Annotated in this window: 128 protein-coding genes and 1 tRNA gene (2 of these 129 only partly in view); 94 read left to right on the top strand and 35 right to left on the bottom strand. The window is 57.5% G+C overall.

Features of this window, described 5'->3' with window-relative positions; translation table 11 throughout:
- From JNX03_RS11210 to JNX03_RS11190, 5 genes are all read left to right on the top strand, one after another.
- A protein-coding gene (locus JNX03_RS11210) for a F0F1 ATP synthase subunit A (protein WP_203209123.1) crosses the window boundary here: on the top strand, nt 1-588 show its 3' portion. Its footprint begins 171 nt before the window's first position; the window shows 588 of its 759 coding nt (coding positions 172-759); the start codon falls outside the window, past its left edge; its stop codon occupies nt 586-588.
- Between the two features lie 58 nt (nt 589-646).
- The gene (locus JNX03_RS11205) at nt 647-871 is read left to right on the top strand and encodes a F0F1 ATP synthase subunit C (RefSeq protein ID WP_025046967.1); all 225 of its coding nucleotides are present in this window, start codon (nt 647-649) and stop codon (nt 869-871) included.
- A gap of 87 nt (nt 872-958) precedes the next feature.
- A complete protein-coding gene (locus JNX03_RS11200) occupies nt 959-1,492 on the top strand; it encodes a F0F1 ATP synthase subunit B' (protein ID WP_203209122.1) in 534 nt (177 codons plus the stop codon).
- A gap of 3 nt (nt 1,493-1,495) precedes the next feature.
- Nucleotides 1,496-2,056: a F0F1 ATP synthase subunit B gene (locus JNX03_RS11195; protein WP_203209121.1), complete on the top strand. Its 561-nt coding sequence runs from the start codon at nt 1,496-1,498 to the stop codon at nt 2,054-2,056.
- Between the two features lie 178 nt (nt 2,057-2,234).
- On the top strand, nt 2,235-3,098 hold the full coding sequence (locus JNX03_RS11190) for a trypsin-like serine peptidase (RefSeq protein WP_203240793.1): 864 nt from the start codon (nt 2,235-2,237) through the stop codon (nt 3,096-3,098).
- A 12-nt stretch (nt 3,099-3,110) separates the two neighbouring features.
- Here the strand turns inward: JNX03_RS11190 and JNX03_RS11185 are convergent, their stop codons facing one another.
- Complete coding sequence (locus JNX03_RS11185; protein WP_203209119.1) at nt 3,111-3,875, bottom strand: FadR/GntR family transcriptional regulator; 765 nt, start codon at nt 3,873-3,875, stop codon at nt 3,111-3,113.
- Nucleotides 3,876-4,015: 140 nt separating this feature from the next.
- Between JNX03_RS11185 and JNX03_RS11180 the strand changes: the two genes are divergently transcribed.
- The 3 genes from JNX03_RS11180 (at nt 4,016) to JNX03_RS11170 (ending at nt 8,322) form a co-directional block, all read left to right on the top strand.
- On the top strand, nt 4,016-4,309 hold the full coding sequence (locus JNX03_RS11180; protein ID WP_203209118.1) for a hypothetical protein: 294 nt from the start codon (nt 4,016-4,018) through the stop codon (nt 4,307-4,309).
- Nucleotides 4,310-4,476: 167 nt separating this feature from the next.
- Entirely contained in the window at nt 4,477-7,932 is a 3,456-nt protein-coding gene (smc, locus tag JNX03_RS11175; RefSeq protein WP_203209117.1) for a chromosome segregation protein SMC, read from the top strand.
- A 42-nt stretch (nt 7,933-7,974) separates the two neighbouring features.
- Nucleotides 7,975-8,322 (top strand): hypothetical protein, encoded by a 348-nt coding sequence (locus JNX03_RS11170; protein WP_203209116.1) that lies wholly within the window; start codon nt 7,975-7,977, stop codon nt 8,320-8,322.
- A gap of 321 nt (nt 8,323-8,643) precedes the next feature.
- On the opposite strand, the gene JNX03_RS11165 is transcribed toward JNX03_RS11170, so the two are convergent.
- The 4 genes from JNX03_RS11165 to JNX03_RS11150 are packed head-to-tail and all read right to left on the bottom strand — an operon-like array spanning nt 8,644 to nt 12,092.
- Nucleotides 8,644-9,039 (bottom strand): rhodanese-like domain-containing protein, encoded by a 396-nt coding sequence (locus JNX03_RS11165; protein ID WP_203209115.1) that lies wholly within the window; start codon nt 9,037-9,039, stop codon nt 8,644-8,646.
- Nucleotides 9,040-9,051: 12 nt separating this feature from the next.
- Nucleotides 9,052-10,224 carry a lytic murein transglycosylase gene (locus JNX03_RS11160; RefSeq protein WP_419584930.1) on the bottom strand — a complete coding sequence of 391 codons (1,173 nt, stop codon included), beginning with the start codon at nt 10,222-10,224 and terminating at the stop codon, nt 9,052-9,054.
- Nucleotides 10,225-10,233: 9 nt separating this feature from the next.
- Nucleotides 10,234-11,148: an adenosylcobinamide-phosphate synthase CbiB gene (cbiB, locus tag JNX03_RS11155; protein WP_203209113.1), complete on the bottom strand. Its 915-nt coding sequence runs from the start codon at nt 11,146-11,148 to the stop codon at nt 10,234-10,236.
- Nucleotides 11,145-12,092, bottom strand: a complete 948-nt coding sequence (locus JNX03_RS11150) for a threonine-phosphate decarboxylase (RefSeq protein ID WP_203209112.1) — start codon at nt 12,090-12,092, stop codon at nt 11,145-11,147. The genes cbiB and JNX03_RS11150 overlap by 4 nt, the downstream gene beginning before the upstream one ends.
- Before the next feature lie 187 nt (nt 12,093-12,279).
- Here JNX03_RS11150 and JNX03_RS11145 point away from each other — a divergent pair, with 187 nt between their 5' ends.
- Nucleotides 12,280-12,645, top strand: coding sequence for a response regulator (locus tag JNX03_RS11145; protein ID WP_203209111.1), 366 nt, complete (start codon nt 12,280-12,282; stop codon nt 12,643-12,645).
- Here JNX03_RS11145 and JNX03_RS11140 read toward each other — a convergent pair.
- Nucleotides 12,642-13,616 carry a glutathione S-transferase family protein gene (locus tag JNX03_RS11140; protein WP_203209110.1) on the bottom strand — a complete coding sequence of 325 codons (975 nt, stop codon included), beginning with the start codon at nt 13,614-13,616 and terminating at the stop codon, nt 12,642-12,644. The genes JNX03_RS11145 and JNX03_RS11140 overlap by 4 nt on opposite strands.
- Nucleotides 13,617-13,790: 174 nt before the next feature.
- Between JNX03_RS11140 and JNX03_RS11135 the strand changes: the two genes are divergently transcribed.
- Nucleotides 13,791-14,150 (top strand): hypothetical protein, encoded by a 360-nt coding sequence (locus JNX03_RS11135; RefSeq protein WP_203209109.1) that lies wholly within the window; start codon nt 13,791-13,793, stop codon nt 14,148-14,150.
- Here the strand turns inward: JNX03_RS11135 and JNX03_RS11130 are convergent.
- A complete protein-coding gene (locus tag JNX03_RS11130; RefSeq protein ID WP_203209108.1) occupies nt 14,147-15,043 on the bottom strand; it encodes a DMT family transporter in 897 nt (298 codons plus the stop codon). The genes JNX03_RS11135 and JNX03_RS11130 overlap by 4 nt on opposite strands.
- A gap of 142 nt (nt 15,044-15,185) precedes the next feature.
- Entirely contained in the window at nt 15,186-16,355 is a 1,170-nt protein-coding gene (locus JNX03_RS11125; protein ID WP_203209107.1) for a MalY/PatB family protein, read from the bottom strand.
- Nucleotides 16,356-16,450: 95 nt separating this feature from the next.
- Between JNX03_RS11125 and def (JNX03_RS11120) the strand changes: the two genes are divergently transcribed.
- Genes def (JNX03_RS11120) through JNX03_RS11100 form a run of 5 tightly spaced genes read left to right on the top strand, consistent with a single transcriptional unit; the run spans nt 16,451 to nt 19,145 of the window.
- The gene (gene def / locus JNX03_RS11120; protein WP_203209106.1) at nt 16,451-16,969 is read left to right on the top strand and encodes a peptide deformylase; all 519 of its coding nucleotides are present in this window, start codon (nt 16,451-16,453) and stop codon (nt 16,967-16,969) included.
- The gene (def, locus tag JNX03_RS11115; protein WP_203209105.1) at nt 16,966-17,463 is read left to right on the top strand and encodes a peptide deformylase; all 498 of its coding nucleotides are present in this window, start codon (nt 16,966-16,968) and stop codon (nt 17,461-17,463) included. Before def (JNX03_RS11120) ends, def (JNX03_RS11115) begins: the two co-directional genes overlap by 4 nt.
- Nucleotides 17,460-17,957: a peptide deformylase gene (gene def / locus JNX03_RS11110; protein WP_203209104.1), complete on the top strand. Its 498-nt coding sequence runs from the start codon at nt 17,460-17,462 to the stop codon at nt 17,955-17,957. Before def (JNX03_RS11115) ends, def (JNX03_RS11110) begins: the two co-directional genes overlap by 4 nt.
- A 34-nt stretch (nt 17,958-17,991) precedes the next feature.
- Entirely contained in the window at nt 17,992-18,906 is a 915-nt protein-coding gene (gene fmt / locus JNX03_RS11105; RefSeq protein WP_203209103.1) for a methionyl-tRNA formyltransferase, read from the top strand.
- Nucleotides 18,907-18,908: 2 nt separating this feature from the next.
- Nucleotides 18,909-19,145: a hypothetical protein gene (locus JNX03_RS11100; protein ID WP_203209102.1), complete on the top strand. Its 237-nt coding sequence runs from the start codon at nt 18,909-18,911 to the stop codon at nt 19,143-19,145.
- A 73-nt stretch (nt 19,146-19,218) separates the two neighbouring features.
- Here JNX03_RS11100 and JNX03_RS11095 read toward each other — a convergent pair whose 3' ends face one another.
- The 7 genes from JNX03_RS11095 to JNX03_RS11065 form a co-directional block, all read right to left on the bottom strand.
- A complete protein-coding gene (locus JNX03_RS11095; RefSeq protein ID WP_203209101.1) occupies nt 19,219-19,842 on the bottom strand; it encodes a trimeric intracellular cation channel family protein in 624 nt (207 codons plus the stop codon).
- Nucleotides 19,839-20,291, bottom strand: a complete 453-nt coding sequence (gene rnhA, locus JNX03_RS11090; protein WP_203209100.1) for a ribonuclease HI — start codon at nt 20,289-20,291, stop codon at nt 19,839-19,841. Before rnhA ends, JNX03_RS11095 begins: the two co-directional genes overlap by 4 nt.
- A complete protein-coding gene (locus JNX03_RS11085; RefSeq protein ID WP_203209099.1) occupies nt 20,284-20,871 on the bottom strand; it encodes a class I SAM-dependent methyltransferase in 588 nt (195 codons plus the stop codon). The genes rnhA and JNX03_RS11085 overlap by 8 nt, the downstream gene beginning before the upstream one ends.
- Nucleotides 20,868-21,320 (bottom strand): DUF3429 domain-containing protein, encoded by a 453-nt coding sequence (locus JNX03_RS11080; protein WP_203209098.1) that lies wholly within the window; start codon nt 21,318-21,320, stop codon nt 20,868-20,870. The genes JNX03_RS11085 and JNX03_RS11080 overlap by 4 nt, the downstream gene beginning before the upstream one ends.
- Nucleotide 21,321: 1 nt before the next feature.
- Entirely contained in the window at nt 21,322-21,936 is a 615-nt protein-coding gene (locus JNX03_RS11075; protein WP_203209097.1) for a LysE family translocator, read from the bottom strand.
- 63 nt (nt 21,937-21,999) lie between these two features.
- Nucleotides 22,000-22,950, bottom strand: coding sequence for a 4-hydroxy-3-methylbut-2-enyl diphosphate reductase (ispH, locus tag JNX03_RS11070; RefSeq protein WP_203209096.1), 951 nt, complete (start codon nt 22,948-22,950; stop codon nt 22,000-22,002).
- A 78-nt stretch (nt 22,951-23,028) separates the two neighbouring features.
- Complete coding sequence (locus tag JNX03_RS11065; RefSeq protein WP_231024221.1) at nt 23,029-23,523, bottom strand: MarR family winged helix-turn-helix transcriptional regulator; 495 nt, start codon at nt 23,521-23,523, stop codon at nt 23,029-23,031.
- An 80-nt stretch (nt 23,524-23,603) separates the two neighbouring features.
- Between JNX03_RS11065 and JNX03_RS11060 the strand changes: the two genes are divergently transcribed.
- On the top strand, nt 23,604-24,488 hold the full coding sequence (locus JNX03_RS11060; RefSeq protein ID WP_203209094.1) for an EamA family transporter: 885 nt from the start codon (nt 23,604-23,606) through the stop codon (nt 24,486-24,488).
- On the opposite strand, the gene JNX03_RS11055 is transcribed toward JNX03_RS11060, so the two are convergent.
- Both JNX03_RS11055 and JNX03_RS11050 read right to left on the bottom strand, forming a co-directional pair.
- A complete protein-coding gene (locus JNX03_RS11055) occupies nt 24,485-25,204 on the bottom strand; it encodes a helix-turn-helix transcriptional regulator (protein WP_203209093.1) in 720 nt (239 codons plus the stop codon). The genes JNX03_RS11060 and JNX03_RS11055 overlap by 4 nt on opposite strands.
- 179 nt (nt 25,205-25,383) lie before the next feature.
- Nucleotides 25,384-25,938 (bottom strand): NYN domain-containing protein, encoded by a 555-nt coding sequence (locus JNX03_RS11050; RefSeq protein WP_203209092.1) that lies wholly within the window; start codon nt 25,936-25,938, stop codon nt 25,384-25,386.
- A 127-nt stretch (nt 25,939-26,065) separates the two neighbouring features.
- Between JNX03_RS11050 and folK the strand changes: the two genes are divergently transcribed.
- The 12 genes from folK (at nt 26,066) to recO (ending at nt 35,311) form a co-directional block, all read left to right on the top strand.
- Nucleotides 26,066-26,677 carry a 2-amino-4-hydroxy-6-hydroxymethyldihydropteridine diphosphokinase gene (gene folK / locus JNX03_RS11045; protein ID WP_203209091.1) on the top strand — a complete coding sequence of 204 codons (612 nt, stop codon included), beginning with the start codon at nt 26,066-26,068 and terminating at the stop codon, nt 26,675-26,677.
- A gap of 72 nt (nt 26,678-26,749) precedes the next feature.
- On the top strand, nt 26,750-27,103 hold the full coding sequence (rpoZ, locus tag JNX03_RS11040; RefSeq protein ID WP_025043502.1) for a DNA-directed RNA polymerase subunit omega: 354 nt from the start codon (nt 26,750-26,752) through the stop codon (nt 27,101-27,103).
- Nucleotides 27,104-27,140: 37 nt separating this feature from the next.
- Nucleotides 27,141-29,291 (top strand): RelA/SpoT family protein, encoded by a 2,151-nt coding sequence (locus JNX03_RS11035; protein WP_203209090.1) that lies wholly within the window; start codon nt 27,141-27,143, stop codon nt 29,289-29,291.
- Between the two features lie 35 nt (nt 29,292-29,326).
- Nucleotides 29,327-29,983 carry a DUF2062 domain-containing protein gene (locus tag JNX03_RS11030; RefSeq protein ID WP_025046934.1) on the top strand — a complete coding sequence of 219 codons (657 nt, stop codon included), beginning with the start codon at nt 29,327-29,329 and terminating at the stop codon, nt 29,981-29,983.
- Between the two features lie 34 nt (nt 29,984-30,017).
- The gene (locus JNX03_RS11025; RefSeq protein ID WP_203209089.1) at nt 30,018-30,773 is read left to right on the top strand and encodes a pyridoxine 5'-phosphate synthase; all 756 of its coding nucleotides are present in this window, start codon (nt 30,018-30,020) and stop codon (nt 30,771-30,773) included.
- Between the two features lie 2 nt (nt 30,774-30,775).
- A complete protein-coding gene (locus JNX03_RS11020; RefSeq protein ID WP_203209088.1) occupies nt 30,776-31,216 on the top strand; it encodes a hypothetical protein in 441 nt (146 codons plus the stop codon).
- 9 nt (nt 31,217-31,225) lie between these two features.
- On the top strand, nt 31,226-31,627 hold the full coding sequence (gene acpS / locus JNX03_RS11015; RefSeq protein ID WP_203209087.1) for a holo-ACP synthase: 402 nt from the start codon (nt 31,226-31,228) through the stop codon (nt 31,625-31,627).
- A 111-nt stretch (nt 31,628-31,738) separates the two neighbouring features.
- Nucleotides 31,739-32,575 (top strand): signal peptidase I, encoded by an 837-nt coding sequence (lepB, locus tag JNX03_RS11010; RefSeq protein WP_203209086.1) that lies wholly within the window; start codon nt 31,739-31,741, stop codon nt 32,573-32,575.
- Entirely contained in the window at nt 32,572-33,258 is a 687-nt protein-coding gene (rnc, locus tag JNX03_RS11005) for a ribonuclease III (RefSeq protein WP_203209085.1), read from the top strand. The genes lepB and rnc overlap by 4 nt, the downstream gene beginning before the upstream one ends.
- Nucleotides 33,255-34,163, top strand: a complete 909-nt coding sequence (era, locus tag JNX03_RS11000; protein WP_203209084.1) for a GTPase Era — start codon at nt 33,255-33,257, stop codon at nt 34,161-34,163. The genes rnc and era overlap by 4 nt, the downstream gene beginning before the upstream one ends.
- 84 nt (nt 34,164-34,247) lie before the next feature.
- A complete protein-coding gene (locus JNX03_RS10995; RefSeq protein WP_203209083.1) occupies nt 34,248-34,577 on the top strand; it encodes a DUF1491 family protein in 330 nt (109 codons plus the stop codon).
- A complete protein-coding gene (recO, locus tag JNX03_RS10990) occupies nt 34,577-35,311 on the top strand; it encodes a DNA repair protein RecO (RefSeq protein ID WP_203209082.1) in 735 nt (244 codons plus the stop codon). Before JNX03_RS10995 ends, recO begins: the two co-directional genes overlap by 1 nt.
- Here the strand turns inward: recO and JNX03_RS10985 are convergent.
- Together JNX03_RS10985 and JNX03_RS10980 are read right to left on the bottom strand one after the other, a co-directional pair.
- Nucleotides 35,286-35,708 carry an META domain-containing protein gene (locus tag JNX03_RS10985; RefSeq protein ID WP_231024223.1) on the bottom strand — a complete coding sequence of 141 codons (423 nt, stop codon included), beginning with the start codon at nt 35,706-35,708 and terminating at the stop codon, nt 35,286-35,288. The two genes, recO and JNX03_RS10985, sit on opposite strands and share 26 nt — an antisense overlap.
- Nucleotides 35,709-35,716: 8 nt before the next feature.
- A complete protein-coding gene (locus JNX03_RS10980) occupies nt 35,717-36,271 on the bottom strand; it encodes a TetR/AcrR family transcriptional regulator (RefSeq protein WP_203240794.1) in 555 nt (184 codons plus the stop codon).
- A gap of 78 nt (nt 36,272-36,349) precedes the next feature.
- Between JNX03_RS10980 and JNX03_RS10975 the strand changes: the two genes are divergently transcribed.
- Entirely contained in the window at nt 36,350-36,715 is a 366-nt protein-coding gene (locus JNX03_RS10975) for a hypothetical protein (protein WP_203209080.1), read from the top strand.
- 36 nt (nt 36,716-36,751) lie between these two features.
- Here JNX03_RS10975 and JNX03_RS10970 read toward each other — a convergent pair whose 3' ends face one another.
- Nucleotides 36,752-38,437: an acyl-CoA dehydrogenase family protein gene (locus tag JNX03_RS10970; RefSeq protein WP_203209079.1), complete on the bottom strand. Its 1,686-nt coding sequence runs from the start codon at nt 38,435-38,437 to the stop codon at nt 36,752-36,754.
- Between the two features lie 145 nt (nt 38,438-38,582).
- Here JNX03_RS10970 and JNX03_RS10965 point away from each other — a divergent pair, with 145 nt between their 5' ends.
- Entirely contained in the window at nt 38,583-39,347 is a 765-nt protein-coding gene (locus tag JNX03_RS10965; RefSeq protein WP_203209078.1) for a sulfite exporter TauE/SafE family protein, read from the top strand.
- Nucleotides 39,348-39,392: 45 nt separating this feature from the next.
- Here JNX03_RS10965 and JNX03_RS10960 read toward each other — a convergent pair whose 3' ends face one another.
- Entirely contained in the window at nt 39,393-39,752 is a 360-nt protein-coding gene (locus JNX03_RS10960) for a helix-turn-helix domain-containing protein (protein ID WP_025046922.1), read from the bottom strand.
- Nucleotides 39,753-39,900: 148 nt separating this feature from the next.
- Between JNX03_RS10960 and JNX03_RS10955 the strand changes: the two genes are divergently transcribed.
- The gene (locus tag JNX03_RS10955; RefSeq protein WP_231024227.1) at nt 39,901-40,842 is read left to right on the top strand and encodes a helix-turn-helix domain-containing protein; all 942 of its coding nucleotides are present in this window, start codon (nt 39,901-39,903) and stop codon (nt 40,840-40,842) included.
- A gap of 98 nt (nt 40,843-40,940) precedes the next feature.
- Nucleotides 40,941-41,657: a hypothetical protein gene (locus JNX03_RS10950; protein WP_203209077.1), complete on the top strand. Its 717-nt coding sequence runs from the start codon at nt 40,941-40,943 to the stop codon at nt 41,655-41,657.
- A 72-nt stretch (nt 41,658-41,729) separates the two neighbouring features.
- Here JNX03_RS10950 and JNX03_RS10945 read toward each other — a convergent pair whose 3' ends face one another.
- Nucleotides 41,730-43,328 (bottom strand): phosphoenolpyruvate carboxykinase, encoded by a 1,599-nt coding sequence (locus JNX03_RS10945; protein WP_203209076.1) that lies wholly within the window; start codon nt 43,326-43,328, stop codon nt 41,730-41,732.
- Between the two features lie 373 nt (nt 43,329-43,701).
- Between JNX03_RS10945 and JNX03_RS10940 the strand changes: the two genes are divergently transcribed.
- The 7 genes from JNX03_RS10940 to JNX03_RS10910 are packed head-to-tail and all read left to right on the top strand — an operon-like array spanning nt 43,702 to nt 49,103.
- Nucleotides 43,702-44,403 carry a response regulator transcription factor gene (locus JNX03_RS10940; protein WP_037905394.1) on the top strand — a complete coding sequence of 234 codons (702 nt, stop codon included), beginning with the start codon at nt 43,702-43,704 and terminating at the stop codon, nt 44,401-44,403.
- Nucleotides 44,404-44,412: 9 nt separating this feature from the next.
- On the top strand, nt 44,413-46,140 hold the full coding sequence (locus JNX03_RS10935) for a sensor histidine kinase (RefSeq protein WP_203209075.1): 1,728 nt from the start codon (nt 44,413-44,415) through the stop codon (nt 46,138-46,140).
- A gap of 21 nt (nt 46,141-46,161) precedes the next feature.
- On the top strand, nt 46,162-46,593 hold the full coding sequence (locus JNX03_RS10930) for an HPr kinase/phosphorylase (RefSeq protein WP_203209074.1): 432 nt from the start codon (nt 46,162-46,164) through the stop codon (nt 46,591-46,593).
- Nucleotides 46,594-46,613: 20 nt separating this feature from the next.
- Nucleotides 46,614-47,507, top strand: a complete 894-nt coding sequence (gene rapZ / locus JNX03_RS10925; protein WP_203212225.1) for an RNase adapter RapZ — start codon at nt 46,614-46,616, stop codon at nt 47,505-47,507.
- A complete protein-coding gene (locus JNX03_RS10920; RefSeq protein WP_203209073.1) occupies nt 47,504-47,896 on the top strand; it encodes a PTS sugar transporter subunit IIA in 393 nt (130 codons plus the stop codon). The genes rapZ and JNX03_RS10920 overlap by 4 nt, the downstream gene beginning before the upstream one ends.
- 13 nt (nt 47,897-47,909) lie before the next feature.
- Nucleotides 47,910-48,179 carry an HPr family phosphocarrier protein gene (locus JNX03_RS10915; protein WP_203209072.1) on the top strand — a complete coding sequence of 90 codons (270 nt, stop codon included), beginning with the start codon at nt 47,910-47,912 and terminating at the stop codon, nt 48,177-48,179.
- 45 nt (nt 48,180-48,224) lie between these two features.
- A complete protein-coding gene (locus JNX03_RS10910; RefSeq protein ID WP_203212224.1) occupies nt 48,225-49,103 on the top strand; it encodes a lysophospholipid acyltransferase family protein in 879 nt (292 codons plus the stop codon).
- Nucleotides 49,104-49,237: 134 nt separating this feature from the next.
- Here JNX03_RS10910 and JNX03_RS10905 read toward each other — a convergent pair whose 3' ends face one another.
- The gene (locus JNX03_RS10905) at nt 49,238-50,113 is read right to left on the bottom strand and encodes a 3-hydroxybutyryl-CoA dehydrogenase (protein WP_203209071.1); all 876 of its coding nucleotides are present in this window, start codon (nt 50,111-50,113) and stop codon (nt 49,238-49,240) included.
- 157 nt (nt 50,114-50,270) lie between these two features.
- Between JNX03_RS10905 and JNX03_RS10900 the strand changes: the two genes are divergently transcribed.
- Complete coding sequence (locus JNX03_RS10900; protein ID WP_203209070.1) at nt 50,271-51,104, top strand: DUF6473 family protein; 834 nt, start codon at nt 50,271-50,273, stop codon at nt 51,102-51,104.
- 64 nt (nt 51,105-51,168) lie between these two features.
- Here the strand turns inward: JNX03_RS10900 and JNX03_RS10895 are convergent, their stop codons facing one another.
- The 6 genes from JNX03_RS10895 to JNX03_RS10870 all read right to left on the bottom strand — a co-directional run bounded on the left by JNX03_RS10895 (nt 51,169) and on the right by JNX03_RS10870 (nt 55,530).
- On the bottom strand, nt 51,169-52,095 hold the full coding sequence (locus tag JNX03_RS10895) for an electron transfer flavoprotein subunit alpha/FixB family protein (RefSeq protein ID WP_203209069.1): 927 nt from the start codon (nt 52,093-52,095) through the stop codon (nt 51,169-51,171).
- Nucleotides 52,095-52,853: an electron transfer flavoprotein subunit beta/FixA family protein gene (locus JNX03_RS10890; RefSeq protein WP_203209068.1), complete on the bottom strand. Its 759-nt coding sequence runs from the start codon at nt 52,851-52,853 to the stop codon at nt 52,095-52,097. Before JNX03_RS10890 ends, JNX03_RS10895 begins: the two co-directional genes overlap by 1 nt.
- Before the next feature lie 305 nt (nt 52,854-53,158).
- Nucleotides 53,159-53,731: a cob(I)yrinic acid a,c-diamide adenosyltransferase gene (locus tag JNX03_RS10885; protein WP_203209067.1), complete on the bottom strand. Its 573-nt coding sequence runs from the start codon at nt 53,729-53,731 to the stop codon at nt 53,159-53,161.
- Nucleotides 53,731-53,937 carry a twin transmembrane helix small protein gene (locus tag JNX03_RS10880; RefSeq protein ID WP_203209066.1) on the bottom strand — a complete coding sequence of 69 codons (207 nt, stop codon included), beginning with the start codon at nt 53,935-53,937 and terminating at the stop codon, nt 53,731-53,733. Before JNX03_RS10880 ends, JNX03_RS10885 begins: the two co-directional genes overlap by 1 nt.
- Before the next feature lie 59 nt (nt 53,938-53,996).
- Nucleotides 53,997-54,824, bottom strand: a complete 828-nt coding sequence (locus JNX03_RS10875) for an SDR family oxidoreductase (RefSeq protein WP_203209065.1) — start codon at nt 54,822-54,824, stop codon at nt 53,997-53,999.
- A gap of 61 nt (nt 54,825-54,885) precedes the next feature.
- Complete coding sequence (locus JNX03_RS10870; RefSeq protein WP_203209064.1) at nt 54,886-55,530, bottom strand: SH3 domain-containing protein; 645 nt, start codon at nt 55,528-55,530, stop codon at nt 54,886-54,888.
- Between the two features lie 203 nt (nt 55,531-55,733).
- On the opposite strand from JNX03_RS10870, the gene JNX03_RS10865 reads away from it, so the two are divergent.
- The 3 genes from JNX03_RS10865 to JNX03_RS10855 all read left to right on the top strand — a co-directional run bounded on the left by JNX03_RS10865 (nt 55,734) and on the right by JNX03_RS10855 (nt 60,516).
- Nucleotides 55,734-58,037, top strand: coding sequence for a DNA topoisomerase IV subunit A (locus JNX03_RS10865; protein WP_203209063.1), 2,304 nt, complete (start codon nt 55,734-55,736; stop codon nt 58,035-58,037).
- A 101-nt stretch (nt 58,038-58,138) separates the two neighbouring features.
- Nucleotides 58,139-59,404: a DUF898 family protein gene (locus tag JNX03_RS10860; protein WP_203212223.1), complete on the top strand. Its 1,266-nt coding sequence runs from the start codon at nt 58,139-58,141 to the stop codon at nt 59,402-59,404.
- Nucleotides 59,401-60,516, top strand: a complete 1,116-nt coding sequence (locus tag JNX03_RS10855; RefSeq protein ID WP_231024229.1) for a M48 family metallopeptidase — start codon at nt 59,401-59,403, stop codon at nt 60,514-60,516. Before JNX03_RS10860 ends, JNX03_RS10855 begins: the two co-directional genes overlap by 4 nt.
- Nucleotides 60,517-60,581: 65 nt before the next feature.
- On the opposite strand, the gene JNX03_RS10850 is transcribed toward JNX03_RS10855, so the two are convergent.
- On the bottom strand, nt 60,582-61,937 hold the full coding sequence (locus tag JNX03_RS10850) for a cytochrome P450 (RefSeq protein WP_203209062.1): 1,356 nt from the start codon (nt 61,935-61,937) through the stop codon (nt 60,582-60,584).
- Between the two features lie 133 nt (nt 61,938-62,070).
- Between JNX03_RS10850 and JNX03_RS10845 the strand changes: the two genes are divergently transcribed.
- Nucleotides 62,071-62,637, top strand: a complete 567-nt coding sequence (locus JNX03_RS10845) for a hypothetical protein (RefSeq protein WP_231024230.1) — start codon at nt 62,071-62,073, stop codon at nt 62,635-62,637.
- 120 nt (nt 62,638-62,757) lie between these two features.
- Complete coding sequence (tuf, locus tag JNX03_RS10840; RefSeq protein ID WP_203209043.1) at nt 62,758-63,933, top strand: elongation factor Tu; 1,176 nt, start codon at nt 62,758-62,760, stop codon at nt 63,931-63,933.
- A gap of 259 nt (nt 63,934-64,192) precedes the next feature.
- Here the strand turns inward: tuf (JNX03_RS10840) and JNX03_RS10835 are convergent, their stop codons facing one another.
- Nucleotides 64,193-65,071: a glycosyltransferase gene (locus tag JNX03_RS10835; protein ID WP_203209061.1), complete on the bottom strand. Its 879-nt coding sequence runs from the start codon at nt 65,069-65,071 to the stop codon at nt 64,193-64,195.
- Nucleotides 65,072-65,313: 242 nt separating this feature from the next.
- Between JNX03_RS10835 and JNX03_RS10830 the strand changes: the two genes are divergently transcribed.
- Both JNX03_RS10830 and JNX03_RS10825 read left to right on the top strand, forming a co-directional pair.
- Nucleotides 65,314-66,432: an aminotransferase gene (locus JNX03_RS10830; protein ID WP_203212220.1), complete on the top strand. Its 1,119-nt coding sequence runs from the start codon at nt 65,314-65,316 to the stop codon at nt 66,430-66,432.
- Nucleotides 66,433-66,543: 111 nt separating this feature from the next.
- Nucleotides 66,544-67,215: a CatB-related O-acetyltransferase gene (locus JNX03_RS10825; protein ID WP_203209060.1), complete on the top strand. Its 672-nt coding sequence runs from the start codon at nt 66,544-66,546 to the stop codon at nt 67,213-67,215.
- Here the strand turns inward: JNX03_RS10825 and JNX03_RS10820 are convergent, their stop codons facing one another.
- Nucleotides 67,216-67,758 (bottom strand): hypothetical protein, encoded by a 543-nt coding sequence (locus JNX03_RS10820; protein ID WP_203209059.1) that lies wholly within the window; start codon nt 67,756-67,758, stop codon nt 67,216-67,218. It abuts the gene before it with no gap.
- 79 nt (nt 67,759-67,837) lie between these two features.
- On the opposite strand from JNX03_RS10820, the gene JNX03_RS10815 reads away from it, so the two are divergent.
- The 15 genes from JNX03_RS10815 (at nt 67,838) to JNX03_RS10745 (ending at nt 86,827) form a co-directional block, all read left to right on the top strand.
- Nucleotides 67,838-68,419, top strand: coding sequence for a Crp/Fnr family transcriptional regulator (locus JNX03_RS10815; protein WP_203209058.1), 582 nt, complete (start codon nt 67,838-67,840; stop codon nt 68,417-68,419).
- 44 nt (nt 68,420-68,463) lie between these two features.
- Nucleotides 68,464-68,539 (top strand) — tRNA-Trp (locus tag JNX03_RS10810).
- Nucleotides 68,540-68,677: 138 nt separating this feature from the next.
- Nucleotides 68,678-69,406, top strand: a complete 729-nt coding sequence (locus tag JNX03_RS10805) for a hypothetical protein (RefSeq protein ID WP_203240737.1) — start codon at nt 68,678-68,680, stop codon at nt 69,404-69,406.
- Nucleotides 69,407-69,493: 87 nt separating this feature from the next.
- A complete protein-coding gene (gene secE, locus JNX03_RS10800; RefSeq protein WP_025048120.1) occupies nt 69,494-69,691 on the top strand; it encodes a preprotein translocase subunit SecE in 198 nt (65 codons plus the stop codon).
- 210 nt (nt 69,692-69,901) lie between these two features.
- Nucleotides 69,902-70,435, top strand: a complete 534-nt coding sequence (gene nusG, locus JNX03_RS10795; protein ID WP_025048119.1) for a transcription termination/antitermination protein NusG — start codon at nt 69,902-69,904, stop codon at nt 70,433-70,435.
- 288 nt (nt 70,436-70,723) lie between these two features.
- On the top strand, nt 70,724-71,149 hold the full coding sequence (gene rplK / locus JNX03_RS10790) for a 50S ribosomal protein L11 (protein WP_203209056.1): 426 nt from the start codon (nt 70,724-70,726) through the stop codon (nt 71,147-71,149).
- 1 nt (nt 71,150) lies between these two features.
- The gene (gene rplA, locus JNX03_RS10785) at nt 71,151-71,849 is read left to right on the top strand and encodes a 50S ribosomal protein L1 (protein ID WP_203209055.1); all 699 of its coding nucleotides are present in this window, start codon (nt 71,151-71,153) and stop codon (nt 71,847-71,849) included.
- A gap of 274 nt (nt 71,850-72,123) precedes the next feature.
- Nucleotides 72,124-73,041, top strand: a complete 918-nt coding sequence (locus tag JNX03_RS10780) for a glycosyltransferase family 2 protein (RefSeq protein ID WP_203209054.1) — start codon at nt 72,124-72,126, stop codon at nt 73,039-73,041.
- A 333-nt stretch (nt 73,042-73,374) separates the two neighbouring features.
- The gene (rplJ, locus tag JNX03_RS10775; protein WP_203209053.1) at nt 73,375-73,887 is read left to right on the top strand and encodes a 50S ribosomal protein L10; all 513 of its coding nucleotides are present in this window, start codon (nt 73,375-73,377) and stop codon (nt 73,885-73,887) included.
- Nucleotides 73,888-73,961: 74 nt separating this feature from the next.
- Nucleotides 73,962-74,333, top strand: a complete 372-nt coding sequence (gene rplL / locus JNX03_RS10770; RefSeq protein ID WP_203209052.1) for a 50S ribosomal protein L7/L12 — start codon at nt 73,962-73,964, stop codon at nt 74,331-74,333.
- Nucleotides 74,334-74,621: 288 nt separating this feature from the next.
- The gene (gene rpoB / locus JNX03_RS10765) at nt 74,622-78,761 is read left to right on the top strand and encodes a DNA-directed RNA polymerase subunit beta (RefSeq protein WP_203209051.1); all 4,140 of its coding nucleotides are present in this window, start codon (nt 74,622-74,624) and stop codon (nt 78,759-78,761) included.
- Nucleotides 78,762-78,858: 97 nt separating this feature from the next.
- The gene (gene rpoC / locus JNX03_RS10760; RefSeq protein WP_203209050.1) at nt 78,859-83,106 is read left to right on the top strand and encodes a DNA-directed RNA polymerase subunit beta'; all 4,248 of its coding nucleotides are present in this window, start codon (nt 78,859-78,861) and stop codon (nt 83,104-83,106) included.
- A gap of 136 nt (nt 83,107-83,242) precedes the next feature.
- Entirely contained in the window at nt 83,243-85,120 is a 1,878-nt protein-coding gene (locus JNX03_RS10755; RefSeq protein ID WP_203209049.1) for an FAD-dependent monooxygenase, read from the top strand.
- A gap of 27 nt (nt 85,121-85,147) precedes the next feature.
- Nucleotides 85,148-85,960 (top strand): glycosyltransferase, encoded by an 813-nt coding sequence (locus tag JNX03_RS10750; protein WP_203209048.1) that lies wholly within the window; start codon nt 85,148-85,150, stop codon nt 85,958-85,960.
- Nucleotides 85,961-86,827, top strand: a complete 867-nt coding sequence (locus tag JNX03_RS10745; RefSeq protein WP_203209047.1) for a DMT family transporter — start codon at nt 85,961-85,963, stop codon at nt 86,825-86,827.
- On the opposite strand, the gene JNX03_RS10740 is transcribed toward JNX03_RS10745, so the two are convergent.
- Nucleotides 86,813-87,637, bottom strand: a complete 825-nt coding sequence (locus JNX03_RS10740; RefSeq protein WP_203209046.1) for a putative rhamnosyl transferase — start codon at nt 87,635-87,637, stop codon at nt 86,813-86,815. The two genes, JNX03_RS10745 and JNX03_RS10740, sit on opposite strands and share 15 nt — an antisense overlap.
- 381 nt (nt 87,638-88,018) lie before the next feature.
- On the opposite strand from JNX03_RS10740, the gene rpsL reads away from it, so the two are divergent.
- The 16 genes from rpsL to JNX03_RS10660 all read left to right on the top strand — a co-directional run bounded on the left by rpsL (nt 88,019) and on the right by JNX03_RS10660 (nt 100,767).
- A complete protein-coding gene (gene rpsL / locus JNX03_RS10735) occupies nt 88,019-88,390 on the top strand; it encodes a 30S ribosomal protein S12 (RefSeq protein WP_011570072.1) in 372 nt (123 codons plus the stop codon).
- An 87-nt stretch (nt 88,391-88,477) separates the two neighbouring features.
- Entirely contained in the window at nt 88,478-88,948 is a 471-nt protein-coding gene (gene rpsG, locus JNX03_RS10730) for a 30S ribosomal protein S7 (protein WP_037911456.1), read from the top strand.
- 95 nt (nt 88,949-89,043) lie between these two features.
- The gene (gene fusA / locus JNX03_RS10725) at nt 89,044-91,164 is read left to right on the top strand and encodes an elongation factor G (RefSeq protein WP_203209045.1); all 2,121 of its coding nucleotides are present in this window, start codon (nt 89,044-89,046) and stop codon (nt 91,162-91,164) included.
- Between the two features lie 26 nt (nt 91,165-91,190).
- Nucleotides 91,191-91,694, top strand: coding sequence for a DUF6778 family protein (locus tag JNX03_RS10720; RefSeq protein ID WP_203209044.1), 504 nt, complete (start codon nt 91,191-91,193; stop codon nt 91,692-91,694).
- A gap of 24 nt (nt 91,695-91,718) precedes the next feature.
- Complete coding sequence (tuf, locus tag JNX03_RS10715) at nt 91,719-92,894, top strand: elongation factor Tu (protein ID WP_203209043.1); 1,176 nt, start codon at nt 91,719-91,721, stop codon at nt 92,892-92,894.
- A 539-nt stretch (nt 92,895-93,433) separates the two neighbouring features.
- Nucleotides 93,434-93,754, top strand: a complete 321-nt coding sequence (rpsJ, locus tag JNX03_RS10710) for a 30S ribosomal protein S10 (RefSeq protein WP_025048103.1) — start codon at nt 93,434-93,436, stop codon at nt 93,752-93,754.
- A gap of 18 nt (nt 93,755-93,772) precedes the next feature.
- Nucleotides 93,773-94,609, top strand: coding sequence for a 50S ribosomal protein L3 (rplC, locus tag JNX03_RS10705; RefSeq protein WP_203209042.1), 837 nt, complete (start codon nt 93,773-93,775; stop codon nt 94,607-94,609).
- Nucleotides 94,606-95,223, top strand: a complete 618-nt coding sequence (gene rplD, locus JNX03_RS10700; protein ID WP_203209041.1) for a 50S ribosomal protein L4 — start codon at nt 94,606-94,608, stop codon at nt 95,221-95,223. The genes rplC and rplD overlap by 4 nt, the downstream gene beginning before the upstream one ends.
- The gene (locus tag JNX03_RS10695; protein WP_203209040.1) at nt 95,220-95,516 is read left to right on the top strand and encodes a 50S ribosomal protein L23; all 297 of its coding nucleotides are present in this window, start codon (nt 95,220-95,222) and stop codon (nt 95,514-95,516) included. The genes rplD and JNX03_RS10695 overlap by 4 nt, the downstream gene beginning before the upstream one ends.
- 369 nt (nt 95,517-95,885) lie before the next feature.
- On the top strand, nt 95,886-97,433 hold the full coding sequence (locus JNX03_RS10690; protein ID WP_203209039.1) for an alpha/beta hydrolase: 1,548 nt from the start codon (nt 95,886-95,888) through the stop codon (nt 97,431-97,433).
- A 198-nt stretch (nt 97,434-97,631) separates the two neighbouring features.
- Complete coding sequence (gene rplB / locus JNX03_RS10685) at nt 97,632-98,474, top strand: 50S ribosomal protein L2 (protein WP_203209038.1); 843 nt, start codon at nt 97,632-97,634, stop codon at nt 98,472-98,474.
- A gap of 3 nt (nt 98,475-98,477) precedes the next feature.
- Nucleotides 98,478-98,756, top strand: a complete 279-nt coding sequence (rpsS, locus tag JNX03_RS10680; protein WP_067296663.1) for a 30S ribosomal protein S19 — start codon at nt 98,478-98,480, stop codon at nt 98,754-98,756.
- A gap of 3 nt (nt 98,757-98,759) precedes the next feature.
- Nucleotides 98,760-99,140 carry a 50S ribosomal protein L22 gene (gene rplV, locus JNX03_RS10675; RefSeq protein ID WP_025048096.1) on the top strand — a complete coding sequence of 127 codons (381 nt, stop codon included), beginning with the start codon at nt 98,760-98,762 and terminating at the stop codon, nt 99,138-99,140.
- Nucleotides 99,140-99,847, top strand: coding sequence for a 30S ribosomal protein S3 (gene rpsC / locus JNX03_RS10670; RefSeq protein ID WP_203209037.1), 708 nt, complete (start codon nt 99,140-99,142; stop codon nt 99,845-99,847). Before rplV ends, rpsC begins: the two co-directional genes overlap by 1 nt.
- Before the next feature lie 13 nt (nt 99,848-99,860).
- Entirely contained in the window at nt 99,861-100,274 is a 414-nt protein-coding gene (gene rplP, locus JNX03_RS10665) for a 50S ribosomal protein L16 (protein WP_025048094.1), read from the top strand.
- A gap of 286 nt (nt 100,275-100,560) precedes the next feature.
- Nucleotides 100,561-100,767, top strand: coding sequence for a hypothetical protein (locus JNX03_RS10660; protein WP_203209036.1), 207 nt, complete (start codon nt 100,561-100,563; stop codon nt 100,765-100,767).
- Nucleotides 100,768-100,811: 44 nt separating this feature from the next.
- On the opposite strand, the gene JNX03_RS10655 is transcribed toward JNX03_RS10660, so the two are convergent.
- Nucleotides 100,812-101,432, bottom strand: a complete 621-nt coding sequence (locus JNX03_RS10655; protein WP_203209035.1) for a TIGR02466 family protein — start codon at nt 101,430-101,432, stop codon at nt 100,812-100,814.
- Nucleotides 101,433-101,479: 47 nt separating this feature from the next.
- The gene (locus JNX03_RS10650; protein ID WP_203209034.1) at nt 101,480-101,890 is read right to left on the bottom strand and encodes a DUF6636 domain-containing protein; all 411 of its coding nucleotides are present in this window, start codon (nt 101,888-101,890) and stop codon (nt 101,480-101,482) included.
- A gap of 205 nt (nt 101,891-102,095) precedes the next feature.
- On the opposite strand from JNX03_RS10650, the gene rpmC reads away from it, so the two are divergent.
- From rpmC to JNX03_RS10570, 16 genes are all read left to right on the top strand, one after another.
- Nucleotides 102,096-102,302, top strand: a complete 207-nt coding sequence (gene rpmC, locus JNX03_RS10645) for a 50S ribosomal protein L29 (protein ID WP_025048088.1) — start codon at nt 102,096-102,098, stop codon at nt 102,300-102,302.
- Nucleotides 102,303-102,314: 12 nt separating this feature from the next.
- Entirely contained in the window at nt 102,315-102,551 is a 237-nt protein-coding gene (gene rpsQ / locus JNX03_RS10640; RefSeq protein ID WP_025048087.1) for a 30S ribosomal protein S17, read from the top strand.
- A 73-nt stretch (nt 102,552-102,624) separates the two neighbouring features.
- Nucleotides 102,625-102,993 carry a 50S ribosomal protein L14 gene (gene rplN / locus JNX03_RS10635; protein ID WP_025045929.1) on the top strand — a complete coding sequence of 123 codons (369 nt, stop codon included), beginning with the start codon at nt 102,625-102,627 and terminating at the stop codon, nt 102,991-102,993.
- Nucleotides 102,993-103,304 (top strand): 50S ribosomal protein L24, encoded by a 312-nt coding sequence (gene rplX / locus JNX03_RS10630; RefSeq protein WP_025048086.1) that lies wholly within the window; start codon nt 102,993-102,995, stop codon nt 103,302-103,304. Before rplN ends, rplX begins: the two co-directional genes overlap by 1 nt.
- Nucleotides 103,297-103,860, top strand: coding sequence for a 50S ribosomal protein L5 (rplE, locus tag JNX03_RS10625; protein ID WP_203209033.1), 564 nt, complete (start codon nt 103,297-103,299; stop codon nt 103,858-103,860). The genes rplX and rplE overlap by 8 nt, the downstream gene beginning before the upstream one ends.
- A gap of 18 nt (nt 103,861-103,878) precedes the next feature.
- Nucleotides 103,879-104,184: a 30S ribosomal protein S14 gene (rpsN, locus tag JNX03_RS10620; RefSeq protein WP_025048084.1), complete on the top strand. Its 306-nt coding sequence runs from the start codon at nt 103,879-103,881 to the stop codon at nt 104,182-104,184.
- 12 nt (nt 104,185-104,196) lie between these two features.
- A complete protein-coding gene (rpsH, locus tag JNX03_RS10615; protein ID WP_025048083.1) occupies nt 104,197-104,589 on the top strand; it encodes a 30S ribosomal protein S8 in 393 nt (130 codons plus the stop codon).
- Nucleotides 104,590-104,599: 10 nt separating this feature from the next.
- Nucleotides 104,600-105,133, top strand: coding sequence for a 50S ribosomal protein L6 (rplF, locus tag JNX03_RS10610; protein ID WP_203209032.1), 534 nt, complete (start codon nt 104,600-104,602; stop codon nt 105,131-105,133).
- A gap of 11 nt (nt 105,134-105,144) precedes the next feature.
- On the top strand, nt 105,145-105,504 hold the full coding sequence (gene rplR, locus JNX03_RS10605; RefSeq protein ID WP_203209031.1) for a 50S ribosomal protein L18: 360 nt from the start codon (nt 105,145-105,147) through the stop codon (nt 105,502-105,504).
- A 139-nt stretch (nt 105,505-105,643) separates the two neighbouring features.
- Nucleotides 105,644-106,210, top strand: coding sequence for a 30S ribosomal protein S5 (gene rpsE, locus JNX03_RS10600; RefSeq protein ID WP_025048080.1), 567 nt, complete (start codon nt 105,644-105,646; stop codon nt 106,208-106,210).
- A gap of 3 nt (nt 106,211-106,213) precedes the next feature.
- The gene (gene rpmD, locus JNX03_RS10595) at nt 106,214-106,402 is read left to right on the top strand and encodes a 50S ribosomal protein L30 (RefSeq protein ID WP_203209030.1); all 189 of its coding nucleotides are present in this window, start codon (nt 106,214-106,216) and stop codon (nt 106,400-106,402) included.
- Between the two features lie 250 nt (nt 106,403-106,652).
- A complete protein-coding gene (locus JNX03_RS10590) occupies nt 106,653-106,973 on the top strand; it encodes an acyltransferase family protein (protein WP_203209029.1) in 321 nt (106 codons plus the stop codon).
- Nucleotides 106,955-107,605: an acyltransferase family protein gene (locus JNX03_RS10585; protein WP_203209028.1), complete on the top strand. Its 651-nt coding sequence runs from the start codon at nt 106,955-106,957 to the stop codon at nt 107,603-107,605. The genes JNX03_RS10590 and JNX03_RS10585 overlap by 19 nt, the downstream gene beginning before the upstream one ends.
- A gap of 154 nt (nt 107,606-107,759) precedes the next feature.
- Nucleotides 107,760-108,239, top strand: a complete 480-nt coding sequence (rplO, locus tag JNX03_RS10580; RefSeq protein ID WP_025048077.1) for a 50S ribosomal protein L15 — start codon at nt 107,760-107,762, stop codon at nt 108,237-108,239.
- Between the two features lie 120 nt (nt 108,240-108,359).
- Complete coding sequence (gene secY / locus JNX03_RS10575; protein WP_203209027.1) at nt 108,360-109,736, top strand: preprotein translocase subunit SecY; 1,377 nt, start codon at nt 108,360-108,362, stop codon at nt 109,734-109,736.
- On the top strand, nt 109,733-110,319 hold the 5' portion of the coding sequence (locus JNX03_RS10570; RefSeq protein ID WP_203209026.1) for an adenylate kinase. The gene runs 58 nt beyond the window's last position; 587 of the gene's 645 nt are visible here — the first part of the coding sequence; the start codon lies at nt 109,733-109,735; its stop codon lies off the right edge, out of view. Before secY ends, JNX03_RS10570 begins: the two co-directional genes overlap by 4 nt.

Below are 110,319 nucleotides of genomic sequence, written 5' to 3'. Positions count from 1 at the left end.
GGCAGCTCCAAACGGGCGATGATCCCCTCCCGGATGCAGTCTGTTGCGGAGCTGGCCTACGGTTTTGTCTATAAAATGGTCGAAGACATCTGTGGCAAGGAAGGGGTCAAATACTTCCCCTATATCATGACGCTGTTCATGTTCATTGTCTGTGCCAACTTCCTCGGCCTGATCCCGACATCCTTTACCCCGACGTCGCATTTTGCGGTCACGGTGGTGCTGGCGCTGGCGGTATTCCTGACCGTGACCGTGCTGGGCTTTGTCAAAAACGGCGCGGCCTTCCTGGGGCTGTTCTGGGTGTCTTCGGCACCGCTTCCGCTCCGTCCGGTTCTGGCGATCATCGAACTGATCTCTTATTTCGTGCGTCCGGTCAGCCACTCCATTCGTTTGGCGGGCAACGTTATGGCGGGCCACGCGGTGATCAAAGTGTTCGCAGGCTTTGCCGCGATCACGGTGATCAGCCCGGTTTCGGTTGTGGCCATCACAGCCATGTACGGGCTTGAGGTGCTGGTGTCCTTTATCCAGGCCTACGTATTTACCATTCTGACATGCGTGTATCTGAAAGACGCATTGCATCCGTCTCACTAATTCGGGCGATCTATACACCCGTCCAAATACTCAACTTCCAATCGTAAGGAGAATTCACATGGAAGGCGAACTCGCACACATCGGCGCAGGTCTGGCAGCAATCGGTTCCGGCGCAGCCGCAATCGGGGTTGGCAACGTTGCAGGCAACTACCTGGCTGGCGCACTGCGCAACCCATCCGCTGCTGCTTCCCAGACAGCAACACTGTTCATCGGCATCGCGTTCGCAGAAGCCCTGGGGATCTTCTCGTTCCTCGTCGCTCTGCTGCTGATGTTCGCTGTTTAACTCTTAGGTAACGACATCCTTACGAGCGGGCAGGCGTGATATATGTCTGCCCGACTGTAACGGCCAAGTTTCCAAGGAGAAGCCAAGATGGCAACTGAAACACATAGCGCAGCCGACGCCGCAGCCGCGGGTCCGGGCATGCCACAGCTGGATTTCTCCACCTGGGGCAACCAGATCTTTTGGCTCGTCCTTGCGCTGATCGCGACCTATCTGATCCTGTCCCGCGTGGCCCTGCCACGTATTGGCGCGGTTCTGGCCGAACGTCAGGGTACGATCACCAATGACATCGCCGCAGCCGAAGATCTCAAGGCCAAGGCCATTGAGGCCGAAGCTGCCTACGACAAGGCTTTGCTCGATGCCCGCGCCGAGGCGCAGCGGATCGTAGCAGACGCCAAAGCAGAAATTCAGGCGGACCTTGATGTCGCCATTTCCAAGGCGGATGCCGAGATTGCTGCGAAGTCAGCGGAATCGGCCAAAGCCATCAGCGAGATCCGCGCCTCCGCGCTGGAGAACGTGAAGGTTGTGGCAAAAGACACCGCAAAGGAAATCGTCGCTGCGATGGGTGGTAAGGCAGATGCCAAGACCGTCACCGCCGCAGTCACAGCACGGATGAAAGGATAAGCCATGCGTTTGACCCTTACAGCCGTTCTTGCCGGTATGATCGCCTCTCCCGCCCTCGCGGCAGGTGATGTTTTCTTCTCGCTGAAGAACACCGATTTTGTTGTTCTGCTGGCGTTCATCCTGTTCATCGCGGTTCTGTTCTACTTCAAAGTGCCTAGCCTTCTGGGCGGCATGTTGGACAAACGTGCGGACACCATCAAATCCGAACTGGAAGAAGCCCGCGCGTTGCGGGAAGAAGCCCAGACACTGCTGGCGTCATATGAGCGCAAGCAGAAGGAAGTTCAGGATCAAGCGGACCGTATTGTGACCGCCGCCAAGGAAGAAGCCAAAGCCGCTGCCGCACAGGCGCAGGTGGATTTGGCCAAATCTCTTGAACGCCGCATGGCCGCAGCCGAGGATCAGATCACATCTGCCCAAGCTGCCGCTGTCAAAGAGGTGCGTGATCAGGCGGTGACAATCGCAATCGCCGCAGCGCGTGACGTGATCGCCAAACAGATGACGGCCACGGACGGCAACAAACTGATTGACGATGCCATCGTACAGGTGGGTGACAAGCTGCACTAAGCGGCGCGTTACAGACAGACAAAAGGCCCCGGTTCGTGCCGGGGCTTTTTCATTTCAGACATAGCTTTTACCGGCAGCAGACAATGATTTCTCTTTTTGTCTCTGCCATTCTAACATCCCCCACTTGGCGCCGTGATTTCACATAATGGGCGAGCTTTGGGTTAATCTAGGGGCACACATGGTATTTCGATGTGGACTTGCGATCATTTCATGTCTTCTGACGCTGACTTTTGCGCCCATGGTACAGGCAGACGATGCCGATCTGCCTGATGCTGGTCTACTAGATGTTGATTTGTTCCAGCCTGCGCTGGATGCGGTTTGCGGTGTGGGGCAACGGCTGGGTGAGGGTTGCGAGGCGATCCGCGCGCGGCCGATGTTGCCTTCCGCTGATTGGCCATGGCGCACGGTCGGCCGGGTCAATTCCACTGACCGCAATATCCGCAGCCATTGCACCGGGACGCTGCTGTCAAGCACCGTGGTTCTGACGGCGTCTCACTGCCTTTATAACTTTCAACGCAAGGCGTGGATTCCGGTTCAGAGCCTGTTTTTTGTGGCCGGATACCAACGTGGCAAGGGTCAGGCGACCGCACGAATTGCCCGCTACGTGGTTGATCCGGTGCATGACGTGAGCAGCCGGGATTTCAGGGCGGGCTTTGCACAGGATTGGGCGTTATTGATTTTGGACGAACCGATTTTGGATACGATGGGGTATCTGCCGCTTGCAGCGTTCAGTCCTGCCGACAAATCGGCCAAGGTGCAGCTTGCCGGATATCCTGCGCTGCGGTCCCATGTTTTGTCCTTGGTTGAGGCGTGCGGCGCAACGTCAACAGACCGGGCAAATCGGATCTATCTCAACTCCTGCGCGGCAATGCGGGGGGATTCCGGGGCACCTTTGCTGATCAATACAGGTGGGGCGTATCAGATTGCCGGCGTTTTTGTGGGAACATTCGTGACCCCAAGCGGTGTCTTCAGCCTGAGTGTGCGCAACGGCGTGTTTCGAAAGGCATTGCAGAATGCCCTCGACGGCGGCGGCGGATCATAAGAGCCGGCCCTATTACCCAGTCTCGTGCTGAAGCCTCTGGCGGGCGATTTCTTCGTTCCGTTCTGCTTTTTGTTGATCATTCAGGGACGCCTCAACAAAATTCAGATGTTTCTCTATCGCGGCCCGCGCGCCTGCCGGGTCGCGCCGTTGCAAGGCGTCGTTGATCGCGCGGTGCTGGTCCAACAACGCGGCGCGGCTGGTGCGCTGTTTGAACATCACCTGCCTGTTGTAGAAAACGCCGCCGCGCAGCAGCTCATACATCGACCGCATCATATGCAGCATCACCACGTTATGGCTGGCCTCGATGATTGCCATGTGAAACTGCGCGTCGAGCTGTGCCTCTTCTTCGGCGTTGCGTTTGCTGTGGACCGCTTCCATCTTGTCGAATACCGCCTGCACCACCGCGAGATCGGTGTCGGAGGCATATTTCGCGGCCCGCTCTGCCGCGAGGGCTTCCATGTCACGGCGAAACGACAGGTAATCAAAAACCGCTTCATCATGACGGCCAAAGAGATCAACCAATGCTGGGGCAAAAGCGCTCCCCAAGACCTCGGCCACATAGATTCCGGCACCCGGCTTGGCGGACAAAAGCCCTGAGTCCTGCAATTGCGCAATGGCATCCCGCAGGGAGGGGCGTGACACGTTCAACCGCTCGGCCAGCTCGCGTTCTGATGGCAGGCGCTCACCGGGGCGCAGGATTCCGCGCAGAATCAATTCTTCGATCTGGCGGACAACCGCATGGGATAGTTTTTCAGGCGCGACGGGGCGAAAGGGCATGCAGCATTTCCTTTGATTGGTCAAATTATATGACCACGAGGAACAACCCGCAATTCAAATTCAGTCTTAAGTTGTTTTGTCCCGTGACGGAGGCTGAAGGCGGAAAGAATTTGTTAACCAAATGCCCGGCAAGATTGGCTATGAAACCACTCTTGCCGCTTCTGATCTCTCTGGCCATGCTTTCGGCCTGTAACACCGCTGGGCCGCATTTCCGCGGGCTGCCTGCCACGCGGATCACGGTTGAGGGGTCAACCTTCGATGTGCGGGTGCGTGGTGAACTGGCCGAGGCCATTCGCATCAATGCGGAATATGCGCCCCGATTTGGCCCGATCCAGCGGCGTGCGGGTATCGCGATGGCGCAGGTCAGCGGTTGCACCGTCAAGGATGTGCGTGGTGATCAGGCACAGGCGACGGGAATATTGGATTGTGATTGAAAGGCCGCCAATGGGACGTTCAATTCAGGGTCGCAAGCTGGGGATAATCCCAATATCTTGGGGATAACCGGCGGAATACCCCCGCCTGTTGTGTGTTTTGGTTGACTTGAAGGGGGTGCAGCCCGCATTTTCGATGAACCCAAGGAATCATCGGAGCCGTCACACAGGTGCGCTTTTCCAAACTCAGATTGACGGGCTTCAAAAGCTTTGTGGATCCAACCGACCTGATCATCGCCGATGGTTTGACAGGGGTGGTGGGGCCAAACGGCTGTGGGAAGTCCAATCTGCTTGAGGCCTTGCGGTGGGTGATGGGGGAAAACCGGCCCACGGCGATGCGGGGCGGCGGCATGGAAGATGTGATCTTTGCCGGTGCGGCCACGCGGCCCGCCCGCAACTTTGCCGAAGTGGCCCTGCATATCGACAATACCGAGCGTTTGGCGCCCGCAGGTTTCAACGACAACGACCAGCTGGAGATTGTGCGCCGCATCACCCGTGATGTGGGCAGCGCCTATAAGGCGGCGGGCAAAGACGTGCGGGCGCGGGATGTGCAGATGCTGTTTGCCGATGCCTCGACCGGGGCGCACAGCCCAGCCTTGGTGCGGCAGGGACAAATTGCGGAACTGATCAACGCCAAGCCAAAGAACCGGCGGCGCATTCTGGAAGAGGCCGCCGGGATTTCGGGCCTTTATCAACGCCGCCATGAGGCGGAGCTCAAGCTGAACGCGGCGGAAACCAATCTTGCCCGTGTGGATGATGTGATCGAACAGTTGGCGGCGCAATTGGCACAACTGGCGCGGCAAGCACGGCAGGCGGCCCGCTACCGCGAGATCGGCGATCAGCTGCGCCGGACCGAAGGCATGTTGCTGTATCGGCGGTGGCGCGAGGCCGATGATGCCCGCGCCGCAGCGGATGAAGAACTGCGCAACCGTGTGAGTGCCGCCAGTCAGGGTCAGAGCATTGTGCAGCAGGCCGCGAAAACGCGCCAGATGGCCGAGGATGCCTTGCCGCCCCTGCGCGAGGAAGAGGCGATTGCGGTGGCCGTCTTGCAGCGCCTGACGGTGCAACGTGACACGCTGGATGATCAGGAAACCCGTGCCAAGGCGACGATTGATACGCTCACTGGCCGCATTGCCCAACTGGCGCGTGACATTGAACGCGAAGGTGGATTGAACCGCGACGCGGGCGAAACCATTGAGCGGTTGGAATGGGAAGCCCGCGAATTGGCAAAGGCCGGCGAAGGCCATGAGGCGGCGTTGGAGGCCGCGTCGGAAGCGGCCCGTGAGGCGGCGGCTGTGTTGCAGGCCCGCGAGGGAGATCTGGCGCAGCAGACCGAGGATGTGGCCCGCCTTGCCGCCCGGCACGGGTCGGCGGAACGCCTGTTGGAAGACAGTCGCAAGACCCAGAACCGGTCCGAAGCCGAGGCGCAAAAAGCCCATGATGCAGTTGCGCAAAGCCAGGCGGCATTGACCAAGGCTGGTGATGATTTCGAGGCGGCTCAATTGGCCGAAGCGGAGGCCGTTGCGGCGGCCAAAGCGGCGGACGAGGCCTTGATCCGCGCCGAAGAAACCCGCGCACAGACCCAAACCAGAGAGGCCGAAGCCCGGGCAGAACGGTCTGAGGCCGAAGGCGAGATGAACGCGCTGCGGGCGGAGACCACGGCGTTGGCCAAGCTGGTTGAGCGGGACACAGCCGAAGGTGGCCAGATTCTGGATCGTTTACAGGTGGAACACGGGTTTGAAAAAGCATTGGGCGCTGCCTTGGCCGATGATCTGCGGGCGCCCGAGGTGGACGCGGACGGTCCGTCAGGCTGGGCGGTTTTGCCAAGCTATGACACCGCACAGCCGTTGCCGGCAGGCGTGACGCCTCTGACACAGCACGTATCGGTGCCGGATGTTCTATCGCGGCGCATGGGGCAGATCGGATTGGTTGATCCTGATGACGGACCTGCGTTGCAGGCGGCCCTCTTGCCGGGCCAGCGGCTTGTCTCGCCCGAGGGGGATTTGTGGCGTTGGGACGGGTTTCGCGCCTGGGCCGAAGATGCGCCATCTGCGGCGGCGCTGCGGTTGCAGCAGTTGAACCGTCTTGAGGTGCTCAAGCAATCGCTTGAACAGGCGAGCCAGCGGGCTGAAGGTGCGCGCGCGGCGCATGACCTTTTGACCCGGACCTTGGCAGAGCAATCTGAGGCCGACAAACGTGCCCGCGAGGACCGGCGCATGGCAGACCGGATGGTCGCGGATGCGGGCCGAGCCCTGAGCCGTGCCGAGGCAGATCGCAATCTGGCGCAGGGGCGGTTGGAGAGCCTTGGTCTGGCGGTCAAGCGGCATGAGGATGAGGCATTGTCGGCGCGGGGCCGTGTGTTGGAGGCCGAACGCGCCCTGTCTGATTTGGGCGATCTGGGCGCGGCCAGGGCTGGCATCGAAGACATCCGCATGACGGTCGAAGCCGCCCGGATCACGATGATGTCGCGCCGGTCCGCCCATGACGAACTGCGCCGTGAGGGCGAGGCCCGCACGCGCCGTGCGCAAGAGGTGACAAAAGAGCTGAGCGGGTGGCGGCACCGTTTGGAAACAGCTGAGAAACGCAGCGCCGAGTTGTTGGAGCGCAAGACCGCATCTGAAGCTGAGTTGAAAGAGGCCAGCGCCGCCCCGGCCGAGATTGCAGCCAAGCGCGATCAGCTGAGCACCGAGATGTCAGCGGCGGAGAAGCGGCGCACAGAGGCCGCGGAGGTTTTGGCCAAGGGCGAAGCGACCCTGCGCGAGGCAACGGTGCAGGAGCGTGATGCAGAGCGGCTGGCCTCCGAGGCCCGCGAGGCACGGGCGCGGGCCGAAGCTTTGGCCGAGGCAGCGCGTGAAACTGTGGGTGCAGCGGCCGAGCGGATTGCCGAAGAAAGCCAGATGACGCCCAATCAATTGCTGACCTCCCTTGAGGTGAACCCGGACCGGATGCCCCCCTCTGGCACGCTGGAGGCTGACGTGAGCCGTTTGAAACGGCAACGGGACGCATTGGGCGCGGTCAACCTGCGGGCGGAGGAGGACGCCAAGGAGGTTCAGGAAGAACATGATACCTTGACCAATGAAAAGGCTGACCTCGAAGAGGCAATCAAGACCCTGCGCAGCGGTATCGCCAGTCTGAACCGCGAGGGACGCGAGCGCCTTTTGACGGCCTTTGAGCAGGTGAACTCCAACTTCTCGATGCTGTTCACCCATCTGTTTGGTGGCGGCGAGGCCAATCTGGTGATGGTGGAATCCGATGATCCGCTGGAGGCCGGACTTGAGATCATGTGCCAACCTCCGGGCAAGAAGCTCAGCACGCTGAGCCTGCTGTCTGGTGGAGAACAGACGCTGACGGCGATGGCGTTGATCTTTGCTGTGTTCCTGGCCAATCCTGCGCCGATTTGTGTTTTGGATGAGGTCGACGCGCCACTGGATGATGCCAACGTGACGCGCTTTTGCGATCTGCTGGATGAGATGTGCCGCCAGACCGACACGCGGTTTTTGATCATTACACACCACGCGGTGACAATGGCGCGGATGGATCGATTGTTTGGTGTCACGATGGCCGAACAAGGCGTCAGCCAGTTGGTATCGGTGGACCTCAAGAAAGCGGAAACACTGGTCGCGTAAACGTTTGTGGTTCGGCTGGGGCGGATCGCATAGGGTTGTCGCATGCGGATCTTATTGTTTCTTTTGTGTTTGCCCGGCGTGGCCATGGCTGGTGACTTTTCCCTGCTTGACGGGGATGCGGCCTTGAGCCGGGAAGAGGTTCTGTCTCTGACGGCCACTCAACGGGTGGAATTCTATGAAGGCGGCGTATCGCATTATTCCGTCGGCGGCGCGTACAGCTACACCTATGCGGGCGGGGGTACGGCCTTTGGTCGGTTTCAAGTTGGCTCGGATGGTGTGGTTTGTGTGGATTTCCGCAATGGCCGACACCGCTGCGATCAATTTGTGCACAGCCACGGTCGGGTTGTGATGATTACCGAAGATGGTCAAAGGTTCCCGATCCGGCCCTAGGATTTTTGGATAATACCTTCACGAGATTTCATTGCTGGGCTGTCCATGCCGCAACTTGTTGCGGTGCAAGAAGGTAATTGGATCGAGTGAAAACACGTTCTGGAAGTGGATAGTTTATCGCAAAGGCAACGCTGCTGGTGACGGTCATCCGGTCCTTGTTTGCGGTCCAAAGGTCTCGAATGAAGGTGACCGCGCAGAGTAACAGCTCTGCGGGGTCTTTTTTGCCGTGATTTGTTTGAATATGCACGTGCCGGAAACTCAAAGGTACTCAAAAACCCCTTCGGATTTCAATTTGCCTGGCACAGCATGGTTAACAGGGGCTTACTTCGCGGCTTTCTTTTCGACCGGACCGCCGGCCTTTTCCCAACCGGAAAATCCATCTTTGAGATGTGCAGCCTCAAACCCCATATCTTGCAACGTGGCCACGGAAATGGCCGAGCGCCAGCCAGAGGCGCAGTGAAAGACGAACTTTCTGTCCTCGCCGAACACCTCTTTGAAATAGGGGCTGTCCGGGTCGATCCAAAACTCCAGCATTCCGCGGGGGCAGTGGAAACTGCCAGGGATAAAGCCGACCCGCTCCCGCTCGCGGGGATCTCGGATATCGACGATCTGTACATTCGGATCATCGACCATGGCGATGCCCTCGGCGCTGTCAATCTCTTCAATGCGGGCGCGGGCGTCGGCGACCATTTGGGCAGAAGAAAGCTTTAGCGGCATATCAGTCTCCGATCAGAGTTTGGCAAGTAGGGCGGGGGTCGGCCATCCATCCACGGGCAGACCTAGCCGCGCTTGTTCCTTGCGCACAGCAGCGCGGGTTTTCGCGCCAAGGATACCGTCGATCTCACCCACATCATAGCCATAGTTCTGTAATTTGGTTTGCAGCAGTTTCATCTGACCGCCCTCAAGACCCGGCTCTGGATTGCCAGCGTCAAAGACTTTGGCGCCCTGCAAGCGGGTGGCAAAATAAGCGGCGGTCAATACGTAGGTAAAGCTTTGGTTCCACTCAAAGTAAACGCGAAAGTTGGGGTAGGCGATAAAGGCGGGGCCACCGCGCCCTTGGGGCAAAAGCAGGGAGGCGGTCAATCCATTGGCAAGATCACCGTTGCGCGGGGCGACGCCCATAGCCTGCCATTCGGCTGTGGTTTTTTGCACGTCCAACCCAGTCAGGGACCAATCAAAGTCCTGCGGTAGGCTCACCTCGTCCAGCCATGGCTCGCCTGCGCGCCAGCCAAGATGGTGCAACATCTTGGCCCCCGACATCAGGGCATCCGCCGCAGAAGTCTTGAGCGACACTATGCCGTCGCCATCTCCGTCCACACCGTTTTCCAGTATGTCGCGGGGCAGCATTTGCACCATGCCGATCTCGCCGGCCCATGCGCCTGTGGTGGTTTTGGGATCAAATCCGCCTTGTGCAAAAAGCTCTACTGCGGCAATGACTTGCGGGCGGAACAGCTCGGGGCGGCGGCAGTCATGCGCGAGCGTGATGAGGGCATTTGCGGTGTTGAAATCGCCCTGAAAACTGCCGTAGTCGGTTTCAAAGGCCCAAAACGCCAGCAATACACCGCGATCCACGCCATAGGTTTTCTCAATCCGGTCAAAGACAGCATCGTATTTCTTGCCGTTGGCGCGGCCTCTGTTGATCCTGTCGTTGGAAATCAGGCGGCGCGAGAAATCAACAAAGGGGATTTGAAAAACGCCCTGTTTGCGGTCGGCGCGCAGAACGGCAGGGTCTTGTTTTACGCCATTGAAAAAGGCATCTGCTGTCGCGGCGTCAATACCCTTGGCAATGGTCTCGGTCTTCAGCCCTTGCACAAACTTGGAGAATGACCCGCCACATGGCGCATCGGCGAGGGCGGTCAGTGGGGCTGCGATCAAAGCAGCGGCAATCAGAAAGCGGCGCATTTTCATCCTTTAACTCGTTAACAGACACAGCAGAATTGCAGCGCCCAACATCACAGCCCAAGCATGCCACAGACGGGCGATCGCCGCATCAATTTCGATAGGGCCGATGTTGCGCGATCCGGCGCTGTGCACCCATGCAAATTGCTGTGTCACACCATCATAAGTGCGCGGGCCAGCAAGGGCCACATCAATGGCGCGGGCCATCGCCGCTTCGGGCCAACCGGCGTTGGGTGATTTGTGTTGGGCGGCATCGCTGCGGATCAACCGCCATTGGCCAACCGCACCCGCGGGCAGGGCGATGAACAAAGCGGTCAGCCGAGCGGGCAACAAATTCAACAGGTCATCCATCCGCGCAGCCGCCCATCCAAACTGTTCATGCCGGGGCGTTCGATAACCAATCATGCTGTCTGCTGTGTTGACAAATTTGTAGATCAACAATCCGGGCAACCCGCCGATCAGGAACCAGAATGCCGGGGCGATCACCCCATCGCTGAGGTTCTCTGCGGCGCTTTCGATGGCCGATCGGGCGACGGCAGATCCATCCATTGCGGTGGTGTCACGGCTGACGATCATCGCGACATTGCGGCGGCCTTGTTGAACGGACATGCGCAGCCCATCGGCGACCTTTTGCACATGTTGAACCAGTGATCGTTGGGCCAGTAGCACAGCGGCGGTGGCGATTTCAGCTACGGGACCGAACGCGGCCAAGATCTGCCCAATCAGATAGCCTAGAAGGATCAACAGCAGCAGCGCCAAGAGGCCTTTGGCCTTGCGGCCATTGCCGGTATTCAGTCTTTCATCAAGCCAGCCCACGACGCGGCCCATCAGAACAGCCGGATGTGGCACCCGTTGCCAAAGCCACTTCGGCTCGCCCAGGATGGCGTCCAAAACCATCGCGATGATCAAAAGGCCTGCCATTGTCATGATATCGCCTTTTCAATTCGGGGCCATTGGTCCGGGGCGGGCAGGCCAAGCCGTAACCAACGGGAATTGTACGGGAAAACACGGCTCCAAATCATGTGCTTTGCCAGCATGTTTTGCCAATCCGCCGCATTTTCCACGTCGTAAAGCCGGAATAGATCTGTGCCGCCCAGCAGTTTGGCACCTTTGGGCGCAACCAATGCGTCAAGGCGCAGGGCGTCTTTGTGCAACCGGTTGCGTGTCTCCTCAGCCCAGCGTTCAGCGCGCAGAGCATCGGCTCCAATCGCCAGTGCAGGACCGGCAACGCACCATGGTCCCAGCATCGCACGCAGCTGGTTCACCAAAGCAGGATCGCCAATGACAAACCCCAGGCGCACGCCCGCCAAGCCCCAGAATTTGCCAAAGCTTTTCAGGATCAAAGTGCCGGGGACCAGCGATTGATCCATCAGGGTCTGGTCGGGTGTCACGTCACAAAAGCTCTCGTCGATCACGCGCAACGAACCGGTAAGATCGGGCGCTCGCCAAAGTTGCCCTGTGGGATTGTTCGGGTGGACATGGACACTCGCGGCGGCGCCTGAGGCCTCGTCGGTGACGCGCCAACCGGCCTGTGCGAAACTGGCCGCATGTTCATTGTAGGTTGGCCCGGGAATATGCACGGTGCCAGCGGGGGCGAGATGGGGAATATGAACGATCGCGGCGGAGGCCCCAGGCACCGCCATCACGGCGGCATCGTCTGGCACTTGCCAGAAGAAACGTGCGGCGGCCTCCAGTTCTGACAGGGCCGCCTCATCGGGCAATGCGGTCCAGGCATCCATACCGATCTGTGGCAGGGGGTAGGGCACGGGGTTGATGCCGGTTGACAGGTCAAGCCAGTCGCGGCGCTGCCCGCCGTGACGCGCCGCTGCGGCGTCCAATCCGCCGCCGTGATCCCGTTTGCCGTTGTCCACCTTGCATTTCCTCTTGTGCGTCACCGGCCAAAATTTGCCGGATGGTGCAAAGGTCAAAGCGGAAATGTGCCAAGTGTTCAAGTCATGTTGCAAAGGTTAAAGGTTTCGGGTTCGCGTTAACCTTTTGTTAACCAATTGGGCAGACCAGTGAGGTGCGGGTCTTTTTGATCCAATTGAAGGAGCCTCCATGCAAGTGTTGATCGTCCAAAGCTGCCAAGAACTTGGTCAGTTGTGGCAAAGGCACTTGGCCCGTTTGGGCATGGCGACAAAGCTGGTGTGCTGTCCGGACGATGCAATTGCCTGCCTCTCGGCCGAACCGGTTGAGACCATCGTGCTTGATCTCGAACTCAAAGGTGGATCGGCGATGAACGTGGCCGATTATGCCAGCTTTCGACAGCCAAATGCACGGGTGGTTTTTGTGACCGGCAGAACGTTTTTTTCGGATGGGTCGATCTTTGCACATTTTGCCAATGCACGGGCGTTTCTGCCTGTCACCACGCCGCCAGAGGATCTGGCGACGATGGTTGAACATTACTGTGCTGAGGGCTGTTAACCACGCCCGTGCGGGGCGTCGAAATCCAAAACAGGGTTGATCGGGATGATCCGGTTCGGATTAATCGTATCGTGGCTGTAGTGGTAATGGCGTACGATGTGATCAAAATTCACCGTACCGGCAACGCCCGGTATCTGATACAGCTCACGGGTGTAGGCCCAGAGGTTCGGATAATCGACAATGCGTTTTCGGTTACATTTGAAATGCTGGTGATACACCGGATCAAATCGCACAAGGGTGGTGAAGAGCCGCCAGTCGGCTTCGGTGATCTGGTTACCGGTCAGATAGCGTTTCTTTGACAGGATGCCCTCGATCCAATCAAGAGTATCAAACAGCGGTACAATCGCCGCATCATAGGCCGCCTGAGTTGTCGCAAATCCGGCCTTGTAGACACCGTTGTTGAAGGTGTCATATATCCGGTCATTTAGCGCTTCGATCTGGTCGCGCCGGTCCGCGGGCCAGAAGTCATCCGTATTCCCGGTGATACCGTCAAAAGCACTGTTGAACATGCGGATGATTTCGGAGCTTTCGTTAGAGACGATTGTGTTTTGGGATTTGTCCCACAGAATTGGCACCGTGACCCGCCCGGTGAATGTGGGGTTGGCGCGAATGTAGATATCGCGGGCAAAGGGTGTGCCAAACAGGGTGTCGCCGGTGGCACCGTCAAAATCGTCGTCAAAGGTCCATCCTTCGCCAAGCATATCAGGATGCACAACCGAGACAGAAATGTGATCTTCTAAGCCCTTGAGGGCGCGAAAGATCAAAGTCCGGTGCGCCCAGGGGCAGGCGTAGCTGACATAGAGATGATAGCGGCCCGATTCGGCTTTGAAGCCTGCTTCGCCTGAGGGGCCGGCGGTTCCATCTGGGGTGATCCAGTTGCGGAATTTTGCAGCGGAGCGTTTGAATGCACCATCCGTGGATTTGGTATCGTACCATTGGTCTTGCCATTTTCCATCTACCAAAAGGCCCATTTTGATCTCCTTGTGTGCTGTTAGGATAGATCTAGTGTCATTTGGGTAAATCTACAGGGATGCCGCTGCGCATGAGACTCTGCAAAATTGCACATCCAGAAGGGTGTCACAGAAATTTAACTTGATTTTGCCATGGTTTAGGGCAGTTTTTGATCAGGTGAATGGGGGTTTGCTATGGAAATTTATTTCTCCAAGGAAGTTCAGGCGGGGCTCGATGCGGCGCGGCGTGACAGTCTGCGCAAAGCCTCGCGACTGCGGATCGATGTGAATGGCGTGATCCATCCGGTGCTGCGCATGTGGAAAACCGGCTTTGCCGTGGACGCGCAGGACGCGCCAAAATTGCGCGGGTTGGTCGATTTGTACGATGGGGCCAACCACCTGTTTCAGTGCCTGATCGTCGCCAGCGAGGAAGAGGCAGGCGAGATGCGCTATGAATTCAAGCGCGCCACTGCCGTGGCCTACGCCGCTGCGCTGGACTTTGAAAAGGCAGCGGATGCCCCTGTTGGTCTGATTTCGGATGGGCGGGCCGGCTAGGACGCGTTCGAGATCAGCGCGACGCCAGCCACCCCGATGACGGCGCCAAGCCATGCCAATGCTTTGGGCCGAGACCGACCGATGATCCAAATCAACGGCAAAACGATCAGGGGCGTTGTTGCGGACAAGGTTGCAACAATGCCGACCGGCCCACTTGCCAATGCGAAAAGCTGCAACGACATGCCAAGGCCAGTGCCGACGACTGCGCTGAAGACAACCTGCTTTGCCACGGTGCGGCTCATGCTTTGAATTTGGTTTCGGCGCGGGGCAGATAGCAAGACGGGCAGGAGCAAGCTCAGCGCCCCGGCAACGGAACGCACAAAGGTTGCTGACAACGGATCAATGCCCTTGGCCATAACCGGAGCTGCGATCAAGACGCTGCCCGCTTGGGTGAGCGCGGCCCCAAGACCAAAACCGATGCCCGCCAAAAGCCCCGCAGGTTCGCCGGTAAATCTTGTGTCGCTGGTATTGCTGCGGGCGGCAGCAGCGGCCACGAGACCTGCAATGATCATAACTGTGCCAATCAAAGACAGGATAGAAACCGTCTGTCCTAAAACAAGAAACCCCAGAAGAAGCGCGAAGGGCGCGACCGCGGTGCCGAGCAGCGATTGAAATTGCGGACCCACCCGCGCAAGCGAGGCGTAGCGCCATGTGTCGGACAAGAACACGCCCATCACCCCCGAGGCACAAAGCAGCGCAACGTCATCGCCGTTCATCCGGCTGTCGAGCCCGAACACCAGCACCAACCCACCTGCGCCGATCGCAACCAGTGCCATCCGGACAAAGCTGAACACCGTCGCACCAAGCGCCCGCGCCGCGTCATAAGCAAGCAGGCCCGACACGGCAAAGCAGGTGGCGGTGGCAAGGGCGGCGATAATCCAGATCGGTATCATAGTTGTCTCTCAAAAAGGTCTGAGAGAGACCTTGCGGGCTTCACCTAACTTTAGGTCAAGGAAAAATTCGGCAAAGCGGATTCTCCACCCGGATGATCCAAGCAAGGTCAGTGCCTCGCTTGGATCTGCCCCAATTGGCAGTTTACTGGAGGTCTTTGAACGCCTCGGCCAGCCGATCGCAGGCCTCTTCGACACGGGCACGCGGTGTGGCGATGTTGAAGCGCAGGAAGCTTTCACCGCCTTTGCCAAAGGTTGTGCCATGGTTGACCGCAATGCAGGCGTCCCCTTCGACCCGTTTGGTGAACTCCTCGCGGCCCATTCCGGTGCCGTCAAAGTCCACCCAAGCCAGATAGGTCGATTGCAGGTCCATCGACGCCAGACCGGGAATTGCATTGACCGCAGCGTCAAAGAGTTTTCGATTGCCATCAAGGTAGGCAACCAGATCATCGACCCATGCAGCGCCCTCGGGAGAATAGGCGGCGGTCGCCATGATCAGGCCAAAGGAATTGGGCGATGATCCAAATGCGTTCATCCGTGCGGCAAACTTCGCGCGCAGGTCGGGGTCTTGGATGATCACATTGCCCGAATGGCCACCCGCAAGGTTAAAGGTCTTGGTGGTGGCCGTCATCATGATCAGGCGGTCAGTGATGCCATCGATTTTGGCCATGGGGGTATGGCTGTTGCCGGGCATCACCAGATCGTGGTGCACCTCGTCGGACACAAGGATCAGGTCATGCCGCTTGGCAAACGCGGCCACCTGCTCGAGCTCGTCTTTGGTCCAGACCCGGCCGCCGGGATTGTGCGGGGAACACAGCACCAGCATGGTTTCCTTGCCGGTCATTTGTGCATCCCAGCTGTCGAAATCCATCTCATAATGGCCGTTGTTGTTGACCAGCTCGCATTCGACAACCCTGCGGCCAGAGGCGTTAATCACCTTGGCAAAGGCGTGATAGACGGGCGTAAACAAGACAATTCCGTCGCCGGGGGCGGTGAAGGCGTCTAGGCACATGGCCGTGCCATTGACCAAACCATGGGTGGTAAAAATCCAATCGGCCTCCACGGTCCAGCCATGACGGTTCTGCATCCACCACTGGATTGCCGCGATGTATTTGCTGTCATCGCCAAAATAACCAAAAATACCGTGGTCAACCTGTGCCTGCATGGCGTCGCGCACCACTTGTGGCGGCTTGAAGTCCATATCGGCGACCCACATCGCGATACCGTCATCGGCGGGGACGCCATAAATCGCCTCCATCATGTCCCATTTTGCGCAATGGGTGCCGCGGCGGTCGATAATCTCGTCAAAGCTCATGAAGGTCTCCTGTGGAATTTGCGCCAAGCTACCGGGAAATACAGGGGCTGCAAGCCCCTGTTGCAGTGCGCAGGCCCATCGCCTACATCAGCTTCATGAAACGTAATATCCTTCTGCACCCCGATCCACGGCTCAAGAAAACCGCTGCGCCTGTTGATGATTTGTCCGATGCGCTGCGGGCTTTGGGCGATGATATGCTCGAAACTATGTATGACGCCCCAGGCATTGGGTTGGCGGCACCGCAGATCGGGTTGTTGCAACGCGTGATCGTGCTGGATTGCAACAAAGAGGAAAACGACAGCCCGCGCCCAGTGGTGATGTATAATCCCGAGGTTCTGGCCTCGTCAGAGGATTTGAACACCTACGAGGAGGGCTGTCTGTCGATCCCCGAGCAATTTGCCGAAGTGACGCGCCCCGCCGAGGTGGAGGTGCGCTGGATGGATCGGGATGGCAAGGAACATAAAGAAGGATTCGATGGGTTGTGGGCAACCTGTGTGCAGCATGAGATCGACCATTTGGACGGCAAGCTGTTCATTGACTACCTCAAACCGCTCAAGCGTCAGATGATCACCCGCAAAATGGTCAAGCTCAAGCGGGAGCTGGCGCGCGGATGAGCGTTCTGCCGATTGTCCTATGGCCCGACCCCCGTCTGGCCGAGATCTGTGCGCCGGTGAACAAGATCACACCGGAGATCGAGACACTGGCCCGCGATATGCTTGAGACCATGTATGCCGCGCCGGGCCGTGGACTTGCCGGGCCGCAGGTGGGGGCGATGCTGCGGATCTTTGTCATGGATATCGGATGGAAAGAGGGCAAATCTGACCCACTGGTTTGCATCAATCCGATGTTGCAGGAAATTGGCGAAGACCGTGCCGTGAACACCGAAGGATGTCTGAGCATTCCCGGTGTGACCGCCGATGTATCCCGGCCTTCACAGGTGCAGATGGTCTGGACCGGCTTGAACGGCGGGCGCTATGTGCAAAGTTTTGACGGCTTTGGCGCGGTCTGCGCTCAGCATGAGCTGGATCATCTGGACGGAGTTGTGACCTTTGATCATCTGGATGCGCAAACCCGCGCTGATCTGATTGCGGAGTATGAGGCCCAATGACCAAACGTCGATTTATCCCCTGGCCCGACCCCCGTCTGCGCCGCGCCGCAGAGCCGGTGAGCGAGATCACCGACGAAATCCGCAGGCTTTGGGATGACATGATCGAAACCATGGACGCCATGCCCGGTGTGGGGCTGGCCGCGCCGCAAATTGGTGTGATGTTACAGGTGGCCGTGGTGGATGCCTCCGAAGGGCGCAACCGCCGGGTGCGCATGGCCAATCCGCAGGTGATTGATGCCTCCGCCGTGATGCATGTGCACGAAGAGGCCAGCCCGAACCTGCCAGGCGTATCGGCCAAGATCAGCCGCCCGCGCGGCGTGTCTGTGCGGTTTCTGGATGAGAACGGCGTGATCACCCGGCGCGATTTTGTCGGGCTTGAGGCGACCAGCGTTCAACACCAGATCGACCATCTGGCAGGGCGGATGTATTTCGACAATCTCAGCAAGGTCAAACGTGACATGCTGTTGCGCAAGGCGCGCAAACTGAACGGATAACAGGGCCGGCACCTCCGGCAGTCAGGAGCCAGCGATGCGCATTGTGTTTATGGGAACCCCGGATTTTTCCGTGCCCGTGTTAGAGGCGCTGGCCACGGCAGGGCATGAGATTACGGCGGTCTATTGTCAGCCGCCGCGCCCGGCAGGTCGGGGCAAGAAGGATCGCCCAAGTCCAGTTCAGGCGCGGGCCGAACAGATGGGTTTCGAGGTCCGTCATCCGGTTTCGCTCAAGACGCCAGAGGCACAAGCGGATTTTGCCGCGCTCAATGCCGATGTAGCGGTCGTCGTGGCCTATGGGCTAATCCTGCCGCAATCTGTTCTGGATGCGCCGGCGCGGGGGTGTTTGAACATCCATGCCAGCCTGTTGCCGCGTTGGCGCGGCGCGGCGCCCATTCACCGGGCGATCATGGCTGGGGATGCAGAGACCGGTGTGTGCATCATGCAAATGGAAGCGGGGCTCGACACGGGGCCGGTCTTGTTGCGCAAGGCGACGCCGATTGGCGCAGAAGAAACCACGGCACAGCTGCATGACCGGCTCAGCCGGATGGGCGCAGACGCGATTGTAGAGGCACTGGACCAATTGGATCAATTGACCCCGGCCGCGCAGCCGGAGGAAGGCGTGACCTATGCTGCCAAGATCGACAAGGCCGAAGCGCGGATTGACTGGACCAAACCCGCCGCCGAGGTAGATCGTCTGATCCGGGGGCTGTCCCCCTTTCCCGGCGCGTGGTTTGAGTTGAACGGGGTACGTATCAAGGTGCTTGGCTCACGGCTGGCGGAAGGCACCGGCGCACCGGGTGAGGTGCTTGGCCCTGACCTGCGGGTGGCCTGCGGGACCGGCGCGGTGGCGTTGACGCGCTTGCAACGGGCAGGAAAAGCGGCGCAGGATACGCAAGTGTTTCAGCAGGGCGCACAGATCGGCGCTGGCCAGCAGTTGACGGGAGAGTAGCGATGTTTCTGACGATGTTTGGCACGGTCGTGATCGCCGGGATCGTTGGCTATCTGTCGGAAAAGACCGGTTGGACCCACAACGGCATCTTGCAGAGCATCATCATCTGTGTGGGCGGGGCTTTTGTGTTCTTCTTTGTGGGGATCATGTTCAACATCGGTTTTGACAGCGCCGGGATGAATGCAATCATATCTTCGATCGGGGCGCTTATTATTGTGCCGTTTCACTGGCGGCGCTGATGCAGGTGGCCTTGCGCGGCAAGGCCATGCCTCCGGCGGGAGTATTTGGGCCAAAAAGCGCAGCGGGTCGCGATCAGACCTTGGGCGGTGTGCTTTTGTAGACCGGTAAATGCCAACCCAGCGCCAGTGATCCTGCCCGCAAGATCCAGCTGATCAACGCGCAAGCAGACAGGGAAAACAGCGGATCGAGGCCGAAGTGACGGCCTGTCGCGGCGGCGGCGGCACCGGCAAAGGCGGCGGTTGCATAGAGCTCCCCCTGTTTGAGGATCAGTGGAACCTGCCCGACCACAACATCCCGCATCAGCCCGCCCATACATCCGGTGATCATGCCCATCAGGATCACGATCACCGCAGATTGGTCCTGACCGATGGCAACAGCTGCACCCGCAGCAACGGCGATGGCGAGAGCGAAGCTATCGAGCCAGATCAGAGTGCGATAACGGCTTTCGAGCAGGTGGGCGGAAAAGAACACCGCCAGTGCGGCAGCCCCTGCCACGGCCAGATAGGCGGGGTTGTCGATCCAGAAGATCGGATTGCGGTCCAGCAGCAGGTCGCGGATGGTGCCGCCGCCAAGGGCGGTCAGGCTGGCGATGAAGGCAAATCCGACAAGATCGAGCTGGGCGCGGCTTGCAACCAATGCGCCGGTGATCGCGAAGATCAGGACAGATCCATAATCCAGGAGGTCGATCAGGCTCACGGTTTGAACGGCTTCATGCCGTCACGGGCCAATTGATCGGCGCGTTCGTTTTCGGGGTGGCCTGCGTGGCCTTTGACCCATTCCCATGTCACTTTGTGGCGGGCGTTGGCGGCGTCCAGCCGCTGCCAAAGCTCCGCGTTTTTCACCGGCTTTTTCGCGGCGTTCTTCCAGCCGTTTTTCTTCCAGCCGTGGATCCAGCCAGTGATCCCGTTCTTGACGTAGTTGCTGTCAGTGACGATGGTGATCTCTGTCGCCCGGTCCAGTGCCTCTAGCGCGCTGATCGCCGCCATCAGTTCCATGCGGTTGTTGGTGGTTGCTGCCTCGCCGCCTTTGAGCTCGCGCTCCTTGACGACGGTATCCCCGTCCTTTGCCTGCATCAATGCGCCCCAGCCACCGGGACCGGGGTTACCTGAGCAGGCGCCATCTGTGTATGCGTATAATTTAGCCATATGCGCGCAGGGCTATCCAATCGGCGTAGGTGCCGTCCAGCCCTTTTCCGCGCCCTGAGGTGTGATCGGTGACAGAAAACCCTGCTGCCTCCAAAAGACCGGTGAGTTCTGCATCGGTATAATAGGTGTAGAGCCTGCCAATGGCGTCACGTTTGCTGCCGGTGCCGGATTTCAGGGCAATGTGGAAGACGCCGCCGGGTTTCAGCGCGGTTTTGAGCGCGGCAAGGTGGCGGGGCATATCGGCACGGGGTGCGTGCAGAAGGCAGAAGTTAGCCCAGATGCCATCATAGAGATCCTTCCCGGAGATTTCGTCAAAGGTCGCGCAATAGGCCGTGACGCCGGGGTGCGCATCTGCCATTGCGACCATCTCGGGCACGGCATCTGTCGCGGTGACATCAAAGCCACCATCGGCCAGCGCCGCCGCGACATGCCCGGGCCCACAACCGAGGTCGAGGACCGTGCCACCTTTGGGCAAAGCCTTGGCAAAGTCCGCCAGATGCGGATCGTGATCATCGCCGACAACGGCTGCATAATCGTCTGCCTTTTGGGCATAGACCTTGAGTGTTTCATCATCGCTCATGCCCATATCCCCACGGCAATACAGGCCAGCACAACGGATGACAGTTGCAGGCGCAAAGACATCCACCAACCGGGCGCAAGACCCCATTTTTGAAAGGCGTAGTCCAGAAACAACAGGCCTGCAAAGCCGCTGGCCAGGTTGATCAGCGCGGACATATAGCCCGTGCCGGGCATGAAGAACCACCAAAGCGCAGGCAGGACCGATAGTGCATAGGCCATGGCGGCCTGCGGCCCTTCAGCCTTGGTGGCGAATCCCCAAAGTACACCGGACATGAATGGCAGGATGATCCCGCCATAACGGATCATGATCAGCCGTCCATCCCCACCTAGGGATTGGGGCAGGATAACCTCTAACCCACCCGAAAAACCCAGAACCAGCAAGGCGCCCCAGAGAAACGGCAAGAGCCCCGCAAGGCCAAGCAGAAATGCCGGGGCGGGGATGCGGTGCATGTCAGGCACGTTCAAGCGCGAGGCGGCCCGCCAGCGCGGCAAAGATCGCAGCAAAGCTGCGGTTCAGTCCGCGCATCACCCGTTCAGAACCGAGAATCCATCTGCGGGCGGCGGCGGCGAAACATCCGTAAATCACAAAGACGGCAAAGGTCATGGCCATGAACACCAATCCCAACAGGGCCATTTCAGCCGTTGCCGTGGCAGCGTTACCGGACAGGAAGGGCGGCAGCAGGGCCAGAAAGAAGATCGACAGCTTCGGGTTCAGGATATTGATCAGCGCCCCGCGCCGGGCAATGCGCAGGCCGCTGTCGCTCTCGTCCTCTGCGCTGACAGAAAGCGCACCTCCGGATTTCAGGATCTGCCATGCCAGATACAGCAGGTAGGCAACCCCGGCCCATTTGACGATGGAGAACAGCAAGGCGCTGGTGTGCAATACTGCGGCAAGGCCGAGTGTCGCGGCGGCGAGGTGCGGCACGATCCCGAAGGTGCAGCCAAGCGCAGCCCACAGCGCGGCGCGGCGGCCCTGACCAAGGCCAAGCGCCAGCGTGTAAATCACGCCTGTGCCGGGGGCCAGAACAACCACCAATGCAGTGAGCAAAAATTGAAAGGTGATCATCAGGTGCCTCCAGCCGTTTCAGCCAAACCTATGCAAGGTGGGCGGGGGCGTAAAGGCCAATGCTCAGGCCGGTTGGCGCAACACACGCGGCACTTTGAACTCTACGTTTTCCTGTGCGGTTTCCACCAGCTCGCGGGTGACAGCGTACCGCTCGCAAAAGGCGTCGATGACTTCGTTGATCAGAACCTCTGGCGCAGAGGCGCCAGCGGTGATGCCGATCGAAGAGATCCCTTCAAGACCGCGCCAGTCGATATCGGCGGCGCGTTGCACCAGTTGCGAATAGGAACAGCCCGCGCGGGTGCCGACTTCGACCAGCCGTTTGGAGTTTGATGAATTGGGCGCGCCGACAACCAGCATGGCGTCGCATTTTGGGGCCATTGCCTTGACCGCCTCCTGCCGGTTGGTGGTGGCATAACAGATGTCTTCTTTGTGCGGGCCGATAATGGCTGGAAACCGGGATTTGAGCGCCGCGACAATCTCGGCTGTGTCATCGACGCTAAGGGTGGTCTGGGTGACATAGGCCAGTTTGGATGCATCGCGAACTGTTACCTCTGCCACGTCTTGCGGGGTTTCCACCAGCAGAACGTCGCCCTCGGGCAATTGCCCCATGGTGCCAACGGTCTCTGGGTGGCCCGCATGGCCGATCATGATCATTTGCAGGCCCGCATCGGCGTGGCGCTGGGCCTCGATATGCACCTTGCTGACCAGAGGGCAGGTGGCATCGACATAGATCATATTCCGGGCGGCGGCGGCGTTAGGCACTGATTTTGGTACGCCGTGGGCGGAAAAGATCACGGGCCGGTCGTCGGGACAGTCGGTCAATTCCTCGACAAACACCGCGCCCTTTTCCCGCAGGCCATCGACGACAAATTTGTTGTGCACGATCTCGTGGCGGACATAGACGGGGGCGCCCCATTTTTCCAAGGCCATTTCGACAATCTTGATCGCGCGGTCCACACCCGCACAAAAGCCGCGCGGCGCTGCAAGGTATAGGGTGAGGGGCGGTTTTGTCATGGCGGGCTCCTGCTCTTGGATGTCAGATAGGGGTTCGCGCGGGCCGGGTCCAGTCTGGCGGTGCTGGAAACGGAAGCGTTACAGGCCGTTGAGAAACACCTTGAGCAATGCGTTGAGCTGCTTTTGCTGATCCGGACCAAGATGCGAGACCAGCCGTGCTTGGGTTGCCACGTGATCCGTGACGGCGGCATTGATGATCTGTTTGCCTTTGTCTGTCAGGGCAACCATCACACCGCGTTTGTCGTCCGGGTTGCGGATGCGGCGCACCAGCCCGTCTTTTTCAAGCAGATCAATGCGGTGGGTCATGGTGCCAGATGTGACCATCATCGTAGCGAGCAGTTGATTGGGCGAAAGGGCATGCGGCGGGCCGGAGCGCAGCAAGGTGGCCAAAACATCAAAACCCGCGCTGGTCAGGCCATGCGCGTCAAAGGTTTTGCCCATTTCCTGGCTCAAGTGGTGCGACAGCCGTGAGATCCGCCCGATCAACGCCATCGGGTCGGTGTTCAGGTCTGGCCGCTGCTTGGCCCATTGGGCTTTGATCTTGTCAATGTCGTCCATCCGCGCAGAAAACATTGGTTATGTCTTGACGTCAAGATTTTCTCTATTATCTCCACATCAAGATTCTTTATATCAAGATAATGGAGATCCAAACCATGACCCGTACAACAGACCTTTTGCTGACTGCCCTGGCGCCTGCGATTTGGGGCAGCAGCTATATTGTCACAACGCAATTCCTGCCGAACCTTGATCCGCTGACGATCTCACTTCTCAGAGCCTTGCCTGCGGGGCTGTTGCTGTTGCTGATCGTGCGGCAGCTTCCCAAGGGAATCTGGGTGTTGCGTATGCTGGTTCTGGGGGCGTTGAACTTCGCTATTTTCTGGAGCTTGCTGTTCTACGCCGCATACCGCTTGCCGGGCGGTGTGGCTGCGGTCATGGGGGCGTTGCAGCCCCTTATCGTGGTATTTGCTGCACGTGGGCTGCTGGGTACAGCGATCCGGCCTCTGTCATTGCTGGCCATCGGGGCGGGCGTGCTTGGGGTGGCCTTGTTGATTTTGACCCCCGAGGCAAAGTTGGACGGTCTGGGCCTTCTTGCGGGGATCATGGGCTCTGCCTCTATGGCGCTGGGCACGGTCTTGAGCCGCAAATGGCAACCGCCGGTGCCAGCCCTGACGTTTACGGCGTGGCAATTGACGGCAGGAGGACTGCTCTTGCTCCCGTTCGCGCCTTTTGCCAGCACGGATTGGGCGACGCTGACCCCAAGCAATATGATCGGGCTTGGGTATCTCGGTCTGATCGGTGCGGCCCTGACCTATGTGATCTGGTTGCGCGGGATCGCGCGGTTGCAGCCTGACGCGGTGTCGGTTCTGGGTCTGCTGAGCCCGATCAGTGCAACGGTTCTGGGGTGGCTTTTTGTGTCGGAGACACTCACCCCGGCTCAAGGGCTTGGCATGGTCATCGTGCTGGGCAGTGTGATTGCCGGACAATATGCTTTGCGTCGTCCCGAACGTCCAAGCGCCAGCGGCAGAGTGGCGGCCTAACCTCGATTGCCTGTGGCCGCCGCGTGCAGCAATGCGGCGGCCTGTGCGCGATTGTGAACACCAAGTTTGCGGTAGGCGGCCTTGGCATAGTCCGAAACCGTATGAACCGAAATGTCACAAATCTCGGCGGCTTCCTGTCTGCTGCATCCGCGGGCAAGGAGCAGAACAATCTCACGCTCGCGAGGGCTGAGGTCATCAAAGGCCTTGGGCAGGGGGGTAGATGAGTCGGCGGCGAGATCTTCAAATCGGCGATGGATCAGGTGACAGAACAACCGCAATTCGTCCGCACGAGGCAGGATATCGGCATCAAAGCCCTTGCTGTCCTGGTCATTTCCAACAATGAAACCACCAAACCGGTCGAATCCCTTGAGGCGCACAGGAATGCCGAGGCCCGCATTGAGCCCCGCCTTGGCTGCGCGTTCGACAAAGGCCCGTTCGGTCTCGCTCACATAGGGGTGGCTGTCGATATAGGCGGCACCAAGGGTGAGGATATCGTAGCTGGTGCAGGAATGGCGTAGAAACGGATCACGTTCCGGGGGGTAATTGTCATAGAGGCCGGGGATCGTGCTGCGCATGAAAGGCGCGTCAAACTCGGCTCCGACGGTGAGGTAGACCGCATGACTAAGGCCAGCGTTGGCGAAGGTTTCGACAACGCCAAGCCACAATGCTTCTGTACACTGGATCTGCTCCAGCCTGGTCGCTTGGTCAACAAGCATCCTGTTTAATAACTCCCTCCCCCGTTTCGGGGGATCGCGTGAGGGTTGTAAATATGTATATTCTTAATGGGGCGTCGCAAAGCAATGCGCGGCGATTACTTCCCGAACAATTTCAGCACGCAAACGCGCCAGAAGCATTTATCCGCCTCTGGCGCGTTTTTTCAATAACTTAGTTGAGATTAGTCTTCGGCGTCGCCCATTGGTTCCCGAGGGGGGCGGCCGATGACATCTTTGAGGTCTTCCAGTTCGATAAAATTGTCGGCTTGGCGGCGCAGATCATCTGAGATCATCGGCGGCTGGCTGCGGATGGTCGAAACAACCGACACGCGCACGCCCTGACGTTGAAGGCTCTCGACCAGCGGGCGGAAATCACCATCGCCAGAGAAGATCACGATGTGGTCTACATGGGGCGCAAGCTCCATCGCATTGACGGCCAGTTCGATGTCCATGTTGCCCTTGACCCGGCGGCGGCCCATGCTGTCGGTGTATTCCTTGGCCGGCTTGGTCACCATGGTGAAGCCGTTGTAGTTCAGCCAATCGACCAATGGGCGGATCGGGGAATATTCGTCATTCTCCAGCAGCGCGGTATAATAAAAGGCACGCAGCATTTTGCCGCGGCGGACAAACTCCTGTCGCAGCAATTTATAGTCGATATCGAAGCCAAGGGTCTTGGCCGCTGCGTAGAGGTTTGAGCCGTCAATGAACAGCGCAAGACGCTCATCCTTGTAAAACATTTGATTTCCTTTCGGCGGTGCCGCCACTCATGCTGTTGATCCAATGTGCAGGTAGCTTATGAGAACAGTACGTGACCGAAGTATTCTCGCCCGATTGGCCGGGGCGCATTCCTAAGGATTTTTGACCATGCTGCAAGACCGAGAAGACAAAGAAAACGGCGGGAATCAGCTTAATTCAGATCAATTGGTCCTAATTGCACTTGGGGGTAACCTGACGTCATCGGTGGGAACGCCGGTCGAAACCACGCTGGCAGCGTTTGAAGCCCTGAAAAAACGCGGGGCAGTGATTCGAAAAACAAGTTCATTATATCACACTCCGGCCTTTCCCGCAGGGGCTGGGCCTGACTATATCAATGCAACCGCCGAGATAGCTGTGCCTTGGGGCGCGGCCGAGACGCTGGCGGTGTTGCACGAGGTAGAGGCGCAGCTGGGCCGCGAAAGGGTGCAAAGGTGGGGTCAACGCACCATGGATCTGGATATGATCGCCTATGGCAGCACCGTCCTGCCGGACCGGCAAACCCATGCCACATGGCGCGATATGCCGCTTGAGAAACAGGTGGGCAGTACGCCGGACCGATTGATCCTGCCGCATCCACGCATGCAGGATCGGGCGTTTGTCCTGGTGCCGCTGGCAGAGATCGCGCCGGACTGGGTGCATCCGATCCTCGGGATCAGCGTTGCGCAGATGCTTGACGCCCTGCCGGAGGAGGACAAATTAGAGGTCCGGCTCTGTCAATAGCGACTTGTATATCGTACAAAAGAGGCCTAGATAGCCTGCTTCTGAGATCCGATAGACTGAACGGAGTATTCCATGGCCCGCGTCACAGTAGAAGATTGTGTTGATAAAGTTCCAAACCGCTTTGAGCTGGTGATGCTTGCGGCGCATCGTGCGCGTGAAATCTCTGCCGGGTCCGCCGTGACAGTGGACCGCGACAACGACAAGAACCCCGTTGTCTCCCTGCGCGAGATTGCTGATGAAACCCAGTCTGCGGATGATCTGCGCGAGCGCCTGATCGAAAGCAACCAGAACCAGATCGAGGTTGATGAGCCCGAAGAGGACGCAATGGCGCTTCTTATGGGGGCCGAGCAGGACAAGCCTGAAGAAGACAGCATGTCCGAAGAAATGTTGCTGCGCCAGTTGATGGCTGCACAGGGGCAGGGCTAAGGCCCGCGCGCCCAAGGGCGCTAAGAAGGCAGCAGGCATGGACACCGCCGAAATCACTGCCGATGATCTTGTAGCCCTTGTTCAGGGCTACAATCCAAGAACAAATGAAAAACTGATCCGCGCGGCCTTTGATTACGGGGCCAAGATGCATGACGGACAGTTCCGCCATTCGGGTGAGGCTTATTTCACCCATCCCGTTTCCGTTGCCGCGATCCTGACCGAACAGCAGTTGGATGATGCCACGATCATTACCGCGCTGTTACATGACACCATCGAGGACACTCCTGCGTCTTATGCCGAGGTTGAGAAACTGTTTGGCAATGAGGTGGCAGAACTGGTCGATGGTGTGACCAAGCTGACCAATCTACAGCTGAACTCAACCCAGACCAAACAAGCCGAGAACTTTCGCAAGCTCTTTATGGCGATGTCAAAAGACCTGCGGGTGATTTTGGTCAAGCTGGCGGACCGTTTGCACAACATGCGCACGATCAAGTCGATGCGCCCTGAAAAGCAGCTGCAAAAGGCGCGTGAGACCATGGATATCTATGCGCCGCTTGCGGGCCGCATGGGTATGCAATGGATGCGCGAGGAGCTGGAGGATCTGGCGTTTCGTGTGCTGAACCCCGAGGGGCGTGCCAGCATCATCCGCCGCTTCATCACCTTGCAGCGTGAAACCGGCGATGTGATCCAGCGGATCACGGGTGACATGCGCCATGAGCTGGAAGAGGCGGGCATCGAGGCCGATGTGTTTGGCCGCGCCAAAAAGCCCTATTCAATCTGGCGCAAGATGCAGGAAAAGGAGCTGAGCTTCAGCCGGCTGTCCGATATTTACGGCTTTCGGATCATTACGGATACCGAAGAGGATTGTTACCGGACGTTGGGCACCATCCATCGCCGCTGGTTCGCGGTGCCCGGTCGGTTCAAAGATTACATCAGCCAGCCCAAGACCAATGGTTATCGGTCCATTCATACAACCGTGTCAGGGCGCGACGGCAAGCGGGTCGAGGTGCAGATCCGCACCCGGCAGATGCATGATGTGGCCGAAACTGGCGTTGCGGCGCATTGGTCGTACCGCGATGGTGTCCGGTCGAAAAACCCCTTTGCGGTCGATCCGGCCCGCTGGATTGCACAGCTGACCGAACAGTTTGACGCAGAAGAGGATCACGAAGATTTCCTCGAAGCGGTCAAACTGGAAATGTATGCCGACCAGGTGTTCTGCTTTACGCCCAAGGGTGATGTCGTAAAACTGCCCCGCGGGGCCACGCCAATTGATTTTGCCTATGCAATCCACACGCGGATCGGAAATGCCTGCGTGGGCGCCAAGGTGGACGGCATGCGCGTGCCGCTTTGGACGCGGGTCAAGAACGGCCAGTCGATCGAGATCATCCGCGCTGAGGGCCAGACCCCGCAGGTGACATGGCTGGACATTGCGACCACGGGCAAAGCCAAATCTGCGATCCGCAGATCCCTACGCGAAGAGGACAGGGCACGGTTTGTGAAACTGGGCCGCGAACTGGCGCGATCTGCCTTTGCCCATGTCGGCAAAGAGGCGACGGACAAGGTCTTGCGAACCGCTGCGAAGAACATGCGGCTTGACGGGATGCAGGATTTGCTGGCGCAGCTTGGCAGCTCCGAGATCACCGGTCATGACGTGGTGCAGGCGGTCTATGCCGATCTGAGCCCGCGCAAGGGGGAACAGGTTGATACGGCACGCGCTGTCGTTGGTCTTGAGCCGGGGCAATCGTTTGACCGAGCGCCCTGTTGCCACCCGCTGCCGGGAGAGCGGATCATCGGCATTACGTTCCGCGGTCAGGGTGTTACGGTACATTCCATCGATTGTGACCGCCTGTCGGCCTATGAGGACCAGCCCGAACGCTGGATCGACCTGCGCTGGCACGAGGGCAACCATCCGGCGGTTTATGATGCGGTGATTGACCTGACGATAGGCAACGGAACCGGGGTTCTGGGGCGGATCTGCACCTTGATCGGTGAGGCCGGAGCCAATATCTCCGATCTTGAGTTTCAAGAACGCAAACCGGATTTTTACCGCCTTTTGATCTATGTGTCTCTGCGGGATGTTGCGCATCTGCACTCCCTGATGGTCACATTGGAAGCCGAGAGCGAAGTCGCTGCCATTTCGAGGTATCGGGATGTAAACGCGGTGCAGCATGCTGAGAAAGGCGCGTGACCGAGGTGCGCGTGTGACCACGAGGGAAGCCAGGTTTGATCTTTAAGCGCCGCGATCCAAAGCCGACATTGCGCGCGGTGGCCGAGTTTCTTTGGCCGCGCGGTGGCTGGACGCGGGCGTTTCATTACGTCAAACACCGGATGCGGCGCCTGCCCGACAGTCCCGAACGCATCGCGCGGGGGATCTGGGGCGGGGTCTTTACCTCGTTTACGCCGCTCTATGGGTTTCACTTCATCATTGCCGCGCTGATTGCACGGACCATGAAGGGCAATATCCTTGCCGCCTTGATGGGCACGTTTTTTGGCAATCCCCTGACCTATGTGCCGATTGGCATTGCCTCTCTCAAAACCGGCCACTGGATCTTGGGCACGCGGATGCACGAAGGTGAACATCGTTCCTTTGTGGGTAAGTTCGCCGATGCGGGCGCGGATCTGTGGGTGAATTTCCGTGCGATCTTTACCCACGAAGAAACCGATTGGACCGGCATTCTGGTTTTCGCGGATGAGGTTTTTTATCCTTATATGATTGGTGGCATCCTGCCCGGCATCATTTGCGCGACGATCAGCTACTACCTGATGGTGCCGCTCTTGCGGGCCTACCAAAAACGCCGCCGCGGTCTGATCAAAGCGAAATTCGAAGCTTTGAAACAAAAAGCGGCACATAAGGCTGACGCCAAGCGCAAAGCGGACTAGGTTCCCTTTAACTAACTGATTCAAAGGGGGCGGTATGGCATCGCAGGAAAAGCTTCGGCTGGGTGTGAACATCGATCACGTGGCGACAGTGCGCAATGCGCGGGGCGGGGCATATCCTGATCCGTTGCGGGCGGCCAAGATTGCGGAAAAGGCGGGTGCTGACGGGATCACCGCGCATCTGCGCGAAGACCGCCGTCACATCTCGGATGCCGATATCGAGGGGCTGATGGATGTCCTGTCGGTGCCTTTGAATTTTGAAATGGCCGCCACGGACGAAATGCAGAAGATCGCCCTGCGCCACAAGCCGCATGCGGTTTGCATTGTTCCGGAAAAGCGGGAAGAGCGCACCACCGAGGGTGGTTTGGAGGTGGCCCGCGAGGAAAACAAGCTGGCCCATTTCATTGCGCCTTTGCGCGAGGCCGGCAGCCGTGTGTCTATTTTTATCGCCGCCGATCAACGCCAGATCGAAGCGGCAAACCGCATTGGCGCGGAAGTGATCGAACTTCACACCGGTGCCTATTGTGACGCCTTTTCCGAAGGCCGCTGGCCCGAAGCGCAGGCGGAGCTCAAAAAGCTTGAAGAGATGTCGACCTTTGCCCATTCATTGGGCTTGGAGGTACATGCGGGGCATGGTTTGACCTATGACACCGTATCGCCAGTCGCCGCCTTCCCTGAAGTGCGGGAGCTGAACATCGGGCATTTCCTGATTGGTGAGGCGATCTTCCTCGGGCTGGAGCCTGCGATTGCCGAGATGCGCCGCCTGATGGATGACGCGCGCGATCCGGTGTGAGGATGAAGGGACTTTTGCTCTCTGCCGCGATCTGCGTTGCGGGCTTGCCCGTAGCGGCAGAAGGCTGGGGCAATCTTGATGCGCTGCTGTTTTCGCATTTGACCCGCAGCGGCAGAGCAGAGACGTCCTATTGGTTGCCCAATTCCATTGATCCCGCACAGGCCACGGCGGCCCTTGGCGTGGTTTATGAACATATTGCTGGGTCCGCTGGAAACACGACCATCGCGGTTGGCCTGTTCCTGCGTCCATCTGGCGGCCAGTGGGGGTTTGCAGGGCCAGTGGCCCATCTCTTTGGTCACAACCCGAGGGATGTGGTCTTCGAGGGTGGCTTTGCGATGTTGACAACAACGATGCCGGGGCCGAATGATCCGCGCTGCTGCCCGACTGTGCCAACCCGTTGGCGGATCGATCTTGCCCGGCTGCAAGCCTGGCAGGCGCGATAGGTGCCGCAGATGATCCTTGGGATAGGCACAGATCTGGCCAATATCGAACGCATTCAGGGCACTCTGGACCGGTTTGGCGACAGGTTCCGCAATCGGGTGTTTACCGAAGTCGAACAGCGTAAGGCCGAACGCCGCAAAGACATTGCAGGTACCTACGCGAAACGCTGGGCCGCCAAAGAGGCCTGTTCCAAGGCGCTGGGCACGGGGCTGCGCATGGGGATCAGCTGGCGAGACATGGCAGTCAGCAATCTGCGCACGGGGCAACCGGTGATGGAGGTCACAGGCTGGGCGAAAGACCGATTGGACAGCATGACGCCGCCTGGGCACGAGGCGATCATCCATGTGACCCTGACGGACGATCACCCTTGGGCGCAGGCCTTTGTGGTGATCGAAGCGCGGCCTCTGACCTGATCACAAAGGCAAGAGGCGCTACGGCAGACCGCCGATGCAGGCGTCATTCCCTTGACAGTGGGGGCATCGCCCCGCATGTACCCCACACCCACGAATGAAGGATTGCGCCGCATGGCCGAGAAGGAAAAGACAGACAACGGTTTTGTCGAAACGATCAAGACCATTGTTTATGCCCTGCTGATCGCGGGCGTGTTCCGGACGCTGTTCTTTCAGCCGTTCTGGATTCCGTCAGGATCGATGAAAGAGACACTGCTTATTGGCGATTTCCTCTTTGTGAACAAAATGGCTTATGGCTATTCCTATGCCTCTTGCCCAAGTCTGATGATGCCGCGGTTTGGCATCGAAGTGGACGCCAAGGACATCTGCGGTGCCTTTGACGGTGACAATACGCGCCTGTTTGGTGGCGAGCCTGAGCGCGGCGATGTTGTGGTGTTCCGCCATCCGGTTTCAGGGCGTGACTACATCAAACGGCTGACTGGCTTGCCCGGTGACAAGATCCAGATGAAAGCTGGTGTTTTGCACATCAATGGCGAGGCGGTGAAGCTGAAAGAGGCTGGCACTTTTGAAGAGGTCATGGCTCCGCAAGGTCCGCAACGGTTGCGCCCGCGCTGTGAAAACGGCGCGGTTGGCGAGGGCGGCCTGTGCAAGAAAGGCCGCATGATCGAAACGCTGCCCGGCGGGTCCAGCCACGCGATCTTGAATATCACCAACCAAGGATCCGACCGCACGGGTGTTTATACCGTGCCGGAAGGGCATTACTTCTTTATGGGTGACAACCGCGACAATTCCGCAGACAGCCGTTTGGCCCAGCAGGCGGGTGGCGTCGGATTTGTGCCTTACGAAAACCTGATTGGCCGTGCGGACCGGATCATGTTCAGCTCTGCCGGGCGGTCGATGTTGTTCTTCTGGACATGGCGCAGCGACCGGTTCTTTAAAGGCATCGAATGAAGCTGAGCGGCGAACTCAAGGCCTTTGAAGGCCGGATTGGCCACCACTTTGCCGCACCGGAGTTGTTGAACCGGGCGGTCACCCATGCGTCGATGTCCTCGGCCAATCGCGACGACAACCAGCGGCTTGAGTTTCTGGGCGATCGGGTCTTGGGCCTTGTCATGGCCGAGGCGCTGCTGGCGCTGGACCCCGGTGCGACCGAGGGGCAGTTGGCCCCACGATTTAACGCGCTGGTGCGCAAGGAGACCTGCGCGGATGTGGCCCGCGAGATTGATCTGGGCACAGTGCTCAAGCTTGGCCGATCCGAGATGCTATCGGGGGGGCGGCGCAAACAGGCGCTGCTTGGTGATGCGATTGAGGCCGTGATTGCTGCGGTATACCTGGATGCCGGCTTTGATGCGGCCAAGGGGCTGGTACTGCGGCTTTGGGGCGGGCGGATCGAAACCGTCGAAGAAGACGCCCGCGATGCCAAGACCGCCTTGCAGGAATGGGCGCAGGCGCGCAAGCTGGCGCCACCAAAATACGTCACCACCGCCCGCAGCGGACCGGACCATGCGCCGGTGTTTACCATTGCAGCGCGGCTGGACAACGGGGCTGAGGCAAGTGCCACCGCCTCATCAAAACGTGCAGCCGAACAGGCTGCCGCCACAAGTTTGCTGGCGCAGTTGGAGAAAAACAAATGACCACCCGCGCCGGTTTCGTCGCCCTGATCGGAGAGCCTAACGCAGGCAAATCCACTTTGCTCAACCGTATGGTTGGGGCCAAGGTCAGTATCGTCACACATAAAGTGCAGACCACCCGTGCCCGCATTCGCGGCGTCGCGATGGAGGGGGATGCGCAGATCGTTTTTGTTGACACGCCCGGCCTTTTTCAGCCGCGTCGCCGTCTTGACCGTGCGATGGTGGCCGCTGCATGGGGCGGAGCTGCGGATGCGGACGTCGTTGTCTTGCTGATCGAAGCGCATCGCGGTGTTACCGAAGGCGTGGAGCGTATTCTTGAGGGGCTTGCCAATATCGGCGAGGGGCGACGCGTGGCTTTGGCCATCAACAAGATCGACAAGGTCGAAGCGCCGGTGTTGCTGGGTCTCAGTCAGGATCTGAATGCACGGTTCGATTTCGAAGAAACATTCATGATCTCGGCCGAACGGGGGCATGGCGTTGATGTACTGCGGCGCTATCTGGCGGGCGTGCTGCCGGAAGGACCGTGGCTTTACCCAGAAGACCAGATCGCCGATCTGCCAATGCGGATGATTGCCGCCGAAATGACCCGCGAAAAGCTGACGCTGCGGCTGCATCAGGAATTGCCGTACCAGATGACGGTCGAGACCGAAAATTGGGAAGAGCGCAAAGACGGGTCTGCCAAGATTGATCAATTGATTTACGTGGTCCGCGACGGTCACAAGGGGATCGTGCTTGGCCATAAAGGTGAGACCATCAAATCGGTGAGCAAGGCCGCGCGGGAAGAATTGGAAGAATTCCTTGGCCGCAAAGTACACCTGTTCTTACAAGTCAAAGTGCGGCCAAACTGGCTGGATGATGCGGAACGCTATTCTGAGATGGGTTTGGATTTCAAAGATGGGAATGGCTGAGCGGGTAAGCTCTGACATTTTTCACGCCTGCAGGAGTTACACCGGCGGATTGAGTTTCTTTGGCCAAATGAAGAGGGGCCGCAGATGGCGCGACTGACCTCCCGGTTTTGGGTTGATGCCTATCTTGCGCGTCTGCGGTTTCAGGATATCCCGGCCTTTGTGGTGGCTCATGGCGACGACACGGGCGGCGCGGTTCTGGTGAAATTGTCCACGCTGGATGGTCGCGCAATGGTGTTTCAGCGGTCTTTTGACCTGATGAGCGGCGAGCGACGCTGGATTGAACTCAGCAGCGGGGAAGAGGCCGAGGTAGACGAGGCCATTGCACGGCAGCGCGGGTTTGATCCGGATATCTGGGTGATTGAGGTCGAGGACAGGCAGGGGCGGCATCTGTTGGATGAAGAGGGGCTTGGCTGATGGAATGGCGCGATCAGGGCATATTGCTAAGCACGCGCCGCCATGGGGAAACCTCGGCCATTATTGAGATGTTCACGCCCCAGCAGGGCCGCCATATGGGCGTGGTGCGCGGTGGCACCAGCCGCAAAATTGCGCCGATCCTGCAACCGGGTGCGCAGCTTGACGTGGCCTGGCGGGCGCGTCTGGAAGACCATATTGGCAGTTTCACGGTTGAGCCGGTGCGCAGCCGCGCTGCTGCGGCGATGGGCGACCGGATGGCGCTGGCAGGGCTGAACACGGTGACAGCACTGTTGTCATTCTGCCTGCCGGAACGGGAGCCGCACTTAGCGCTTTATCAACGCACAGAGGCGTTATTGGATTTGCTGGGGGAAGACACCGTTTGGCCCTTGGCCTATCTGCATTGGGAGCTGACCTTGCTGGAAGACATGGGCTATGGGCTCGATCTGACGGTTTGCGCCGTGACGGGATCAACCGAGGATTTGATCTATGTTTCGCCCAAATCGGGCAGGGCGGTTTCCGCCAAAGGTGCAGGAGAATGGGCGGATCGTTTGTTGCCACTGCCGCCTGTTTTGCGGGGCGAGGGCGACGGGAAGGCGGCGCAGATTATGCAGGCCTTCAAAACCACTGGGTATTTCCTGAAGTCACATCTGGCGCAGGATCTGGGCGGTAAGCCCTTGCCCGAAGCGCGTGCGCGGTATGTTGAAGCGTTCAGCCGTCTGAGCGGAAAACCATAAGCATTCCGTCATCATCCGAAAGCATCAAGGTGTTGCCAAACACCTCGGACAGTGTGGCAGAGCCAAGTGCGTCGAAAAAAGCGACCTCGGTCTCCAACTCAGGGCAGGCGCGTTTGGTCGCGGCAATCGGCCCGGTCTCAAACCAGGGGTAGGGCACGTCCATCGTGGTACCGTAGCTGTTGCAGGGGGCTTGACCCACAATGCGCCCCTGTTCGGGGAATGTCAGCGTGATACTTGGCGTGGCGGTAAAATCCCGCGCCTCTGCCAGCACCCAGATTTTATCTGCCGCACCGTGTCCGCGCAGGGTTTCGTCGGCAAAACAGCCTGCGACCAAGCTGAGCGGGATAAGGGCGGCAATCCATTTCATTCCATTCAGGTAGGATGGGTGTTTGGCCACTGCAAGGGTCATTCCAAGGCGAGGATAAGATCAATCAAGGTGGTCAATGCCGGAGCGGGATCGCTGCCATCGCGACTGCACAGATCATCGCCTCCCACATAGGCGGCATAGATGATGCGGGCAAAAGCGGGGTTGGAGAGGCCCAGCTGCGCCAGTTGATCGGCAAGGTAGCCCTCGCGCTTGGCGTCAACCCGCGCAATGGCCTCGGCGACATTGGTATCGTCGCGGCCCCAGGCACGGATGGCGGGTTCAAGGTCTTGCCCGCCCATTTCCTCGGGTGCAGAAACTGCAGCAATTTGTCCCAAGGCCCGCAGGCGTTGCCTTGGGTCCGGCATGGTGTCCAGTTCTGCAACGATGCTGGAAAAGGCGCGATCCTCCCAAAGGGTCAACATGGCCTGATGAAACGCCGGAACGTCCGCAAAATGCCAATAAAATGAACCTTTTGTGGTTTTCAGGCTGCGCGCCAGAGGCTCCGCTCGCAGGGATTTCGGACCATTCTGGGCCAAGGAAAGAAAGCCAGCAGCAATCCAATTTTCAGAGGTGAGGCGGTTTGGTTTGGGCATGATTTACCATACGCCACCGTATTGACGGCGGCAAGGAGATATGCAACATACGCTGGCGTATGGATAAGGAGAAGCCAGATGTCCGTTGCTTTGATGATTGCCGCCTTTCTAATGCTGCTGACCAGCGCCATTCATGTGTTTGCGGGCGGTCCTGAAATTATGACACCCATTCGCCAATCCGACTTGAGCAAGCCGGTCAAGGCCGTTGCCGATGTGGTTTGGCACGGGATCACTGTGATGTTGTTGCTGATGGCAGCGGGTTTGGCCTGGCTGGCCTATGTGCCTAATCCAGCCTTGCTATGGATGATATGTGCCGTGCAAATCGGGTTTGCCGGATTGTTTATTGCTTATGGCATGGGCCGGCTTGGCAATCTCAAACAGATGCCACAATGGATCATCTTTTTGGGGATACCCGCGCTCAGCCTTTGGGCGGTCTACGGGTAAAGCCTTGGCCGGGGCGGAGTGATCCGCCCCGCCAGTTTAGCCCAAAAGACGGCGTGAGATCACCTGCGCCTGAATTTCTGCCGCCCCTTCAAAGATATTCAGGATGCGGGCGTCACACAAAACGCGGCTGATTTTGTATTCCAGCGCAAAGCCGTTGCCGCCGTGGATTTGCAGACCATTGTCCGCCGCCGCCCAGGCGACACGGGCGCCCAGCAATTTGGCCATGCCTGCCTCAACGTCGCAGCGGCGCCCCTCGTCTTTTTCAAAGGCGGAGAAATAGGTCAATTGGCGCGCAACCATCAATTCCACCGCCATCATTGCCAGTTTGGACGACACACGCGGGAAGTTGATCAGCGCCTTGCCGAATTGCTTGCGATCCTGCGCATATTGCATCGAAATATCCAACGCCGATTGCGCCACGCCGATGGCGCGGGCCGCGGTCTGGATTCGGGCGCTTTCAAAGGTCTCCATCAATTGCTTGAAACCCTTGCCCTCTTCACCGCCAAGAAGGTTCTCGCCTTTAACCTCAAACCCGTCAAAGCCCAGTTCGTATTCTTTCATACCGCGATAGCCGAGCACTTCGATCTCGCCGCCGGTCATGCCTTCGGTCGGGAAGGGGTCTTCATCGGTGCCGGGGGTCTTTTCCGCCAGGAACATGGACAACCCGCGATAATCGGTTGTGTTCGGATCGGTGCGGGCCAGCAATGTCATCACATGGGTGCGGGCGGCATGGGTGATCCAGGTCTTGTTGCCGGTTATCTTGTAGTTGTCGCCTTCTTTCACGGCGCGGGTTCGGAGGGAGCCCAGATCGGAGCCGGTGTTCGGTTCTGTAAAGACGGCCGTGGGCAAGGTTTCGGCAGAGGCAATGCGGGGCAACCATTTGGTTTTTTGCTCGTCCGTGCCGCCTGCGATGATCAATTCCGCCGCAATCTCGGAACGGGTGCCGAGCGAACCAACACCGATATAGCCGCGCGAGAGTTCTTCGGAGACCACGCACATGGAAGCTTTGGACAGGCCGAACCCGCCGTATTCTTCCGGAATGGTGAGGCCAAAGACGCCCATCTCGGCCAGCTCGTTGATAACCTCCATCGGGATCAGCTCATCGTTGAGATGCCAATCGTGGGCAAAGGGTTCAACCTTCTCCACTGCATAGCGGCGGAATTGTTCACGGATCATCTCTAGCTCTTCGTCAAGACCACTCGCGCCGACGGTGATATTTGCGGAGTGTTCCTGCATCAGCTCGACCAGGCGGGTGCGGGCATTCTGGGTGTTGCCACCTTGGGTCAGGGCCATGATGGCGGGGTCCATCATGTCGCGCATGTCGTCTTGGGACAGTCCAAGATCTTGCAGGCGCAGCATTTCCCCCTGATTCATCTGGATGCCGCCGTAGATCTGCCAGAGGTATTCACCAAAGGCGATCTGGTGGATCAGTTGCTCGGTCTCGCCAAAGCGACCCTCACCGGACAACTTTTCGGCCCATTTTTGCATTTGCCGTAGCGCCTGTGCGTAGGTCGCAAGCCATGCCAAACCATGCGCAGCTGTTTGATGTTGCTCAATAAGCGCAGCAGAAACGCGGCCATCGGCACTGACCAGGGCGCGGACGGATTTGACAGCTTTTTCCAGAACCGCATCAACCGGACCAACCGCAGCAGCCGTCAGTTCCAACAGGTTGTCGAGAATAATCGAAGTGTGCATTGTCACGTCCTGACCATCATGAGCCATGTTTCTGATCCTCTTTTTGCTTGGCCACGGCATATCTCTTTCGCAGGTGCAGCACAACAAAGATACGTTTGAATGTGACATTTTGTTCGAAAATTACGCGGCGAAATTGCGGGTGCAGCGAAAACCAGAGGTGTTATGTAGACGCATGGATGCGATTTTTCCCTTTTTGACGCCCGCCACCTTGTCGCTTGCCCTGTTGATCGCGGTTTTTGGCGGATTCGTAAAAGGTGTTGTGGGGTTTGCGATGCCTTTGGTCATCATCTCGGGGCTGACCACCTTTATCGCGCCGGAATATGCGCTGGCAGGGCTGATCATTCCCACGCTCGTCGCCAATACGGTTCAGTCCCTGAGGCAAGGGGTTGGGGCCGCCTGGCAATCAATCAAAGCGTTTCGTGTGTTTCTCGCCGTTGGCGGGATTGCTCTTGTGACATCCGCGCAGATGGTTCGGACTGTGCCGGTTGAGACCCTGCAACTGCTGATCGGGGTGCCGGTTATGGTGTTCGTGCTGATCCAGCTTCTTGGAGTGACGTTACGTCTCTCTGGCCAGTCTGCGGCGGTTGAAGCGGTGATCGGGGCAATTGCGGGCTTTATCGGCGGGCTGTCCGGTGTCTGGGGGCCGCCAACTGTGATGTATCTGACTGCGCTTGAGACCGCAAAACAGGACCAGATGCGCATTCAGGGGGTGATTTACAGCGGGGGGGCGTTGGCGCTGTTTGGCGCACATCTCGGGTCAGGTGTACTGCGTGCCGAGACGTTGCCATTTTCGCTGGCCCTTCTGCCGCCTGCGTTGTTTGGCATGTGGCTGGGCGGACGCGTCTCCGACCGGATAGATCAAAAGATCTTCCGGCGGTCTACGTTGATTGTCCTGCTGTTTGCTGGTGCAAATTTGGTACGCCGCGCTCTGTTCTAGAGCGCTTGGGCCGACCCTTTTTGGGGTCGCTGTTGCGCCCCAGATCTAGCCGCGCCGTGCGACGGTGACGCCTGAAACGTCTTCAATGAAGGTTTTGATGCGGGTTTTGACCGCTTCGTCTTTGATCGCGGCAAGTGCGGTCACGATCTCCATCCCGGCGTCCTGGGCAGGGGCGGCGTTGTTGTTGTCGTGCAGACCTTCGAAGAAGTAGGACGGCGGAACATCAAGGATTTGAGCCAATTCAAAAAGGCGGCTTGCAGCGACCCGGTTTGAACCGATCTCGTATTTTTGAATCTGCTGGAAAGACAGGTTCAGCTTCTTGGCGACGTCGGTCTGGGACAGGCGCCGCAATGTGCGGATCTGCTTCAGCTTGCGGCCAACGTGAATATCGACTGGATGTGACATAAAAAAACCTCTGGTTGTGCCTGACATTGATCGCGAACTTCTTAAGCGCGTTCAATTGAATAGATTTTTCCACTTTTGGGAGAAATATGTACAATTGATGGATGATTTTTGTTGCGCTAATGGATGATTTACATACTATAGGCCCGTTATGAACCAACATCTTAATCCCAAGCCCGAGGCGGCATCGGACGCGCCTGCTCCGCCACCGGCGCTCTTGTTTGAAATGATACGGTCTTTCGTAACCCTTGCTGCGACGCTGAACCTGTCTCATGCCGTGAAAGAGCTCGACAGCACGCGGCAGACTGTCAGGCGGCACATCTCTACGCTCGAAGAACAGATGGGTGCGCAGCTTTTCTTCGTCGATGACCGCCGCTACCAATTGACCGCCGCAGGAGAGGCCGCACTGCCGGGAGCCAAGGATTTATTGGCCCGCGGGACCACTTGGCTGCGCGGGCAGGTCAGTTCTGTTGGTCATTTGCAGCTTCTCAAGGCGCATGTAGGAAAGTGGGATTTCTATCAAGAACAGCAACCCATCGGCCGCATTTGGAAAGACCCGTCCTTGCTGTTGCGCGAAACATTTCGTGCTTGGGCGATGTCTGCGGGCGAAATTGAGAGCCCGCAATTTGCACATGTCCGTCCCTATCTGATCATCTATCGGCAGACCGAAGGGGCGTGGATCTGCGTCGAATTTGGCCAAAAATCGGTCTATGTGAATTGGTTCGGACAGGACTATGCCCGCTCAAGTATTGGCCGCCCGATCAGTCAAATGCCTGCCGGTGAGGAGTTTTCCTACCTGATTTACGAGGCATTCCACGAGGTTGAAGCCACCCAAACTGCGCGTCTGGACCACGTTTTTACCCGAATGCCGCGCCTTCCAAGCGATTCGCTTGCCCCTGTTGCCTATCAAAGATTGATTCTCAGCGGGTTCTTTCCGGATGGATCACCGGCGGTTATGTCGCTGATTCTGCCAGTGGATCAGGTCCGGATCAGCGGGCTCGACCCATCGCTGATCGAATCACTAGACCCGGTTACGCCCATCGCGTTCGACCCCGAAGATGCCGTATTCGAAAGGGGAATTTCCGGAAAATAACATCATATCTCAACAACTTTGGCCATCCGATTCAATTATCGGGTGTTTTTTTGCTGTTTGTACTAGTGTGAGAAACAATAGGCCAAAGGAGACAGAGTATGACGATCCAATTCCCTCAGGACGCGGCGCCGTTTATCGCGACCAGTCGCAATGTATTGCGGGCTCACGGGGTCGAAGTCACAATTGGTAGTGATTTCGAGGAATACAGCCGGATTATTTCAGAAGAACGCAAGGTTCAGAATCTCGGCGCGCCTTTCAATTACGAAATGCATGATCTGTCGAAGAAGAATGCCTTTTGGCTGATTGGGCGGAACAAAGAGGGCGAATTGATCCACACCCAAGCGGCGAAGAAGGTGCCTTTGCGCGGAAAAACACTGGCCAATCATCTACTTAGCCGGTTCCGGGATTTCCCGCCGCCAATTCCGGGTGTCAACCTTGAGCGGTCGCGGTTTCGCGCGACGCCGGGCTCCCACCGTATTGTTGGCAACGTTGTTTATCATGGCGAAGTTTGGATGGCCCCCGAGAAGGGCAAGTATCGCGGCTCTGGTTTGTCGACGGTTCTGGCGCGTACAGGCCTGCTTGAGGTGACGCGCCGTTGGAATCCTGACTTCATGTTCGGCTTTATGTTGCGCACCGTAGCGTTCAAAGGGTTCTCTGAGCGGATGGGCTATATGCACAACGAACCGAATGCATTGAAATGGCAGATCGCTGGCCGCGATGTGCCGATCGAGGCGTTCCTGACCTGGCTCAGCCAGGAAGACGCGCGGTTCTTGCTGGATATTCCTGTCGAAGATCTGGTTATGGAAGCGGCCTGACCTGACTATCCTTTGGCAAAAAGAAAAAGAGCCGCAGGTTTCTGCGGCTCTTTTTCTTTTTTGTTCTGCAGATCAGCCGATAGCGGCGGCTTTCACATCATCATCAATGAAGGGCAGATACTGTGCAAAGTTTTCGGAGAACATATTGACCAGCTTGGTCGCTTGACGGTCGTAGGCTTCAGCATTGTCCCATGTGCGGCGCGGATCCAGCAGGATGTCAGGGACACCGTCTACAGATACGGGTACTTCAAAACCGAAGTTTGCATCCTTGCGGTATTTTACATCCGCCAGAGCCCCTTCAAGCGCGGCGGTCAGCAAGGCGCGTGTGGCTTTGATCGGCATGCGTGAGCCGGTGCCGTATGCCCCGCCGGTCCAGCCGGTGTTCACCAACCAGCAGGTCGCGCCATGTTGGGCGATCTTTTCGCGCAGCAGGTTGCCGTAAACCTCCGGCCGGCGCGGCATGAAAGGCGCTCCAAAACAGGTGGAGAAGGTCGGCTCCGGCTCGGTCACGCCGCGCTCTGTTCCGGCCACTTTGGAGGTGAAGCCGGACAGGAAATGATACATCGCCTGTGCCGGGGTCAGCCGCGCAATGGGGGGCAAGACGCCAAAGGCATCGCAGGTCAGCATGATGATATTCTTGGGATGGCCGCCCACAGCCTTTTCTGATGCGTTTGAAATATAGTGCAGCGGATAGGCGCAGCGCATGTTGGCTGTCAGGCTGTCGTCGTTGAAGTCCAGTTCTTTGGTGTCTTCGTCAAAGACCATGTTTTCGATGACGGTGCCGAATTTCTTGGTGGTCGCATAGATCTCTGGCTCTGCCTCGGCGCTGAGGTTGATCGTTTTGGCATAGCAGCCGCCCTCAAAGTTGAAGGTGCCATTGTCAGACCAGCCATGTTCGTCATCGCCAATCAAGGTGCGCTGCGGATCGGCAGAGAGTGTCGTTTTGCCGGTCCCGGACAGGCCAAAGAATACCGCTGTGTCCACAGGATTGCCCGTCGCATGGTTGGCAGAGCAGTGCATTGGCATGATGCCCTTTTCCGGCAGCAGGTAGTTCAAAAGGGTAAAGACGGATTTCTTGTTCTCGCCTGCGTATTCCGTCCCGCCGATCAAGATCATCTTGCGGTCAAAATTCATGGCGATCACGGTCTCGGACCGGCAGTTGTGCTTCTTCGGATCTGCCTGAAAGCTGGGGCAGTTGATGACGGTGAAATCGGCGATGAATTCATCCAATGCATCACGCTCGGGCCGGCGCAGCATGGTGCGGATGAACAGGCCATGCCAAGCCAACTCGGTGACCATGCGCACGTTGATGGCATGCCGCGGATCTGCACCGCCCACCAGATCCTGAACGAAATACTCGCCGCCTTGCATATGGGCGATCATGTCTTCGTATAGGGCGTCAAACCCTTCGGGCGACATCTCCGCGTTGTTTTCCCACCAAATGCTGTCAGCGACGCTGTCTGTCTTGACGACATGTTTGTCTTTGGGGGAGCGTCCGGTGAATTTGCCTGTTGTAACAAGGAACGCGCCACCGTTGCCAAGGGTGCCCTCGCCGCGCTTGAGCGCGGTTTCGATCAGCGCGGGTTCCATCAGGTTATAATAGACATTGCCCAGCCCGTTGATCTGTTGATCCTCAAGGCGGAACTGCGGGTTTACCCGTCCAAATGTCATACAATGTCTCCTGTAGGCGCGCGCAAACTGGCGCTATCTGGCTTGATCGGGCCAACTGGCCCTGGGCCTCAAAGGGCCTTGAAACGCCTCATAACACGACCGCGAAAGATATGAACAGGCGGCTTTGCCGCAGTTAGCGCCATCATGGCGAACTTTGGCCTCAGGCCCCAAATTCCGCAGGGCAACGCCTGAAATCGCGGCAGGGTTCGATCGGGCAAACTGCGGCAATTTCGCCATTCCTAACCAAATTATGGCGAAATTACGGTGTGTTTCGGGACTGATTCGCAGTTTGAGATTGATTCGGGGGGCAAAAGTGTTGATCAATGGCCTCAAAACAAAAAATTAAAAATTGAGCAGCATAAGGAAACAGGCAATGTCAAAAATTGCATTGGTGGACGACGACAGGAACATCCTGACGTCTGTTTCGATGACTCTCGAAGCAGAAGGCTTTGAAGTTGAAACCTACAACGACGGGCAGGCCGCACTCGACGCATTCAACAAACGCCTTCCCGATATGGCCGTTCTGGATATCAAGATGCCGCGCATGGACGGCATGGACCTGCTCCAGCGGTTGCGCCAGAAAACTGCGATGCCAGTGATCTTTCTCACGTCCAAAGATGACGAGATTGACGAGGTTCTTGGCCTGCGGATGGGCGCAGATGACTACGTGAAAAAACCGTTCAGCCAGCGCCTGTTGGTGGAACGCATCCGCGCCCTTTTGCGTCGGCAGGACGCAGTTGCCACGGATGAGGTGGGCGAGACCGAAGAGACCAAGGTGATGGAACGCGGCGATCTGCGGATGGATCCGCTGCGCCACGCCGTCAGCTGGAAGGGCAAGGACGTGTCTCTCACAGTGACAGAGTTCCTGCTGCTCCAAGCACTGGCGCAGCGCCCCGGTTTTGTAAAATCGCGCGATCAGTTGATGGATGTCGCCTATGACGATCAGGTCTATGTGGATGACCGCACCATCGACAGCCACATCAAACGCCTGCGTAAGAAGATGCGCACCGCGGATGATGAGTTCTCCGCGATTGAGACACTGTACGGCATCGGCTACAGATATAACGAAGAATGATCTGAACCGATGGCACTGGCCGAAAGGAACTTTGTGCGGGACCTGAGCACCACCCCACGGGACGGAGATGTTGTTCTGGGCGATGATTGGGTCGCCCCGGATCAATCCGCCCCGGACGAGCTGCGCGTGCGGCGCGAACGGCGTGGGTTGTTTTCGCTGCGCACCTCGCCGCTGACCCGCAAGATCATCACGTTCAACCTGATTGCGTTGAATGTGCTGGTGGCGGGCATCTTGTATCTGAACTCCTCTCGGGATTCTCTGGCCCTTCAACGGGCGTCTTCGCTTTTGTCTGAGGCGGAATTGATTGCCGACGTGATTGAGGCACGGTTGCCGGAGGGGGGTGTTGTCGATCTTGCCACCGGCGGTGGCATTGACGTCGCGGCCACCTTGGAGGGGCTCGATCTGCGCAGCGGCGTCGATGTTTTTGTGTTCGATACCGCCGAGACACTGATTGCCACCAGCGAAGGGCGTTTGCCCTTGGCCGAAAAACTTGGCGCAGAAGGGGATGACAGTCGCACATTGCTGACAGACGGGCTGACCTTTGTCTGGGATGCCGTGTCCGGCGTGTTTAGCGGTGGTCAGGACGATGCCGCCGCCCTGCCATTGGAAGACCAGTTCAAACCGTTGATCGCCGGTAGCCTGACCTCCGGCACGCATATCGAGAACACCATTGATGCCAATGGCAACACCTTGTTCACGGTGCTGACCCCCATAATGCAGTCCGGGCAGCCGCTCGGCGTTGTGGCAATTGCCTCCGCCGCGGGTGAAATTGATAAGCTTGTCCGCAGTGAACGTGAACGTGTCTTGCAGATGTTTGTGATTGCCACACTGGTTTCCATTGGTCTGAGCCTTGTTTTGGCGTCAACCATTGCCAATCCACTGGCTGATCTGGCCGCTGCGGCCGAGCTTGGCCGTGACAAGGATGCCCGCAAGATGAACCCGGGGCGGATAAGGATCCCTGATCTGACCGCGCGGCCTGATGAGATCGGGCGCTTGTCCGGCGCGTTGCGCGGCATGGTTTCGGCGCTCTACAACCGGATTGACGGCAACGAACAATTTGCAGCCGATGTGGCGCATGAGATCAAGAACCCATTGGCTTCGCTGCGCTCCGCTGTTGGCACGCTGCGGATGATCAAGCGTGAAGATCAGCGCGAGAAACTGCTGGATGTGATTGATCACGACGTGCGGCGCCTTGACCGTCTGGTGAGCGACATTTCGAACGCATCGCGTCTGGATTCAGAACTGGTCAAAGAAGAAGAAGAACAGTTCGATCTGCTCAATATGGTTGGCAACCTGAGCCAGTACCTGGGCGAGGATGCCAAGAGCAAAGGCATTGATTTCATCACTGATCTGCCGGCCAACCCGATTCTCGTTCACGGGCTAGAGGCCCGTTTGGCGCAGGTCTTTGTGAATTTGATCACAAACGCCATTTCGTTTTGCGAAGATGGCGATGCTATCCGGGTTTGGGCGCGCAAGCGTGAGAACCGCGTTCTTGTCGTCGTTGAGGACACTGGCCCCGGTATTCCAGATCAGGCTCTGTCGAAGATTTTCAAGCGGTTCTATTCCGAACGGCCGGTCGAGCATTTTGGCAACAACTCTGGTCTGGGTCTGGCGATTTCCAAGCAGATCGTGGAAGCGCATGGCGGTGTGATCTGGGCCGAGAATATTCGCCCGACCGAGGCCGACATCACATCAGAACCACTGGGCGCCCGGTTTGTTGTGGGCCTGCCAACCTGATCAGAAAGCGATGATGACGGTATGGCACCGCTGACCGAGACCCTGCATGCCACCACCGTCAGTCTGGATGGGCATGGGGCACTCATACTTGGTGCATCGGGAACCGGAAAATCCGCGCTGGCGCTTCAACTGATCGCGCTTGGGGCGGTTCTGGTGGCGGATGACCGAACGCTCCTCACATCCGATGCAAAGACCGTCACCGCATCTGCGCCAGACGCAATCGCAGGCAAGATCGAGGCACGAGGCGTCGGTATTCTGAACGTGCCCTATGCGCATTCCGCACAAGTGGTACTGGCCGTTGATATGGGGCAGCATACCGCACAGCGATTGCCTGATCCTGTCAGTATCGAAGTGCTGGACATCCCCTTGCCCTGTCTGCGCCGTGTTGATGGGCCGCATTTTGCAGCAGCTATCTTGCTTTCCCTCCGGCGAAGTATAAATCTTCGATCATGATCCCCAATGACAACGCCTCAATGACCCCCGTTGAAGGGCCACAGCGCCGCATCGTGCTTGTGACCGGACCGTCCGGCGCAGGCCGGTCCTCGGCGTTGAATGTTCTTGAGGACGCGGGCTTTGAGGCCATCGACAACCTGCCACTTCGGCTTTTGCCTGCCCTGCTGTCCAGCCCGGAACAGGACCACCCGATGGCCTTGGGCATAGATGCGCGGAACCGTGATTTTTCGACCGATGCCATTCTTGATCTGTTGGGCGAACTGTCGGCCCGCAGCGATTTGAAGGTCGAATTGTTTTATCTCGACTGTGACACAGATGTGCTGCTTCGTCGGTTCTCGGAAACCCGCCGCAGGCACCCGCTGGCCCCCGAAGACAGCCCTGCCGCAGGCATTGAACGCGAACAGCTGTTGCTGCGCCCGCTTCGGACCCGGGCCGACGTTCTGATCGACACCAGCCAGCTGAACGTGCATGAGCTGCGTGCGGAGGTGGAGCATTGGTTTGCGCCCGGCGGCAAGCATGACCTGAGCATCTCTGTGCAGTCTTTTTCCTACAAGCGGGGGCTGCCGCGCAGTGTGGATTTGGTGTTCGATTGCCGGTTTCTACGCAACCCGTTCTGGGACGAAAGCCTTCGGGGATTGAATGGCACGGATGATGCGGTTGCAGGCTATGTCAGGAGTGATCCGCGCTTTGCGAGTTTCTCGGACAAGGTCTTTGAATTGTGCCAGATGATTCTGCCTGCTTCTCAGGATGAGGGAAAGTCACACATTTCAATCGCCTTTGGGTGTACCGGCGGGCAGCATCGGTCGGTGACGTTGGCAGAAGATCATGCTTTGCGCCTTGCACAGGAGGGTTGGCAAGTGTCAATAAGACACCGCGAGTTGGATCCTCAGGACCGGAAAGAGACATCGACGTGATCGGAATTGTGATAGTCGCACATGGCGGACTGGCGGGGGAATACCTTGCCGCGATTGAACATGTTGTTGGCTCGCAAAATGGGGTCCGGGCGATCTCGATCCACGCTGACCATGATCGCAGTGCCAAGGAATCCGAGATCTGCGCCGCCGCTGACGAGGTTGACCAGGGTGCAGGCGTGGTGATCGTGACGGATCTGTTTGGCGGATCGCCATCGAACCTGTCGCTTTTGGCGTGCCGTCCAGAGAACCGGCGCATTCTCTATGGTGCCAACCTGCCGATGTTGATCAAACTGGCCAAATCCCGCCAGATGGATGTGCCCGATGCGGTGCGCGCCGCGCTTGATGCTGGTAAGAAGTATATCGACAGCCAAAATGTGAGCGCAGGTTAGAAGGCCCAAATTTATGCCCGAATTTTCCCTAAAAATCGTGAACGAAAAGGGTTTGCACGCCCGCGCCTCGGCCAAACTTGTTGAAGTGGTTGAGGCATTTGACGCCCGCGCTGATGTCAGCAAGGATGGCATGACCGCCTGCGGCGACAGCATCATGGGATTGTTGATGTTGGCCGCGTCGCGGGGCAGCACGATTGACATTCAAACCACCGGACCGGATGCAGATGCCCTTGCTGAGGCGCTGAAGGCGTTGGTGGCGGACAAGTTCGGCGAAGGTTTCTGAGCATTTCAGGCGACCGGAAGAGGGTGACATGTCTTGGTGAAAGATCTGCAAACATCAGACGCGGCTGAAACAGGCACGCCTGAAGCGGGCGAAGTGTCATTTGTCACCTATGACCGCCGCAGTCTTTCTTATGCCTCGACTTTTGATGATCCGGTCAAATCGCGGATCATCAGCATTATCGAGCTGTTTACCGGCAAGCTGAAGATCTTGCGCATGATCAAGCAGTTTGAAAAGCGCGGCACCCCGTCAGGGCAACCGTTCTGGCGGGCCGCTCTTGATACGATGGGCATTGATTTGTTGACCCCTCAGGCGCAACTGGATCGCATTCCCAAGACCGGCCCCGTGATTGTGGTGGCCAACCATCCGCACGGTATGGTGGACGGGATGATCTTTGCCGATCTGATTGGCCGTGTGCGCCCCGACTACCGTATTCTGACGCGGTCGTTGCTGACTTCAATTGATGAGGTCGCGGGCAGCTACATGATCCCGGTGCCGTTTCCCCATGATCCTGATGCGCAGCGCAAAGGCGTTGAGATGCGGGCCAAGGCGATGGCGCATTTGAAAGAGGGCGGTGTCGTGGCCCTGTTCCCATCGGGTGTGGTCGCCTCATCAGAAACATGGTGGGGGCCAGCGGTGGAAGCGGAGTGGAATGTCTTTACCGCCAAGATGATCCGCAGGTCGGGCGCCACGGTGGTTCCGATGAAATTCCCCGGACAGAACAGCCGTGCCTATCAGATCGCAAACAAGGTCAGTCCGATGTTGCGGCAGGGTCTTTTGTTGCATGAGATTGTGCACAGTTGTGACAAACCCCAAGCGCCTATTGTCGGCCATCCTATCCCGCAAGAAGAAATCGACGCCCGCGCAGATGATCCGCGCGGATTCATGGCTTGGCTGCGCGAGCAGACCCTTGGTTTGACGGACTGACTACAGCGTTCAGGCTAACTGTTGTGCCGGACACATATTGGACGGTTGAGTTTGTCTGACAGGTCGGATTGAGGGGCCAGCCCCTCAAGCTCCCCGGAGTATTTAGAGCCAAAAAGGGGCAAAGGCCGTCTGCCCTATCTGGTGGGTACGGGCACGTCGCCTCGGTAGTCGTAGAAGCCGCGGCTGGTTTTGCGGCCCAGCCATCCGGCCTCAACATATTTGGTGAGCAGGGGGCAGGGGCGGTATTTCGTGTCGGCCAGACCGTCGTGCAGCACATTCATAATCGCAAGACAGGTGTCGAGGCCGATGAAATCTGCCAGTTCAAGCGGGCCCATGGGATGGTTGGCGCCCAGTTTCATCGAGCTGTCGATCGATTGCACCGATCCGACCCCTTCGTACAGGGTGTAAACCGCCTCGTTGATCATTGGCATCAGGATGCGGTTCACAATAAAGGCCGGGAAGTCTTCGGCGGAAGCGGCGGTTTTACCAAGCCGGTCCACCACGGCCCTGCAGGCGTCATAGGTTTCGGTGTCCGTGGCGATGCCGCGGATCAGTTCGACCAATTGCATCACCGGGACCGGATTCATGAAGTGGAAGCCCATGAATTTTTCCGGGCGGTCGGTGCGGCTGGCCAGGCGGGTGATGGAAATCGAGGAGGTGTTCGAGGTCAGAATTGTCTCTGGCTTCAGATGCGGCAGCAGATCTTCGAAAATGGCTTGCTTGACAGTCTCGCGTTCGGTGGCGGCCTCAATAATCAGATCGCTTTGCCCCAGATCGGTGAGCGTTTGTGTTGTTTTGATCCGGGCCATGGCGGCATTGGCATCGGCCTCCGACACTTTGCCCCGGCCCACCTGTCGACCAAGATTGCCTTCGATGATTTCCATGGCATTTTTGAGCGCCTCCGCGCTCACATCGGTGACAAGCACGTCATAGCCGGCCAGAGCCATCACATGCGCGATGCCGTTGCCCATCTGGCCTGCGCCGACGATGCCGATTGATTGGATGTCCATGGAATGTCCTTTTCTGCCTGCCCCTACAATAGGGCGCGGTGGGGGGCAGTCGCAAGGGCAGGGTTTGTCCAAAAAGCGTGGCAAATTCACCCGTTAAGCGAATCGCAGGAATAGCAGCTGCATGTTGTGTCTGGGTGAATGAAACAAGGTGGGTGTGATGACCATTGATGCATTAGGGCTGGGGGCCCTTGATTATCTTCCGTGCCGCTATGGCAATTCGAAGTTGCTGTTTCGGGGACCGAAACGAAGTTTGGACGAGCCCTATATCGCGTTTATCGGTGGGACGGAAACCTATGGAAAATTCCTCGCCAAACCGTTTCCTGTTTTGGTGGAAGAGGAGCTTGGCAAAACTGCCGCGAATTTTGGTGTGCCAAATGCCGGGATCGATGTTTTTGTGAATGATCCGTTCATTTTGGGCGCTGCAGCGCAGGCGGATGTTGCGGTGATACAGGTGCTGGGCGCGCAGAATATGACCAATCGGTTCTATGCTGTGCATCCAAGGCGCAATGATCGGTTTGTCTCTGCCTCATCGCTTTTGGCGACGATATACCGCGAGGTGGATTTTGCCGATTTCCACTTTACCAAACATATGTTGAGCAAGCTGCTTGAGGTGTCGCCAGATCGTTTTGCGACGGTCTTGCAAGAGTTGCAGCAAGCCTGGCTTGCGCGGATGCGGTTGATGTTGAGCCAGGTCAGAGGCAAATCCGTTCTGCTTTGGTTTTCGGAGCAAAAGCCAAGGGATGCCGGGCGTGGCCCGCCGCACTCCATTGGGAATGATCCGCTTTTCATCACGCGCCAGATGATGGACGAGATTGCCGGTCATGCCACACATGTGGTTGAGGTTGTTGCCTCCCCCCGTGCGCGGGTGATGGGAACCGAAGGGATGATATTTGCCGAGATGGAGGCCATGGCCGCCGAAGAAATGTTGGGCCAACAGGCGCATATCGAGGCCGCGGACGCAGTGGTGTCAGCCCTGCACAGGATCCTTTGACGCAAAACGGCCCGCCGGTGAGGGCGGGCCGTTTGTCGGTTGCTCAGAGGAGAACCTCTGACAATCAGAGTTTTTCGATCAATTCGGGCACGGCCTCGAACAGGTCGGCAACCAGACCAAAATCAGCAACCTGGAAAATCGGTGCTTCTTCGTCTTTGTTGATTGCGACGATGATTTTGCTGTCTTTCATACCGGCAAGGTGCTGGATCGCACCGGAGATGCCAACAGCAACATAAAGATCAGGTGCAACAACTTTGCCGGTCTGGCCAACCTGCCAGTCGTTCGGGGCATAGCCGCTGTCAACCGCCGCACGGGATGCGCCAACGGCGGCACCCAGCTTGTCAGCCAGTTTTTCGATCAGGGCAAAGTCATCTTCGGAGCCGACACCGCGACCGCCGGAAACCACAACGCCAGCCGACGTCAGCTCTGGACGATCGGATTCGGCGACCTTGTCTTCGACCCATTCAGACAGGCCGGGGTTTGCCGCCGCACCAATTGTTTCAACAGATGCAGAGCCGCCTTCGCCAGCCGCGTCAAATGTCGCGGTCCGGAAGGTGATGACCTTTTTGGCATCAGTGGATTTGACGGTCTGGATTGCGTTGCCCGCATAGATCGGACGCTCGAAGGTGTCTGCGTCCACAACGCCGGAGGCGTCAGAGATGATCTGCACATCCAAAAGCGCCGCAACACGTGGCATCACGTTCTTGGCGTCTGTGGTAGCTGGCGCGACGATGTGATCGTAATCACCCGCCAGAGACACGATCAATGCTGCTGTGGCTTCCGCAAGACGGTGACCCAGCGAGGCATCTTCCGCAACCAGAACCTTGGCAACACCGTCAATCTTGGCTGCCGCATCGCCCGCCGCGGCGGCAGAGCCACCGGCGGCCAGAACAGTCACATCACCCAATTGCTTGGCAGCGGTCACGGCCTTGGCCGTTGCGTCCATCGCCAGTTCGCCATCGGTTACTTCTGCAAGGAGTAGAACAGCCATTACACAGCCCCCGCTTCTTTGAGTTTCTCGACCAGCTCATCCACGGAGCCCACCTTGATACCGGCGGCACGCTCTTCTGGCTCAACTGTTTTTACGATTTCCAGACGGTTGGACACGTCAACGCCGTAGTCAGCGGCTGTCTTTTCTTCCAGCGGCTTTTTCTTGGCCTTCATGATGTTCGGAAGCGAGGCATAGCGTGGCTCGTTCAGGCGCAGGTCCACGGTGATGACCGTTGGCATGGACACCTTGATGGTCTGAAGACCGCCGTCCACTTCGCGGGTCACAACGGCGCTGTCGCCGTCGATATTGATCTCGGAGGCAAATGCACCCTGCGACCAACCCAGCAGCGCAGAAAGCATCTGGCCGGTGGCGTTCATGTCGTTGTCGATCGCCTGCTTACCTGTCAGAACCAGACCGGGCTGTTCTTCGTCCACGATCGCTTTGAGGATCTTGGCCACGGCCAGCGGTTCGATGTCATTGTGTACATCGTCAGAAGCCACAACCAGAATGGCGCGATCTGCGCCCATGGCCAATGCGGTGCGCAGTGTTTCCTGCGCCTGCTTGACGCCAATGGATACAACAACCACTTCATCCGCCTGACCGGCTTCTTTCAGACGGATCGCCTGTTCGACGGAAATCTCGTCAAACGGGTTCATCGACATTTTTACGTTGGCTAGATCAACACCCGATCCGTCCGCTTTGACGCGCACTTTCACGTTGTAGTCAATCACGCGCTTGACCGGCACGAGTACCTTCATGAGCGTTTTCTCCTTGATTACGACTCACCCAATGGCAAATCCTTGAACTTCCTCTCGGGTGGTTTAGCGAAAGGTTTACAACCGAAACAGGGCAAAATCGGCAATTGCGGCATTAAGTACGCCGCGTTTTTTATGTTAGCGCCTCAGCTTGGCAAAAATTTTCCGAATTGTTTCAAAAATTGGGATGTTTCGAAGTCAGGGTGATTTGGGACCAGCTGTTCGCGGCGTGGCCCTGGTCCTATGTCAGACGGGATGCATTGGCCGGGCTGGATTGCCTGTTTGCTCGGGCATGGTCTGTCCCGGGCTCAGCGGTTGGCGCCCGGCACCCAAAGCACGTCGTCCTTGCCGCCGTTGTTGGCCATACGTGCCGCGACAAAGAACCAATCGCTGAGCCGGTTGAGGTATTTCACTGCAACAGGATTGATGGGTTCTTGCTCTGACAACAAAACAGCCAGCCGTTCGGCGCGGCGCGCCACGGTGCGGCAAACATGCAATTGCGCGGCCAATGTAGTGCCACCGGGCAGAATAAAGCTGCGCAGGGGGTCCAGTTCGGCGTTCATGATATCGATCTCCGCCTCAAGGCGGTCGACCTGTTCTGCCGTCATGCGCAGCGGCGGGTATTCTGCTTCTTTGTCGGCCTCCATATCGGGGCGGCAAAGATCGGCACCCAGATCGAACAAATCATTTTGGATGCGCGACAATGCATCATCGGTTTCGCCGCTGGCCTCAAGCCGGGCCACGCCGACAAAGCAGTTCAGCTCATCGCTGGTGCCATATGCCTCAACCCGTGCGTTATGCTTGGCAACCCGTGCGCCGTTGCCAAGCGCAGTTGCACCTGCATCGCCGGTGCGCGTGTAAATCTTATTGAGAACAACCATCAGCCTGCGTCCTTGCGAAGATAGATATAGCCGAGGATCAGCAGTACCGCGACAAACTGGGCAATGATGCGCAGGCGCATGATCTTGTTGCCGTTACGCTTGTTGAACGCCCCGCCGCCGGCGAAACCGCCAAGCCCGATCAGCAGAACAACGGCAACCGCCAGCACGGCGAGGATCACGATGATAAATAGCGGGTCAGAGGGCATGGCCAATCCTTTCGGGTTCTATGGTGATGTAGCGGGCCACAATCTTTGCGCAAGTTTTTTCAGCCGCCCATGACCTTGTCGAGCAGGCGCGTGGGCAGCAAACGCCGCATGAAACCGGAGAAATAGGTGGGAACTGTGACGTAATAGCGCGGGCGGGGGCGGGGCGCTTCGAGGGCATGGATCAGCTTGTCCACCACGGCTTCGGGGCCAAGCTCAAAGGTGGTCTTTTTCACTGAATCGTAGAGGCGCGGGCGCAGTTGCGTCTCATATTGCGCGGCCCGGGGGGCATTCTTCCAATCAATCCAACGTTCGAATTGAATGATCGAGTTGGCCCGAAAAGCAGAGGTGATTGGCCCCGGTTCAATCAGCACCACGTCAATGCCCGTGTCACGCATTTCCATGCGCAAGGTGTCTGTCAGCCCTTCGAGGGCAAATTTACTGGCGTTGTAGGCGCCGCGCCAGGGCATTGTGATCAGGCCCAAAACCGAAGAGCATTGCACAATCCGGCCATGCCCCTGCGCCCGCATCACGGGCAGAACAGCCCGCGTCAGGCTATGCCAGCCGAAAAAATTGCTCTCAAAAATATCGCGAAGTGCCTCCGTTGGCAGGTCTTCCACCGCGCCGGGGATCGCATAGGCACCATTGTTGAACAGAGCGTCCAAAGTGCCACCAGTGGCCCCGAGCACCTCATCCAGCGCGGTTTTGATGCTGTCCTCGTCCTGATAATCGAGGCGCGGTGCATCAAACCCTTCTCCGCGCAGGCGGTCACAGTCTTCTTGCTTGCGGCAGGCGGCAAACACGCGCCAGCCGCGTTGGCGCAAGGTTTTCGCGGCGGCATAGCCAATGCCACTGGAGCAGCCGGTGATGAGGATAGTGCGTTCAGACATAAAAAGGCCTCCGGAGCGGAGGCCTTTCATGACGTGCGATGCTCAGATTGGCAATATCGTATCAGCTTTCAGACAGCAGGAAGTCGGCCATCCAGCCTTCTTCGCCCGTCAGGACCGAGCGCATCTTGACCCAGCCATTCCCGTTGTCTTCGAGGATCTCGACGGCGTCACCGCGCACCAGTTTGCTGACCACCGAGAAATTCGTGCTTGGCCCGCCACGCACATTGACGCGGTTGCCGGATACGGTGCGGATATCGAGGCCGGCCTCGGAGATCAGCGCTGCAGGGGTGGCGTTGTCCGTCACAGTATCGTCTTGCACGATCAGGCTTGGGATAATGGCAGGCGTGTCCGTAGATGACGTGGTGATTGCGACGTTGGTTGGCACAACCGCCGGATCAACCGTTTGTACAGCCGGGGCCACAACCGCCGCATCGCCCGATTGATCAAGCGCATCTTGCAGGCTGGTCAGGTTCAGGGAAACGCGTGTGACCGTGTCGTCTGCAAAAGGGTCGGTATCCACAATGTCGGTGGATGCAGAGGCAAGGACCACCTGATCGTTGGGGATGGCCGGAGTATCGAATGGAGTTTCGGCTGCTGGCTCAATACGCGCCATGCGGGTCGCAATCGGATCAAAATCCGAGCCGCCGCTCATCTCATAGAACGCCCAGCCCATAAAGCCAAAAGAAACCAACATAAACCGAAACATGACAAGAACCCCGAAAGTGCAGCTGTTTGGAGCTTAACGTCAAACTCCCCCCAAAAGTTCAATACCAAATTTAACGATTCACCGGGAGGGGAAATGATATCGACCTCTCCCCGTGGTAAATGTGTCGCAATTTGCACGTGTGTTTTGCTTTCGCGGCCAATGATGCGCTTGCTGCATCCGCCCCCCTTGGCTACACAACATCTATGTCTGACGTGACCGATCCCCCCAGCATGGACCCGCATAATCTGTCCGAACCCCTGCGCCGCGCGCTGGGTGAACGGTATTTGACCTATGCGCTGAGCACGATCATGCACCGGGCCTTGCCGGATGCGCGGGACGGGCTCAAGCCGGTACACCGCCGGATTCTCTATGCGATGCGGGAATTGCGGCTGGCCTCCAACGGCGGTTTCCGAAAATCGGCCAAAATCTCGGGCGATGTGATGGGCAACTATCACCCCCATGGGGATGCGGCGATCTATGACGCGATGGCGCGTCTGGCGCAGGATTTCAACGTTCGCTATCCGCTGGTCGACGGGCAAGGGAACTTTGGCAATATCGACGGCGATAACCCCGCCGCAAGCCGGTATACCGAAGCCCGAATGACCGCCGTTGCCGAGGCGATGTTGGAAGGGTTGACCGAGAACGCCGTTGATTTTCGGGAGAATTATGACGGCACCCTGACCGAACCCGTGGTCTTGCCCGCCCAATTCCCCAATCTGTTGGCCAATGGTTCCAGCGGCATTGCCGTTGGCATGGCGACGAATATTCCGCCGCACAATATCTCAGAATTGTGTGACGCCTGCATCCATCTGATCAAAATACCCGACGCCCGGGATGATACGCTGTTGAAATACGTGCCGGGGCCGGATTTCCCGACTGGTGGCATCATTGTGGAGCCGCCAGAAAACATCGCGACGGCCTATCGCACCGGCAAGGGTGGTTTCCGGCTGCGCTGCCGCTACGAGGTAGAAGATCTGGGGCGCGGGCAGTGGCAGATCGTTGTCACCGAGATCCCCTATCAGGTGCAAAAGTCGAAACTGATCGAAAAGATCGCCGAGGCGATCCAGACCAAGAAGATCCCGATCCTTGCCGATGTGCGCGACGAATCTGCCGATGACATCCGGATGATCCTTGAGCCGCGGTCCAAGAATGTCGATCCAGAGGTTCTGATGGGCATGATGTACCGCCACTCGGATCTTGAGGTCCGGTTCTCATTGAACATGAATGTGCTGATCGACGGGGTCACACCCAAGGTCTGCTCGATGAAAGAGGTGCTGCGCGCCTTTGTTGACCACCGGCGCGAGGTGTTGCAGCGGCGCTCTGTCCATAGAATGGAGAAGATCGACCACCGTCTTGAGGTGCTCGAAGGCTTTATCGTGGCCTTCCTCAACCTTGACCGGGTTATTGATATTATCCGTTACGACGACGATCCCAAAGCAGCCCTGATGCGGGAGGATTGGGGCAAGACCCACGTCCGCGCGATGAATGAGGCCGACTATGTGTCGCCTGCACCCGGAGAGGGGGAGCTGAGCGAGGTTCAGGCGGATGCGATCCTGAACATGCGTTTGCGGTCCCTGCGCCGCTTGGAAGAGTTGGAATTGCTGCGCGAGCAATCTGCGCTGATGGAAGAACGCGCGGGCCTTGAAGACCTGCTGGAAAGCGAAGACCTGCAATGGACCACGATCACAGATCAGTTGCGGGCCACGAAAAAGCAATTTGGCAAGGACTACGCTGGCGGCGCGCGCCGCACCACATTTGCCGAGGCAGGCGAGATCGAAGAAGTGCCAATCGAGGCGATGATCGACCGTGAGCCGATCACGGTGGTCTGTTCCGAGATGGGCTGGATTCGCGCAATGACCGGTCACATCGACCTGACCCGCGAATTGAAGTTCAAGGATGGCGACGGGCCGCGGTTTATCTTCCATGCGGAAACCACGGATCGTTTGTTGGTCTTTGGCTCAAACGGGAGGTTCTACACTGTCTCTGCCAGCGCCTTGCCGGGCGGGCGCGGCATGGGCGAGCCTTTGCGCCTGATGGTCGATCTGCCCAACGAGGTGCAGATCGTCCGGCTGTTTATCCACCGTCCGGATCGCAAGTTGCTGGTGGCCTCAAGTGCGGGCGACGGTTTCATCGTGCCTGAAAACGATGTTGTGGCGCAGACCCGCAGTGGCAAACAGGTGCTCAACGTGCGCGGCGATGTCACGGCGTTGATTTGCCATGAGGTCGATGGCGATATGGTCGCGACCGTTGGCGAGAACCGCAAAGTGCTGGTCTTTGGGGTGGATGAACTGCCCGAGATGGGTCGCGGCAAAGGGGTGCGGCTGCAAAAGTACAAGGACGGCGGGCTTTCCGATGCCACCACCTTTGACAGTGCGCAGGGGCTCAGCTGGCTTGACCCTGCCGGGCGCACGCGCACTGAAACGGATCTGACCGAATGGTCGGGCAAACGGGCCAGTGCCGGGCGCATGGCGCCGCGCGGTTTTCCTCGTGACAACACGTTCACCTGATCCGGACACGCCAGATGACTGACCGTTCCTCCAATGCTGGCCCTTGGGGGACACCGCCCACCGCGCCCACCACACCGATTGCCGCCAAGGCGCCGGGCTGGATGAAGGTGGAATTTGTCGGCAGCCGCTGGGCGCTGTTCTGGCTGGCGCTCAAGACCGGGTTTCTGACGGTCATCACATTGGGCATCTACCGGTTCTGGATGAAAACCCGCCTGCGCCGCTGGTATTGGTCCGCGATCCGGCCGGGTGGTCATCCGATGGAATATGTGGGCGATCCGATTGAAAAGCTTCTGGGGTTCTTTATCGCAGTGGTGATTCTGACTTTCTACATCGGCATCGTGAATCTGCTGCTGATGTTTGTCAGTTTCTCGGTCTTCAATTCGTCATGGGTCGGGTACCTGGCCAGCTTTGCCGGGGTGATCCCGCTTTGGTTTTATGCCCGGTATCGGGCGCGGCGATATGTTCTGGGCCGCACCCGCTGGCGCGGTGTGCGGTTCGGCCTGGAGAAAGGCGCATGGGGCTATGCATGGCGGGCCTTGGTGCATTGGGCCATCACGATTTGTACCTTGGGCGTCTTGTGGCCGCGCATGACCTTCTGGCTTGAGAAATACCGCACTGACAGATTGTTCTTTGGGTCGGCCCGGCTGACGCAGGGTGGGCATTGGACAATGCTGTATCGTGCGGCGGTGCCTATTGGAGTGTCCTTGGCACTGACGGTTGTCCTGACGGTCTGGATTATTTGGCTTGCACCTGTATTCCCACAAACAACATTCGCCGAGCTTGTAACAGAAGGCTGGGACGGTTTGTTTGACGACGATGCCGAATTGCCGGCTCTTGCCGATCCTGAACGCCTGTGGCTGTTTGTTCTCTGCGCTCTCGGCTTGATGTATGGCGCTGTTCATTACCGGTGGGCGGCCAAACGTATCCTGGCCAATTACAAGACCGCGCCCGGGATCACCTTCCATTCTGATGTTAAGCCGCCGCGCATAGCAATGATTTACGTTTTGGGCGTTTTCCTGTCGTATCTTGTGCTGACGGTTGCGATCCTTGCGGTGATCCTCATAGGCGCGGCGATGCTTGGCTTTGACAGTTTTCTGGCATGGTTCGGATTAGGCGGCATTTCGGCGGTCGGAGATTGGCCGCGCTGGGTGGCGGTGGTGCTGATGGGGATGCTCTATCTGTCTGCGTTTTTGCTTTGGGGCGTGCTCTACAACACCTTTGTGACCTTCCCGATCATGCGGCATATGGCGCTGACCACACGGTTGCCGGATTATCACGGTCTGGATCATATCAGCCAACGCGCCCGCGATGATTTTGCCGAGGCCGAAGGCTTTGCCGAAGCCCTTGATCTGGGGGCCGCGATATGACCGATGTTTTGGCAACCCGTGCGATGGATGCCACCGGAGCCAGCTATTTCGACGGGGATGTGCCGCAGCCGCGGGAGGTGACACTGGCGCTGACACAGGGGCAGAGCCTGCTTGAGATCACGCTGGACGACGGGCAAGTGGTGGAATGGCCTTTGACTGAGGTCCGCGCCTTGCCGGACATTTCGGGCCGTGCGCAATATGTGTTGCGCTGGACGGGCGACCCTTTGGCGCGGCTTGTATCGCCCAATCCGTTTTTGCTGTCCGCCCTGCCGCAGGCCACGCGCCGCGCCCCGCCCAAGGGGCGCGGGCGGTTGATCAAATGGGCTTTTGCTGCCGTGGCTGCCGTGGCTTTGCAAATCTTTGTGCTGGTGCCGTTGCTTGCGGATAACATGGCCAAGTTCATCCCGGTTGACGGGGAAAAGGCGCTGGGCGAGGCGACCTTTGGCCATATCCGAGAGGCGCTTGATGACACCGGGCTCAGCCCGATTGAGGTTTGTGCTTCTGAGGTCGGCACCACGGCATTGAACAAACTGGTTGCCAAGCTCAGCGGCGATCGCGCATTTCGGCAGGACGTGACGATTGCCGTTCTTGATCACGAGATGGTCAATGCCTTCGCCTTGCCGGGCGGCTATGTCGTGCTGTTTCGGGGTTTGATCGAGGCCGCAGATGGCCCTGATGAAGTGGCCGCCGTTGTCGCGCATGAAATTGGCCATGTGAACAGCCGCGACCCGACGCGCCATGCTTTGCGCTCTGCCGGATCTATTGGGGTGCTGGGCCTTTTGTTCGGAGATTTTGCGGGTGGGGCGGCGGTGTTGTTCCTGACGGAACGGTTGATTGCCGCTCAATATTCCCAAGCCGCAGAAACCGCTGCGGATGAATTTGCACATGAGGCGTTGGAGGATGCGGGGATCAGCCCGGCAGCATTGGGGCGGATGTTTGAGAACCTGCAGGGCGAGCATGGAGACCGCAGCGGCGTGGCCGCGCATTTCCTGACCCACCCGGCGATGGGGGATCGCATTCGCGCGGCGCGGGCAGCGGTCGATCCGGATGCGGCCTACGGCCCGTCAATGCCCGATGAGGATTGGGCGGCGCTGCAAAACATCTGCAAATGAGCCGAGCGGCAGGCCTGACCCGAACGATCCGTACCGTTTTGACTGAAGAAAACGCCGCCGCCGGATTAGAGCGGCTTGGCTGTCATCCAGACGCCGCCTTCCGGGCGCAGTGTCAGGATCATCACCGGTTCGGGGTCTTTGCCAGCCACAGGCGTGAACTCAAACCGTGACAGCAAGGTCGCCAGAATGATCACTGCCTCCTGCAGGGCAAAGGAGGCTCCGATGCAGATGCGTGGCCCGTCGCCAAAGGGCAGATAGGCATAGCGGTCAATCGCCTTGCGGTCGGCAAATCTTTCTGGGCGGAAACTGTCCGGATCGTCCCACAGCATCTGGTGCCGCCCAAGCGCATAGATCGGGATCATCACCGTATCGCCTGGTTTGATCTCGCGGTCGCAGAGGGTATCGGCCTTTTGGGCGGTGCGCGAAATGATCCCGGCGGCGGGGTACATGCGCAGGGCTTCGTCAATGATCATGCGGATGAACGGCAATTTCTCCACATCATCGCCGGTGCAGGCGCGGCCGTTCAAAACACTTTGTGCCTCGGCGCTTGCGCGGTCTTGCACCTCTTGGTCAAACCCAACCAGATACATCGCCCAAGCCAGGGTCAGGGCAGTGGTTTCATGCCCCGCCACAATAAAGGTTAGCAGGTTGTCGCGCAGTTCGCTGGTGGACATCTGGCGCTTTGTCTCAGGGTCGATCCCGTCAAGCAGCAGGTCGAGCAAATCCGGTGTGCCGTCATGGCCGCGATGTGCCCGCTCTACGATGGCATGGTCTGCCAGGGCTTTCATTTCCTTGAGCGCCTTGCCCGACATCACCCTGCCGGGGCGCGGGATCCAGTCTGGCAGGCCGAGTATATCAAACAGGCTGATCTTGCCCGCCTCGGCGATGTAATCGTCAATCGCGCCATGCACCTTGTCGCGGTCAAAGGTATCGCCCCCCGAAAAGGTCACATCGCCAATGACGTCAAATGTCGTTGTAACCATCTCGTCCAGCATATTGATCGCCCGTGGCCCTGCGGCGGTGATCCGATCTGCCGCACGTTCTGCAGCGGCTGTCATAATCGGCGAGAGGTTCATCACGTTGCGGTGCGAAAACACCGGTGCGGCGGCCCGTCTTTGCCAGCGCCAGTGCGCCCCTTCAGCAATAAACAGCGATTCGCCAATGGCCGGTTTCAGCAGGTTTTTGGTGACCACGGACTTTGGATAATCCTCCAGCCGGTCCAGCAGGATTTGCCGGATCGCGCCGGGGTCCATGACCATATGCCAGCGCTTGCCGGTTTTGCCAGAGACCATTGGCTGTGTCATGGCGATAGCGGGGATAATGCTCAGCACATTACGCCGCGCCATTTGCAGGCTTTCGAGAATGCTTTTGGGTTCTGTGACAAGGGGCACGCGTACGGGCAGGGGGCTGGCGGCGGTCATCTTGCGGTCCTCCGAATGGTCCTGTCTTCTAGATAGGGTTGAACTGCAGTTTGGCCAAGGCGGCAAATGATTGCACCTTGCGGGGGCTTGAGGTATCGAAATGCGGTCTCCTCCGCCTTGAAAGGGCTATGTTATGATGCGTGTTGTTTTGGTTGTGATGTCCCTTTTCATGCTGGTTGCCTGCAACGGTGCGGCTGATCTGAACAAGGCGGCGGTGCCGCTGGGGGATTTCAAACTGCAGCATAACATCGCTGTGGCGCCCAAGGTTGTGAAAGGCCCGCTCAGCCGTGAGGCCAGCAAAGAAGAGCTGACCAAAGCGTTGACTGATGCCACCGCCGAACGGTTCGGTCGTTACAACGGCACGCGCAACTATCATTTCGGGATGAGCATCGAAGGCTATGTGCTGGCCCAGCCCGGGGTGCCGGTGCTGTTTGCGCCGAAATCGATTCTCGTGATCAATCTGACGGTCTGGGACGATGCCAAGAATCTCAAGCTGACGCCCAAGCCGCACCAGATCACCGTCTTCGAATCTCTGGATCAAGGGCCAGTGGTGGGGTCGGGCTATACCAAAAGCGCCGAAGAGCAGCTCAAGAACCTGTCGCAGAATGCCGCAAAAGCCATTGAAAGCTATCTGGTCAAGCAAAACGCTGAAAACGGCTGGTTCAACGGGGACGCAGAAGGCGCAGTTACGGCAGAATAATTGCGGTTCCACGTGATCGCGCGAACTCCTGCTTGATTTTAGCCTCCAGACCCAATACATCGCCCGCCATATGAGGATCGGGTCCGATGGGCTCTTCAATTACAAAAGGGTGCTTGCAGCATGGCAAAGGAAAAGTTTGAACGTAATAAGCCGCACGTCAACATTGGCACGATTGGCCACGTTGACCACGGTAAAACGACGCTGACAGCGGCGATCACCAAGTATTTTGGTGACTTCAAGGCGTATGATCAGATTGACGGCGCGCCCGAAGAGAAGGCCCGCGGGATCACGATCTCAACCGCACACGTTGAGTATGAAACCGAAGCGCGTCACTACGCGCACGTCGACTGCCCCGGCCACGCTGACTACGTCAAGAACATGATCACCGGTGCGGCGCAGATGGACGGCGCGATCCTGGTTGTGAACGCCGCTGATGGCCCGATGCCACAGACGCGTGAGCACATCCTGCTGGGCCGCCAGGTTGGCATCCCTTACATGGTTGTCTTCATGAACAAGGTTGACCAGGTCGACGACGAAGAGCTGCTGGAACTGGTGGAAATGGAAATCCGCGAGCTGCTGTCCTCTTACGAGTACCCAGGCGACGATATTCCGATCATTGCAGGTTCCGCTCTGGCGGCGATGGAAGGCAACAAGCCAGAAATCGGCGAAGAGAAAATCAAAGAACTGATGGCGGCTGTGGACGAGTATATCCCAACGCCAGCACGTGCTGTTGACCAGCCGTTCCTGATGCCTGTGGAAGACGTGTTCTCGATTTCCGGCCGTGGTACAGTTGTGACCGGCCGTGTTGAGCGCGGTGTGATCAACGTGGGCGACGAGATCGAAATCGTTGGTATCCGCGACACCAAGAAAACCACCTGCACAGGCGTTGAAATGTTCCGCAAGCTGCTGGACAGCGGCGAAGCGGGCGACAACATCGGCGCATTGCTGCGCGGTGTGGACCGTGACGGTGTTGAGCGTGGCCAGGTTCTGTGTAAGCCCGGTTCCGTGACCCCGCACACCAAGTTCGAAGCCGAAGCCTATATCCTGACCAAGGAAGAAGGTGGCCGTCACACGCCATTCTTTGCGAACTACCGTCCACAGTTCTACTTCCGGACCACAGATGTGACCGGCACTGTTCAGCTGCCTGAGGGTACTGAAATGGTTATGCCAGGCGACAACCTGAAGTTCGACGTTGAGCTGATCGCGCCTATCGCGATGGAGCAGGGCCTGCGTTTCGCGATCCGCGAAGGTGGCCGTACGGTCGGCGCGGGCGTTGTGTCCAAGATCACTGAGTAACAACGCATTAGCGTTGTTACCGGTGCGACGCCTTGTGGCAGTGTCTTTTCCCCTTGAGGAAAAGAACACGAGAGCAAGACGAAGGCACACAGGTGCTGAAACAACAAAGGCCGCTCCTCACCGGGGCGGCCTTTTTCTTTGGGTGGTGCTGTGCCGGGGGTGAACCCCGGTCTGCGGTGACCAACATGCGCGCCGCCCACCAACCGGTGTTTTCAAAAACACCGGAGCGCATTCTCTCATAAACGCGGAGCGCGGGGAATTACTGCGCGGCAGTTTGGCTTTCGGTCTCACCCATGAACCATTGTTGGTGCATGGTCCATTCCTTGCGCATTTGTTTGAGGTCGATCCCGAACCGCCGATCCATATAGCGCCCAAGGTTTTGCGGATTGAATTTGAACGACTTCGTGCGCCGCCCGAAATTGCTCAATTCGCTGTCATTGTCATGATGTGATCCGCGAATGAACATCGGGGTCTCTTTCCATGTCAACGTGGGCATGTCGTGCCAGACCCGCATATGCGGAAACTCGAACAGTGACTTTGCCGTTTCCATGTCTTGAAAGATCATCATGCCGGGGGCCCAAAACCGCGAGGAGACGGAACGGATGTTCAGGCCGCTGTCGTCTGTCGACATGATGAAACCGCGCGTGTAGTCCAGCGCTGCAATGCCGTCTGCAGCAAAGAAAGGCCGCAGGTCCGAAAATATCTCCCGCGATTTGGCGACAAACTCCACGGCAACGGCATCGTCATCATCCAACCGATATTGCGCTATCACATCGCATTGATCGTCTTTGTATCGCGGGATCACCTCTGACAGCATGTCGCGTATGTCGTTGCCTTCGGGTTCGACCACGGCTTCAAGCTGCGGCAGGCTATCGACAAGGTCCAGAACGCGGGACCGCCACGGATCAGGAAGCTGATCCCCAATGACAACCAGGTGCAGAAAGTCAGGGTCGGTTTGATGGGCCAGGCAGGGGATCAGAAGTTGTTCAAGCAAGAACAACCGATGATCCAGCCGATGGGGGGCATAAAGTTGCGTGCGCAGGTGGTCCAAATCATCGGCAGACCGGCGAAACCCTCGAGATTGGCCGGGATAAGACCACCGAGTGACGCCAAGCGTTTGAATTTTTGGATCTGTCATCCAACTGGCCCTTGCGATCTCATGCACTGTTGCACTCTATGGTTGATGTTTCCACAGATTGCGCATCTTTAGCGTATCACCGCCCATGCAGGTCCGCCAGCGCTGATCCAAAAGTTCTCGGACCGCTTGGCCATCGCATTTCGAATTGTCCGCTGGCCAATTGCGCGGCTATGGCTTTACTTGTCATTCAAGACAGAACCGGCACCAAAGGCCGGTCAAACGTCAGCGCACAGGGGTACATGATGCATATTGATCCATTCGGCGTAGAGATTTGGATGAACGAGTGGGAGTTCAAATGCGAACTGAACCTGGCTGAAACCTGTGTGGAAAGTCTGACAATCGAACAGTTGCTGGCTTTGTCCGGCAAGAACACGGCAGATCTGTCCGAGCTGCTTGGCCTCAAAATGACCTATGGCGAAATTCGTGGATCATCGCGGCTGATCCATGCGATTTGTGCTCTTTATCGCAAACAACAGACCGAAAACGTGATCGTGACCCATGGCACCATCGGGGCAAATATGCTGGTCCATAAGGCGATGATCAGCAGGGGCGACCGGGTTGTCGCTGTGGTGCCAACCTATCAACAGCATTATTCGATTCCTGCGAGCATAGGTGCAGATGTTCAACAGCTGAAGTTGCGTGAAGAGGATGGTTGGCTGCCGGATCTGAAAGCGCTCCGCCGTCTCGTCACACCGCAAACCCGGCTAATTGCCATCAACAATCCCAATAATCCAACCGGTGCTTTGATGGATCGCGCAATGCTGGAAGAGATCGCGCAAATCGCGCGGCAGGCCGATGCCTGGTTGCTGTGCGATGAGGTCTATCGCGGGACAGATCAAGAGGGCGGCGGCATGACGGATGCGGTTGCGGACATTTATGAAAAGGGCATCTCCACGGCGGGCATGTCCAAGGCGTTTTCCTTGGCCGGATTGCGTCTGGGATGGATCGCCGGACCAAGCGAGGTGATCGAAGCAGTGTCGATCCACCGCGACTACGACACGATCTCGGTGGGCAAGATTGACGACCATTTTGCGGCCTTGGCCTTGGAAAACAGCGATCGCATCTTGGCCCGCAGCAAGCAGATCACGCGGGACAATCTGGCCATCCTTGAGGCTTGGGTCGAAGGCGAGCCCAAGATCGCATGGGTTAGGCCAAAATCGGCCACCGTGACCCTGCTGCGCTATGATGTGGATATGCCGTCAGAGGCGTTTTGCATTCAGTTGCTGAAAGAAACAGGTGTGCTGTTGACCCCGGGGGCCGCTTTCGGGATGGAAGGTTATCTGCGGATCGGATTTGCCAATCCGCAGGCTGACCTTCGCTCAGGGCTGGCAAAAATCTCGGAATTTCTTGCGCGGCTTTAAGGGCTATTGCGCTTGGATCGCACCAATGGATAAAATGCGTGAAAGTGATGGAGGGTGACATGAACAAGACCGGGATCTGAGCATTAATCATACTCGATCAAAGGATTTGTCATGCCTGACCAAGACGACCTGCGCCCCTTTCCGGCGCCTGATACCTCTCATCCCGTTAGATTGCCCGATGGCAGCCCTCATGCGGGCACCGTATTTCTGAGTGCTGCGGTGGATCACGCTCGATTTGTGGTGGGGGATTACACTTACGCCAGTGCCTTTGACCCGCCAGAGGATTGGGCGGCGCGGCTGGCCCCTTATTTGTTCGACTTCAGCCCCGAGCAGCTTCACATCGGCAAGTTCTGTCAGATCGCGGACGGGGTCGTATTCATTACATCGTCGGCCAATCATCGCTATGACGGGATCTCAAGCTATCCTTTCGCGATATTCGGCGGTGGTCCGATTGAAGACCGGCCCTCGATGCCGGGACCGGGCGCGGACACATGCATTGGCAACGACGTTTGGATCGGTCAAGGCGCGCGCATATTGCCCGGCGCGAATATTGGTGATGGTGTGATTGTCGGTGCAGGGGCCGTGGTTGCCGGAAGGGTCCCAGCCTATTCCATCATTGGCGGCAACCCGGCGCGGGTTTTGCGCCAGCGTTTTTCGCAGGCAGATGCCGGGCGATTGCAACGGATCGCATGGTGGGATTGGCCCATTGATCTGATCCTCGCCCATGAGAGCCTGATCATGGCAGGGAATGTTGATGCGCTTGAGTTGGTTGCGCCTGACTGATTACGTCCGGTTCAGGCGGCCAATGCCCTTGGCCGCCAAAGCGGTGATGAACACCAAGACCGCGACGGTTGTCAGGCCCGCCTTGCTGACCGAGGCGGCGGCGGAGGTATGGATCAGGGGATCAGGCAGTGCAGGCCACAGCATGATCATCGACGCGATGCCGAGATTTTCAAGATAATCGGCAAGGGCGGCCAACCACGGCAGGATGGGCGCCACTCGTGTGATCCGGGATGGTGCCGTCCAGCCAAGCGCCCACCGGATCGCGGCAGACAGGCAAAGGCCAAAGAGCGTCGGATACAGCAGATCAAGGGGCAACTGCCGGGTGAGGTAATAGTGCTGGCCATCCGCGCCCAATGCTTCAAGCAAGTTACGAGCCTGCACGGGACCGTATCCAGTTGGGCGCAGATCGAAAGGCACCAGCCCTGCAATCTGATGCAGATGCGCAAGGGTGATTTGGGTCATGATCAGATAGACGGCTAGGGCAGCCAATCCGAAACGCAAGGCGCGGCGGCCTTCTTGCTGTGGGGAAAAGGGTTGCGTCATTTGCTATGCTCCTATGAATGGGTGATCCTTAGGGCGCTGGCGGTTGGCCTGCGTTAACATTTGATAATGGCCGCGACGAATGGACCTTCTTTCTTTTCTGACACAGGGCAACAACCCGATGGCCCGTGCGGCGGCAGCAGGATTTGCCGCCGATTGGAAGGTGGGCCGGGTAATGGCCGGAGCGCTGCTCTGCCGTCAGGGAGAGCCGGACAGGGGCGAATATCTGTTGCTGAACGGCAAAGCCACCCTGACGATTGGCGATACGGAGGGTGGGCTTGTCTGTGTCGGGCTTTTTGACAGCCCATGCGTGATCACGCCCAATCTGGCGCGGACCCGCGACGGCGATGCCTTCGCCACGCTGGAGATCATCGAAGAGGCGCTGATCGCACAGATGGACACTGAGGCCCTGACCGAGCGGATGCTGAGCAACGAAGAGATTCGCAATTGGGCCAATGCGGTGCTGCGACAGGAGATTCAGCGGAAGGCAGATCGCGAATGGGCGCTGGCTTCACTGGGCGGTGCGGGCCGTCTTGCGTGGTTTCGGACAAATTACCCGGAGTACGAAAACAGCTTTGCGCACGGGCTGATTGCGTCGTTTCTGGGTATGACGCCCGTCAGCCTGAGCCGATTGCGCAAGGAAACGCGATCCGGGGGCGATTAGGCTCTTGATCCTAGGCGCGTTTCCGACTACCCAACCCCCGGCGTAGGGGTTTAGCTCAGTTGGTAGAGCATCGGTCTCCAAAACCGAGGGTCGTGGGTTCGAGTCCCTCAGCCCCTGCCACGCCACTTCCATCTTTGCAGTTTACGATAATGCACCGGTTTCAACCTTTGTGCGGTCGCCATTATTTCACCATTTTTCGGCCCATTCCCTGTCCGAATGCACCGGTATCTTGATGTCGCTTGGGCGAGTGAGATGAAGATGAAACCTGAACCGAATACCACAGAGATACCGCAATCCGATGTCGCGATGACAGACGATCTAGACCCGCAATCCCTGGCGGCGATCAAGGCGTTGCTGGTCGAAGAAGCGCCGGAGGATGCGGCCGTGAACGCGGTGGCGGCGGAAGCTGCTTATCGCGAGGCACCACAACCGGAGCCAGAGCCAGAGCGCCGGGCGGCGCAGGCCTTTCCAGATCTGGCAGAAGCCGCCCCGGCGCAGCCTCCCAGGAAATCGAGGTTCAAGCGGAGCAAGCCGGCACCCAGGGCAGCGAAACAACAAAGCGCCGGATCTGGCTGGATCGGTGCGGTCAAGGCGCGGATCACCGGCTATCGGCCAACCCCGAGGCACATCCTGTTGGCCAGTGCGGCCCTGCTGATCGTGTTCCGGCCTTGGCTCGTTGTTGGTTTGCTGGTCTTGGGTTTGTTGCTTTTGGGTCTGGTCTTTCTGGTGCTCGGTTATGACGGCTTCTGGCTCAGGGCGATGGGCGCGGCGCGGTGGTATGCCAGCCGCCACCCGGATCGTGCTGAAGAACTGAACCGGAAATTCGACACTTTCGCGATGAAATGGGATGCGTTTCTTGACCGTTTTCCCGAAGGCACGGTGGACGGTCTTTACCTGCCGGATCTGGGCGATATGGCCCAGCGAGATGCCCGCCATGCAGAGGCGCTGGACCGCCGGATGCAGGACTTGCGCGAAAACGAAGTCTGATCATTGCGCAGGCGCGGTGCAGCGCAGGCTTGAAACCGCGTGAAACTGCCGTTAGATGCAGCAGGCAGACAATCAAGGATACCCGTCATGGCAACCACCAACCCTCTTCAGTTTATCCAGCAGGTGCGTGCTGAAGTTGCCAAGGTCGTTTGGCCAACCCGCCGCGAGGTGATGTTGACCACAGTGATGGTGTTTATCCTTGCGGCGCTGACGGCGGTGTTCTTTGCCATCGTCGATATCATCATCCGGAGCGGCCTTCAGGGCGTTCTTGGGATGTTTGGTTAAGCAGCACAGGTCAGCCAAAAATCGCTTTGCAGACTTGAATCATCGGGGTGCGCGGGCTATTGCGCAGACCTGACCAGAGAATAGGGCGTGCGGCGATTCGAGTTGCGCGCCGATTTTTTGTTCACAAGCGCCGGGTATTGGCCCGACATGATTTACGGTTAAGATGCCCCGATTGATGGGTTGCATCGCAAGACAGGGACCAGAGTTCAGATGGCAAAACGGTGGTATTCGGTCAGTGTTCTTTCGAATTTCGAAAAGAAAATCGCAGAACAGATCCGCACAACTGCTGAGGAGCAGGGTCTGAGCGAGCAGATCGACGAAGTTTTGGTTCCGACCGAAGAAGTGATCGAAGTGCGCCGCGGCAAGAAGGTCACGACCGAGCGTCGCTTTATGCCCGGTTATGTTCTGGTTCACATGGAAATGTCCGACCAGGGCTATCACCTGATCAACTCCATCAACCGCGTCACTGGTTTTCTGGGTCCGCAGGGCCGCCCGATGCCAATGCGCGATGCCGAAGTGCAGGCCATCCTGGGCCGCGTTCAAGAAGGCGAAGAAGCGCCACGTACGCTTATTCACTTTGAGATCGGTGAGAAGGTCAAAGTGGCAGATGGTCCGTTTGAAGACTTCGACGGCATGATCGAAGAAGTTGACGACGACAACCAGCGTTTGAAAGTGTCCGTGTCTATCTTTGGTCGCGAAACACCGGTTGAGCTGGAATATACTCAGGTGATCAAGCAGACCTGATTTTAGGCGGGGTTTTCCCCGCCTTTTTTACGCGGTGGCGGGGTGAACCCCGCCTTACGCTAACGCCCGGTGCAGTGACGCTGATTGGTTCGGGGCGGGTAAATCCTCCACCCTCGGTGTCTCCTCAACCAAACCCTTGCAATATGCCCCACACCGCTATATCCCGCGCAAGTCGCCCGCAATGGCGACTCGGTTTGTGGGAGGCGAGGGCACCGCGGTGACCAGACCGGACCACGCAACATACATCCTGAGGGACGCGTCCCAAGGGAGTTGAAAAGGAGAAGGCCAATGGCCAAGAAACTCGTCGGTACGATGAAGTTGCAGATTAAGGCGGGGCAAGCCAACCCGTCCCCGCCCGTAGGTCCAGCATTGGGTCAGCGCGGCATCAACATCATGGAATTCTGTAAAGCGTTCAACGCGAAGACAGCGGACATGGAGCCAGGCGCCCCTTGCCCGACCGTGATCAGCTATTTCCAGGACAAGTCCTTTACCATGGACATCAAGACGCCTCCTGCGTCCTACTACCTGAAAAAAGCGGCCAAGATCAATTCTGGTGCAAAAACCCCGTCCCGTGAAACCGTTGGTTCGGTGACCCCCAAGCAGCTGCGTGAAATCGCCGAAGCGAAAATGGTCGACCTGAGCGCCAATGACGTTGAACAGGCTATGAAGATCATTCTGGGCTCTGCGAAGTCCATGGGCATCGAGGTCAAATAAGATGGCAAAAGTAGGAAAACGCACCCGCGCCGCACGCGAAGCATTCGCCGGCAAAGAAGACCTGACAGTTGAAGAAGCCGTAGCGCTGATCAAAGCCAACTCCAACGTCAAATTCGACGAAACTGTCGAGATTGCAATGAACCTCGGTGTTGACCCACGCCACGCTGACCAGATGGTCCGCGGTGTGGTTGGCCTGCCAAACGGCACCGGCAAAACCATGCGCGTTGCGGTTTTTGCACGCGGTCCAAAAGCAGAAGAAGCGACAGCGGCCGGAGCCGACATCGTGGGCGCCGAGGATCTGATGGAAATCGTACAATCCGGCAAGATCGACTTTGATCGCTGCATCGCGACACCAGACATGATGCCAATCGTTGGCCGTCTGGGCAAAGTGCTTGGCCCACGTAACCTGATGCCGAACCCGAAAGTTGGCACAGTGACCATGGACGTTGCGGACGCTGTAAAAGCGGCCAAAGGTGGCGAAGTTCAGTTCAAAGCGGAAAAAGGTGGCGTAGTGCACGCAGGTGTTGGCAAAGCATCCTTCGGCGAAGAGCAACTGGCTGAAAACATCCGTGCCTTTGTTGGCGCGGTTGCCAAGGCCAAGCCATCGGGGTCCAAGGGGACATACCTGAAAAAGATCAACCTGAGCTCCACAATGGGTCCAGGCGTATCTGTGGCTGTTGAAAACGCCGCTGGCGAATAAGCCGTCCGTCGCGCCACTGTGGCGTGGACGTAACAAGTGATTTGGAAAAGGCGGACCTTCGGGTTCGCCTTTTGCTTTTGCGCCAAGGCTGGCGCAAATTGCCTTCATTAATTGAGCGTTAACTGGGCGGTAAGTTCAGGCGCTTTCCGCTTTGGGCGGGGCGAGGGGCAAAGCAGTGACATCCTTTTTGATGTCGCGATTCCAGTGTCCTTCGCCAAATGAGGGCAGGGTGCAGAATGCAGCACAGAAATTCAGAGGTCCGCCGGGTGGTGGCATGGCCATGCTGACGGTAGGGGCCATTTTGAAAGAACCGCTGGAGACCACGCTTCGGTTTGTGAGCTGGTATCTGGACGCGGGTGCCGATCAGATTGTGTTGTGTTTTGATGATCCGCTTGATCCGGCTATCGAGATCTTGCGTGATCATCCCAAGGTGCGCTGCATCCGCTGTACCCGTAGTTTCTGGATCAACCTTGGATGTCGTCCGCGCACGCGGTTCACGCGCCGTCAGAACCGCGCGATGCAATATGTGTATGACGGGCTGACCGAGGGCTGGTTCCTGAATGTGGACGGGGATGAACTGGCCTACGTGCAGGGGCGCAACCTTCGCAACCTGTTGGCCGCGCAACCCGATGAGGTCCGGTCGGTGACCCTGCGTCCTGCCGAGGCGATCCAATGCCCGCAAACGCCGCATTTGCAGTTCCGGCTTGCGATGTCGGATGAGGCTTGCGGGCGGGTCTATGGCGATCTGGCCCCCTTTATGGTCAAGCGCCGCGGGCTCAGCGGGCACACCATTGGCAAAACGGCAACGCGGGCCGGGCTTGTGGGATTTCAGATGCGTCAGCATTTCATGCAAGGCCCAGATGGGGAGCGTGTGCTGGATCAGGTGCTGGGGCATGGCGAGGGCGCCTATGTGCTGCACTTTTTTGATCAGGGCTATGATATCTGGCGCTCGAAACTAAACTGGCGGCTGAGCTCACGCGGATTTCGCGAGAACTTCAAAGACCATCTGCGTGCCTGCCTGAATGGACCAGACACCGAAGAGCGTTTGCGCGAGATCTATAACAGACTGCATGTGTTTGACGAGGATCGTATGGGTTTGCTAGAGCTATTGCAGTCACGTCTTGAGGTACGTCTGAACATGGCCGGATTGGTGGAAGACTACTTTCCCGGCCGGCTGGTTCGGGCAGCGTGACCCTGCGCAGGCAGAACAATTTTAGGTTGTTGACGTGACGGCATCGGGTTTTTTGTAAAAGCCCCTTCACATTTACCCCAAAACATTCTATTCCGCGCCTCTGTCCATAGGGTTGCATCTGTACCCCTGTGGGCGATTCGTCCGAGACGGTGGGTGTCACGCAACCGCATGACATAATTCCTGCCTGAGACGGGTAACGGCAGATTTTCTTCGGATAGCCACATTTGGCCATCCGCAGCGATGCGCAGGACCCCGTAAGGACCCGATTAGTCGGGACTTTCGTCCCGGCAGAACTGAGCCGGAGGGTCACCCCTCCCTTACTGGAGTGAAACTGTGGATAGAGCACAAAAAGAACAGTTGGTCGAAGAGCTCGGCCAAATCTTTGAAAGCTCTGGCGTCGTTGTGGTAGCCCACTACGTCGGTCTGACAGTTGCTGAAATGCAGGACCTTCGCGCGCGTGCTCGTGCCGCTGGCGGGGCCGTGCGTGTTGCCAAGAACAGGCTCGCCAAAATCGCCCTCGACGGGAAGCCATGCGAAAGCATTTCTTCCTTGCTGACGGGTATGACCGTTCTGACCTATTCTGAGGATCCTGTGGCCGCGGCCAAGGTTGCTCAGGAGTTCGCCAAGGAGAACCAAAAGTTCGTGATCCTTGGTGGCGCAATGGGCGAGAACGCTCTGGACGTCGCCGGTGTTGAAGCCGTGTCCAAAATGCCTTCGCGGGAGGAGCTTATCTCCACCATCGCGGGCATGCTGGGCGCACCTGCTTCCAACATCGCCGGAGCCATTGGCGCACCTGCAAGCAATATCGCATCCATTTTGTCCACGATCGAGGACAAAGCTGCGTAAAGCAAACGTCATATCGACGCGTTGGTTGAAACAACACGTTGGAACACACATATCGTTAACGGAAAGAGCTAAACATGGCTGATCTGAAGAAACTGGCAGAAGAGATCGTTGGTCTGACACTGCTTGAAGCACAAGAACTGAAAACCATCCTCAAGGACGAGTACGGCATCGAGCCCGCAGCAGGCGGCGCAGTGATGATGGCTGGCCCTGCAGACGCCGGTGGCGCCGAGGAAGAGAAAACTGAATTTGACGTCGTTCTGAAGAACGCTGGCGCATCCAAGATCAACGTGATCAAGGAAGTTCGCGGCATCACCGGTCTGGGCCTGAAAGAAGCCAAAGATCTGGTTGAAGCCGGCGGCAAAATCAAAGAAGGCGTCGACAAAGCCGAAGCAGAAGACATCAAAGGCAAGCTGGAAGCAGCTGGCGCCGAAGTCGAGCTGGCCTAAGTCGCGCGAAAAAGGGAACGCGTTGTTTCAAACAATGCGGTCGGAAACTTCTGAAGTTTGCGATGTTCCCGGAGAAAACAATGGCTGGATGGGGAGATTTCCCTGTCCAGCCAAACCTGTCTTGAAGGGTGCTTTTTCCAAAGCATCCCTCTGGAAAGGTCCAAAGGTCGGAAGAGGCGCGGTGGGACGTGTCTCAAGAATTGACCGGTAATTTCCGCTCTTATGGGCGCACACCACGGCCCCGGTGGTTGGTGCGCTCGGCAAGAGACACGAAAGGTGACACGACACATGGCACAAACTTTTCTTGGCCAGAAACGTCTTCGTAAATATTACGGCAAAATCCGCGAAGTGCTGGAGATGCCAAATCTGATCGAGGTGCAGAAATCCTCGTATGATCTGTTCCTGAATTCCGGCGATGCCGAGACCCCCACCGATGGTGAGGGTATCATGGGCGTTTTCCAGTCGGTTTTCCCGATCAAGGACTTCAATGAAACCAGCGTCCTTGAATACGTCAAGTACGAGCTGGAAAAACCAAAGTACGACGTAGAAGAGTGCCAGCAGCGCGATATGACCTATTCGGCGCCGCTGAAAGTCACCCTGCGTCTGATCGTGTTTGATATCGATGAAGATACCGGCGCGAAATCCGTCAAGGACATCAAGGAACAAGACGTCTTTATGGGCGACATGCCTTTGATGACACCAAACGGTACGTTCATTGTGAACGGCACCGAGCGTGTGATCGTATCCCAGATGCACCGTTCGCCTGGCGTGTTCTTTGACCACGACAAGGGCAAAACCCACTCGTCCGGTAAACTTCTGTTTGCCTGCCGTATCATCCCATACCGCGGCAGCTGGCTCGACTTTGAATTCGACGCAAAAGATATCGTCTTTGCCCGGATCGACCGTCGCCGCAAACTGCCTGTGACAACCTTGCTTTATGCGCTGGGTCTGGATCAGGAAAGCATCATGGATGCTTACTACGACACGGTGACTTACAAGCTGAAGAAGAACAAAGGCTGGGTTGCGCCGTTCTTCCCTGAGCGTGTGCGGGGCACACGTCCGACTTATGACATCGTTGACGCGAAGACAGGCGAAGTTCTGTTTGAAGCGGGCAAGAAGGTCACGCCACGCGCGGTGAAAAAGCTGATCGACGAAGGCGCGGTCAAAGAGCTGCTTTTGCCGTTTGATCACATCGTTGGCAAATTTGCCGCCAAAGACATCATCAACGAAGAAAACGGCGCTATCTATGTCGAAGCCGGTGATGAACTAACGCTGGAATACGACAAAGACGGAGATCTGATTGGCGGCACAGCCAAAGAACTGATCGACGCGGGCATTACCGAGATCCCACTCTTGGACATCGACAACGTCAATGTCGGCCCCTACATGCGCAACACCATGGCGAACGACAAGAACATGAACCGCGACACCGCGCTCATGGACATTTACCGCGTCATGCGTCCGGGCGAGCCGCCCACCGTCGAAGCGGCATCTGCGCTGTTTGACACGTTGTTCTTCGATTCAGAACGGTATGATCTGTCGGCGGTTGGCCGTGTGAAAATGAACATGCGTCTGGATCTGGATGCAGAAGACACCCAACGCACACTGCGCCGCGAAGATATCGTGGCCTGCATCAAGGCGCTGGTGGATCTGCGCGACGGTCGCGGCGACATCGACGACATCGACCACCTTGGCAACCGCCGTGTGCGTTCTGTCGGTGAATTGATGGAAAACCAGTACCGCGTCGGCCTGCTGCGCATGGAACGTGCGATCAAAGAACGGATGTCCTCCGTCGAGATCGACACCGTGATGCCACAAGACCTGATCAACGCCAAACCGGCCGCGGCTGCGGTGCGTGAATTCTTCGGCTCCTCGCAGCTGTCGCAGTTCATGGACCAAACCAACCCGCTGTCCGAAGTGACGCACAAGCGTCGCCTGTCCGCGCTTGGACCTGGCGGTCTGACGCGCGAGCGTGCCGGCTTTGAAGTGCGTGACGTTCACCCGACCCACTATGGCCGGATGTGTCCGATTGAAACGCCGGAAGGGCCGAACATTGGTCTGATCAACTCGCTGGCGACCTTTGCCCGCGTGAACAAATACGGCTTTATTGAAACGCCATATCGTGTGGTGAAGGATAGCGTTGTGACCGATGAGGTTCACTACATGTCCGCCACCGAAGAGATGCGTCACACCGTGGCGCAGGCGAACGCGAACCTTGATGAAAACATGAAGTTCGTGAACGATCTGGTTTCTACACGTCAGTCCGGCGATTACACGCTGGCGCCATCGGAAAACGTGGATCTGATTGACGTATCGCCCAAGCAGTTGGTGTCGGTTGCGGCTTCTTTGATCCCGTTCCTTGAAAACGATGACGCCAACCGCGCCTTGATGGGTTCGAACATGCAACGTCAGGCTGTGCCGCTGCTGCAAGCAGAAGCGCCACTTGTCGGGACAGGTATCGAAGAGGTTGTGGCACGCGATTCCGGCGCTGCGATCATGGCCAAACGTGGCGGCATCATCGACCAGGTTGATGCACAGCGTATCGTGATCCGGGCCACCGAAGATCTTGAACTGGGCGATGCAGGGGTGGACATCTACCGCATGCGCAAGTTCCAGCGTTCGAACCAGAACACCTGCATCAACCAGCGACCGCTGGTGAAGGTGGGCGATACGGTTCAAAAAGGTCAGGTTGTGGCGGATGGTCCATCCACTGACATGGGTGAGTTGGCCCTTGGTAAGAACGTGGTCGTCGCGTTTATGCCTTGGAACGGCTACAACTACGAAGACTCCATCCTGATCTCCGAGCGGATTTCACGTGATGACGTCTTTACCTCGATCCATATCGAAGAGTTCGAGGTCGCCGCGCGTGACACCAAACTTGGGCCAGAAGAGATCACCCGCGACATTCCGAACGTCGGTGAAGAAGCGCTGCGCAACCTCGACGAGGCGGGCATCGTTTACATCGGCGCGGACGTTGAGCCGGGGGATATCCTGGTGGGCAAGATCACACCGAAGGGCGAAAGCCCGATGACACCGGAAGAAAAGCTTCTGCGTGCTATCTTTGGTGAGAAAGCCTCTGACGTGCGCGATACATCGTTGCGCGTGAAGCCCGGCGATTTCGGTACGGTTGTAGAAGTGCGCGTCTTTAACCGCCATGGTGTGGAAAAAGACGAACGCGCACTGCAGATCGAACGTGAAGAAGTCGAACGTCTGGCCCGTGACCGGGATGACGAATTGGCGATCCTTGACCGCAACATCTATGCCCGTCTCAAGCAGATGATCATGGGTAAGATTGCTGTAAAAGGCCCCAAGGGTGTCAAACCGAACAGCCAGATCACCGAAGAATTGCTGACAGAGCAACTGACCCGTGGTCAGTGGTGGCAGCTTGCGCTTGAGGATGAAGACGACGCCAAAATCGTCGAAGCCCTGAACGAGCAGTACGAGATCCAGAAACGGGCCTTGGATGCACGGTTCGAGGACAAGGTCGAGAAAGTGCGCCGCGGCGACGATCTGCCTCCGGGTGTGATGAAGATGGTCAAAGTCTTTGTCGCGGTGAAGCGCAAGCTTCAGCCAGGCGACAAGATGGCGGGCCGTCACGGGAACAAAGGTGTTATTTCCAAGGTTGTTCCAATGGAAGACATGCCGTTCCTTGCGGATGGTACACCGGTTGATTTCTGTTTGAACCCGCTTGGTGTTCCATCGCGTATGAACGTTGGTCAGATCCTTGAGACCCACATGGGTTGGGCCGCACGCGGTCTGGGTGTGAACGTTGATGAGGCGCTGCAGGAATACAAACGCTCCGGCGATTTGACCCCTGTGCGTGAGGCGATGAGCCTGGCCTATGGCGAGGATGTCTACCAAGAGGGCATCACCGACATGGACGAGGAAACTCTGCTGGAAGCGGCGGGCAATGTCACACGCGGCGTTCCGATTGCGACACCCGTATTTGATGGGGCCAAGGAGCTGGATGTCAACGATGCGCTGATCCGCGCCGGCTTTGACACATCTGGCCAGTCGGTTCTGTTTGATGGCCGCACGGGCGAGCAGTTTGCGCGTCCTGTGACCGTGGGTGTCAAATACCTGCTGAAGCTGCACCACCTTGTGGACGACAAAATCCACGCGCGTTCTACTGGTCCATACTCGCTGGTCACCCAGCAGCCATTGGGCGGTAAAGCGCAATTCGGTGGTCAGCGTTTCGGGGAAATGGAAGTCTGGGCTCTCGAAGCTTATGGCGCGGCCTATACCCTGCAGGAAATGCTCACCGTTAAGTCGGATGACGTGGCAGGCCGGACCAAGGTCTATGAAAGCATCGTCAAGGGCGAGGACAACTTCGAAGCGGGCATCCCAGAGAGCTTTAACGTTCTCGTCAAGGAAGTGCGCGGCCTCGGCCTGAATATGGAACTCCTGGATGCGGAGGAAGATGAGTGAGGGATGGCGCGGGAATTTTGAAAATTCCCGACCGTTTTCTTTGAAAGAAAACGACCCCCAAACATTTGCCTAACGCTCCCCTTTCAAGGATTTGAAAATGAACCAGGAACTGACAAACAACCCGTTCAACCCGCTCACACCACCCAAGGTGTTTGACGAGATCAAAGTCTCGCTGGCATCGCCAGAGCGGATTTTGAGCTGGTCTTTCGGTGAGATCAAGAAACCAGAAACCATCAACTATCGGACGTTCAAGCCAGAACGTGACGGTTTGTTCTGTGCGCGTATCTTTGGCCCGATCAAAGATTACGAATGCCTCTGCGGCAAATACAAGCGCATGAAATATCGCGGCGTTGTCTGCGAAAAATGCGGGGTCGAAGTGACCCTGCAAAAGGTCCGCCGCGAGCGTATGGGCCATATCGAACTGGCCGCGCCTGTTGCGCATATCTGGTTCCTCAAGTCGCTTCCGTCCCGGATCGGCCTGATGCTGGACATGACCCTGCGCGATCTGGAGCGGGTTCTCTATTTCGAGAACTACGTGGTGATCGAGCCCGGTCTGACGGATCTGACCTATGGCCAGATGATGACCGAAGAAGAATATATGGATGCCCAAGATGCTTACGGCATGGATGCTTTCACCGCCAATATTGGCGCTGAGGCGATCCGCGAGATGCTGGCGGCGATTGATCTGGAAGCCGAAGCAGACCAGCTGCGTGCTGATCTGAAAGAAGCCACAGGCGAGTTGAAGCCGAAGAAGATCATCAAGCGTCTGAAGGTTGTGGAAAGCTTCCTGGAATCCGGCAACCGCCCGGAATGGATGGTGCTGACCGTGATCCCAGTGATCCCGCCGGAACTGCGCCCGCTGGTGCCGCTGGATGGTGGCCGTTTTGCGACGTCAGATCTGAACGATCTGTATCGCCGAGTGATCAACCGGAACAACCGTCTGAAGCGTCTGATCGAACTACGTGCGCCTGATATCATCGTCCGCAACGAAAAGCGGATGTTGCAGGAATCTGTTGATGCATTGTTCGACAACGGCCGCCGTGGCCGCGTGATCACGGGCGCCAACAAGCGTCCGCTGAAATCGCTGTCTGACATGCTGAAGGGCAAGCAAGGCCGTTTCCGCCAAAACCTTTTGGGTAAGCGCGTCGACTTCTCCGGTCGTTCGGTGATTGTGACGGGTCCAGAACTGAAGCTGCATCAATGCGGGCTGCCGAAAAAGATGGCACTGGAGCTGTTCAAGCCGTTCATCTACAGCCGTCTTGAGGCCAAAGGTTTGTCTTCTACAGTGAAGCAAGCCAAAAAACTGGTCGAAAAAGAGCGTCCCGAAGTCTGGGACATCCTCGACGAAGTGATCCGCGAACACCCTGTCATGCTGAACCGTGCGCCGACGCTGCACCGTTTGGGCATTCAGGCGTTTGAGCCGGTTCTGATCGAGGGTAAAGCCATCCAGCTGCACCCGCTGGTGTGTTCCGCCTTCAACGCCGACTTTGACGGTGACCAGATGGCGGTTCACGTCCCGCTGTCCCTCGAAGCACAGCTTGAAGCACGTGTTCTGATGATGTCCACGAACAACGTTCTGTCGCCTGCAAACGGTGCTCCGATCATCGTTCCATCGCAGGATATGATCTTGGGTCTCTACTACACGACCCTTGCGCGTGACGGCATGGTTGGCGAAGGCAAAGTGTTCGGCACCGTCGATGAGGTGCAGCATGCGCTTGACGCCGGTGAAGTGCATTTGCACTCCAAGATCAAAGCGCGGATCAAACAGATCGACGACGAAGGCAACGAAGTGTTCGTACGCTTTGACACCACGCCGGGCCGTGTCCGTTTGGGCGCTTTGCTGCCTCTGAACACCAAGGCACCTTTTGATCTAGTGAACCGTCTGCTGCGTAAGAAAGAAGTGCAGCAGGTCATCGATACGGTCTACCGTTACTGTGGTCAGAAAGAATCTGTCATCTTCTGTGACCAGATCATGACCATGGGATTCCGTGAAGCGTTCAAGGCTGGCATTTCCTTCGGCAAAGACGACATGTTGATCCCGGAAACCAAATGGACGCTGGTTGATGAGACACGCGATCAGGTCAAAGACTTTGAACAGCAGTACATGGACGGCCTGATCACCCAGGGTGAAAAGTACAACAAAGTTGTCGATGCCTGGTCAAAGTGTAACGACAAGGTTACCGACGCGATGATGGGCTCGATCTCCGCTGAACGGACGGACGAGAACGGCGCCGAAATGGAGCCGAACTCGGTCTACATGATGGCCCACTCCGGTGCGCGTGGTTCTGTAACGCAGATGAAACAGCTGGGCGGGATGCGCGGCTTGATGGCCAAGCCGAACGGCGACATCATCGAGACCCCGATCATCTCGAACTTTAAAGAAGGTCTGACCGTTCTGGAGTACTTCAACTCCACCCACGGTGCCCGTAAGGGTCTGTCGGACACGGCTTTGAAAACAGCGAACTCCGGTTACCTGACACGCCGTCTGGTGGACGTTGCGCAGGACTGCATCGTACGTATGCACGACTGTGGAACCGAAACCGCGATCACTGCAGAAGCGGCCGTGAACGATGGTGAGGTTGTTTCCTCGCTGGCCGAGCGTTTGCTGGGCCGTGTGGCTGCGGACGACATTCTGGTGCCGGGCACGGATGAAGTGCTGGTGCCTGCAGGCACGCTGATCGACGAACGTCTGTCGGATGCGATCGAAGAGGCGGGTGTTCAATCCACGCGCATCCGGTCGCCGCTGACCTGCGAGGCCGAAGAGGGTGTTTGCGCCATGTGTTATGGCCGTGACCTTGCACGCGGTACTTTGGTGAACCAAGGCGAGGCGGTGGGTATCATCGCGGCGCAATCCATTGGTGAGCCGGGTACACAGCTGACGATGCGGACGTTCCACATCGGCGGCGTTGCGCAGGGTGGCCAGCAGTCGTTCCTCGAAGCCTCTCAGGAAGGCAAGATCGTGTTTGAAAACGCACAGACCCTTGAGAACGCCGCCGGCGAGATCATGGTCATGGGCCGGAACATGAAGTTGTCCATCCAAGGTGACGACGGGGAAGAGCGTGCCAGCCACAAGGTTGGGTATGGCTCCAAACTGTTTGTCAAAGACGGACAATCGATTTCTCGTGGCGACAAGCTGTTTGAATGGGATCCTTACACTCTGCCGATCATCGCTGAGAAATCCGGTACAACCAAATTTGTTGATCTGGTTTCGGGCATTGCTGTCCGTGACGAGACCGATGATGCGACCGGTATGACCCAGAAAATCGTGATCGACTGGCGTGCAGCGCCAAAAGGCAACGAGCTGAAGCCTGAGATCATTCTGGTTGATGCGAACGGTGAGCCTGTGCGCAATGATGCGGGCAACCCAGTGACCTATCCGATGTCTGTTGATGCGGTTCTGTCCATTGAGGACGGTTCTGAAATTCAGGCCGGTGACGTTGTTGCGCGTATCCCGCGTGAGGGTGCCAAAACCAAGGACATCACCGGTGGTCTGCCACGTGTGGCCGAACTCTTTGAGGCACGCCGCCCCAAAGATCACGCCATCATCGCGGAAATCGATGGTTATGTGCGCTTTGGCAAGGACTACAAAAACAAGCGCCGTATCGCGATTGAGTCCTCTGACGATGCCGACGTGAAGGTTGAATACATGGTGCCGAAGGGCAAACACATTCCGGTTGCGGAAGGTGATTTTGTCCAGAAGGGCGATTACATCATGGACGGCAACCCCGCGCCGCACGACATCCTGTCGATCATGGGTGTTGAGGCCCTGGCCGATTACATGATCGACGAAGTGCAGGATGTTTATCGCCTTCAGGGTGTGAAGATCAACGACAAGCATATCGAAGTGATCGTGCGCCAGATGTTGCAGAAATGGGAGATCCAGGAATCTGGTGACACCACGTTGCTCAAGGGTGAACACGTGGACAAACAGGAATTCGATCACGCTAATGAAAAGGCGCTGTCGAAAGGTGGCCGTCCTGCCAAGGGCGAACCGATCCTGCTTGGCATCACCAAGGCGTCGTTGCAGACCCGTAGCTTTATCTCTGCGGCGTCCTTCCAGGAAACCACGCGCGTTCTGACCGAAGCGTCGGTGCAGGGCAAACGTGACAAGCTGGTTGGCCTCAAAGAGAACGTCATCGTGGGTCGTCTGATCCCGGCGGGCACCGGTGGTGCAACGCAGCAGATGCGCAAAGTGGCACAAGATCGCGACAACGTCGTGATCGAAGCCCGCCGCGAAGAAGCCGAAGCCGCCGCCGCGCTTGCCGCGCCAACGGCCAGCACGGATGACATCGTGGGTGGTGACGTGTTTGACACGGTCATCACGGACGACGACAGCCGCAGCTGATCTGATCCATACCTGAAATCAAAAGCCCCCGCAGCCTGACCGCTGTGGGGGCTTTTCTTTTGGACTGTTGTAAGGCTTGGCAGGGCGGGCCGCTGTGATAGCGTGGCAGGGACGTAATTCCGGCCCGGAGTACAAAATGCAGTACCATTATGATGGGTTTCACCCCGGCGATCCCAGTGTGAAACCTCAGGCCAAAGCCGCAGACTTTGATCGGTCTGCGGTGGATGTTCTGATCATCGGCTGTGGCCCAGCGGGCCTGACCCTTGCGGCCCAGCTTGCGCAATTTTCTGATATCTCGACCCGCATAGTGGAGCGCAAATCAGGACCGCTTGAGATGGGGCAAGCCGATGGGATTGCCTGCCGGTCGATGGAGATGTTCGAGGCATTCGGTTTTGCAGATCGGGTCAAGAAGGAAGCCTATTGGGTGAACGAGACCTGTTTTTGGCGTCCCGCTCAGGACGGGGGTATCGCCCGCGTGGACAGGATCAAAGATGTCGAAGATGATCTGTCGGAAATGCCGCATACCATTCTCAGTCAGGCCCGTGTGCATGATTTCTTTCTTGAGGAAATGGCCAAAGCGCCCAGCCGGCTAACGCCCGATTATGATCTGGAGCTGGATGGGCTGCGCATTGAATGTGGTGGGACGCATCCGGTAATGGCGCAGCTGCGCGGGCTTAACGGGGCTGCGGACGAAGTGGTGCGGGGGAAATATGTTGTGGGCTGTGATGGTGCCCGCAGCGCGGTGCGCAAAGCCATGGGTCTGCGCCTTGAGGGGCAATCCGCACGGCAGCTTTGGGGTGTGATGGATGTGCTGGCGATCACGGATTTTCCCGATATCCGGCTGAAATGTGCGATCCAATCTGCCGATGCGGGCAGCATGCTGATCATTCCGCGTGAGGGCGGGACCATGGTCCGGCTGTATATTGAACTAGACGCGCTCAAAGATGATGAGCGCGCGGCGGACCGCAATGTGACCTCGGATATGTTGATCCAAAGGGCAGGTGCAATCCTGTCGCCCTATCGCTTTGAGGTGAAAGAGGTTGTTTGGTGCTCGGCCTATGAGATCGGGCAAAGGGTCTCGGCGCGGTTCGACAATCTGGGCGGGGCTCTGAACAGCGGGGACGATCCGCATGTGTTTATCGCAGGTGACGCCTGCCATACTCACAGCCCCAAGGCGGGGCAGGGCATGAACGTGTCGATGGCCGATACATTCAATCTGGGTTGGAAACTCGCCGCCGTTCTGCGCGGGCAGGCGCCGTCAGCGCTTCTGAAAAGCTACTCGGAGGAACGGCAGGCAAAAGCGCAAGAGTTGATAGATTTCGACCGCGATATGGCCAAACTCTTCAGCTCGAAAGACCGCAAATCCAGTGATGAGGCGACGTTTCAGGCGTATTTTCAAAAGCATGGCCGCTACACAGCGGGTGTAGAAACGCGATATGATCCATCGCTGGTCATTGCAGGGGGATGTGATCAAAGCCTTGCCGCTGGATTGCCTGTCGGGGCGCGGTTTCACTCTGCACCGGTAATCCGTTTGGCGGATGCCAAGCCCATGCAGCTTGGTCATATGGTCCGGGCTGACGGGCGTTGGCGGGTGATCCTTTTTGCGCCTGAGGGGGATACCGGCGTAGCGGACGGGGCAGTGGCGGATGCCTGTGATGCGCTTTCGGCTGGTCCGATAACCAAGGTGACAATTGCCGGCGCAGACCGCGACGCGGTTATTGATCTGCGGGCCGTTTTCCAACAAGGCCACCGGCAGTTGGATCTTGGCATGATGCCAGCGGCCTTGCGGCCCTCTAAGGGGCGGCTGGGGTTGACTGATTATGAAAAGATTTTCTGCGCGGATCATTCCGGGGCAGGGGATGTTTTTGATATGCGCGGCATTGATCGGCAGCGGGGTGCGATCGTGCTGGTCCGACCCGACCAGTTTGTGGCGGGGGTCTATTCCTTGTCAAATCACGCAGGACTTTCGGCTTTTCTGGATCAGGTGCTTTTGCCAGCCCCGTCTTTGCCCTAGGTTGCAGGGAAAAGCAGCAGGGCGCGGATGGCACAGGCACATCGGATACAGATCAAAGGGCTGATACGGTTTTCATACCTGTCCGAAAACGGCTTTGCCCATTCGGCGCAAGGGATCGAGAAAACCCGCGCAACACTTTATGATCCGGAGCGGCTCAACCGGCGGTTTGCGCTGTTTGAACGTCTGGCACTGCATTCACTGGCGATACAGGATGATCCGGATTTTTCGGTGGCGATCCTCATTGGAGACAGCCTGCCCGATGCGGCGCGGCAACGGCTTGAGAACTTGCTGGTGGATTTCAAACAGGCCCATATCGTTGCCCTGCCGCCGATGGTGCATATTCAAGCCGTGAAGCAGGCATATGCCGCGCTGCCCGATCAGGCCAAGGCGACCCATATTGCGACGTTCCGGCAAGATGACGATGACGCGATGCACCGCAGCACGCTGGCCCGCATTCGCAGTTTGGGCGGCGCGTTGTTGCAAACCCGCGAGACCAAGCGGCCCTTTGTGATCGGGTTTAACCGAGGTTTCTACTTTGATCCCTCGGCGCCTGAACCGATCACCGAATGGTATGAACGGACGCCGCTGGGCATCGGGCTTGCGATGATTGCGGCGAAGGGAGATCCGGCCACCATTTTCCGGCGCAATCACCGGCAATTGACCGAATACTACGATTGCTACACAGAAACGACGCGGCCGATGTTTATCCGATCGGTGCATCAGGACAACGATTCAGCGGCCTCTACCACGGGGCGGCGCGGGCAGTTGCGCCCGGCGGGGATCCGGCGCAACTTGCGCGAGGGGTTCGATCTGACCCCTGAAATGCTGGAAGGGTTCTAAATGTCGCCAAATCTGGTGGGTGCGCTGTTGATGATGGCGTCAATGGCCTGTTTTGTGGTGAGCGATGCGGTGCTCAAACTGACCGGCGGCGCGGTGCCGCTGTTTCAACTTTTGTTTTTGCGGGGGCTGATCTCCTGCGCGTTGATCCTTGCCACGAAAGGGCGTTTGGGCGCCTTGCATTTCGATATTGCGCGGCGCGATTGGGTGCTGATCATGATCCGCGCGGTGACCGAAGCCTTGATCGCATACTTCTTTCTTACGGCGCTGTTCAACATGCCTTTGGCGAACCTGACAGCGATTTTGCAATGTGTGCCTCTGACCGTGACACTGGCATCGGCGCTCTTTCTGCGGGAGGCCGTGGGTTGGCGGCGGATGGTTGCGATTGCGGTTGGCTTTATCGGGGTGCTGTTGATCGTCAAGCCGGGGGCGGACGGGTTTAACGTCTGGTCCCTTTATGCCGTGATCGCGATGTTGGGCGTGACCTTCCGCGATTTGATCACCCGCAAGTTGTCGCCATCGGTGCCGTCGATGACGGTCACTTTGGTCACGGCGCTGACAGTTCTGATTGCGGCTGGTCTGGCGTCGTTGACAGAGCCCTGGGTGGCGGTTGATCCATCTGTTGGGCTGCTGATTGCCGCCTCGGCGGTGCTGGTTCTGGGCGGTTACTTCTTTTCCATTCACGTGATGCGGATCGGTGATGTCTCCTTTATCGCGCCGTTCCGGTACACAGGGCTGGTCTGGGCGTTGCTGCTGGGCTTTGTGTTTTTTGGCGAATGGCCCGGATGGATGACATTGACCGGAGCAGGGATCGTTGTCGGAACCGGGATCTTCACGCTTTACCGTGAGCGCAAACTAGCGGGCAGCTGAGGGCAGCGCGGCAAAGGCCGCCGCGACCTTGCCTGCATCTATGTTATAGGTCTTTTTGAAGTGCGTTTGGCCCGCAGCATCGAGCGGCGCAAAATCCGGTTGCTTGATGCCGGGCTTTTGCCGGGAATCGTTATAGGCGTTGTGCCCCCGCAGCAGCATATCCTCACCTGTGAAAGTGACAGTGGGCATTTTGCGCCCCACCTTCATATGGGCGAAGTTCATCACACTGAGCGGCAAATCATGGCGGATCATCAGGGCCAATGCCGCAGTAGCATAGGGCGCTTTGGTGGGCGCCGCCAACAGGCCGTCCGGTCCGGGCTGCACGATGTAGCCTTGGTTGAAATCTATTGCGATATGTCGATGCCGGGCCGCCATCGGTGCAACATCGCGGGCGGCTTGACGTAGTTTTTCGACATAGGTGCAGGCCACGGCATCATCGTCGTCCATGCGGAATTGAAGGCACGGCGCGTCATCGAATCGCCTGACGCTGTTGATGGCGTCTTGCATCACTTTGCGGTGCGGGCCGGGGGCGCGGGGCAAGATCACCGCCTGCGGCATATCGGCCAATAGCGCCTCAAGCCGGTCGCGGTACGGGGCAGGCAGGCTGTCGCCGATCACCACGGCCAGTGTGAAATCACCATCTGTCTGGGCGCGCAAGGGCGGCAGCATCATTGTCTCGAAGGTGGTAAAGCGTTCTTCCATGCGGGCAGGGGCATATAGATAGTCCATCCGCGCCTTGAGGCTGTCATGTTCAACCTGAAACCCGCCGTCACCGGGGTAGGAAAAGCGGCAAATGCCGATGGCTTGCATATAGGGGCGGGCCTTGTCACAGAAGGGTCAGCAATATGCCGACAGCATTGCAGCCTGCGCCAGTCTGCGCAAGGGAGGGGCAGCTGTTGACAGCTGGGCTGCAACCTCCTATACGCCCGCTATCTCGGAAGGTGGGGGAAAACCCGCCAAACCGACATCAGAACCAAAGTGGTCAAGATCCGGTCTAATGCTGACCCGATCCTCTGTAGCCCCACCGCCTCGTTTTCCCCGGTACGGAAACGCTGCGGTGATTTTGCGTTGCACGACGTGCGGCGCTGACAGAGGGCCACGCAGAAGTCTTTGCATGATGCAAAGCATTGAATTTGAAACCGCATGGGGGCCTCCTCGTGCACCATGTGAGCTAAGACGGGGATAACCTGAATGCCAACGATCCAGCAGCTGATCCGCAAACCGCGGCAGCCTAAAATCAAACGATCCAAATCCATGCACTTGCAAGAGTGCCCACAAAAGCGCGGCGTATGTACGCGCGTTTATACAACCACTCCTAAGAAACCGAACTCCGCGATGCGGAAAGTGGCCAAAGTGCGCCTGACAAACGGTTTCGAAGTGATCTCCTACATTCCCGGTGAAAGCCACAACCTTCAGGAACACTCTGTGGTTCTGATCCGCGGCGGTCGTGTAAAAGACCTTCCCGGTGTGCGTTACCACATCCTGCGCGGTGTTCTGGATACTCAGGGCGTTAAAGACCGTAAGCAGCGCCGTTCCAAGTATGGCGCCAAGCGTCCCAAGTAATCGCAGTGGCGGGGTGAACCCCGCCCTACCGTCCATTTGTAGGGCGGGGTTTACCCCGCCGCCCCAAATTCCAAGGAAGACAACGACATGTCACGCCGTCACGCCGCTGAAAAACGCGAAGTACTGCCAGACGCCAAGTATGGTGATCTGGTTCTGACAAAATTCATGAACAACCTGATGATTGACGGTAAGAAATCCGTCGCTGAGCGCATTGTCTATAGCGCGATGAACCGCGTTGAAGACAAGATCAAACGCGCGCCCATCGAAGTGTTCCACGAAGCGCTTGAAAACATCCAGCCATCCGTCGAAGTGCGTTCGCGCCGCGTTGGTGGTGCGACGTATCAGGTACCTGTCGAGGTGCGCCCCGAGCGCCGTCAGGCTCTGGCGATCCGCTGGTTGATCAAAGCGGCCCGTTCGCGCAACGAGAACACCATGGAAGAGCGCCTCGCAGGCGAGCTTCTGGACGCTGTTCAGTCCCGCGGCACCGCGGTGAAAAAGCGCGAAGACACGCACAAGATGGCCGACGCCAACAAAGCGTTCAGCCACTACCGCTGGTAATCTAGATCAAAAGATCGGGGCTCAGATCCGCTGGGCCCCATCGTTTCATTGGGCTTTGGCCCTTTTCAAAGCACACTCCTGAGGAAGCTTTTCAAATGGCACGCGACTATCCGCTAGACCGCTATCGCAACTTCGGCATCATGGCTCACATTGATGCCGGCAAGACCACATGTTCCGAACGTATCCTGTATTATACAGGCAAATCCCACAACATCGGTGAGGTGCATGATGGCGCCGCCACGATGGACTGGATGGAGCAAGAACAGGAACGTGGTATCACCATCACTTCCGCTGCGACCACCACGTTCTGGGAGCGTACAGAGGACGGCGCAACGGCGGACACGCCCAAGCACCGGATGAACATCATCGACACGCCTGGCCACGTTGACTTCACTATCGAAGTTGAGCGTTCCTTGGCTGTTCTCGACGGCGCTGTTGCTGTTCTGGACGCCAACGCCGGTGTCGAGCCGCAAACCGAAACCGTTTGGCGCCAGGCCGACCGTTATAAAGTTCCACGTATCGTGTTCGTCAACAAGATGGACAAAATCGGCGCGGACTTCTTCAACTGCGTTCACATGATCCAAGACCGTACAGGTGCCACACCTTGTCCGATCCAGATTCCAATCGGGTCAGAAACCGAATTGGAAGGCATGGTTGATCTGGTCACCATGGAAGAATGGGTCTGGGCCGGTGAAGACCTCGGCGCATCCTGGGAAAAACGCCCGATCCGCGACAGCTTGAAAGAGCTGGCCGACGAATGGCGCGCCAAAATGATCGAAGTCGCCGTCGAAATGGACGATGACGCGATGGAAAACTACCTGATGGACGGTGCTGAGCCGGATGTGCCAACACTGCGCCGTTTGATCCGTGCCGGTACTCTGGCCATCAAATTCATCCCCGTTCTGTGTGGCTCCGCGTTCAAGAACAAAGGCGTTCAGCCGCTGCTCAACGCGGTGATCGACTATCTGCCATCCCCGATGGATGTTGTTGACTACATGGGCTTCAAGCCAGGCGATGAGACAGAAACACGTAACATTGCCCGCCGCGCGGACGATAACATGGCGTTCTCTGGCCTTGCGTTCAAAATCATGAACGACCCGTTTGTGGGTACACTGACGTTCACACGCATCTACTCTGGTGTGTTGAACAAAGGTGACACGCTTCTGAACTCCACCAAGCAGCGTAAAGAGCGCGTTGGCCGGATGATGATGATGCACTCCAACGACCGTGAGGAAATCACCGAAGCATTCGCAGGCGACATCATCGCGCTGGCGGGTCTGAAAGACACCACAACAGGTGACACGCTTTGCGCCGTCAACGATCCTGTGGTTCTGGAAACAATGACCTTCCCTGATCCGGTGATCGAGATCGCGGTTGAGCCAAAAACGAAGGCTGACCAAGAGAAAATGGGCATTGGCCTTCAGCGTTTGGCTGCCGAGGATCCATCCTTCCGTGTTGAGACTGATCTGGAATCCGGTCAGACCATCATGAAGGGCATGGGCGAACTTCACCTCGACATCCTTGTGGACCGTCTGAAGCGTGAATTCAAAGTTGAAGCGAACATCGGTGCGCCTCAGGTTGCTTATCGTGAGACCATCTCTCGTGAAGCTGAGATCACTTACACCCACAAGAAACAGTCCGGTGGTTCCGGTCAGTTTGCTGAAGTGAAAATGATCCTGATGCCAACCGAGCCAGGCGAAGGTTATTCGTTTGAGAGCCGCATCGTTGGTGGTGCTGTTCCAAAGGAATACATCCCGGGTGTTGAAAAAGGTATCCAGTCGGTCATGGACTCCGGTCCGCTGGCGGGCTTCCCTGTGATCGACTTCAAAGTGGCCCTGATCGACGGTAAGTTCCATGACGTTGACTCCTCGGTTCTGGCGTTCGAAATCGCGGCCCGTATGGGTATGCGCGAAGGCATGAAAAAAGCCGGCGCGAAAATGCTTGAGCCGATCATGAAAGTCGAAGTTGTCACGCCTGAAGAATACACAGGCGGCATCATCGGCGATCTGACATCCCGTCGCGGTCAGGTACAGGGTCAGGACACCCGCGGTAACGCGATTGCCATCGACGCCTTCGTGCCTCTGGCGAACATGTTCGGCTACATCAACACCCTGCGTTCGATGTCTTCTGGTCGTGCGAACTTCACCATGCAGTTCGACCACTACGAAGCCGTTCCTCAGAACATCTCTGACGAGATTCAGGCAAAGTTCGCGTGATGATGAACCGGCGTTCATTCCTTGCAATGGCTGCTTTGACAGCCGTTGCAGCCTGTGCGGAACCGCTGCTGGATGAACAGACAGCGGGGAGCCTCAAGGTTGTGGATGTGTCGGTTGACGTTTCGCAAATCGAAGGTGTGAAGGGGCGGCAGATCACCGTCGCCCCCGAAAAAATCCAGGCGGATGTCCGCAATCACCTGCTGGCCTATCTCAAGGATGGGTCAGTCGGGAATCGGCCCGTCAAGGCAGAGGTCTCCATCACGCAATTCCACCTGGTCTCTCCAGGTCAGGCCTTGCTGGTTGGCGGCACAAGCACAATCTCCGGTGTGCTGACTGTCAAAGATGCCCGCAATGGCACGGTGGTTCTCGAACCTACCAAGGTCTACGGCACAGCCAAGGGCGGATGGGCGCTCGGTGGGTTGGTCGGTGCGGCTGTGAAGGCGGATCAAACCCCTGAGCAGGACTACAAAGCAACAATCGTGGGCTTCTCTCAGGATGTCCGCAAGCGCCTGCTCGGCGCAGAGAAATAACTGAATTAAGAAGGAGCCACTACCATGGCAAAGGAAAAGTTTGAACGTAATAAGCCGCACGTCAACATTGGCACGATTGGCCACGTTGACCACGGTAAAACGACGCTGACAGCGGCGATCACCAAGTATTTTGGTGACTTCAAGGCGTATGATCAGATTGACGGCGCGCCCGAAGAGAAGGCCCGCGGGATCACGATCTCGACCGCACACGTTGAGTATGAAACCGAAGCGCGTCACTACGCGCACGTCGACTGCCCCGGCCACGCTGACTACGTCAAGAACATGATCACCGGTGCGGCGCAGATGGACGGCGCGATCCTGGTTGTGAACGCCGCTGATGGCCCGATGCCACAGACGCGTGAGCACATCCTGCTGGGCCGCCAGGTTGGCATCCCTTACATGGTTGTCTTCATGAACAAGGTTGACCAGGTCGACGACGAAGAGCTGCTGGAACTGGTGGAAATGGAAATCCGCGAGCTGCTGTCCTCTTACGAGTACCCAGGCGACGATATTCCGATCATTGCGGGCTCCGCTCTGGCGGCGATGGAAGGCAACAAGCCAGAAATCGGCGAAGAGAAAATCAAAGAACTGATGGCGGCTGTGGACGAGTACATCCCGACACCTGCACGTGCGGTTGACCAGCCGTTCCTGATGCCTGTGGAAGACGTGTTCTCGATTTCCGGCCGTGGTACAGTTGTGACCGGCCGTGTTGAGCGCGGTGTGATCAACGTGGGCGACGAGATCGAAATCGTTGGTATCCGCGACACCAAGAAAACCACCTGCACAGGCGTTGAAATGTTCCGCAAGCTGCTGGACAGCGGCGAAGCGGGCGACAACATCGGCGCATTGCTGCGCGGTGTGGACCGTGACGGTGTTGAGCGTGGCCAGGTTCTGTGTAAGCCCGGTTCCGTGACCCCGCACACCAAGTTCGAAGCCGAAGCCTATATCCTGACCAAGGAAGAAGGTGGCCGTCACACGCCATTCTTTGCGAACTACCGTCCACAGTTCTACTTCCGGACCACAGATGTGACCGGCACTGTTCAGCTGCCTGAGGGTACTGAAATGGTTATGCCAGGCGACAACCTGAAGTTCGACGTTGAGCTGATCGCGCCTATCGCGATGGAGCAGGGTCTGCGCTTCGCGATCCGCGAAGGTGGCCGTACGGTCGGCGCGGGCGTTGTGTCCAAGATCACTGAGTAAGCACGGCGGCTTTGCGCCAGCAAAGCCTGCCGCGTGCGACGCCTTGCGGTAGTGTCTTTTACCCTTGGGAAAAGAACACGAGAGCAAGGTGTTGGCACACAGGTGCTGAAACAACAAAGGCCGCTCCTCACCGGGGCGGCCTTTTGCGTTGGGTCGTGCTGTGCCGGGGTGAGCCCCGGTCTGCGGCAGACCCCCAATCGGACCTTTCAAAAGGTCCGGTGCGATGTCTTTAAAGACATCGGGATATGGGGCGAATGACATTGTTTGAGCTATCACTCCGGGTGTACTCCACCTGCTTTGGTTGAACGCTGACGGTCCGAGCGGTCCCGTCCCAAGAGAAGCGATCTTGCGCACCGGTTCTGAAAACAGGGGAGTTTTCAAAACCCCCTTGCCATGCCCCGCGACTCCCCCTATAGCACCCCCACTGCCTCGGGGTGCGTTCATGCGCGCCCCGTTTCAGTTGACATATGACGCGATGAAGGTCTGCGATGAGCGTATATCTTCCTCTCCGTTAAAATCCCCAAGTAAGGGATATGCATATGGCCGCTCAAAGCCAAAACATCCGCATCCGCCTGAAGGCGTTTGATTATCGGGTGCTTGATGCCTCCACCCAGGAAATCGTCAACACCGCAAAGCGCACAGGCGCTTCTGTTCGTGGCCCCATTCCGCTGCCGAACAAGATCGAAAAATTCACCGTTCTGCGTGGCCCACACGTGGACAAGAAATCCCGTGACCAGTTCGAGATCCGCACGCACAAGCGTATGCTGGATATCGTTGATCCGACCCCCCAGACCGTGGACGCGCTGATGAAGCTCGACCTCGCCGCTGGTGTGGACGTCGAGATCAAGCTGCAGTCATAAGCGTAGGAGGGTAATATCATGTTGCGCTCAGGCGTTATTGCAAAAAAGATGGGCATGACCCGTCTGTTCATGGAAGATGGCAAGCAGATCCCTGTAACCGTTCTTCAGCTCGATAACCTGCAGGTTGTTGCACAGCGTACCATCGAGAAGGACGGCTATGTTGCTGTTCAGCTGGGTGCCGGTACAGCCAAAGCCAAGCGGACGTCCAAGGCGATGCGCGGCCACTTTGCAGCAGCAAAGGTTGAACCAAAGCGTAAGGTTGCTGAATTCCGCGTTGACCCGGATGCGATGCTGCCGGTTGGCGAAGAGATCATCGCGGATCACTACTTCGCAGGTCAGTATGTTGACGTTGCGGGCACATCCATCGGTAAAGGTTTTGCCGGTGCGATGAAGCGCCACAACTTTGGCGGTCTGCGTGCGACACACGGTGTTTCGATCTCTCACCGTTCGCACGGTTCCACCGGTCAGTGTCAGGATCCCGGTAAGGTTTTCAAAGGCAAGAAAATGGCCGGTCACATGGGCGCCGCCCGCGTGACAACCCAGAACCTTGAAGTTGTGAAAACCGACACAGCCCGTGGCCTGATCATGGTCAAAGGTGCGGTTCCAGGCTCCAAAGGTGGTTGGGTGACAATCAAGGACGCGGTGAAAAAGCCGTTCCCTGAGAACGCGATTGTACCAGCCGCGCTGGCATCCGCTGCCAAAGAAGCTGCGAAAGCCGCTGAAGAAGCAGCCGCCGCCGCAGAGGCCGAAGCAGAAGCAGCAGCAGCCGAGGCCGCAGCAGCAGAGCAGGCCGCGATGGAAGCCGCAGAAGCACCAGCCGGTGACGATGCAGACAAGAAAGAAGGTGACGCATGAAACTCGATGTCATCAAACTCGACGGCGGCAAAGCCGGTTCGGTAGACCTGGACGAGGCCCTGTTCGGTCTTGAACCACGCGCCGACATCCTGCACCGTGTTGTGCGCTGGCAGCGTAACAATGCGCAGGCGGGCACGCACAAGGTAAAGACCCGGTCCGAGACCTCCTATTCGACCAAGAAGATCTATCGCCAAAAAGGCACCGGCGGCGCACGCCACGGTGACCGCAACGCGCCGATCTTCCGTAAAGGTGGTATCTACAAGGGTCCAACCCCGCGCAGCCACGGCCACGAGCTGACCAAGAAGTTCCGCAAGCTGGGCCTGCGCCATGCGCTGTCCGCCAAAGCCAAAGCGGGCGAGCTGGTCATCATCGACGAAGCCGCATCCGAAGGCAAAACTGCCGCACTGGCCAAGCAGATCTCCAGCCTCGGCTGGAAGCGTGCATTGGTCATCGACGGTGCATCCGTGAACGAAAACTTCGCTCAGGCTGCCCGCAACATTGAAGGTCTGGATATCCTGCCGACAATGGGTGCAAACGTATATGATATCCTGAAGCGTGACACTCTGGTGATCACCAAAGCGGGTATCGAAGCACTGGAGGCCCGTTTGAAATGAGCGCCAAGCACAACCACTACGACGTGATCCGCAAGCCGATCATCACCGAGAAAGCAACCATGGCGTCCGAAGCGAACGCCGTTGTTTTCGAAGTGGCGATGGACAGCAACAAGCCGATGATCAAAGAGGCCGTTGAGGCGCTCTTTGGTGTCAAGGTGAAGGCCGTGAACACGACCATCACCAAAGGCAAGGTCAAACGTTTCCGCGGCCAGATTGGTAAGCGTAAAGACGTGAAAAAGGCCTATGTGACGCTGGAAGAAGGCAACACGATTGACGTGAGCACCGGTCTGTAAAGACCGCAGGGCGGGGTTCACCCCGCCACGCTGAAGATAGAAAAGCCCCTCGCGGAAACGCGGGGGGCTTTTTGCGTCCTGACCTTGGGGTGCGCTTTTGGCTCCCAACCCCGTTGGCAGTGCATTCAACCGACCTTGCAGCGGGCGGCATTGGTACACAGGTTAAGCCAAAACGAGAGCGACGTGACGCGGATGCCAGCGTTGTTAGCGCTGTCGAAGGAATGCCCGGATGACGTTTTATGAGCGGTTGGGTTAAAGACCTTCATGCTGGAATAGCGTTGGGCGTCTGCCTATGGTATTTTTATTGCAATTTAGAATTAAGTTTGAAGCTAGTTGGAAGCCTAGCGCAAACCAGTGGCAGGAGAGTGGATGCCAAAACCAGTACATCAGGAATGGCTGAAAGAAGGAGTCAAGGCTTGGAATAAGCGTCGAAAGCGCATCGACTTCTCGCCAAACCTATCGGGTGTTAACTTTTTCAATAATCTTCCACCTGATTTTAGAGAGTCCCCAAAAACCTCCAGAACATTTGAGAGGATTAATCTATCTGGGGCCGACTTGCGAGGTTCCGACCTTTCCCATCTAAATTTTCAAGGAGCTGATTTTACTGGTGCTGATCTCCGCGAAGCTGATTTGTCTTTGTCCAATTTCGATAACGCGAAGTTCAAGGATGCCGACCTGTCTTTTGCAGCCTGCGAAAACTCGACCTTCGCAGGCGCAGTTTTTGAACGGACCATTGCAAATGGTTTTGAATTTGAACAGTCGGAAGTAGCTAGCGCCAAATTTATTGGGTTAGATTTACGCCCGGAGCAAATAGGTAGCCTAGAAAGGCAAGGGGCGCAGGTGTTTGCCAGCAGGCAAGACTATCAGGCAAGTGTCTCAGGGCCGCGAATTGGGTTTCGCTTGAGTACGGGCATTGATTCTACCTCAACTGATGACAACCGCCGAACTTCCAAAAATAGATATGATGTCTTTTTTGGGACAAATCGTGAGCCCATAATTGAACGAGGAGCTCTCAGCGGTTTCAAAGCGACAGAAGCGGAAAAATTGAGTTTTGGCCTGTGCGAAGTTACTGTTCCAGAAGGCCATAGAGTAGGTTCGCTTGGCTCTCCATTGTGGAAGCGCCTAGTGAATATGAAAGACGACCGACTGCGTTTGGATTCCATCATTTCGTTGGATGAAGAGCTCTTCTTTCAACATATAATTGCGTCCACTAAGAAAATGAAAAATCAGGAAAGAGCCACAATTTTCATTCATGGGTTCAATAATTCGTTTGAAGACGCGGTAATGCGGGCGGCCCAGATTGGGTATGATCTCGGAATCGGACAAGGAGTGGGGCTTTTCAGTTGGCCTTCGAAGGGACGGAAGCTGTCGTATAGCGCAGACGAACGTGCTGCTGAGGCCAGCAAATACTCTCTCGCTGACTTCGTTGAGAAGTTTCTAAACAAGTCAGCAGTATCAGGCGTGAATATTATTGCGCACAGTATGGGGTGCCGTTGCCTTCTAGGTGCTATGGAGGTTCTGTCTCGGCGCGAGAATGAAGTCTTAGAGAAGGTGAATCAGGTCATCCTCGCTGCTGCGGACGTCGATACTGGCATAATGCCAAAGTTGGCTCAGGCATCGACCAAATATTCTACTAGAACGACTTCTTACGTATCAGGTCATGACAAGGCGCTGAAACTATCTGGATGGCTGCATGAGTTTCCCAGAGTTGGGTTCATTCCTCCAACTTTCGTAATGAGCGGGATGGATACTGTATTGGTGAACAATGATGATCTCGGGACTCTGGCGCATGGATATATCGGGAGTAGCCGGACAGTGCTATCCGATATATTCGCGCTTCTTGCGAGAAATGATGAACCTAGTGAGCGCTTCACTTTGGAAGACACCAGGCTTGGGTATTGGCGGATAAAGACATGAGGGTGAGCCCCCTTGACCCCACTCCCAATCCCTCCTAAACGACCCCATCGGCACAGCCCCAGATTCGTCTGGGGCTTTGTTGTTGTTTGCATTGCGGGGCCATAGCCCAACAAGCAGACATCCACCGGGGACCTTCGGGGCCCTATAACCATTGCCGCCTTTCGGGGTGGCACTACAGCTAAACGGAAGACAGACAACATGGCACTCAAGTCGTACAAACCGACGACGCCGGGCCAGCGTGGGCTGGTACTGATCGACCGTTCGGAGCTTTGGAAAGGTCGCCCTGTTAAGGCCCTCACGGAAGGTCTTACAAAACACGGCGGACGGAACAACACCGGACGGATCACAATGCGTCGCAAAGGTGGGGGTGCAAAGCGCCTTTACCGTATCGTTGATTTCAAGCGCAACAAGATGGACATGTCCGCTGTTGTGGCTCGGATCGAATATGACCCGAACCGGACCGCGTTTATCGCCCTGATTCAATATGAAGATGGCGAGCAGGCCTATATCCTCGCACCGCAGCGTTTGGCTGTGGGTGACAAGGTCATCGCCTCCGCCAAAGCCGACATCAAGCCAGGCAATGCAATGCCTTTCTCTGGCATGCCAATCGGTACAATCGTGCACAACATCGAGATGAAGCCCGGTAAGGGTGGTCAGATCGCCCGTGCCGCCGGTACATACGCCCAGTTCGTGGGCCGTGACGGTGGCTACGCTCAGATCCGTTTGAGCTCCGGCGAACTGCGTCTCGTGCGTCAGGAATGCATGGCCACCGTTGGTGCCGTGTCCAACCCTGACAACTCCAACCAGAACTACGGTAAAGCGGGCCGCATGCGTCACAAGGGCATCCGTCCTTCGGTACGTGGTGTCGTGATGAACCCGATCGATCACCCGCACGGTGGTGGTGAAGGCCGTACATCCGGTGGTCGTCACCCAGTGACACCTTGGGGTAAGCCGACAAAGGGTGCAAAGACCCGCAACAAGAACAAAGCGTCCAGCCGTCTTATCGTACGGTCCCGGCACGCCAAGAAGAAGGGGCGTTAATCAATGTCTCGTTCAGTATGGAAAGGTCCTTTTGTTGACTCTTATGTCCTCAAGAAGGCCGAAGCATCTCGCGAAAGCGGTCGTAACGAAGTGATCAAGATCTGGTCGCGTCGTTCGACAATTCTGCCCCAGTTTGTTGGTCTGACCTTTGGTGTCTACAACGGCCACAAGCATATTCCTGTTAACGTCAGCGAAGACATGATTGGTCAGAAGTTTGGTGAATATTCGCCAACTCGGACCTACTACGGTCATGCCGCCGACAAAAAAGCGAAGCGGAAATAAGCCATGAGCAAGGATAAGAATCCCCGCCGCGTGGCAGACAATGAAGCACGTGCAAAACTGCGCATGCTGAAGACGTCGCCGCAGAAACTGAACCTCGTTGCTGGCCTGATCCGCGGCAAGAAGGTGGACAAGGCCCTGACGGACCTGACGTTCTCCAAAAAGCGTGTCGCACAAGACGTGAAGAAATGCCTTCAGTCTGCAATTGCCAACGCCGAGAACAACCACAACCTTGACGTGGACGAGCTGATCGTGGCCGAGGCCTATGTCGGTAAGAACATGACACTCAAGCGTGGTCGTCCACGTGCGCGTGGCCGTTTCGGCAAGATCATGAAGCCGTTCGCAGAAGTCACAATCGTCGTGCGTCAAGTTGAGGAGCAAGCATAATGGGTAACAAAGTAAACCCGATCGGCATGCGCCTGCAGGTGAACCGCACATGGGACAGCCGCTGGTACGCCGACACCAAGGACTATGGTGATCTTCTTCTCGAAGATCTGGCCATCCGTGCCTTCATCAAAGAAGAGTGCAAGCAGGCCGGTATCGCGCGTGTGATCATCGAACGTCCGCACAAGAAGTGCCGCGTTACGATCCACACTGCCCGTCCTGGCGTTATCATTGGTAAGAAAGGTGCAGACATTGAAGGTCTGCGTCAGAAAATCGCCAAGATGACCTCTTCGGAACTGCACCTGAACATCGTTGAGGTCCGCAAGCCCGAACTGGATGCCGCACTGGTTGGTGAAAGCATCGCACAGCAGCTGGAGCGCCGGGTATCTTTCCGCCGCGCCATGAAGCGTGCGGTACAAAACGCCATGCGTATGGGTGCCCTGGGTATCCGTGTGAACGTTGCCGGCCGTCTGGGCGGTGCAGAAATCGCGCGTACCGAATGGTACCGTGAGGGCCGCGTGCCACTGCACACTCTGCGTGCTGACATTGATTACGCACATGTTGAAGCGACAACCGCTTACGGCATCATCGGGATCAAGACCTGGATCTTCAAAGGCGAGATCATGGAACATGACCCGGCAGCACGTGACCGCAAGGCACAAGAAATCCAAGACGGCCCAGCACCTCGCGGTGCCGGCGGTCGTCGCTAAGGAGGGCTGAAAGATGCTTCAACCAAAGCGTACGAAGTTCCGTAAGCAGTTCAAAGGCTCGATCAAGGGTCTGGCAAAGGGCGGGTCTGACCTGAACTTTGGCACCTACGGCCTGAAGGCTCTGCAGCCTGAGCGTGTGACTGCACGCCAGATCGAAGCTGCACGTCGTGCCATGACGCGTCACATGAAACGTCAAGGCCGTGTCTGGATCCGCATCTTCCCGGATGTGCCCGTAACCTCCAAGCCCGTCGAAGTACGTATGGGTAAAGGTAAAGGTTCCGTGGATTTCTGGGCGGCCAAGGTCAAGCCAGGCCGGATCATGTTTGAGATCGATGGTGTGAATGATGACATCGCGCGTGAAGCGCTGCGTCTGGCGGCAATGAAGCTGCCAATCAAAACACGCGTCGTGGTCCGCGAAGACTGGTAAACAGGTCGCACCGGCATCGCCGGTGCGGGCCAACCGGAGGCAGGGTATTTCGCAGAAATGCCCGTTCCGGCCCCGGTTTTTGAGGTCCGGTGCACATTTGATGCGCACCCACAGTTTTAGAATAAGCCCCCGCCGAGTTTTCGGCGGGGGCTTTTTGTTTTTGAGGGTGATCAGTGCGCGCCATTACTGCAAGCCGGCGGGCCGGCCCCCACAGCATCCCTCTGGCCAACTGCGCCTGAGCCGAGTAGCGTAAGCTACATACTCACAGCTGCCAGGCGGACCACATATGAAACATGTTCCAAAGCCCACCACTGATGCGGACCTGATCAAGGAATTTCTTGATAAGGGCGGGTCTGTCAAAAAGGGCAAGACCAAGCCGATGCCTGCTGACCTGGGGCTGAGCAACAATCAGTGGGGTAACAAGCTGACCAAAGAAGAAAAGGCCGCTGTGAAGGCGCAGGAAGAAGAGGCCATGAAAGCCGCGAAGAAGTAGTTTCGGTTCGGCTCAGGTCGCCGGTTACGGCCCCGCCCCTGGCATTAACCCCAGCTGTAGTTGAAGCTGACCGAGATCCGGTCGTCTTCGGCCATGTTCATTGGCACCTCATGGCGCAGCCAGCTTTCCCAGAGAAGCACATCTCCAACCGCCGGTTTGGCATAGAAGAACGCCCGCAGATCATCGGGCGCGTCTTTGGTCCGGCCCGGCGCGGCCATCATCATCGGCAGGCGTGGATCTTCGTATTTGATCGAAGCAGAGCCGTCCGGCAGGGCCACATAGGTGGTGCCGGAGATTACTGAATGCGGATGGATGTGGGAGGTGTGGATGCCGCCCTCAGGCAGGATGTTGATCCAGATGTCTTCGAGCTTCAGCTCTTTGCCGTCCAGATCAAAGGCCAGTTCCTTGGCAAATGCTGCTACATGTTCGTCCAGCACTTTGATCAGTGCCTCAAACACCGGGAACCGCCAGCCCAGATCCGTGAGCGATGCATAGGAGGTGTAGCCGGGATACCCGTTGTCCTCGCACCATTGCTGGCCCGCCTCATCGTCCTCTGCAATGGACCAGCAGGATGCTTCAAGCTCCGCTTGATCGACGGGTGTGCCGTGCTCGGTCAGCGCGGCGTGATAAAGGCGGGTCACAAACAGTGATTTGATATCTGACATGGGCCGTTCTTAACGCAGCTGAGATCCAGAGGCGAGAGGGGAAGGCGCTACCATGCGTTCTGAACGGCGCGGGACAAGAAGAACCCGTGACCGTCCTGATTGCGGCAATCCAGCCCCTTGGTCGAGGACTGGCAGGTGATGCCGCCAAACTGGCCTGTCACCCCGTATTCTGCGACGCTTTGCCCGCCGTAGCCCCGCTCTCCCGCCCCGAGACAGCTCATGCTGACATAGCCGCGGTCCAACATCTCGACCTTGATTCCGCGGCTTACAGGGCAACCGGCCATCTGCGGTACCGACGACGGGCCGCTGCGTTTGAAGATGCTGCAAATTATGTCTGATCCGTCAAACCCTTCGCCCACCGAACATTCGATGTTCCCCGAAGGGGTGCTGAAGGTCCAGACATCGGCAAGGGCCGGGGCGGTTGAAAGGGTCAGCAGGACAAGGGACAAACGAAACATGATCTCTCCAATTCATCGTGATAATAGGCCAAGTATAAATGAAAAATCCCGGATTCGGCTACCAGCGGGCGGATCATTGGAATACCGGCCCCCTAGGGGCTTGCATTATGATCGGGCAGGGCGTATTGGCACCCTTCATCATGAACTCCACCAGAATCATGGTCACCCTCTCGGGGCCTACTGGTGATGTTGAAAGGACAAGGCCGTGAAAGCCAACGAACTGCATGACAAGACGCCGGATCAACTCCGTGACGAACTTGTGAACCTCAAGAAAGAAGCCTTTAACCTGCGTTTCCAGCAGGCGACCGGCCAACTCGAGAACCCTGCGCGTCTGCGCAGTGTTAAGCGCGACGTGGCACGTGTCCACACTGTGTTGAACCAAAAAGCCGCTGCCGCGGCATCCGCTGAATAAGGAGCCTGAATAATGCCAAAGCGTATCCTGACAGGCACCGTAACATCGGACGCCAATGCACAGACAGTCACCGTATCCGTAGAGCGTCGCTTTACGCACCCGGTTCTGAAAAAAACCATCCGTAAGTCCAAGAAGTACCGGGCTCACGACGAGAACAACGCATACAAAGTGGGCGACAGCGTTCGCATCATCGAATGTGCACCCAAGTCCAAGACCAAACGTTGGGAAGTTCTGACCGCCGAGGCGTAACCAGATCTAACCAACTTAATCGAAACCCTAGGGATAAGGCACGCATCGCCCCCTACAGGTCGGGAGAAACCAAATGATCCAGATGCAGACCAACCTGGATGTTGCTGACAACAGCGGCGCGCGCCGTGTTCAGTGCATCAAGGTCCTGGGTGGTTCCAAGCGTAAGTACGCATCCGTAGGCGACATCATTGTTGTCTCGGTTAAGGAAGCCATCCCACGCGGTCGTGTGAAAAAAGGCGACGTCCGCAAGGCCGTCGTTGTTCGCACAGCCAAAGAAGTTCGTCGCGACGATGGCACCGCCATCCGCTTTGACCGCAATGCAGCGGTCATCCTGAACAACAACAATGAGCCCGTAGGTACACGTATCTTTGGACCAGTTGTTCGTGAGCTCCGCGGCAAAAACTTCATGAAGATTATCTCGCTCGCGCCGGAGGTGCTGTAATGGCTGCTAAACTTCGCAAAGGTGACAAGGTCATCGTGCTTGCCGGTAAGGACAAGGGCAAAACAGGGACAATTTCCTCTGTAGACCCAAAATCCGGTAAGGCCATCGTAGACGGCGTTAAAATCGCCATCCGCGCCACACGCCAATCCCAGGAAAGCCAGGGCGGCCGCATCCCAAAAGCGATGCCGATCGACCTGTCGAACCTCGCCATCGTGGATGCCAACGGCAAAGCGACACGCGTAGGCTTCAAAATGGAAGGCGACAAGAAAGTGCGCTTTGCAAAAACCACGGGGGACGTGATTGATGCTTGATACTGCAAACTACACACCCCGCCTTCTGAACGTCTACCGCGACGAGATCCGCGCCAAGATGAAAGAAGAGTTCGGTTACAAGAACGACATGATGATCCCACGTCTTGATAAGATCGTGCTGAACATCGGTTGTGGTGCTGCTGCTGTTCGTGACAGCAAGAAAGCCAAATCCGCTCAGGAAGACCTGACTGCGATTGCCGGCCAGAAAGCGATGACCACAATTGCCAAGAAATCCATCGCGGGTTTCCGTGTGCGTGAAGAAATGCCACTGGGCGCGAAAGTGACCCTGCGCGGCGAACGTATGTACGAATTCCTTGACCGTCTGATCACGATTGCAATGCCTCGTATCCGCGACTTCCGCGGCATCTCTGGCAAGTCTTTCGATGGCCGTGGCAACTATGCCATGGGTCTCAAAGAGCACCTCGTATTCCCTGAAATCGACTTTGATAAAGTTGATGAAAACTGGGGTATGGACATCGTCATCGCCACCACGGCGAAAACCGACGCAGAAGCGAAAGCATTGTTGACAGCGTTCAACATGCCTTTCAGCCAATAAGCGCGGGAAGGATTAGATATGGCTAAGAAATCCATGATCGCACGCGAGAAAAAGCGTGAAGCACTGGTCAAGAAATACGCAGCAAAGCGTGCCGCTCTCAAAGAGATCGTGAGCGACGAAAGCAAGCCAATGGAAGAGCGTTTCCGCGCCTCCCTGAAGCTGGCGAAACTGCCTCGCAACTCCAGCGCTGTGCGTTTGCACAACCGCTGCCAGCTGACAGGTCGTCCACACGCTTATTATCGTAAACTGAAAATCTCGCGTATCGCGCTGCGTGATCTTGGCTCAGCAGGCCAGATCCCCGGCATGGTCAAGTCGAGCTGGTAAGGAGCGCATCAGATGAACGATCCTATCGCAGATATGCTGACACGCATCCGTAACTCTTCTATGCGCGGCAAATCCACTGTCTCGACACCAGCGTCCAAGCTGCGTGCCTGGGTTCTGGATGTGCTTGCAGACGAAGGTTACATCCGTGGCTACGAAAAAACCACGGGCGCAGATGGCCACCCAGCCATCGAAATCAGCCTCAAGTACTACGAGGGCGAACCTGTTATTCGTGAGTTGAAGCGGGTTTCCAAGCCTGGCCGCCGCGTCTACATGGGCGTCAATGACATTCCAGTTGTCCGTCAGGGCCTGGGTGTGTCGATTGTCTCCACCCCAAAGGGTGTGATGTCGGATCAAAGTGCACGCAGCCAGAACGTTGGCGGCGAAGTGCTCTGCACCGTATTCTAAGGAGTAGATCATGTCTCGTATTGGTAAAAAACCGGTTGAACTGCCCAGCGGCGTAAGCGCCTCTGTCAGCGGTCAGACCATCGAAGTGAAGGGCCCTAAGGGTACTCGGAGCTTTAAGGCCACAGATGATGTGACAATGTCTGTTGAAGACAACGTTGTGTCCATCACGCCACGCGGCAAATCCAAGCGCGCGCGCCAGCAGTGGGGCATGTCCCGCACCATGGTCGCCAACTTGGTCACCGGCGTGACCGAAGGCTTTAAAAAAGAGCTTGAGATCCAGGGTGTTGGTTATCGTGCAGCGATCACCGGCAACACACTGAAACTGAACCTCGGCCTGAGCCACGACGTGGATTATGTTGCACCTGAAGGTGTGACTGTTACCGCGCCCAAGCAGACCGAAATCGTTGTGGAAGGCATTGACGAACAGCTTGTTGGTCAGGTCGCCGCGAACATCCGCGCATGGCGTAAGCCCGAGCCCTATAAGGGCAAGGGCATCCGCTATAAGGGCGAGTTCGTCTTCCGCAAAGAAGGCAAGAAGAAGTAAGGATAGCTCAGATGGCAAACAGCAAAAGAACTCTGTTTCTGAAACGCCGCCTGCGCGTTCGGAACAAACTTCGCCGGGTCAACGCAGGGCGCATGCGTCTTTCCGTTCACCGTTCGAACAAAAACATCTCGGTCCAGTTGATCGACGACGTGAACGGCAAAACACTGGCCGCCGCATCGACGCTCGAAAAAGATCTGGGTGTCGTTGGCAAGAACAACATCGAAGCGGCAACCAAGGTTGGCGCAGCGATCGCGGAACGTGCCAAGAAGGCCGGCGTGGAAGAAGCATACTTTGACCGGGGCGGTTTCCTGTTCCACGGCAAAGTCAAAGCTCTTGCAGACGCGGCCCGTGAAGGCGGTCTGAAGATCTAAGTCGCCATGGGGGCTTGCCCCCGGCGCATCACAGAAAACGAAGAGGGCGTATGATGCGCCCTCTCGATGATCCGGGGGCCGCAAAGGTCCACCAGGGTTGATCCAAATGGCGCAAGCCACCCAATCAGAGGATGTTCTCATGGCAGAACGTGAAAACCGTCGCGGCCCACGCCGCGATCGTGACGAAGCACCGGAATTTGCCGACCGCCTGGTCGCCATCAACCGCGTGTCCAAAACCGTAAAAGGTGGTAAGCGCTTTGGCTTCGCTGCTTTGGTCGTTGTCGGTGACCAAAAAGGTCGCGTCGGCTTTGGCAAAGGTAAAGCGAAAGAGGTGCCTGAGGCGATCCGCAAGGCAACCGAGCAAGCCAAACGCCAGATGATCCGCGTTCAGCTGCGCGAAGGCCGCACGTTGCACCACGACATGGAAGGCCGTCACGGCGCCGGTAAGGTGGTTATGCGCACAGCACCAGAAGGTACCGGTATCATCGCCGGTGGTCCAATGCGTGCCGTGTTCGAGATGCTGGGTGTGAAGGACGTTGTGTCCAAATCCATCGGCTCGCAGAACCCGTACAACATGATCCGCGCCACCATGGACGGCCTGAAGAAAGAATCTTCACCGCGTTCCGTGGCACAGCGCCGCGGCAAGAAAGTTGCCGACATTCTGCCCAAGACCGACGCACCTGCGCCGGCAGCTGAGGAGGCCTAAATCATGGCGAAGACTATCGTTGTAAAACAGATCGGTTCTCCGATCCGTCGCCCCGCAAAGCAGCGCCAGACGCTGATCGGCCTGGGCCTGAACAAAATGCACAAAACCCGCGAGCTGGAAGACACCCCAGCCGTGCGCGGCATGATCAACAAGATCCCGCACATGGTCGAGATCGTAGAAGAAAAAGGCTAAGCCGCCTCTTTTTCAAACGCGATACGCAAGATCAATCGCCCCGCAGCTTCTGCGGGGCGTTTTGCGTCTGACCGCCCGATGGAAGAGCGATCCGGCGAGCACTGCCGAAAGGGTAAACAGTTTGTTTACGCGCCGGGGCGGCCAGCTGCCTTATTCTTGCCCAATTCCGGCATCAAACCCGAACAGGCCTTGACCACCGGCTTTTTGCGGGCGCTGAAAAGAGTCCTGACTGGGGACTGATACCATTACCTTGACCTGCACTTTCTCCGACCACCTTAGCCATGATGCGCGGGACACAGGCGTGCCCGCGCGGCTCTATGCGATGGACACCGCCAAGGGCATCGGCATTGCCTTTGTGGTTTTTGGTCATGCCTGGCGTGGGGCTTATGATGCAGGGCTGCTAACCGATTCCGACCTGTTTCGGTGGGTCGATGCGGTGATCTATGCCTGGCATATGCCGCTGTTCTTTTTTCTGTCGGGGATATTCTTTCTTGAGCTCCTTAAACGCCGGGCACCTTTTGCCTTTTTCAAGGATCGCGGGTTGCGCCTTCTGTGGCCGATTTCCCTTTGATCCCGCTGCCACCCTATGAACATCTTTGGTTCCTCTGGACACTTTTCCTCGTTCAGGGGGCCGTTCTGGCCCTGTACCTTGCGCTCCGTGGGCGTCTGGACCAAAAGCGGCTGCGGCTATTGGCCGGGATCGGTGCGATGGGACTGGCGCTGCTCATGCCGTTGATTTACCTGCCTTCCACGGTTTTTGGCCCTGCCGTTGCCCATTTCCCCTTTTTCCTTGCCGGTATTGCGATGGCGGGCCACGGCAATGCCCGACCCTCTGGCCTGATGGCGGCGGCTGCGGCCGTGATCTTTGCAGTGCTGCTTGCGCAAGTCGCGCTGAGCGGTGGCGCGTCGATCAGCTCGCTGGCGCTCACGGTCTTGCTTTATTCCGTATGTCTCTGGCTGGACCCCAACCGGCGCGTGCCTGGTCCCACGTTGCGCCTGTTGCGCACCCTGGGGAGGTATTCCATGGCGATTTTTCTGGCCCATACGATCTTTTCCGCAGCGGTTCGGATCGGGCTGATCCAGGTTGGTTATACCGCGCTGGTGCCGCAGCTGCTGCTGGCAAGCTTGGCGGGGCTCCTTGGGCCGATCTTGCTGGTGCTTCTGGCGCGCCGCCTGCGCCTGCAGCGCCTGCTGGGGCTTTGAGCCGCGTCCGCGCCAATAGTTCCGCTTGATCCCGGCGCCATCGCCCTCTATACGCCCCCCGGTGGCCCGCATTCTGTGCGCCAGAAACGAATCGTAACGCCGTGTTTGACCGCTCCCGTCGCTGGGGGTCAGTTCCGGCAAAAGGAGAAGCGACATGAAACTGAACGAACTGTCCGACAACGAAGGCGCAACCAAGAAACGCAAGCGCGTTGGTCGTGGTCCTGGCTCCGGCACCGGTAAAATGGGTGGCCGTGGTATCAAAGGTCAGAAATCCCGCTCGGGTGTGGCGATCAATGGGTACGAAGGCGGCCAGATGCCCCTCTACCAACGCCTGCCAAAGCGTGGCTTTAACAAGCCGAACCGGAAATCTTTTGCCGTTGTGAACCTGGGCCTGATCCAGAAATTCATCGACGCCAAGAAGCTGGACGCGAAAAAGCCGATTGATGGCGCAGCACTGGTGGCTTCCGGCCTCGTGCGCCGCGAACTGGACGGCATCCGCGTTCTGGCGAAAGGTGAAATCACCTCCAAGGTCGATCTGCAGGTTACCGGCGCCTCCAAAGGTGCGGTTGAAGCAGTTGAAAAAGCAGGCGGTTCCATCACAGTTGCAGCCAAAGCGGCAGCAGCGGCTGAGTAACGCAGCCTAAAGACTTGTGAGCGGGGCCTGTCCCGCTTACATAGTTTTCTAGTTTTCCTGAACGCCGCCCGCCGGAAAACGGCCCGGGCGGCGTTTTCATAACAATAAAAGAGACCCAACATGGTATCTGCCGTCGAAAATATGGCCGCCAACACCAGCTGGTCCGCATTGGGCAAGGCCACTGATCTGCGCAACCGGATCCTGTTTACCCTTGGTTTGCTGATCGTTTACCGCCTTGGCACGTTTATCCCGGTTCCCGGCATTGATGGGCAGGCCCTGCGCGACTTTATGGAAAGCGCGGGCCAAGGTATCGGCGGCATGGTTTCGATGTTCACCGGCGGCGCACTTGGCCGTATGGGGATCTTTGCTTTGGGCATCATGCCCTATATCTCCGCCTCGATCATCGTCCAGTTGATGACCTCGATGGTGCCCGCGCTTGAGCAACTCAAGAAAGAGGGCGAACAGGGCCGCAAGAAAATCAACCAATACACCCGTTACGGCACTGTGGCGCTGGCGACAGTGCAGTCTTACGGCCTCGCAGTCTCGCTGGAGGCAGGCGATATCGCTGCTGATCCGGGCATGTATTTTCGCATTGCCTGTATGATCACGCTGGTCGGCGGCACCATGTTCCTGATGTGGTTGGGTGAGCAGATCACCGCACGCGGCATTGGCAACGGGATCTCCCTGATCATCTTTGTGGGCATTATCGCCGAGGTTCCTGCAGCGATTGCACAGTTCTTTGCCTCCGGTCGTTCCGGCGCGATCAGCCCTGCCGTGATTGTCGGGGTGTTGGTGATGGTGATCGCAACCATTATGTTTGTGGTCTTTATGGAGCGTGCCCTGCGTAAGATCCATATCCAGTATCCGCGCCGGCAGGTTGGCATGAAAATGTATGACGGCGGCTCCTCGCATCTGCCGGTCAAGGTAAACCCGGCGGGCGTGATCCCGGCGATCTTTGCCTCGTCCCTCCTGCTGCTGCCCGTGACGATCAGCACGTTTTCTGGCAATAGCACTGGTCCGATCATGTCGGTTCTGCTGGCCAATTTTGGCCCCGGACAACCACTGTATCTGCTGTTCTTCATCGCGATGATCGTGTTCTTTGCGTATTTCTACACCTTCAACGTCAGCTTCAAACCTGATGATGTTGCGGACAACCTCAAGAACCAGAACGGATTTGTGCCGGGTATTCGTCCAGGCAAGAAGACGGCGGAATATCTTGAGTATGTCGTCAACCGCGTGTTGGTGCTGGGTGCGGGCTATCTCGCGGCGGTCTGTGTGATGCCAGAAATCCTGCGCGGCCAATTCGCGATCCCGTTCTATTTCGGCGGCACCTCGGTCTTGATCGTTGTGTCCGTCACCATGGATACCATTCAACAGGTCCAAAGCCATTTGCTGGCCCATCAATATGAAGGCCTGCTGGAGAAGTCGCAGTTGCGCGGCAAATCCGGTGGCAAAGGTAAAGGTCCACGCAAGAAACGGAGCCCAATTCGCCGATGAACATTATTCTTCTAGGGCCTCCAGGCGCAGGCAAAGGCACCCAGGCGCGTCGCTTGGTCGAGGGCCGCAACATGGTGCAACTTTCGACTGGTGATATGCTGCGCGAAGCAAAAGACAGCGGCACTGAAATGGGCAACATGGTTGCGGGCGTGATGGCCCGCGGCGAGCTGGTAACGGATGAGATCGTGATCGGCCTGATCCGCGAAAAGCTCACCGGTGACAACAAGGGTGGCTTCATCTTTGACGGCTTCCCCCGCACGCTCGAACAGGCCGATGCATTGGCCAAGCTGATGGCGGATGAAGGTCAGACACTTGATGCCGTGATCGAGATGCGTGTCGATGACGAGGCTTTGGTGGACCGAATTACAGCCCGCTCGACCTGCGGCGGATGCGGTGAGGTCTACAACGACAACACCAAGCCGATCCCGGCGGACGGAAAATGCACCAACTGCGGTGCCAGCGATTTCAAACGCCGCGCCGATGACAATGAAGAAAGCCTCAAGACCCGGCTGATGGCCTATTACAAACAGACCTCGCCGCTGATCGGATATTACTACGCCAAGGACAATCTGAACGTCGTGAA

This window comes from Sulfitobacter mediterraneus (assembly GCF_016801775.1).
Classification (GTDB): domain Bacteria; phylum Pseudomonadota; class Alphaproteobacteria; order Rhodobacterales; family Rhodobacteraceae; genus Sulfitobacter; species Sulfitobacter mediterraneus_A.
The sequence above is the reverse complement of the archived record's forward strand: the minus strand, read 5'-3'. Positions and strand labels throughout refer to the sequence as shown.

Coding starts and splice junctions, on each gene's coding strand:
- JNX03_RS11205 (WP_025046967.1), top strand. CDS start 647: ATGGAAGGCGAACTCGCACACATCGGCGCAGGTCTGGCAGCAATCGGT.
- rplB (WP_203209038.1), top strand. CDS start 97,632: ATGGCACTCAAGTCGTACAAACCGACGACGCCGGGCCAGCGTGGGCTG.
- def (WP_203209106.1), top strand. CDS start 16,451: ATGAAACGTAATATCCTTCTGCACCCCGATCCACGGCTCAAGAAAACC.
- JNX03_RS10930 (WP_203209074.1), top strand. CDS start 46,162: ATGGCACCGCTGACCGAGACCCTGCATGCCACCACCGTCAGTCTGGAT.
- rplR (WP_203209031.1), top strand. CDS start 105,145: ATGGCAAACAGCAAAAGAACTCTGTTTCTGAAACGCCGCCTGCGCGTT.
- JNX03_RS10885 (WP_203209067.1), bottom strand. CDS start 53,731: ATGGTTGTTCTCAATAAGATTTACACGCGCACCGGCGATGCAGGTGCA.
- tuf (WP_203209043.1), top strand. CDS start 91,719: ATGGCAAAGGAAAAGTTTGAACGTAATAAGCCGCACGTCAACATTGGC.
- fmt (WP_203209103.1), top strand. CDS start 17,992: ATGCGCATTGTGTTTATGGGAACCCCGGATTTTTCCGTGCCCGTGTTA.
- JNX03_RS10965 (WP_203209078.1), top strand. CDS start 38,583: ATGGATGCGATTTTTCCCTTTTTGACGCCCGCCACCTTGTCGCTTGCC.
- JNX03_RS10690 (WP_203209039.1), top strand. CDS start 95,886: ATGCCAAAACCAGTACATCAGGAATGGCTGAAAGAAGGAGTCAAGGCT.
- JNX03_RS10895 (WP_203209069.1), bottom strand. CDS start 52,095: ATGGCTGTTCTACTCCTTGCAGAAGTAACCGATGGCGAACTGGCGATG.
- JNX03_RS11145 (WP_203209111.1), top strand. CDS start 12,280: ATGCAAGTGTTGATCGTCCAAAGCTGCCAAGAACTTGGTCAGTTGTGG.
- JNX03_RS10935 (WP_203209075.1), top strand. CDS start 44,413: ATGGCACTGGCCGAAAGGAACTTTGTGCGGGACCTGAGCACCACCCCA.
- JNX03_RS10805 (WP_203240737.1), top strand. CDS start 68,678: ATGAAACCTGAACCGAATACCACAGAGATACCGCAATCCGATGTCGCG.
- JNX03_RS11125 (WP_203209107.1), bottom strand. CDS start 16,355: ATGAGCTTTGACGAGATTATCGACCGCCGCGGCACCCATTGCGCAAAA.
- JNX03_RS10890 (WP_203209068.1), bottom strand. CDS start 52,853: ATGAAGGTACTCGTGCCGGTCAAGCGCGTGATTGACTACAACGTGAAA.
- JNX03_RS10780 (WP_203209054.1), top strand. CDS start 72,124: ATGGCCATGCTGACGGTAGGGGCCATTTTGAAAGAACCGCTGGAGACC.
- cbiB (WP_203209113.1), bottom strand. CDS start 11,148: ATGACAATGGCAGGCCTTTTGATCATCGCGATGGTTTTGGACGCCATC.
- JNX03_RS11170 (WP_203209116.1), top strand. CDS start 7,975: ATGCGGATCTTATTGTTTCTTTTGTGTTTGCCCGGCGTGGCCATGGCT.
- JNX03_RS11080 (WP_203209098.1), bottom strand. CDS start 21,320: ATGCACCGCATCCCCGCCCCGGCATTTCTGCTTGGCCTTGCGGGGCTC.
- JNX03_RS10855 (WP_231024229.1), top strand. CDS start 59,401: ATGACCGATGTTTTGGCAACCCGTGCGATGGATGCCACCGGAGCCAGC.
- rplC (WP_203209042.1), top strand. CDS start 93,773: ATGTTGCGCTCAGGCGTTATTGCAAAAAAGATGGGCATGACCCGTCTG.
- JNX03_RS11140 (WP_203209110.1), bottom strand. CDS start 13,616: ATGGGCCTTTTGGTAGATGGAAAATGGCAAGACCAATGGTACGATACC.
- era (WP_203209084.1), top strand. CDS start 33,255: ATGACCACCCGCGCCGGTTTCGTCGCCCTGATCGGAGAGCCTAACGCA.
- def (WP_203209104.1), top strand. CDS start 17,460: ATGACCAAACGTCGATTTATCCCCTGGCCCGACCCCCGTCTGCGCCGC.
- secE (WP_025048120.1), top strand. CDS start 69,494: ATGGCAACCACCAACCCTCTTCAGTTTATCCAGCAGGTGCGTGCTGAA.
- JNX03_RS10860 (WP_203212223.1), top strand. CDS start 58,139: ATGAAGGTGGAATTTGTCGGCAGCCGCTGGGCGCTGTTCTGGCTGGCG.
- rpoC (WP_203209050.1), top strand. CDS start 78,859: ATGAACCAGGAACTGACAAACAACCCGTTCAACCCGCTCACACCACCC.
- JNX03_RS10940 (WP_037905394.1), top strand. CDS start 43,702: ATGTCAAAAATTGCATTGGTGGACGACGACAGGAACATCCTGACGTCT.
- rnc (WP_203209085.1), top strand. CDS start 32,572: ATGAAGCTGAGCGGCGAACTCAAGGCCTTTGAAGGCCGGATTGGCCAC.
- JNX03_RS10875 (WP_203209065.1), bottom strand. CDS start 54,824: ATGTCTGAACGCACTATCCTCATCACCGGCTGCTCCAGTGGCATTGGC.
- def (WP_203209105.1), top strand. CDS start 16,966: ATGAGCGTTCTGCCGATTGTCCTATGGCCCGACCCCCGTCTGGCCGAG.
- rplF (WP_203209032.1), top strand. CDS start 104,600: ATGTCTCGTATTGGTAAAAAACCGGTTGAACTGCCCAGCGGCGTAAGC.
- JNX03_RS11195 (WP_203209121.1), top strand. CDS start 1,496: ATGCGTTTGACCCTTACAGCCGTTCTTGCCGGTATGATCGCCTCTCCC.
- rplO (WP_025048077.1), top strand. CDS start 107,760: ATGAAACTGAACGAACTGTCCGACAACGAAGGCGCAACCAAGAAACGC.
- lepB (WP_203209086.1), top strand. CDS start 31,739: ATGGCCGAGAAGGAAAAGACAGACAACGGTTTTGTCGAAACGATCAAG.
- rpsQ (WP_025048087.1), top strand. CDS start 102,315: ATGCCAAAGCGTATCCTGACAGGCACCGTAACATCGGACGCCAATGCA.
- JNX03_RS11065 (WP_231024221.1), bottom strand. CDS start 23,523: ATGTTTTCTGCGCGGATGGACGACATTGACAAGATCAAAGCCCAATGG.
- JNX03_RS10880 (WP_203209066.1), bottom strand. CDS start 53,937: ATGCCCTCTGACCCGCTATTTATCATCGTGATCCTCGCCGTGCTGGCG.
- rpmD (WP_203209030.1), top strand. CDS start 106,214: ATGGCGAAGACTATCGTTGTAAAACAGATCGGTTCTCCGATCCGTCGC.
- ispH (WP_203209096.1), bottom strand. CDS start 22,950: ATGACAAAACCGCCCCTCACCCTATACCTTGCAGCGCCGCGCGGCTTT.
- secY (WP_203209027.1), top strand. CDS start 108,360: ATGGTATCTGCCGTCGAAAATATGGCCGCCAACACCAGCTGGTCCGCA.
- rapZ (WP_203212225.1), top strand. CDS start 46,614: ATGACCCCCGTTGAAGGGCCACAGCGCCGCATCGTGCTTGTGACCGGA.
- rplV (WP_025048096.1), top strand. CDS start 98,760: ATGAGCAAGGATAAGAATCCCCGCCGCGTGGCAGACAATGAAGCACGT.
- rpsS (WP_067296663.1), top strand. CDS start 98,478: ATGTCTCGTTCAGTATGGAAAGGTCCTTTTGTTGACTCTTATGTCCTC.
- rplK (WP_203209056.1), top strand. CDS start 70,724: ATGGCCAAGAAACTCGTCGGTACGATGAAGTTGCAGATTAAGGCGGGG.
- JNX03_RS11085 (WP_203209099.1), bottom strand. CDS start 20,871: ATGAGCGATGATGAAACACTCAAGGTCTATGCCCAAAAGGCAGACGAT.
- JNX03_RS11185 (WP_203209119.1), bottom strand. CDS start 3,875: ATGCCCTTTCGCCCCGTCGCGCCTGAAAAACTATCCCATGCGGTTGTC.
- rpsC (WP_203209037.1), top strand. CDS start 99,140: ATGGGTAACAAAGTAAACCCGATCGGCATGCGCCTGCAGGTGAACCGC.
- JNX03_RS11055 (WP_203209093.1), bottom strand. CDS start 25,204: ATGCTTGTTGACCAAGCGACCAGGCTGGAGCAGATCCAGTGTACAGAA.
- JNX03_RS11160 (WP_419584930.1), bottom strand. CDS start 10,224: ATGCGCCGCTTTCTGATTGCCGCTGCTTTGATCGCAGCCCCACTGACC.
- rpsH (WP_025048083.1), top strand. CDS start 104,197: ATGAACGATCCTATCGCAGATATGCTGACACGCATCCGTAACTCTTCT.
- JNX03_RS10945 (WP_203209076.1), bottom strand. CDS start 43,328: ATGACATTTGGACGGGTAAACCCGCAGTTCCGCCTTGAGGATCAACAG.
- JNX03_RS11135 (WP_203209109.1), top strand. CDS start 13,791: ATGGAAATTTATTTCTCCAAGGAAGTTCAGGCGGGGCTCGATGCGGCG.
- JNX03_RS10755 (WP_203209049.1), top strand. CDS start 83,243: ATGCAGTACCATTATGATGGGTTTCACCCCGGCGATCCCAGTGTGAAA.
- JNX03_RS11180 (WP_203209118.1), top strand. CDS start 4,016: ATGAAACCACTCTTGCCGCTTCTGATCTCTCTGGCCATGCTTTCGGCC.
- JNX03_RS11035 (WP_203209090.1), top strand. CDS start 27,141: ATGGACACCGCCGAAATCACTGCCGATGATCTTGTAGCCCTTGTTCAG.
- JNX03_RS11075 (WP_203209097.1), bottom strand. CDS start 21,936: ATGATCACCTTTCAATTTTTGCTCACTGCATTGGTGGTTGTTCTGGCC.
- folK (WP_203209091.1), top strand. CDS start 26,066: ATGCTGCAAGACCGAGAAGACAAAGAAAACGGCGGGAATCAGCTTAAT.
- JNX03_RS11165 (WP_203209115.1), bottom strand. CDS start 9,039: ATGCCGCTAAAGCTTTCTTCTGCCCAAATGGTCGCCGACGCCCGCGCC.
- rplL (WP_203209052.1), top strand. CDS start 73,962: ATGGCTGATCTGAAGAAACTGGCAGAAGAGATCGTTGGTCTGACACTG.
- JNX03_RS11190 (WP_203240793.1), top strand. CDS start 2,235: ATGGTATTTCGATGTGGACTTGCGATCATTTCATGTCTTCTGACGCTG.
- JNX03_RS10750 (WP_203209048.1), top strand. CDS start 85,148: ATGGCACAGGCACATCGGATACAGATCAAAGGGCTGATACGGTTTTCA.
- JNX03_RS10850 (WP_203209062.1), bottom strand. CDS start 61,937: ATGACCGCCGCCAGCCCCCTGCCCGTACGCGTGCCCCTTGTCACAGAA.
- JNX03_RS11060 (WP_203209094.1), top strand. CDS start 23,604: ATGACCCGTACAACAGACCTTTTGCTGACTGCCCTGGCGCCTGCGATT.
- rnhA (WP_203209100.1), bottom strand. CDS start 20,291: ATGGCTAAATTATACGCATACACAGATGGCGCCTGCTCAGGTAACCCC.
- rpsL (WP_011570072.1), top strand. CDS start 88,019: ATGCCAACGATCCAGCAGCTGATCCGCAAACCGCGGCAGCCTAAAATC.
- JNX03_RS11050 (WP_203209092.1), bottom strand. CDS start 25,938: ATGTTTTACAAGGATGAGCGTCTTGCGCTGTTCATTGACGGCTCAAAC.
- JNX03_RS10835 (WP_203209061.1), bottom strand. CDS start 65,071: ATGACAGATCCAAAAATTCAAACGCTTGGCGTCACTCGGTGGTCTTAT.
- JNX03_RS10845 (WP_231024230.1), top strand. CDS start 62,071: ATGATGCGTGTTGTTTTGGTTGTGATGTCCCTTTTCATGCTGGTTGCC.
- rplX (WP_025048086.1), top strand. CDS start 102,993: ATGGCTGCTAAACTTCGCAAAGGTGACAAGGTCATCGTGCTTGCCGGT.
- JNX03_RS10970 (WP_203209079.1), bottom strand. CDS start 38,437: ATGGCTCATGATGGTCAGGACGTGACAATGCACACTTCGATTATTCTC.
- JNX03_RS10660 (WP_203209036.1), top strand. CDS start 100,561: ATGAAACATGTTCCAAAGCCCACCACTGATGCGGACCTGATCAAGGAA.
- JNX03_RS11200 (WP_203209122.1), top strand. CDS start 959: ATGGCAACTGAAACACATAGCGCAGCCGACGCCGCAGCCGCGGGTCCG.
- rplP (WP_025048094.1), top strand. CDS start 99,861: ATGCTTCAACCAAAGCGTACGAAGTTCCGTAAGCAGTTCAAAGGCTCG.
- JNX03_RS10825 (WP_203209060.1), top strand. CDS start 66,544: ATGCCTGACCAAGACGACCTGCGCCCCTTTCCGGCGCCTGATACCTCT.
- JNX03_RS10870 (WP_203209064.1), bottom strand. CDS start 55,530: ATGTTTCGGTTTATGTTGGTTTCTTTTGGCTTTATGGGCTGGGCGTTC.
- recO (WP_203209082.1), top strand. CDS start 34,577: ATGGAATGGCGCGATCAGGGCATATTGCTAAGCACGCGCCGCCATGGG.
- fusA (WP_203209045.1), top strand. CDS start 89,044: ATGGCACGCGACTATCCGCTAGACCGCTATCGCAACTTCGGCATCATG.
- JNX03_RS10905 (WP_203209071.1), bottom strand. CDS start 50,113: ATGGACATCCAATCAATCGGCATCGTCGGCGCAGGCCAGATGGGCAAC.
- JNX03_RS10745 (WP_203209047.1), top strand. CDS start 85,961: ATGTCGCCAAATCTGGTGGGTGCGCTGTTGATGATGGCGTCAATGGCC.
- JNX03_RS11020 (WP_203209088.1), top strand. CDS start 30,776: ATGAAGGGACTTTTGCTCTCTGCCGCGATCTGCGTTGCGGGCTTGCCC.
- JNX03_RS11100 (WP_203209102.1), top strand. CDS start 18,909: ATGTTTCTGACGATGTTTGGCACGGTCGTGATCGCCGGGATCGTTGGC.
- JNX03_RS10955 (WP_231024227.1), top strand. CDS start 39,901: ATGAACCAACATCTTAATCCCAAGCCCGAGGCGGCATCGGACGCGCCT.
- rplN (WP_025045929.1), top strand. CDS start 102,625: ATGATCCAGATGCAGACCAACCTGGATGTTGCTGACAACAGCGGCGCG.
- JNX03_RS10995 (WP_203209083.1), top strand. CDS start 34,248: ATGGCGCGACTGACCTCCCGGTTTTGGGTTGATGCCTATCTTGCGCGT.
- JNX03_RS11025 (WP_203209089.1), top strand. CDS start 30,018: ATGGCATCGCAGGAAAAGCTTCGGCTGGGTGTGAACATCGATCACGTG.
- rpoZ (WP_025043502.1), top strand. CDS start 26,750: ATGGCCCGCGTCACAGTAGAAGATTGTGTTGATAAAGTTCCAAACCGC.
- rpsG (WP_037911456.1), top strand. CDS start 88,478: ATGTCACGCCGTCACGCCGCTGAAAAACGCGAAGTACTGCCAGACGCC.
- rplA (WP_203209055.1), top strand. CDS start 71,151: ATGGCAAAAGTAGGAAAACGCACCCGCGCCGCACGCGAAGCATTCGCC.
- JNX03_RS10830 (WP_203212220.1), top strand. CDS start 65,314: ATGCATATTGATCCATTCGGCGTAGAGATTTGGATGAACGAGTGGGAG.
- rpsJ (WP_025048103.1), top strand. CDS start 93,434: ATGGCCGCTCAAAGCCAAAACATCCGCATCCGCCTGAAGGCGTTTGAT.
- rpoB (WP_203209051.1), top strand. CDS start 74,622: ATGGCACAAACTTTTCTTGGCCAGAAACGTCTTCGTAAATATTACGGC.
- rpsE (WP_025048080.1), top strand. CDS start 105,644: ATGGCAGAACGTGAAAACCGTCGCGGCCCACGCCGCGATCGTGACGAA.
- JNX03_RS10915 (WP_203209072.1), top strand. CDS start 47,910: ATGCCCGAATTTTCCCTAAAAATCGTGAACGAAAAGGGTTTGCACGCC.
- JNX03_RS10950 (WP_203209077.1), top strand. CDS start 40,941: ATGACGATCCAATTCCCTCAGGACGCGGCGCCGTTTATCGCGACCAGT.
- JNX03_RS10820 (WP_203209059.1), bottom strand. CDS start 67,758: ATGACGCAACCCTTTTCCCCACAGCAAGAAGGCCGCCGCGCCTTGCGT.
- nusG (WP_025048119.1), top strand. CDS start 69,902: ATGGCAAAACGGTGGTATTCGGTCAGTGTTCTTTCGAATTTCGAAAAG.
- JNX03_RS10655 (WP_203209035.1), bottom strand. CDS start 101,432: ATGTCAGATATCAAATCACTGTTTGTGACCCGCCTTTATCACGCCGCG.
- JNX03_RS10975 (WP_203209080.1), top strand. CDS start 36,350: ATGTCCGTTGCTTTGATGATTGCCGCCTTTCTAATGCTGCTGACCAGC.
- rpsN (WP_025048084.1), top strand. CDS start 103,879: ATGGCTAAGAAATCCATGATCGCACGCGAGAAAAAGCGTGAAGCACTG.
- JNX03_RS10650 (WP_203209034.1), bottom strand. CDS start 101,890: ATGTTTCGTTTGTCCCTTGTCCTGCTGACCCTTTCAACCGCCCCGGCC.
- JNX03_RS10980 (WP_203240794.1), bottom strand. CDS start 36,271: ATGCCCAAACCAAACCGCCTCACCTCTGAAAATTGGATTGCTGCTGGC.
- rplD (WP_203209041.1), top strand. CDS start 94,606: ATGAAACTCGATGTCATCAAACTCGACGGCGGCAAAGCCGGTTCGGTA.
- tuf (WP_203209043.1), top strand. CDS start 62,758: ATGGCAAAGGAAAAGTTTGAACGTAATAAGCCGCACGTCAACATTGGC.
- JNX03_RS10865 (WP_203209063.1), top strand. CDS start 55,734: ATGTCTGACGTGACCGATCCCCCCAGCATGGACCCGCATAATCTGTCC.
- JNX03_RS10960 (WP_025046922.1), bottom strand. CDS start 39,752: ATGTCACATCCAGTCGATATTCACGTTGGCCGCAAGCTGAAGCAGATC.
- JNX03_RS10815 (WP_203209058.1), top strand. CDS start 67,838: ATGGACCTTCTTTCTTTTCTGACACAGGGCAACAACCCGATGGCCCGT.
- JNX03_RS10900 (WP_203209070.1), top strand. CDS start 50,271: ATGACCATTGATGCATTAGGGCTGGGGGCCCTTGATTATCTTCCGTGC.
- JNX03_RS10740 (WP_203209046.1), bottom strand. CDS start 87,637: ATGCAAGCCATCGGCATTTGCCGCTTTTCCTACCCCGGTGACGGCGGG.
- acpS (WP_203209087.1), top strand. CDS start 31,226: ATGATCCTTGGGATAGGCACAGATCTGGCCAATATCGAACGCATTCAG.
- JNX03_RS11130 (WP_203209108.1), bottom strand. CDS start 15,043: ATGATACCGATCTGGATTATCGCCGCCCTTGCCACCGCCACCTGCTTT.
- JNX03_RS10695 (WP_203209040.1), top strand. CDS start 95,220: ATGAGCGCCAAGCACAACCACTACGACGTGATCCGCAAGCCGATCATC.
- rplE (WP_203209033.1), top strand. CDS start 103,297: ATGCTTGATACTGCAAACTACACACCCCGCCTTCTGAACGTCTACCGC.
- JNX03_RS10720 (WP_203209044.1), top strand. CDS start 91,191: ATGGCTGCTTTGACAGCCGTTGCAGCCTGTGCGGAACCGCTGCTGGAT.